At 33.6% G+C, this 115,343-nt stretch carries 97 protein-coding genes and 1 tRNA gene (2 of these 98 only partly in view); 49 read left to right on the top strand and 49 right to left on the bottom strand.

What is annotated here, in order from left to right:
- Positions 1-1,950: the 5' portion of an excinuclease ABC subunit UvrA gene (uvrA, locus tag BM238_RS03215; RefSeq protein ID WP_090078731.1), read on the bottom strand. 885 nt of this gene lie to the left of the window's left edge; 1,950 of the gene's 2,835 nt are visible here — the first part of the coding sequence; the start codon lies at positions 1,948-1,950; the stop codon falls past the left edge of the window.
- Positions 1,951-2,186: 236 nt separating this feature from the next.
- On the opposite strand from uvrA, the gene BM238_RS03210 reads away from it, so the two are divergent.
- From BM238_RS03210 to BM238_RS03165, 10 genes are all read left to right on the top strand, one after another.
- The gene (locus BM238_RS03210; RefSeq protein ID WP_090078730.1) at positions 2,187-3,350 is read left to right on the top strand and encodes an iron-containing alcohol dehydrogenase; all 1,164 of its coding nucleotides are present in this window, start codon (positions 2,187-2,189) and stop codon (positions 3,348-3,350) included.
- Between the two features lie 270 nt (positions 3,351-3,620).
- Positions 3,621-4,079: a DUF2231 domain-containing protein gene (locus BM238_RS03205; protein ID WP_090078729.1), complete on the top strand. Its 459-nt coding sequence runs from the start codon at positions 3,621-3,623 to the stop codon at positions 4,077-4,079.
- Between the two features lie 26 nt (positions 4,080-4,105).
- Complete coding sequence (locus BM238_RS03200) at positions 4,106-4,777, top strand: response regulator transcription factor (protein WP_090078728.1); 672 nt, start codon at positions 4,106-4,108, stop codon at positions 4,775-4,777.
- Positions 4,778-4,779: 2 nt separating this feature from the next.
- Positions 4,780-5,529, top strand: coding sequence for a HAMP domain-containing protein (locus BM238_RS03195; protein WP_090078727.1), 750 nt, complete (start codon positions 4,780-4,782; stop codon positions 5,527-5,529).
- On the top strand, positions 5,530-6,156 hold the full coding sequence (locus tag BM238_RS03190) for a sensor histidine kinase (protein WP_090078726.1): 627 nt from the start codon (positions 5,530-5,532) through the stop codon (positions 6,154-6,156). It begins immediately after the preceding gene.
- A gap of 91 nt (positions 6,157-6,247) precedes the next feature.
- A complete protein-coding gene (locus tag BM238_RS03185; RefSeq protein ID WP_143093342.1) occupies positions 6,248-6,499 on the top strand; it encodes a hypothetical protein in 252 nt (83 codons plus the stop codon).
- A 25-nt stretch (positions 6,500-6,524) separates the two neighbouring features.
- Positions 6,525-7,292 (top strand): rubrerythrin family protein, encoded by a 768-nt coding sequence (locus BM238_RS03180; RefSeq protein WP_221404919.1) that lies wholly within the window; start codon positions 6,525-6,527, stop codon positions 7,290-7,292.
- A gap of 12 nt (positions 7,293-7,304) precedes the next feature.
- Positions 7,305-7,796 (top strand): DUF2231 domain-containing protein, encoded by a 492-nt coding sequence (locus BM238_RS03175; protein ID WP_090078724.1) that lies wholly within the window; start codon positions 7,305-7,307, stop codon positions 7,794-7,796.
- Between the two features lie 199 nt (positions 7,797-7,995).
- Complete coding sequence (locus tag BM238_RS03170) at positions 7,996-8,706, top strand: VIT1/CCC1 transporter family protein (protein ID WP_090078723.1); 711 nt, start codon at positions 7,996-7,998, stop codon at positions 8,704-8,706.
- Between the two features lie 233 nt (positions 8,707-8,939).
- Complete coding sequence (locus tag BM238_RS03165) at positions 8,940-9,593, top strand: GDSL-type esterase/lipase family protein (protein ID WP_090078722.1); 654 nt, start codon at positions 8,940-8,942, stop codon at positions 9,591-9,593.
- Positions 9,594-9,609: 16 nt separating this feature from the next.
- Here the strand turns inward: BM238_RS03165 and BM238_RS03160 are convergent, their stop codons facing one another.
- Positions 9,610-10,956, bottom strand: a complete 1,347-nt coding sequence (locus BM238_RS03160) for a DEAD/DEAH box helicase (protein ID WP_090078721.1) — start codon at positions 10,954-10,956, stop codon at positions 9,610-9,612.
- Positions 10,957-11,215: 259 nt separating this feature from the next.
- Positions 11,216-12,853, bottom strand: a complete 1,638-nt coding sequence (locus BM238_RS03155) for an ABC1 kinase family protein (RefSeq protein WP_090078720.1) — start codon at positions 12,851-12,853, stop codon at positions 11,216-11,218.
- A gap of 124 nt (positions 12,854-12,977) precedes the next feature.
- On the opposite strand from BM238_RS03155, the gene BM238_RS03150 reads away from it, so the two are divergent.
- Positions 12,978-15,134, top strand: coding sequence for an outer membrane beta-barrel family protein (locus BM238_RS03150; RefSeq protein ID WP_090078719.1), 2,157 nt, complete (start codon positions 12,978-12,980; stop codon positions 15,132-15,134).
- A 216-nt stretch (positions 15,135-15,350) separates the two neighbouring features.
- Here the strand turns inward: BM238_RS03150 and guaA are convergent, their stop codons facing one another.
- The 15 genes from guaA to BM238_RS03070 all read right to left on the bottom strand — a co-directional run bounded on the left by guaA (position 15,351) and on the right by BM238_RS03070 (position 36,192).
- On the bottom strand, positions 15,351-16,880 hold the full coding sequence (gene guaA / locus BM238_RS03145) for a glutamine-hydrolyzing GMP synthase (protein ID WP_090078718.1): 1,530 nt from the start codon (positions 16,878-16,880) through the stop codon (positions 15,351-15,353).
- A 299-nt stretch (positions 16,881-17,179) separates the two neighbouring features.
- Entirely contained in the window at positions 17,180-18,418 is a 1,239-nt protein-coding gene (gene purD / locus BM238_RS03140; RefSeq protein WP_090078717.1) for a phosphoribosylamine--glycine ligase, read from the bottom strand.
- 161 nt (positions 18,419-18,579) lie between these two features.
- Positions 18,580-20,091 (bottom strand): bifunctional phosphoribosylaminoimidazolecarboxamide formyltransferase/IMP cyclohydrolase, encoded by a 1,512-nt coding sequence (gene purH / locus BM238_RS03135; RefSeq protein WP_090078716.1) that lies wholly within the window; start codon positions 20,089-20,091, stop codon positions 18,580-18,582.
- A gap of 39 nt (positions 20,092-20,130) precedes the next feature.
- Positions 20,131-20,994 carry a tetratricopeptide repeat protein gene (locus tag BM238_RS03130; protein ID WP_143093341.1) on the bottom strand — a complete coding sequence of 288 codons (864 nt, stop codon included), beginning with the start codon at positions 20,992-20,994 and terminating at the stop codon, positions 20,131-20,133.
- Positions 20,995-21,005: 11 nt separating this feature from the next.
- Positions 21,006-21,581 (bottom strand): phosphoribosylglycinamide formyltransferase, encoded by a 576-nt coding sequence (gene purN, locus BM238_RS03125; protein WP_090078714.1) that lies wholly within the window; start codon positions 21,579-21,581, stop codon positions 21,006-21,008.
- Positions 21,581-22,570 carry a phosphoribosylformylglycinamidine cyclo-ligase gene (gene purM / locus BM238_RS03120; protein ID WP_090078713.1) on the bottom strand — a complete coding sequence of 330 codons (990 nt, stop codon included), beginning with the start codon at positions 22,568-22,570 and terminating at the stop codon, positions 21,581-21,583. Before purM ends, purN begins: the two co-directional genes overlap by 1 nt.
- A 238-nt stretch (positions 22,571-22,808) precedes the next feature.
- Positions 22,809-23,342 (bottom strand): NADPH-dependent FMN reductase, encoded by a 534-nt coding sequence (locus BM238_RS03115; protein WP_090078712.1) that lies wholly within the window; start codon positions 23,340-23,342, stop codon positions 22,809-22,811.
- 105 nt (positions 23,343-23,447) lie between these two features.
- Positions 23,448-24,161, bottom strand: a complete 714-nt coding sequence (locus BM238_RS03110) for a pirin family protein (RefSeq protein ID WP_090078711.1) — start codon at positions 24,159-24,161, stop codon at positions 23,448-23,450.
- 189 nt (positions 24,162-24,350) lie between these two features.
- Entirely contained in the window at positions 24,351-25,760 is a 1,410-nt protein-coding gene (locus tag BM238_RS03105) for an MFS transporter (RefSeq protein ID WP_090078710.1), read from the bottom strand.
- Between the two features lie 3 nt (positions 25,761-25,763).
- Positions 25,764-26,285, bottom strand: a complete 522-nt coding sequence (locus BM238_RS03100) for a nuclear transport factor 2 family protein (RefSeq protein WP_090078709.1) — start codon at positions 26,283-26,285, stop codon at positions 25,764-25,766.
- A 36-nt stretch (positions 26,286-26,321) separates the two neighbouring features.
- Positions 26,322-28,190 (bottom strand): glycoside hydrolase family 13 protein, encoded by a 1,869-nt coding sequence (locus tag BM238_RS03095; RefSeq protein ID WP_090078708.1) that lies wholly within the window; start codon positions 28,188-28,190, stop codon positions 26,322-26,324.
- Between the two features lie 377 nt (positions 28,191-28,567).
- On the bottom strand, positions 28,568-30,724 hold the full coding sequence (locus BM238_RS03085) for a glycoside hydrolase family 97 protein (RefSeq protein ID WP_090078706.1): 2,157 nt from the start codon (positions 30,722-30,724) through the stop codon (positions 28,568-28,570).
- 80 nt (positions 30,725-30,804) lie between these two features.
- Entirely contained in the window at positions 30,805-31,836 is a 1,032-nt protein-coding gene (locus BM238_RS03080; RefSeq protein WP_090078705.1) for a SusE domain-containing protein, read from the bottom strand.
- Positions 31,837-31,855: 19 nt separating this feature from the next.
- Complete coding sequence (locus BM238_RS03075; RefSeq protein WP_090078704.1) at positions 31,856-33,454, bottom strand: RagB/SusD family nutrient uptake outer membrane protein; 1,599 nt, start codon at positions 33,452-33,454, stop codon at positions 31,856-31,858.
- A 17-nt stretch (positions 33,455-33,471) separates the two neighbouring features.
- Positions 33,472-36,192: a SusC/RagA family TonB-linked outer membrane protein gene (locus BM238_RS03070; RefSeq protein ID WP_090078703.1), complete on the bottom strand. Its 2,721-nt coding sequence runs from the start codon at positions 36,190-36,192 to the stop codon at positions 33,472-33,474.
- Positions 36,193-36,520: 328 nt separating this feature from the next.
- On the opposite strand from BM238_RS03070, the gene metG reads away from it, so the two are divergent.
- The 3 genes from metG to BM238_RS03055 are packed head-to-tail and all read left to right on the top strand — an operon-like array spanning position 36,521 to position 39,916.
- Positions 36,521-38,554, top strand: coding sequence for a methionine--tRNA ligase (gene metG / locus BM238_RS03065; protein WP_090078702.1), 2,034 nt, complete (start codon positions 36,521-36,523; stop codon positions 38,552-38,554).
- A 39-nt stretch (positions 38,555-38,593) separates the two neighbouring features.
- Positions 38,594-39,067 carry an Mpo1 family 2-hydroxy fatty acid dioxygenase gene (locus BM238_RS03060; RefSeq protein WP_090078701.1) on the top strand — a complete coding sequence of 158 codons (474 nt, stop codon included), beginning with the start codon at positions 38,594-38,596 and terminating at the stop codon, positions 39,065-39,067.
- A 3-nt stretch (positions 39,068-39,070) separates the two neighbouring features.
- Positions 39,071-39,916, top strand: a complete 846-nt coding sequence (locus BM238_RS03055) for a DUF4349 domain-containing protein (RefSeq protein WP_090078700.1) — start codon at positions 39,071-39,073, stop codon at positions 39,914-39,916.
- A gap of 38 nt (positions 39,917-39,954) precedes the next feature.
- Here BM238_RS03055 and BM238_RS03050 read toward each other — a convergent pair whose 3' ends face one another.
- The 7 genes from BM238_RS03050 to BM238_RS03020 form a co-directional block, all read right to left on the bottom strand.
- A complete protein-coding gene (locus BM238_RS03050) occupies positions 39,955-42,600 on the bottom strand; it encodes an MGH1-like glycoside hydrolase domain-containing protein (protein WP_090079102.1) in 2,646 nt (881 codons plus the stop codon).
- Positions 42,601-42,676: 76 nt separating this feature from the next.
- Positions 42,677-43,039 (bottom strand): transposase, encoded by a 363-nt coding sequence (locus BM238_RS03045; RefSeq protein ID WP_090078699.1) that lies wholly within the window; start codon positions 43,037-43,039, stop codon positions 42,677-42,679.
- Positions 43,040-43,304: 265 nt separating this feature from the next.
- Positions 43,305-44,114, bottom strand: a complete 810-nt coding sequence (locus BM238_RS03040) for a glucose 1-dehydrogenase (protein WP_090078698.1) — start codon at positions 44,112-44,114, stop codon at positions 43,305-43,307.
- An 80-nt stretch (positions 44,115-44,194) separates the two neighbouring features.
- Positions 44,195-44,815 (bottom strand): DUF1684 domain-containing protein, encoded by a 621-nt coding sequence (locus tag BM238_RS03035; RefSeq protein ID WP_090078697.1) that lies wholly within the window; start codon positions 44,813-44,815, stop codon positions 44,195-44,197.
- A 13-nt stretch (positions 44,816-44,828) separates the two neighbouring features.
- A complete protein-coding gene (locus tag BM238_RS03030) occupies positions 44,829-45,215 on the bottom strand; it encodes a hypothetical protein (protein ID WP_090078696.1) in 387 nt (128 codons plus the stop codon).
- Between the two features lie 21 nt (positions 45,216-45,236).
- Positions 45,237-46,745 carry a malate dehydrogenase (quinone) gene (mqo, locus tag BM238_RS03025; protein WP_090078695.1) on the bottom strand — a complete coding sequence of 503 codons (1,509 nt, stop codon included), beginning with the start codon at positions 46,743-46,745 and terminating at the stop codon, positions 45,237-45,239.
- A gap of 126 nt (positions 46,746-46,871) precedes the next feature.
- On the bottom strand, positions 46,872-47,912 hold the full coding sequence (locus BM238_RS03020; protein ID WP_090078694.1) for an NAD(P)H-dependent glycerol-3-phosphate dehydrogenase: 1,041 nt from the start codon (positions 47,910-47,912) through the stop codon (positions 46,872-46,874).
- Between the two features lie 200 nt (positions 47,913-48,112).
- On the opposite strand from BM238_RS03020, the gene BM238_RS03015 reads away from it, so the two are divergent.
- The 3 genes from BM238_RS03015 to BM238_RS03005 all read left to right on the top strand — a co-directional run bounded on the left by BM238_RS03015 (position 48,113) and on the right by BM238_RS03005 (position 51,469).
- Positions 48,113-48,964, top strand: a complete 852-nt coding sequence (locus BM238_RS03015; protein WP_090078693.1) for a M23 family metallopeptidase — start codon at positions 48,113-48,115, stop codon at positions 48,962-48,964.
- Between the two features lie 150 nt (positions 48,965-49,114).
- Complete coding sequence (locus BM238_RS03010) at positions 49,115-50,449, top strand: cytochrome ubiquinol oxidase subunit I (RefSeq protein WP_090079101.1); 1,335 nt, start codon at positions 49,115-49,117, stop codon at positions 50,447-50,449.
- Between the two features lie 3 nt (positions 50,450-50,452).
- Entirely contained in the window at positions 50,453-51,469 is a 1,017-nt protein-coding gene (locus tag BM238_RS03005; RefSeq protein WP_090078692.1) for a cytochrome d ubiquinol oxidase subunit II, read from the top strand.
- 113 nt (positions 51,470-51,582) lie between these two features.
- Here BM238_RS03005 and BM238_RS03000 read toward each other — a convergent pair whose 3' ends face one another.
- The 3 genes from BM238_RS03000 to lysS all read right to left on the bottom strand — a co-directional run bounded on the left by BM238_RS03000 (position 51,583) and on the right by lysS (position 54,114).
- Positions 51,583-52,095 (bottom strand): hypothetical protein, encoded by a 513-nt coding sequence (locus BM238_RS03000; RefSeq protein WP_090078691.1) that lies wholly within the window; start codon positions 52,093-52,095, stop codon positions 51,583-51,585.
- Between the two features lie 22 nt (positions 52,096-52,117).
- Positions 52,118-52,294, bottom strand: coding sequence for a hypothetical protein (locus BM238_RS14365; protein WP_177205413.1), 177 nt, complete (start codon positions 52,292-52,294; stop codon positions 52,118-52,120).
- Positions 52,295-52,413: 119 nt separating this feature from the next.
- On the bottom strand, positions 52,414-54,114 hold the full coding sequence (gene lysS, locus BM238_RS02995; protein ID WP_090078690.1) for a lysine--tRNA ligase: 1,701 nt from the start codon (positions 54,112-54,114) through the stop codon (positions 52,414-52,416).
- A gap of 198 nt (positions 54,115-54,312) precedes the next feature.
- Here lysS and BM238_RS02990 point away from each other — a divergent pair, with 198 nt between their 5' ends.
- From BM238_RS02990 to BM238_RS02975, 4 genes are all read left to right on the top strand, one after another.
- Positions 54,313-54,696: a hypothetical protein gene (locus BM238_RS02990; RefSeq protein ID WP_090078689.1), complete on the top strand. Its 384-nt coding sequence runs from the start codon at positions 54,313-54,315 to the stop codon at positions 54,694-54,696.
- Between the two features lie 122 nt (positions 54,697-54,818).
- Positions 54,819-57,989 carry an efflux RND transporter permease subunit gene (locus BM238_RS02985; RefSeq protein ID WP_090078688.1) on the top strand — a complete coding sequence of 1,057 codons (3,171 nt, stop codon included), beginning with the start codon at positions 54,819-54,821 and terminating at the stop codon, positions 57,987-57,989.
- A 182-nt stretch (positions 57,990-58,171) separates the two neighbouring features.
- Positions 58,172-59,395 (top strand): TolC family protein, encoded by a 1,224-nt coding sequence (locus BM238_RS02980; RefSeq protein ID WP_090078687.1) that lies wholly within the window; start codon positions 58,172-58,174, stop codon positions 59,393-59,395.
- Between the two features lie 6 nt (positions 59,396-59,401).
- On the top strand, positions 59,402-60,532 hold the full coding sequence (locus BM238_RS02975; RefSeq protein ID WP_090078686.1) for an efflux RND transporter periplasmic adaptor subunit: 1,131 nt from the start codon (positions 59,402-59,404) through the stop codon (positions 60,530-60,532).
- A 59-nt stretch (positions 60,533-60,591) separates the two neighbouring features.
- On the opposite strand, the gene BM238_RS14275 is transcribed toward BM238_RS02975, so the two are convergent.
- Positions 60,592-60,804, bottom strand: coding sequence for a hypothetical protein (locus BM238_RS14275; RefSeq protein ID WP_143093340.1), 213 nt, complete (start codon positions 60,802-60,804; stop codon positions 60,592-60,594).
- A gap of 317 nt (positions 60,805-61,121) precedes the next feature.
- Here BM238_RS14275 and BM238_RS02965 point away from each other — a divergent pair, with 317 nt between their 5' ends.
- The 13 genes from BM238_RS02965 to BM238_RS02905 all read left to right on the top strand — a co-directional run bounded on the left by BM238_RS02965 (position 61,122) and on the right by BM238_RS02905 (position 74,698).
- The gene (locus tag BM238_RS02965) at positions 61,122-62,540 is read left to right on the top strand and encodes an anthranilate synthase component I family protein (protein ID WP_090078684.1); all 1,419 of its coding nucleotides are present in this window, start codon (positions 61,122-61,124) and stop codon (positions 62,538-62,540) included.
- Positions 62,541-62,642: 102 nt separating this feature from the next.
- The gene (locus tag BM238_RS02960; RefSeq protein WP_090078683.1) at positions 62,643-63,212 is read left to right on the top strand and encodes an anthranilate synthase component II; all 570 of its coding nucleotides are present in this window, start codon (positions 62,643-62,645) and stop codon (positions 63,210-63,212) included.
- A 1-nt stretch (position 63,213) separates the two neighbouring features.
- A complete protein-coding gene (trpD, locus tag BM238_RS02955; RefSeq protein WP_090078682.1) occupies positions 63,214-64,197 on the top strand; it encodes an anthranilate phosphoribosyltransferase in 984 nt (327 codons plus the stop codon).
- A gap of 2 nt (positions 64,198-64,199) precedes the next feature.
- Positions 64,200-64,979, top strand: coding sequence for an indole-3-glycerol phosphate synthase TrpC (gene trpC, locus BM238_RS02950; RefSeq protein ID WP_090078681.1), 780 nt, complete (start codon positions 64,200-64,202; stop codon positions 64,977-64,979).
- A gap of 18 nt (positions 64,980-64,997) precedes the next feature.
- A complete protein-coding gene (locus BM238_RS02945) occupies positions 64,998-65,648 on the top strand; it encodes a phosphoribosylanthranilate isomerase (protein WP_090078680.1) in 651 nt (216 codons plus the stop codon).
- Positions 65,649-65,671: 23 nt separating this feature from the next.
- The gene (gene trpB, locus BM238_RS02940; RefSeq protein WP_090079100.1) at positions 65,672-66,850 is read left to right on the top strand and encodes a tryptophan synthase subunit beta; all 1,179 of its coding nucleotides are present in this window, start codon (positions 65,672-65,674) and stop codon (positions 66,848-66,850) included.
- A 221-nt stretch (positions 66,851-67,071) separates the two neighbouring features.
- A complete protein-coding gene (gene trpA / locus BM238_RS02935) occupies positions 67,072-67,809 on the top strand; it encodes a tryptophan synthase subunit alpha (protein WP_090078679.1) in 738 nt (245 codons plus the stop codon).
- A gap of 199 nt (positions 67,810-68,008) precedes the next feature.
- Positions 68,009-68,731: a lipoyl(octanoyl) transferase LipB gene (lipB, locus tag BM238_RS02930; protein ID WP_090078678.1), complete on the top strand. Its 723-nt coding sequence runs from the start codon at positions 68,009-68,011 to the stop codon at positions 68,729-68,731.
- Between the two features lie 95 nt (positions 68,732-68,826).
- Positions 68,827-70,155, top strand: a complete 1,329-nt coding sequence (locus tag BM238_RS02925) for a dihydrolipoamide acetyltransferase family protein (RefSeq protein ID WP_090078677.1) — start codon at positions 68,827-68,829, stop codon at positions 70,153-70,155.
- Between the two features lie 353 nt (positions 70,156-70,508).
- Entirely contained in the window at positions 70,509-72,191 is a 1,683-nt protein-coding gene (ggt, locus tag BM238_RS02920; protein WP_090078676.1) for a gamma-glutamyltransferase, read from the top strand.
- Between the two features lie 51 nt (positions 72,192-72,242).
- The gene (locus tag BM238_RS02915) at positions 72,243-72,653 is read left to right on the top strand and encodes a hypothetical protein (protein WP_090078675.1); all 411 of its coding nucleotides are present in this window, start codon (positions 72,243-72,245) and stop codon (positions 72,651-72,653) included.
- 42 nt (positions 72,654-72,695) lie between these two features.
- Positions 72,696-73,976, top strand: coding sequence for a dicarboxylate/amino acid:cation symporter (locus tag BM238_RS02910; protein ID WP_090078674.1), 1,281 nt, complete (start codon positions 72,696-72,698; stop codon positions 73,974-73,976).
- A 113-nt stretch (positions 73,977-74,089) separates the two neighbouring features.
- Positions 74,090-74,698: a Crp/Fnr family transcriptional regulator gene (locus BM238_RS02905; protein ID WP_143093339.1), complete on the top strand. Its 609-nt coding sequence runs from the start codon at positions 74,090-74,092 to the stop codon at positions 74,696-74,698.
- A gap of 184 nt (positions 74,699-74,882) precedes the next feature.
- Here BM238_RS02905 and BM238_RS02900 read toward each other — a convergent pair whose 3' ends face one another.
- The 6 genes from BM238_RS02900 to BM238_RS02875 form a co-directional block, all read right to left on the bottom strand.
- Positions 74,883-75,371 (bottom strand): SRPBCC family protein, encoded by a 489-nt coding sequence (locus tag BM238_RS02900; RefSeq protein WP_090078672.1) that lies wholly within the window; start codon positions 75,369-75,371, stop codon positions 74,883-74,885.
- A gap of 116 nt (positions 75,372-75,487) precedes the next feature.
- Positions 75,488-76,180: a lycopene cyclase domain-containing protein gene (locus BM238_RS02895; RefSeq protein WP_090078671.1), complete on the bottom strand. Its 693-nt coding sequence runs from the start codon at positions 76,178-76,180 to the stop codon at positions 75,488-75,490.
- Between the two features lie 2 nt (positions 76,181-76,182).
- A complete protein-coding gene (locus BM238_RS02890) occupies positions 76,183-76,632 on the bottom strand; it encodes a sterol desaturase family protein (RefSeq protein WP_090078670.1) in 450 nt (149 codons plus the stop codon).
- Between the two features lie 4 nt (positions 76,633-76,636).
- Positions 76,637-77,095, bottom strand: a complete 459-nt coding sequence (locus BM238_RS02885; protein WP_143093338.1) for a hypothetical protein — start codon at positions 77,093-77,095, stop codon at positions 76,637-76,639.
- Entirely contained in the window at positions 77,092-77,931 is an 840-nt protein-coding gene (locus BM238_RS02880) for a phytoene/squalene synthase family protein (protein ID WP_090079099.1), read from the bottom strand. The genes BM238_RS02885 and BM238_RS02880 overlap by 4 nt, the downstream gene beginning before the upstream one ends.
- A gap of 202 nt (positions 77,932-78,133) precedes the next feature.
- Entirely contained in the window at positions 78,134-79,597 is a 1,464-nt protein-coding gene (locus BM238_RS02875) for a phytoene desaturase family protein (protein ID WP_090078668.1), read from the bottom strand.
- An 85-nt stretch (positions 79,598-79,682) separates the two neighbouring features.
- Here BM238_RS02875 and BM238_RS02870 point away from each other — a divergent pair, with 85 nt between their 5' ends.
- The 4 genes from BM238_RS02870 to BM238_RS02855 are packed head-to-tail and all read left to right on the top strand — an operon-like array spanning position 79,683 to position 83,628.
- The gene (locus BM238_RS02870; protein ID WP_090078667.1) at positions 79,683-80,348 is read left to right on the top strand and encodes a TetR family transcriptional regulator C-terminal domain-containing protein; all 666 of its coding nucleotides are present in this window, start codon (positions 79,683-79,685) and stop codon (positions 80,346-80,348) included.
- A gap of 8 nt (positions 80,349-80,356) precedes the next feature.
- Entirely contained in the window at positions 80,357-81,673 is a 1,317-nt protein-coding gene (locus BM238_RS02865; RefSeq protein ID WP_090078666.1) for an ABC1 kinase family protein, read from the top strand.
- A 12-nt stretch (positions 81,674-81,685) separates the two neighbouring features.
- Positions 81,686-82,327, top strand: coding sequence for a MarR family winged helix-turn-helix transcriptional regulator (locus BM238_RS02860; RefSeq protein WP_090078665.1), 642 nt, complete (start codon positions 81,686-81,688; stop codon positions 82,325-82,327).
- Complete coding sequence (locus BM238_RS02855) at positions 82,324-83,628, top strand: cryptochrome/photolyase family protein (protein ID WP_090078664.1); 1,305 nt, start codon at positions 82,324-82,326, stop codon at positions 83,626-83,628. Before BM238_RS02860 ends, BM238_RS02855 begins: the two co-directional genes overlap by 4 nt.
- A gap of 106 nt (positions 83,629-83,734) precedes the next feature.
- Here the strand turns inward: BM238_RS02855 and BM238_RS02850 are convergent.
- Positions 83,735-83,807, bottom strand: a tRNA-Met gene (locus BM238_RS02850).
- Between the two features lie 90 nt (positions 83,808-83,897).
- Between BM238_RS02850 and BM238_RS02845 the strand changes: the two genes are divergently transcribed.
- The 4 genes from BM238_RS02845 to BM238_RS02830 all read left to right on the top strand — a co-directional run bounded on the left by BM238_RS02845 (position 83,898) and on the right by BM238_RS02830 (position 87,439).
- Positions 83,898-84,509, top strand: coding sequence for an L-threonylcarbamoyladenylate synthase (locus tag BM238_RS02845; RefSeq protein ID WP_090078663.1), 612 nt, complete (start codon positions 83,898-83,900; stop codon positions 84,507-84,509).
- A gap of 228 nt (positions 84,510-84,737) precedes the next feature.
- A complete protein-coding gene (yaaA, locus tag BM238_RS02840) occupies positions 84,738-85,496 on the top strand; it encodes a peroxide stress protein YaaA (RefSeq protein WP_090078662.1) in 759 nt (252 codons plus the stop codon).
- A gap of 5 nt (positions 85,497-85,501) precedes the next feature.
- Complete coding sequence (gene prmC, locus BM238_RS02835) at positions 85,502-86,377, top strand: peptide chain release factor N(5)-glutamine methyltransferase (RefSeq protein WP_090078661.1); 876 nt, start codon at positions 85,502-85,504, stop codon at positions 86,375-86,377.
- An 84-nt stretch (positions 86,378-86,461) separates the two neighbouring features.
- The gene (locus BM238_RS02830; RefSeq protein WP_090078660.1) at positions 86,462-87,439 is read left to right on the top strand and encodes an EamA family transporter; all 978 of its coding nucleotides are present in this window, start codon (positions 86,462-86,464) and stop codon (positions 87,437-87,439) included.
- Positions 87,440-87,451: 12 nt separating this feature from the next.
- On the opposite strand, the gene BM238_RS02825 is transcribed toward BM238_RS02830, so the two are convergent.
- The 5 genes from BM238_RS02825 to BM238_RS02805 form a co-directional block, all read right to left on the bottom strand.
- A complete protein-coding gene (locus BM238_RS02825) occupies positions 87,452-88,027 on the bottom strand; it encodes a pentapeptide repeat-containing protein (RefSeq protein ID WP_090078659.1) in 576 nt (191 codons plus the stop codon).
- A 188-nt stretch (positions 88,028-88,215) separates the two neighbouring features.
- Entirely contained in the window at positions 88,216-88,872 is a 657-nt protein-coding gene (locus BM238_RS02820) for a rhomboid family intramembrane serine protease (protein WP_090079098.1), read from the bottom strand.
- A 114-nt stretch (positions 88,873-88,986) separates the two neighbouring features.
- A complete protein-coding gene (locus BM238_RS02815; protein WP_177205412.1) occupies positions 88,987-91,593 on the bottom strand; it encodes a DNA gyrase/topoisomerase IV subunit A in 2,607 nt (868 codons plus the stop codon).
- A complete protein-coding gene (locus BM238_RS02810; protein WP_090078658.1) occupies positions 91,590-92,081 on the bottom strand; it encodes a hypothetical protein in 492 nt (163 codons plus the stop codon). Before BM238_RS02810 ends, BM238_RS02815 begins: the two co-directional genes overlap by 4 nt.
- An 8-nt stretch (positions 92,082-92,089) precedes the next feature.
- Entirely contained in the window at positions 92,090-93,973 is a 1,884-nt protein-coding gene (locus tag BM238_RS02805) for a DNA topoisomerase IV subunit B (protein WP_090079096.1), read from the bottom strand.
- 180 nt (positions 93,974-94,153) lie between these two features.
- Between BM238_RS02805 and BM238_RS02800 the strand changes: the two genes are divergently transcribed.
- On the top strand, positions 94,154-95,308 hold the full coding sequence (locus BM238_RS02800; protein ID WP_090078657.1) for a methionine aminotransferase: 1,155 nt from the start codon (positions 94,154-94,156) through the stop codon (positions 95,306-95,308).
- Between the two features lie 203 nt (positions 95,309-95,511).
- Here BM238_RS02800 and ychF read toward each other — a convergent pair whose 3' ends face one another.
- From ychF to BM238_RS02785, 3 genes are all read right to left on the bottom strand, one after another.
- Positions 95,512-96,603, bottom strand: coding sequence for a redox-regulated ATPase YchF (gene ychF, locus BM238_RS02795; protein ID WP_090078656.1), 1,092 nt, complete (start codon positions 96,601-96,603; stop codon positions 95,512-95,514).
- Positions 96,604-96,750: 147 nt separating this feature from the next.
- On the bottom strand, positions 96,751-98,343 hold the full coding sequence (locus BM238_RS02790; RefSeq protein WP_233741898.1) for a glycoside hydrolase family 10-like protein: 1,593 nt from the start codon (positions 98,341-98,343) through the stop codon (positions 96,751-96,753).
- A gap of 95 nt (positions 98,344-98,438) precedes the next feature.
- Positions 98,439-99,542 (bottom strand): M14 family zinc carboxypeptidase, encoded by a 1,104-nt coding sequence (locus BM238_RS02785; protein ID WP_090078654.1) that lies wholly within the window; start codon positions 99,540-99,542, stop codon positions 98,439-98,441.
- 348 nt (positions 99,543-99,890) lie between these two features.
- Here BM238_RS02785 and BM238_RS02780 point away from each other — a divergent pair, with 348 nt between their 5' ends.
- From BM238_RS02780 to BM238_RS02760, 5 genes are all read left to right on the top strand, one after another.
- A complete protein-coding gene (locus BM238_RS02780) occupies positions 99,891-100,982 on the top strand; it encodes a TerC/Alx family metal homeostasis membrane protein (protein WP_090078653.1) in 1,092 nt (363 codons plus the stop codon).
- 202 nt (positions 100,983-101,184) lie between these two features.
- Entirely contained in the window at positions 101,185-101,715 is a 531-nt protein-coding gene (locus tag BM238_RS02775; protein WP_090078652.1) for a helix-turn-helix domain-containing protein, read from the top strand.
- A gap of 113 nt (positions 101,716-101,828) precedes the next feature.
- Positions 101,829-102,380 (top strand): hypothetical protein, encoded by a 552-nt coding sequence (locus BM238_RS14360; protein ID WP_090078651.1) that lies wholly within the window; start codon positions 101,829-101,831, stop codon positions 102,378-102,380.
- Positions 102,381-102,596: 216 nt separating this feature from the next.
- Positions 102,597-109,805, top strand: coding sequence for a T9SS type B sorting domain-containing protein (locus BM238_RS02765; RefSeq protein WP_090078650.1), 7,209 nt, complete (start codon positions 102,597-102,599; stop codon positions 109,803-109,805).
- Positions 109,806-109,968: 163 nt separating this feature from the next.
- Positions 109,969-110,403: a cold shock domain-containing protein gene (locus BM238_RS02760; protein WP_090078649.1), complete on the top strand. Its 435-nt coding sequence runs from the start codon at positions 109,969-109,971 to the stop codon at positions 110,401-110,403.
- Positions 110,404-110,615: 212 nt separating this feature from the next.
- On the opposite strand, the gene BM238_RS02755 is transcribed toward BM238_RS02760, so the two are convergent.
- Complete coding sequence (locus tag BM238_RS02755) at positions 110,616-111,599, bottom strand: aldo/keto reductase (RefSeq protein WP_090078648.1); 984 nt, start codon at positions 111,597-111,599, stop codon at positions 110,616-110,618.
- Positions 111,600-111,977: 378 nt separating this feature from the next.
- Between BM238_RS02755 and BM238_RS02750 the strand changes: the two genes are divergently transcribed.
- A complete protein-coding gene (locus BM238_RS02750) occupies positions 111,978-112,829 on the top strand; it encodes an NAD(P)-dependent oxidoreductase (RefSeq protein ID WP_090078647.1) in 852 nt (283 codons plus the stop codon).
- A 253-nt stretch (positions 112,830-113,082) separates the two neighbouring features.
- On the opposite strand, the gene BM238_RS02745 is transcribed toward BM238_RS02750, so the two are convergent.
- The 4 genes from BM238_RS02745 to BM238_RS02730 form a co-directional block, all read right to left on the bottom strand.
- Positions 113,083-113,358 carry a DUF1294 domain-containing protein gene (locus BM238_RS02745; protein ID WP_090078646.1) on the bottom strand — a complete coding sequence of 92 codons (276 nt, stop codon included), beginning with the start codon at positions 113,356-113,358 and terminating at the stop codon, positions 113,083-113,085.
- A 301-nt stretch (positions 113,359-113,659) separates the two neighbouring features.
- The gene (locus tag BM238_RS02740) at positions 113,660-114,310 is read right to left on the bottom strand and encodes an SOS response-associated peptidase (protein WP_090078645.1); all 651 of its coding nucleotides are present in this window, start codon (positions 114,308-114,310) and stop codon (positions 113,660-113,662) included.
- Positions 114,311-114,397: 87 nt separating this feature from the next.
- Positions 114,398-114,991 (bottom strand): hypothetical protein, encoded by a 594-nt coding sequence (locus BM238_RS02735; RefSeq protein WP_090078644.1) that lies wholly within the window; start codon positions 114,989-114,991, stop codon positions 114,398-114,400.
- A 19-nt stretch (positions 114,992-115,010) separates the two neighbouring features.
- Positions 115,011-115,343, bottom strand: partial view of a type ISP restriction/modification enzyme gene (locus BM238_RS02730; protein ID WP_090078643.1) — the final stretch only. The gene runs 2,910 nt beyond the window's last position; the window shows 333 of its 3,243 coding nt (coding positions 2,911-3,243); its start codon lies off the right edge, out of view; the stop codon is at positions 115,011-115,013.

The raw sequence follows: 115,343 nt of genomic DNA, 5'->3' as shown, positions 1-115,343 counted from the left end.
GGATTTTCCACTGCCGGAAATTCCGGTTACGACAACCAATTTTCCTAAGGGAATTTCGAGATTGACATTTTTTAAATTATTTCCTGTCGCGCCTTTTAAAACAATTGATTTTCCGTTGCCTTCTCTTCTGACTTCTGGAATTGGAATTTTTCTTTTTCCATTTATATAATCTGCCGTGATCGTGTCGGCTTTTAATAAATCTGCTGGTTTTCCCTGCCAAAGAATTTCGCCACCGAATTTTCCCGCTCTTGGACCAATATCCAAAACTTCATCCGCTTCCAAGATCATATCTTTATCATGCTCCACAACAATCACGGAATTACCGATATCACGAAGATTTTTTAATGAAGCAATCAATCTTTCATTGTCTCTTTGGTGCAAACCAATTGAAGGTTCATCCAAAATATAAAGCACATTCACGAGTTGCGAACCAATTTGTGTCGCCAAACGAATCCTTTGAGATTCCCCACCAGAAAGCGTTCGTGAACTTCGGCTTAAACTTAAATATTCTAATCCAACATCTAAAAGAAATTGCAATCTTGTGCGGATTTCCTTTAAAATTTCGTGGGCGATTATTTTTTTATTTTTGCTAAATTTTGGTTCAATTTGAATAAGCCAGTCCATTAATTCTGAGAGCGGTAACGCATTAATTTCTGCAATATTTTGGCCGTCAATTTTAAAACTTAAACTGGAAGCCATCAATCGAGTTCCGTGGCAAACAGGACAAATTTCTTCGGTGGTAAAATGACGCTCAATTAAAACAGCGTCATAACTTTCCTTGTTTTCCACCATTTCTTCCAAAATGGGAATTAATCCGTCAAAATTTACTTTAATTTTTTTGGTAATTCCGGCGTGTTTTAAATCTTTACTAATTTCTTTATGACAGCCATTGTAAATATAATCAAAGGCTTCTTCATCAATTTTATTGAACGGCGTTGATAAATCCTGACCAAAAATTTCAAGAATATTTTTAATTTGACCCAAAATCCATTTATTGGATTTAATATCTTCCAACGGCAACAATGCGCCTTGGTTAATGGAAAGTTTCGGATTTTCTACAAAATGATCAGTGTTAATTCTTTTTACCATTCCCAGACCTTTGCAATTTGGGCAACTTCCTTTTGGGGAATTAAATGAGAACGTGTTCGGTTCGGGCAATGCCAAAGAATTTCCCGTATCGTCATCCATTAAATTTCGGGAAAAATACTGCAATTCCCCAGTTTCATGATTTTGAATTCCGATTAAACCATCACCCATTTGCATCGCGGTTTTCAGAGATTTTTCCATTCTTAGTTCTGAAGCCATTTCGCCGATGATCCAGCGGTCGATCACAATATCAATATCGTGGGTTTTGTAACGGTCGAGTTTTAAATCGTACTCAATATCTTGTAATTCGCCGTCAATTCTTGCTTGACCGTAACCCTTCTTCGCATATTGCACAAAAAGTTCATGGTAATGTCCTTTTCTGGAACGTACGACCGGCGCAAGCAAAAGCACTTTTTGGTCTTGGTAATTTTCTTTAATGGTTTCAAGGATTTGCTCTTCCGTATAACTCACGAGTTTTCTGCCAGAAGTTTGAGAATAAGCATCTGAAACGCGCGCGAAAAGCAAACGTAGATAATCGTAAAGTTCCGTCACCGTTCCAACCGTAGAACGTGGATTTTTATTCGTTGTTTTTTGCTCAATTGCAATTACTGGGGAAAGTCCGTCAATTTTATCAACATCGGGACGTTCTAAACCGCCCAAAAACTGTCTCGCATAAGCCGAAAAAGTTTCGATATAACGCCTTTGTCCTTCGGCGAAAATAGTGTCAAAAGCCAGGGAAGATTTTCCACTTCCGGAAAGTCCGGTAATGACGACCAGTTCATTTCTCGGAATTTTAACGTCAATGTTTTTTAAATTGTGTTCACGGGCTCCGTAAACTTCTATATATTCTTTGCTGTCGCTCATTTAAATTTTTACTTTTAAAACCACAGAATTTTAGAAATCTGCAATCTTACAAAAGTACGGAATTTTTAGGTTTAAAGGAAGTTTTCAGATGTTAAGAAAGTATAAAACGAGTTAAACTTATCTCCGTAAAATCTGTTGATTTTAAAGTGTTTCTTCTCTTTATCTCATTTATCTATCATTCATTTATCAGCATTTTAAAATGGCAATCCGTAAATTTGCATCATTAAATAAAATATATGTTAAACTTTGAATTTAAAAATCCGACAAAAATTATTTTCGGTAAAAATACGATAGAAAAAATCACAGAAGAACTTCCAAAAGACGCTAAAATTTTAATGCTTTACGGCGGTGGAAGTATTAAAAAAAATGGTATTTATGATCAGGTAAAATCTGCTTTAAAAGATTTTAGTGTTGAAGAATTTGGCGGAATTCCCGCTAATCCGGAATATGAAACTTTGATGGATGCTTTAAAAATCATTAAAGAAAAAAACATAGATTTTCTTTTAGCAGTTGGCGGTGGATCCGTAATTGACGGAACAAAATTTCTTGCAGCCGCAGCAAAATACGAAGGCGAACCTTGGGATATTTTAACAAAACCTGTGAGAGTTTTAGAAGGCGAAGCATTAGAATTTGCAAGTGTTTTGACTTTACCTGCAACCGGCTCAGAAATGAATTCTGGATTTGTAGTTTCAAGAAGAGAAACAAAAGAAAAACTAGCATCTGGAGGACCAGGTTTATTTCCAAAATTTTCAATTCTTGATCCGGAAGTTATTAAAAGTATTCCAAAAAAACAATTGGCAAATGGCGTGATGGACGCTTACATGCACGTTTTGGAACAATACATGACCTACCCGACTTTGGCAACTTTGCAGGACAGGATTGCTGAAAGTATTTTACAAACTTTGCAGGAAGTGTCGCAGCCGCTTCTTAATGAAGATTATAATTACGATACCGCAGGAAATTTTATGTGGTGTTGCACGATGGCTTTAAATGGTTTGATCCAAAAAGGTGTGCCGACAGATTGGGCAGTTCACGCGATTGGTCACGAATTAACGGCCAATTTTGGAATTGATCACGCTAGAACTTTGGCCGTAATTGCACCTTCGCACTACCGTTTTAATTTTGAAACCAAAAAAGAAAAATTGGCGCAATATGGCGAAAGAGTTTGGGGAATTACTGAAGGTTCAATTGATGAAAGAGCGGAAAAAGCCATTCAAAAAATGGAAGAATTTTTCAAAAGTTTAGAAATTGATATTAAACTTTCAGATTACACCAAAGATTACGAAGGTATTTCTGATAAAATTAAAGATACTTTTATCGAAAGAAAAATGACGGGAATTGGCGAACATAAAAACTTGACGCCAGACAATGTTAAAGAAATTGTTGAAATGAGTTATTAATCTCAATCTTAAATAAATAGGAAATCGCGGTAAATTTTACTGCGATTTTTTTGTTTTTTAAAGCACTGAAATTTATAATAATACAAATTATTTTAAAAGCATGGTTGATTTTTTTTTACTATTAACTATACAGACAAAGAATTAATTGAGTTTGATGTTACAAGTTAGAATTACTATGTTTTACTTTTAAAAATTATTTTAGGCAATCTTTAGATTTAATTAATCCAATCTAAATACTGATTTTTAATCTTTGTAAAAAATATTTACATTATGATTAGTGCCACACATTTACACGCAATGGTTATACATTTTCCGATAGCATTGCTTATGATCGGATTTCTTAGCGAAGTAACTGGATTTGTTGTAAAAAAAACATTTTTCAATAAAACAGCATTTTACCTCTTGATTTTAGGTACTTTTGGTACAATTGCATCTTATTTGTCTGGTGATGCTGCTGGCGAAGGTATGGAAGGCGGAACTTTAGGAAAAGCAATTGAATTACACGAAAGTGCTGCAGTAATAACGCTTTGGCTTGCAATAATTACCTCAATTTTATACATTGTCGCTAATTGGTTTAAGTTTTTAAACAAATGGATTAAAATAGCAAGTGTTGTATTATTTGCTTCTGTAATTGGTGGTGTTTCCCGCACGGCTTATTTAGGTGGACAATTGGTTTACCAGCACGGAGCGGGTGTAGAATTAGCATTACCAGATTTTAGTGAAAAATAGATTAAAACTTTAAAAAATAATTAGCAATGAGAATTTTAATTGTAGAAGACGAATCGGCTATATCTGGTTTTTTAAAAGAAGGACTTGAGGAAGAAGGTTTTGCTGTAGATGTTGCTGATAATGGAAGAAAAGGTTTAGAATTGGCTTTAGATTTTGCAGATGAATACGATGTGATGTTACTCGATTGGATGCTTCCGGGTGTGAGTGGAATAGAAATTTGTAGAAACGTAAGAAAAGTAAACCAACAAGTGCCGATTATTTTTTTAACCGCAAAAGATACAGTAGATGATACCATTTTCGGATTAGAAACTGGTGCAAATGATTATCTAAAAAAACCTTTTGCTTTTGAAGAATTGTTAGCGCGGATTAGAGTTTTAATGCGAAATAAAACTGGTGAGCAATCACTATTTAAAGTTGGTACCATTCAAATGGATATTGATGCGCATCAAGTAATTAAAAATGGGAAACAAATTATATTAACTCAAAAAGAATTCGGATTATTAGAATTATTACTTCGCAATAAAGGTAAAGTTTGTCGCCGTTCCAGAATTATGGAAAAAATATGGGACATTCATTTTGATAAAGACACCGCAGTGATTGATGTTTTTATCAACACTTTGCGTAAAAAATTAGATACGGAAAACGAAGAATCAATTATAAAAACCATCAGAGGAGTTGGATACATCATTAATGACTAAGAATGAAATTTAGTTTTAAAAAAAGAATTGCTTTTTATAATTTATTTGCGATAGCTTCCTTAACAGCAGTCGCATTTATAGCTATTTATAGTGTGGTCTATTATACTTCTTATAAACATTTAGATGATGACATAACAACTGAGAAAAATGAAGTTTTTGCCAATTTAGATTGGGATGATCACCAAATCATAGTAAATAAAATGCCCGAATGGCAAGAAGCAGAACACAAGCAAATAGAAGTAAATCCAACATTTATTCAGATAGTAGATGTAAACGGAAATAGCGTCTTCAAATCGGTTAATTTACAAGACGATCACTTTCTTTTTAATCCAAAAAACACAACGGTGGTTTTTTATAACTCGACCATCAATAAACAAAAAATCAGACAAGGACAATTTCCTGTTTTTAATGATCATCATAAAATAATTGGTCAACTTACCATTGGAATTTCGCAACAAGAATCCTATAATGTTTTGCATAATTTGATGATCATTTTAATCAGTACTTATATTATTATTTTATTGATGCTCTATTTTATTATGTCTTTTGTGGCTTCCAAAGCCATTGCACCCATTCATCAATTAATTCATTCTGCTTCACAAATTAATTATACCAACATTAATTCTCGATTGCCATTACCGGAAAATCAAGATGAAATACACCAATTAGCGACTACTATAAATCACTTGTTAACCAGATTAGAAAATAGTTTTTACCAACAAAAGCAATTTACATCAGATGCTTCTCACTAAATGCAAACACCTTTGACGGCAATTAAAGGAATTATAGAAGTGCTTTTAAGAAAACCCCGAACTGCCGAACAATATGAAGCGAAAATGCAAGAAGTATTGCGTCAAACCAATAGATTATCACAATTACACGATCAATTATTACAGTTGGCCCGGTTGGAATCAAGTGTTTTAAAAGCAAACTATGAACAAATTGTGTTACGTAATATTGTTGCAAAAAGCGTTCTCAATCACGAAACTTGTGCCGGTGAAAACAGCATACACCTCAAAAATACCATTCCTGAAGAAATTTCAGTTTTAGCAGATCCAATTTTGTTTGAATTAATAATAGACAACCTGATTTCTAATGCCATTAAATACAATAAAATAAATGGTTCTGTAAATATTGCCTGGAATTCATTAGAAAAAATACTGTCCGTTTCAGACGAAGGAATTGGAATTGAAACCGATAAATTACCTTTATTGTTCAATCGTTTTTATAGAGTAGACGATTCCAGAAATTCTCAAATACCTGGAAATGGAATTGGTCTTTCTATCGTAAAAAGATTGTGTGAAGTTCAAAACATTTCCATTTCCGTAAAAAGTGTCAAAAATCAAGGCACAACATTCTATTTACAGTTCATTTCCTAAAAAACTTTAGTTGATTTTAAGATTCCACTTAGAAAGGTAAAAGACGACCAGGATTACCTTTGTCGTATAAATAATCTTAAAAATCAATTAAATGATGAAAGCGCAAATTTTAACAATCGCACTACTTTTAGGAACCTTAAGTTTTACTTCTTGTAAAAAAACCGAAGGAAAATCAACAGAAAATCAAGTTACCACTGAATCAACTGAAAAAGTTGAGGTTACACCTAAGGAAAAAGATTCTGCAGAAACAAGAATTGAGGAAGCCAAAGAGAAATCTTCAGAAAAAGGAGAAAAGGGAGAAAAAAAAGAAAATGAAGTAAACGAAAAAAACGACAAAGATTAATCCCAAAATTTAAAAAAATATAGAAATGATGAAATCACTAAATCGGAAATATTCAGAAAATAATTTTTTTAGCCATAGCGAAAAAAAAATAGTTTTAGTAAGTCTTTTTATGGTTGCTGTTTTTTCATCAAACGCTTGTAGCAAAGCAAATGAGAACAGCAATGAAATGAAAAATCCAACAGAAAAAGGAGCAAATAATACAGAATCTTCAACGCAAAAAACAATGACCATGGAAGAAGCAAAAGCAAAAACAATCACCAATATGCAAGATGCATTTAATGGAGAATCAAACGCAACCGCTCGTTACGCCGCGTTTTCTAAAAAAGCCAATGAAGAAGGTTATAAAGAAATTGCATTGCTGTTCAAAGCAGCTTCTTTAGCAGAAAATATACACGCCAACAATCACAAAGCAGTTTTAGAAGAAATGGGAGTTGCCGGTAAACCTGCAGTGCTTGATGTTAAGGTTCAATCTACAAAAGAAAACTTAGAATTTGCTATCAAAGGCGAAACCTACGAAGCTACAACGATGTATCCTAATTTTCTAAAAGATGCCGATGCAGCAGGAAATCAATTGGCATTAATTAGTTTAAACTATGCGTACAAAACAGAAAAAAAACATAAAGTATTTTATGAAAATGCATTAGCAGCTTTAAACAATAATACGACAAATACATTGGCTTCAACTTATTTCGTTTGTCCAACGTGTGGGAATACGTATGAAACAACAGCACCAAAACGCTGTGGAATTTCAATGACGAGCGGAGAAAAATTTATTAAAGTTAATTCACTTTAAAATATAGAAATAATGGATCAAACGCACATTCACTTATTAATTACACATCTTCCAATATTTGGTTCGCTTTTAGGAACTTTAGTTTTAGGATTTGGTATTTGGAAAAAAAGCAGTACTACCATGATTGCTGCACACTATATGTTAATCATATCTGCTTTGGGCGCAGCAATAGCATATATTACAGGAGAAAGTGCCGAGGAAACCGTTGAAAATATAACAGGCGTTTCAGAAAATGTGATTGAACAACACTCAGATTTTGCAATGTATGCACTAATCGCATTAATAGCAGTTGGAATTGCTTCACTACTAAGTATTTATCTTGAGTATATTAAAAATTCCTTTGCAAAATCAGTGACAAAAATAACCTTGGTTTTAGCAATCATTAGTTTTGTTTTAGTAGCCCGAACCGGTTATCTTGGAGGTCAAATACGTCACACAGAAATCGCATCAAATACAACTCAAAATGCAAGTGAACAAGGAGGAGAACAAGAGGACGACGATTAACAAAAGTCAGAGATCAACTAAATTAAAATAAAAAAACAAAAGCGATTCAATGGAAGCGCTTTTGTTTATTTAAATTAGAAATTCATATGTCAAATAGTTAAATAACAAATACTTACATTTGTAATTGTAGTTAAAATAAATCAATTTAATAAAATTTTTCACAATAAAACAAAAATAAAACAACTACTAATTTCAAAAAATGAATAAAACCATAACCATTGATAACTATTTAGACAGCCATTATATTCACAGAAGCAATTGGTTAAGAGCAGCTGTTTTGGGTGCTAACGATGGTATCATTTCTATTTCAAGTTTAGCGATTGGTATAGCTGCAGCAAGTTCAACAAGAGAACCTATAATTTTAGCTACAGTTGCGGGTTTGGTTGCGGGAGCTTTATCTATGGCTGCGGGAGAATATGTTTCAGTAAGTTCTCAAACCGATACCGAAAAAGCAGATATTGAAAGAGAAATTCAAGAATTACGAGATATGCCAGCAGAAGAGTTGCAGATATTGGCACAGATCTATGAAAAAAGAGGTTTGAAAAAAGAAACCGCATTGCAAGTTGCCGTTGAGTTAACAGAAAACAACGCATTGGAAGCTCACATTAGAGATGAATTAGGCATCAATGAAATCAGTCAGGCAAATCCCATTCAAGCAGCATTAGCTTCAGGTGCCGCTTTTTCAGTTGGTGGAGTTTTACCGCTTTTAGTAATTCTTTTTGCATCTGTAAAAGGAATGGAATATTGGTTATACGGAGCAACAATTATATTTTTAATTATATTAGGAACAATGGCAGCAAAAACGGGTGGTTCAAGTATTCCGAAAGCTATTTTGAGAATTACAATTTGGGGAACAATTGCAATGGTATTATCTGCTTTGGTGGGTTATATGTTTGGCGTTAAGGTATAAACAAATTATATTTCTAAATTTAAATATTACAGTTAATTTTTGATCAAATTAAAAATTCTTTTATTGAAAAAAAATGGATGGCGTTGGCGAACACAAAAATCAGACACCAGAAAATGCAAAGAAAATTGTAAAAATGAGTTGTTAATCTCGTTTTTTATAATTTTAAAATCAGCCTGAGAGGAATTTTCAGGTTGATTTTTTTTTGTTAAGTTTATATCTTAATTAAATTTATAATGAAAAAACTGATATTTTTATTTTTACTTTTGAGTTCAATTATATATAACGCTCAGGAAAAACATGCTTTTACAGATGAAATTCAAAATTTTAAAACTTTAGATGCGCAAAATCCGCCGCCAAAAAATGCCATACTTCTAATAGGAAGTTCTTCTTTCAGGAAATGGACGAATGTGTCAGATTATTTTCCAACGAAAACGATTATTAACCGTGGTTTCGGTGGTTCTACTCTACTTGATTTAAATTATTTTGCAGATGATTTAGTAAAACCTTACGATCCAAAACAAATTCTGATCTATTGCGGTGAAAATGATTTTGCAGCAGACGAAAATGTAACTTCAACTGAAGTATTCAATAGATTTAAAAACTTTTATAAAAAAATAAGACAATATTATCCTAAAATTGAAGTGGATTTTGTTTCCATTAAAAACTCGCCAAGTCGCACAAAGTACTGGAATAAAATGCTTAAAACTAATGCATTAATAAAAAATTTTTTAAACAAAGAAAAAAATTCTAAGTATATTGATATTACAAATGCGATGACTGATTCAAATGGAAAAGTTCGAAAGGAACTTTTTTTGGAAGATATGCTACATATGAAATCGGAAGGCTATAAATTATGGGCAAAGAAAATTGAGCCATATTTAAAATAATTCTAATTTTTTCAATTTATTTTTTCTTTTTCGCTTTCGCTTTTGCCTGACCACGATTTGAAGGTTTCGTTTTTGGTGGATTTCTTTTTGTTGGTCCGCCAAGATTGATTTTTTTGTTTTTCTCTTTTCTTTCGTGAAATGCGCCACCGCCTTCGTACATTTTTACCGGTGCGATGTCTTTCATAAAAACTTCTTCTTGTTCAGACGCAATTTTTACAGGATTAAAGACAACATTTTCAGGAACGTCAGAATTTTGAAGTTCTTTATTCATCAAAACTTCAATTTCTAAAATTCTCGCTTCTTCATCCGGCGTTACAAAAGAAAATGCAATTCCGTCTTTTTCAGCACGACCGGTTCGACCGATTCTGTGAATATATTGTTCAGGGATTTCCGGAATTTCAAAATTAATAACGTGTGTAATATTTGAAATATCAAGTCCACGCGCCATAATGTCAGTGGTGATAATTCCACGAAGATCTTCACTTTCAAAATTTCTCATCGCTCGCAAACGGTAATTCTGAGATTTATTTGAGTGAATAACATCAAATTCGCCAGGGAAAACTTCATCAATTTTGGTAAAAAGATAATCGGCATGTTTCTTATTATTACAGAAAATCAGAATTTTAGATAAATCTGAATTGGTCTGTAATAAATTTTCTAAAAGATTTATTTTAGTATTAAAATTTTGAACTTTGTAAGCAATCTGTTCAATTTTTTCTAATGGTGTTCCGGATTTTGCCAAAGAAAGTTCGATCGGATTACGGAAATATTCAGCCAACATTGCATCTACATTTTCTGTCATTGTCGCAGAAAAAAGAATATTTTGTCTTTTTTCTTTCATCATTTCGAAAATGTGCGTGAGTTGCGGACGGAAACCTAAATTCAACATTTCATCAAATTCATCAACTACTAATTGCTTCACTTCACGCAAAGAAATAGCATTGTCAATCGCCAGATCCATTACTCTTCCTGGCGTTCCAACTAAAATATCACAACCATCTTTAAATAATAATTTTTGGGTATTAATATTTTTACCACCGTAAATTCCGATAACTCTTGCTGTAAGATTTTGCGCTAAATTTTCTAAAATTCCTGCCACCTGAACGACTAATTCACGTGTTGGAACCAAAACCAAAACCGTTGGATTTCCGGCTTTGTTGTATTTCCATTGTTTTAAAACGGGAAGTAAATACGCCAAAGTTTTACCAGTTCCTGTTTGGGCAATTCCCATCACATCTCTGCCGGAAAGAATGTGGCTAAAACTTTTTTTCTGAATCGGTGTCGGTTCAAACAAGTTGTCATCTGCTAAAACATCTAACACTTTTACAGGCAAATCAAAATCTGCAAACGTCTTTATTTCCATTTTGCAAAGATAAGCAAAGGAAGTGGAAAAAAAACTCTTGATTTAACTCTGAAGTTTTTACCACAAAGTCACAAAGAATTCATTTTTAAGTGGATTTTATCACGGCTAAAAAGACACTAAGCCTTGGAAGTTTTTATTATTAAAATTTCACGCGGATTTGCCAGATTAAGCAGATTAAAATTCCAGATTAAATGAGAAAAATCTGCGTCATCTGCAAAATCTGCGAGAGAAATTTTTAAAAAATTATAGCGTTTAATCTTTATCTTTTTAATAATCTTAAAGTTAAAATAAATCCTAAAATTGCAGAAAATAGAAATCCTAAAACTGCCAAAAGTGGCATTCCGAAAAGGACAGGTTTTAAATTTGAAGTTAAGATTAGTGCTGTTGCAATAATATTTGTTCCTAAAACAAAAGCCAAAACGACATTAATCACACTTTGTTTAATAATTAAATTGGTGGTTTTTAATTCTTCGCTTTTTGTTTTAAAAGTCAGATTTCCTTCATTTAAATTGGATAAAACACTTCGAAATTCAACCGGAATATTTTGCAGATTATTTTGAAATTCTGTTAGTTTCTGAAGTCCTTTCTCAAATAAATATTTTGGATCCAAACGCTGCAACATTATTTTTGAAATGTAAGGTTGCGCACTTTTGATAACGTCCATCTCGGGATTTAAAAGTCTTCCAACGCCTTCAATTAAAGTAACACCTTTAAAAAGTAAAATAAAATAATCGGGCATGATGATCTTATTTTCAAATAAAATTGATTGGAATTTTTCTATTAAAATTTCCAATTTAAGATCTTTTAAAGAATTGGAATCAACCAAATTTAAAATTTCTAAAATTTGATCTTTTAATTTTTTCTCGTCTTTAATCTCAAATTTTATGGCGACTTTCTTTAAATTAACAACGAGTTGATCTACATTTTTTAGAATTAAATTTATAATTAAATCTTCTAAAAATGCTCTGTCAGATGGAAAAATAGTTCCAGTTGCACCAAAATCGATGAAAATAATTTTACCTTCTTTTGTTACCAAAATGTTTCCTGCGTGCGGATCAGCGTGGAAAAATCCATGTTCTAAAATTTGTGCTAAAAAAAGTTGTAAACATTCTTCCGCTAATTTTGAGGCGCTTAAATTATTTTTCTCAATTGAGGCAAAATCTGTGATCTTAAAGCCATCAATAAATTCCAGACAAAGCACATCGTTATTGGATAAATTTGGATAAACTTTGGGAACAATTGTGCGGGAATCATCTTTGAAGTTTTTCGCAAAACGTTCGATGTTTTCACGTTCATTAACGAAAGATAATTCCTGCAAGAGAGATTTTTCAAAAGTATTGATACCTTGTTCTAAATTTAAATTCTCGGCAAATTCAAAATACTGGTTTAAAACTTTAACCAAATCTTTCATCAAAAGCAAATCACCTTTGATCATTTTGTCAATTTTTGGACGCTTTACTTTTAGCACCACTTTTTCGCCAGAAATTAATTTAGCTAAATAAACCTGCGCGATAGAAGCCGATGCCAAAGGTTGATGAGAAATCTCTGAAAAATAATCCTGATAATTTTCACCAAGATTTTCTGTTAAAACAGTTTCTAAATCGAGATCATCGAGATTTACATTATCCTGTAATTTTTGAAGTTCAGCAATTAATTCTGCAGGCAACAAATCTTCCCGACCTGCGAAAGCCTGTCCGAACTTCACAAAAGTTGGTCCCAATTCTTCCAAAGCCATTCTGATACGAACGTAAACGGATTTATTAAAAACTTCATCGGGAACGATTTGTTCATTATTTTGAACATTCATTCTCGCTAAAACATCTTTAAACCCATACTTTGAGAGGATAGAAATTAAAGTGGCAGTTCGTTTTAGTTTTAATTGTGAGTTTTGAAGCAAAATTGTAAAAGTTTAAAAACAAAATTAAGGAAATTTAGATATTTCAAAATCAAATGTTTGTAAAAAATTCAATTTTTAGATGTAACGTTTGTTTCTTTTTGATTGTCTAATAGAAAACAATTACATGAAATTACTCTTTTCCGGTTTGGGAATGCTGTTGGGAACCTTATTTGTGGCTCAAACCAAAGATACTGTCAAATCGAAAGAAATTGAAGCGGTTACGATAATTGCCAAAAAAGCAACTGTGGAAAGCAAGGCAGACCGAACGATTTTTAATGTGGCGAACAGTTCAATTTTGGCGGGAAATACGTCCTGGGAAATTCTTCAGATGACTCCACTCGTTAGTATTGATAATAATGATGTGATGAAAGCGGAAGGTGAAAATGTGACGGTTTACATAAACGATAGAAAATCCATCTTTACAGGAAAAGATTTAAAGGAATATTTAAAAACCATTCCAGCGGAAAATCTCATGAAAATTGAAGTTATCACAAGTCCCTCGGCGAAGTATGAAACTACGGGCGAAGTGATAAATATTGTTTTAAAAAAATTAACGAATGAAGGTTTTAAGGGAAGTTTTACAGCAAACAATACCCAAAATGCCAAAAATTCTCAGTACTCGAATTTAAATATTAATTACCATAAGTCAAATTTTACCCAATCTTTTAGTGGTAGTTATGGCGACAATACGAGGATTTCTAAAAACGAAAATGAGAATTTTTTTTATGATACTAATTTACTGACTAAAATTTTGACAGAAGGTGAAGAGAGAGGAAAATCGCCATCTTTTTCTTCTTCTTCAGAATTGGAATTAAATGATAAAAACACGGTTGGTTTAATTGTTGAATTTTCGCAATACAACCGAAATGCCTTCTCCAATGCTTTGGGAAATACGACATTAAATAATATTTTACAAAGTTCTTATATTCAAAATCAAAATTTAGAAGGCTTCAATCGCAATCTTGGCAATAACCTTTTCTATAAATATTATGATAAAGAAAAAAATAAAATCTTAGATCTAAATTTAGGTTTTAATTACGATTCTACTGTGGATACAAACAACCGTATTTTGACGAACAGTGATAGCCCAATCCCGACCGGCAGTAGTATTTTGGCTAATAATGAAAATCGGGAATATTATTTAAAAGCAGATTATTCTCAACCGTTGGGCAAAGCTGAAAATCAAAGCCAGCTGGAATTTGGGGGGAAAATTGATTTTAGAAATAATGCAATTCCATACGATTATCTAAATTTATCAAACAACGCTTTTGTTTTTGATGCATTACGAAGTAATAATTTCCATTACCAGGAAAATTTAAATTCGCTTTATATCAACTTTTCAAAAACCTATTTCAAAAAACTTGAGACCCGCGTAGGATTGCGTTACGAATACATTAATTTTAAAATAAAACAAGATGTTGGTAATATTGCGCGAACAGATTCTTACGGTGTTTTACTGCCTAATTTACTTTTAAAATACTCATTTTCTGACAATTATAATTTAAGTGCGACTTATAATCATTATCTGTTTCGTCCTTATTATTCAGAATTTAATCCGTTTTTATTACCAAGCGATGATGGCACATTTTATCGCGGAAATATTGATATTCAACCTAATCCAAGTGACAGAATTGGTTTAAAATTAGGTCTGTTTAAAAAATATTTCCTTTCGGCCAATTATTCTTTTACGAATCAGGATTTTTGGAATACTTATCTTAAAGAAGATGGAAAAACTATTTCTCAGCCTGTGAATTTTGATGGAAAATCTTTGCGCTATTCTTTAAATTTTAATACAAATCAAACTTTTTTTAAAAATAAACTGAACGTCAATCTCAATGTTGGTTTAGATTATAATGATGTAAGCGATTTTAACCAAAAAAATAACCTGAACCGACAAAATTATTTCACAAATTTCAACGCTTCTTCCAACTTTTCTTATACCAATTTATTCAATAAAGATATCAACGTAAACGCATTTTTTACGCTTTTCACACCAAATAATGGAAACTCTTTTTCTAACAAACCGAGTGTTTTTCATAATATTTCGGCAACGAAAATATTTAAGGATTTAGGCTTAGAAGGCACTTTAAGACTCATCAATCCTTTTAGAAAATTAAGTTTTGATCAAACTACATTTGCGCCAATCGGTACTTTTAGAAACAGAACAGAAGTTGATTACCACGGTTTCTCAATCGCTATTGTAAAACGTTTTGGGAATCAAAAAGTAAAAGAAAGTACAAAAACCGATGTAGAAAAAGAAAGCGGCGGCGGAAAAAATTAGGATTTTTTTGAATAGAATTTAACTCGTTTAAAATTTTTAATATTATTTTCCGGGCAGACATTTAATAACCTCGAAAGCTAATTTGATATTTTTTTGGGCAGACATTTCCGCCTTCCGTTCCCAATCTTTTTTTTATAAATGCAAAAAAAGGATTTCCACTCAAGTCGGGCTGCAAAGTTTGAATATATTGTAGCTTTTTTGTAAATCAAAAAGTAATTATTCCCACTCAATAGTTGCTGGCGGTTTGCTCGAAATATCATACGCTACTCTATTGATACCTTTTACTTCATTGATAATTCTGCTGGAAATTAAATCTAAAAAATCGTAAGGCAATCTGGACCAGGTTGCAGTCATAAAATCAATTGTATTTGCCGAACGAACAACTGCGGTGTATTCGTAAGTTCGCTCATCGCCCATTACGCCGACAGATTTCACTGGAAGTAAAACCACAAAAGCCTGTGACACTTTTTCGTAAAGGTCATGTTTGTATAATTCTTCTATGAAAATATCGTCTGCTTCCTGAAGGATTTTCACTTTTTCTTCATCAACCGCGCCCAAAATTCTGATTCCTAAACCTGGACCTGGAAATGGATGACGATAAACCAAGTGATGCGGAATTCCCAATTCCTCGCCTACTTTTCTTACTTCATCTTTAAATAACTCACGCAAAGGCTCAACTAATTCAAAGCCCATTTCTTCCGGCAAACCGCCAACATTATGATGCGATTTTATAACCGCAGAAGGTCCTTTTACCGACTGACTTTCAATTACATCCGGATAAATCGTTCCTTGCGCTAAAAATTTTGCACCTTTAATTTTGTGGGATTCTTCGTCGAAAACGGCAACAAATTCATTTCCAATAATTTTTCGTTTTTGTTCAGGATCTGAAATGTCTTTTAAATTGGTTAAAAACCGTTCGGAAGCATCGATTAATTTAATGTTTAAATTAAAATGATCGCCGTAGTTTTTCATTACTTTTTTATCCTCATCTTTTCTTAATAAACCAGTGTCAACAAAAATACAGGTCAATTGATCACCAATTGCTCTGTGAATTAGAACTGCTGCAACAGAAGAATCAACACCGCCGGAAAGTCCAAGAATGACTTTTTGATCGCCCACTTTTTCTTTAATTTCGTCAATTGTTTTTTCAATGTAATTCGTTAAAAACCAGTTTTTCTCAGCTTTACAAATGTTGAAAACAAAATTGGTTAACATCTTTCCGCCTTCTTCTGTGTGCGTTACTTCCGGATGAAACTGAATTCCGTAGAGATTTTTTTCTAAATTACTGATTGCTGCAATAACGCCGGATTTTCCGTTGACTTCAAAATTTTCCGGAACGGTTTCAACTTCATCAAAATGGCTCATCCAAACGACGGAATTGTTGGAAACGCCCTCAAATAAAGCACAGTTTTCCGTAATTTCTAATTCTGCTTTGCCGTATTCGCCTTTTGTTCCGCGCGATACTTTTCCTCCTAAAAGATGAGTGATCAATTGCATTCCGTAGCAAATTCCTAAAACCGGAATACCAGATTCCAATAATTCTTTGGGAATTAAATTCGCCGTTTCAGAATTGACAGAACTTGGTCCGCCGGAAAGAATTATTCCTGCAGGTTTTTTTGCTAAAATTTCTTCTAATGGTGTATTGAAAGGAATTATTTCTGAGTAAACTTCCATCTCACGGATTCTTCTGCCAATCAATTGGTTGTATTGTGAGCCGAAATCTAAAATTAATATACCGTTTTGCATGGTTTGAAGTTGTTGAGTTGTTAAGTTGTTGAGTTGTTGAAATATGAAATTACATTTTTAACACATTAGTATTATTTTTATGCTGAAAATTAGCGAACATTAGAGCACATTAGTTTTTAAAATTTAAATTTAAAAAGAAGCTAAACCTGTAACTAGCCCTGATAGAAGCGGCATCCTTTTTTATATTTTTTTAGAACTTGTAGAAAATTTAAAAAATTATAAAAAAGATACAGCGGATAGCAGGTTCCCGGCTCCTAAAAATATAAAAAAAAGACGCAAATAATTACGTCTTTAGTTTTTTAAAATTTACCAATATCGTCGCGGTAATAAGCGTAGTCGAAATGTATCGGAAGCGCATCTGCATAAACTTTATCACGAGCTTCGTCGAAAGAATCGCCAGTTGCTACGAGACTTAGAACGCGGCCACCACTCGTCACGATACGTTTTGCTTCGCGGGAAGCACCTGCAAAAAGCAAGGTGGAATGTTCCACTTTATCTGTGCCTTTTATCTCGAAGCCAGTTTCGTAGTTTTGCGGATAACCGCCGGAACAAATGACCAAACAAACGGCTTTTTTATCAGAAAATTTAAGCTCGACATCATCACCATTTAAGCAGGATTCTATAGTATCTACCAAATTATTTTCTAAAAGTGCCATTAAAACCTGCGTTTCAGGATCACCAAGACGCATATTGTATTCCAGTAAATAGCAGCCATTTTTTGTGACCATTAAACCAAAAAATATAAAGCCGCGGAAATTTAAATTTTTCTCCTGCAAACCAAAAATAGTTGGTTCAAGAATATTTTTTTCAAAGTCGATTTGATTTTCAGCAGTCCACTCCGGACTTGGCGCCGCGGAACCCATTCCACCGGTATTTGCACCGGTTTCGCCTTTCCCGGCTTTTTTATAATCTTTCGCAGGAATACATGGAAATAATTTTTGACCGTTTGAAAAAGCAATAATTGAAACTTCGTAACCTTCTAAAAAATCTTCGATCACGAGCTGAATTCCGGCATCACCGTAAATTCTGTCAATCATAAATTTGTGAATAGTCGCGTTGGCTTCCAAAACATCTTCGCAAACCACAACTCCTTTTCCACCTGCCAAACCGCTGGCTTTGATCACCAAAGGATAATCGTGGTTTTTCACATAAGCGATTGCATCGTGATACGCTTCAAAAACTTGTGCTTTTGCCGTTTTTATATTGTAAGTCTGCATGAACTTTTTAGAGTAAGCTTTGCTTCCCTCAAGTTTTGCACATCTTGCTGTTGCTCCAAAAATTTTCAGATCGTGTTTGCGAAAATCATCCACGATTCCATCTACTAAAGGCGCTTCAGGTCCAACGATCGTTAAATCTATATTTTCTTGAATTGCTAAATTTCGAAGTGAAACAATGTCGCTTTCAAAATAATTCTGACCGATATTATCTGTAGTTGCATTTCCTTTTGCAAAAAATATTTTAGAGATTCTTTTGTCTTCCTGTAGTTTTACGCCGAGCGCAGATTCGCGTGCGCCGTTTCCGACGATTAATATTTTCATAAGTAGTTTTAAATGTTATTTCTCTAAGTAGTCGCTTTAACTCTGTTTTTCAAAGAGATTTTTTTGCAATTACTTAAATGAAATCTTAATATTTTAATTTGCAAATTTAGGTTTTTAAAGAATGGTGCTCAAATTTTTAACTCAAATTTTTCTAATTAATTTTAATGGAAAAAATGACGCATTCCGGTGAAAAGCATTGGAATTTTATGTTCGTCGGCTGCTTCGATCGATTCTGAATCTTTCATAGAACCTCCGGGCTGAATAATTGCGGTAATTCCCTCTTTTGCACAAAAATCTACAACATCTCTAAATGGAAAAAATGCATCAGATGCTAAAACTAAATCGCCGGAAAATTTTTCTTTCGCTCTGGAAATTGCTTGTTCTGTTGCCCAGATTCGGTTGACTTGTCCGCCTCCAATTCCCAAAGCCTGTGTTCCGTTTGAAACGACAATGGCGTTGGATTTTACGTATTTTACAATTCTTTGGCTAAAAAGTAACGCAGATTTTTGCGTTTCTGTTGGTTGAGTTTCTGTAACACATTTTATATCTTCAGAAAACTGATTGTCTGCAGATTGAACCAGCATTCCGCCATCTATTTTCACCCAGGTTTGCGCATCTGAAACCGTATTTTTAATTTTAATAATTCGAAGATTTTTTTTCTTTTTTAATATTTCTAAAGCGTCATCGTCAAAATCTGTCGCCGCAACTATTTCTAAAAATGTTTTGTTTAATTCTTCTGCAGTTTTTGCATTAACTTTAAAATTCATACCTACAATTCCACCGAAGATTGACATTGGGTCGCATTCGAAGGCTTTTTTGTAAGTTTCTAATTCAGAATTTCCAACGGCAACGCCGCAAGGTGTAGAATGTTTTACAGCGCAACAAACCATTTCATTTTTAAATTCATTCACCACTTTCCAGCAAAGATCTAAATCTCTTAAATTATTAAATGACAATTCTTTACCGCCTAAAATTTCGAAATCTTTCATCGCGCCATTTTCAACAGTTGAAACATAATATGCCGCTTTTTGATGTGGATTTTCGCCGTATCTTAAATCTGAAACTTTCTTATAAGACGCTTCTAAATACTGAGGAAATTCTTCTTCTAACAACATTTTAGAAATCGCAGCGTCGTAAGCTGAAGTTAAATTAAAAACTTTTCCAGCTAATTTCTTTTTAGTTTCAAAAGAAACTTCGCCGTTTTCCATTTCCTTTTGAATTAAATCATAATCTTTAACACCTGTCAAAACCACAACATCTTTAAAGTTTTTCGCACCAGAACGTAACATTGAAGGGCCGCCAATATCAATAAATTCGATTTTTTCTGCTAAAGATTTTTCACTACCAGCATTTTCAAAAAACGGATAAAGATTCACAATTACCATATCAATTAAACCAATTTCATGGTTTTCAATAGTTTTCATGTGTTCAGAATTTTCTCTTAAAGCCAATAAACCGCCATGAATTTTTGGATGTAAAGTTTTCACTCTTCCGTCTAACATTTCCGGAAATTCTGTTATTTCATCAATTTGAATGGGTTTTAAACCCGCTTCTTTTAAATGTTTGAAAGTGCCGCCAGTCGAAATAATTTCGTAATTTTTACTTTCTAAAAATTGAGCAAACTCTATTAAATTGCTTTTATCGGAAACGGAAATTAGAACTCTTTTTTTCATAAATATTTTTTTGGACAGAATGTGATATTTTTAAATATTTTATTTTTGATTTATATCAGATTCAAATTTTTTAACGGCATCTTTATATTTTCCATTGTTTGAAAATTCACCGTAATAAAATTTTAGCCAATAATTAAATATTACAGTTTGTTTATTTTTTGAAGCAAAATTTAAAATATTAACTATTGATTCTTCCCTGTTTATAGGACTTTTGATTTCAGAAATATTTTTTTTCAAAAATTGATCTGCAATTTCAAGATTATTAGAATGTATCAGAGCGTATAAATATTCCTTATCAATAAATTCATCCTTAAAATTATTTGTTAATGCTTCTTCAGCAATTTTTTTTGCCATTTCAAAATTTCCTAATGCGTTCAGTGCATAAGCCATCTCAAAATATAATTTTTTACTTTTAAACTTATTGTCGTAAACTTTCTGTAATTGTGCTACCGCATTTTTACTGTCACCTAAGCCATTCATCGAACTCGCTCTTTCAACTATTTTTTCATTTTTATCATCTATTGAATTATACACTTTCATATATAAAGGTACTTCAGGTAAACCTAAATCTTTAACTTGAAAATTATCTAACCATCCAAAGGCAATTTTAGCATTTGGAACTCTCATAATATTTGCTGATTTTTCATTATCAGACTTTTTAATATCAGAAATTTTTTCGTTATCATAATTAAATGAACCCAAAGATCTAAGTGAATATCCCCCACCACTTTCATCAAAATAAAGGTATGCGAAAAAAATCTGTCCGGGTGTCTTATCGTTTTTGACAGTGATCCAATGGTTTTCTGAGTCGATATAATTATGGTCAAATTTTAAAGTTTTATTTTGACTTTTTAAAGTAGAAAGTGAAATTAAAAAGAAAAGAAAATAATACAGTTTTTTCATATTTAATAATTTCAAGTGTTTTGTAATTTTTTTAAGATTAAATTAATGGCTTGCGGAAAAATTTCATATTCTATTTTATGAATTTTTTCGGCTAAAGTTTCAGCAGTTTCGCCTTCGGAAATTTGAACAGATTTTTGTAAAATAATATTTCCGGCGTCTACTTCTTCAGTTACATAATGAACAGTTGCGCCACTTTCAGTTGCGTTTTCGGTAATTACCGCTTCGTGAACGTGATTTCCCCACATTCCTTTTCCACCAAATTTTGGTAATAATGATGGATGAATATTGATAATTGGAATAGAGATTTGAGTGAAAAATTCTTTATTTAAAATGGAAAGAAATCCGGCCAAAACAATCAAATCGATATTTTCTGGAATTTCATTTACTAAGTTTTCGGTGAAATTTTTCCCTTTTTTAATTAAAACTGATTTTAAACCTAAATTTTGAGCGCGTTCTAAACCAAAACAATCTCGATCTGCAATTACTAAATTGATCTCAGCATTTTCAATTTCACCGTTAGAAATACACTCTGCAATATTTTGAAGATTGGTTCCCGAACCTGAAAGTAGAATGCAAATATTTTTCATTAATTTAAAATAAATTTCTCGTCATTTTCTACGATTTCACCAATTATATAAGTTTCCGGTAAAATTTCTAAAACCTGATTAGCTAAACTTTCATCAACAACAACGACCATTCCGACGCCCATATTAAACGTTCCAAACATTTCATGTCGTTCAATATTTCCGCGTTTTTCGCATTCCAACATGATGCTTGGAATTTCTATCTTGTCGATTTCAATTTTTGCACACAAACCTTCAGGAATAATTCTTGGGATATTTTCGATAATTCCGCCGCCAGTAATGTGTGCAATTCCGCTAATTTCTACTTTGTCAGATAACTTTTTAATATCCTGATAATAGAGTTTTGTTGGCACTAAAAGAGTTTCGAAAAGTGGTTTTCCTTCAAAAGTTTCATTAAAATCCGGGAAAATTTTTCTTACCAAAGAAAATCCATTAGAATGAAAACCTGAACTTGGCAAACAAATAATCACATCGCCAGATTTGATTTTTGAACCATCAATAATATTTTCTTTCTCAACAATTCCGACACAGAATCCTGCAACATCGTAATCACCATCCTTATACATTCCAGGCATTTCCGCCGTTTCACCACCAATTAAAGCGCATTCATTGTCTTTGCAGGCTTTCACCATTCCTAAAACAATTTCTGCAGCAACGTTAGAATCTAATTTTCCACAAGCCAAATAATCAAGAAAAAATAGTGGTTTTGCACCATGACAAACGATATCATTTGCGCACATTGCGAAACAATCAATGCCGATAGAGTCGTAATTTTTTGTGTCTAAAGCAATTTTTAACTTCGTTCCTACGCCATCTGTTCCCGAAACCAAAACGGGATTTTTATAATTTCCAATTTCGTAAAACGCACCAAAACTTCCAAGATTATTAAGAACATTTTTATTATGCGTTTCAGCCACGGCCGATTTTATTTTGTCAACCGTTTTGTAGCCTTCTTCTTTATCGACGCCGGCGGATTTATAAGTATTGCTCATATTTTATATTTTTTAAGTTGTCCTAAAACAAATTCTTTCAGTTGATTTAAATAAAAAAGCCGACACTTTTAGGCGTCGGCTTTTTACTATTTATCGGTGCTTATTTTGACTCCATTTTCATGGAAAAGTTGTTTTGTGAAAATAAGCATTAACTTTTTCAAATGTTGAGTGTTTTCGTTTTGCAAAAATAAGATTTATTTAAATAATCTGAAAACTAATCTGATTTAAATTTAAAAAATTATTTTACCTGCGATTTTACACTTTCAATTTTTTGCTCAAATTCTGTCTTTAATTTAGGATTTGTAATCCCTTTTCCTTCTTCAAAATTATCTTTGAATTTAGGTAAAATAAAATTCTCTAAAACCGTTGTTCCGCTAAATGGTGCGCGTTTTAAAAATGCTTCCATTACGTTTTTTCCACCACCAGGTCCCGGCGCTGCTGTCATCAAAAACATTGGTTTTTCACCAAAATGTTTACGGTCTTTAACTCGGGAAATCCAGTCAAAAACATTTTTAAAAGCTGTTGTGTAAGTTGAATTATATTCTGCCAAAGACATTAAGATTAAATCAGAAGAGTCGATTTTCGCTGCGAAATCCAGGGCCAGTTGTGGAAGTCCTGCGGCTTCGCGTTCCGGCTTATAAATGGGCATTTCATAATTATTTAAATCTAAAACTTCGACTTCATGACCATCAAAATAAGTCGCTGCGAAATGAATTAATTTTTTATTTACAGATGTTTCAGAATTACTTCCGGCGAATGCTATTATTTTCATAATTTATTATTTATTACTTTATTTGTTTTTTTTGTAGCTTTTTAAATTTTGATTTAAAGTAAAATCTAAATTTAAAAGGCGATTTATCGTTAATTTTGATGTTTTTTAAATATTCATCGGAACTTCAATCAAAAGGATCTCCGAATTTTCTGCGGCTTTAATTTCAAAACTTTCAACTTCCCAAATTCCAACAGCATCTCTTTGTTCTAAAGTTTGATCGCCGATTTTTGCAGAGCCCGAAATTACAAAAATATAAATGCCATTTTCTGCTTTATTTAAATTATATTTTTTATGTGTCAATTCGTTCGTAGTTAGTAGATTAAACCATGAATCCTGATTGATCCAACTTCCTGCATCATCTTTATTTGGCGAAATTATTTGTTGAAAATCATTAATTTTAGCCTGATCTGAAATTTTAAACTGATCATATCGCGGCTCTGCATTTTGTTTGTTTGGAACCACCCAAATTTGAAAAAATTCTACAGGATTTTCTTTACTTCCATTAAATTCTGAATGTTGAATACCAGTTCCGGCACTCATAATCTGAATCTCACCTTTTTGAATCGTTCCTGAATTTCCCATAGAATCTTTGTGCGCCAAATTCCCGGAAATCGGAATGGTAATGATCTCCATATTAGCATGGCCATGTTGTCCGAAACCCATTCCTTTTTCTACAGTATCGTCATTTAAAACTCTTAAGGCTCCAAAATTCATTTTCGAAGGATCGTAAAAGTTGGCAAATGAAAAACTGTGAAATGATTTTAGCCATCCGTGATTTTGTCCACCTCTTGTATTTGATTTGTGAAAAACTGTTTTCATGATTTTTAGTATTTTATAATTGTAAAATTATAATAAAAAAAACGACTTATTGTTGACATAAGGTAAGAAACCATTCAATTATCGTATGAAAAAAATCACTTATTTAAAACAAAAATTAATTCTTAAAACTCATTTCAAAAAAAAAAGTCCTGACGAAAAATCAGGACTTTAAAATTATTTAAGCTTTTTTTAAAAATGAATCTGCTGAATTTCTTCCTGCAATTCTTTTGTCGATTCATTCTCATCATTTTGAATCAAAAACATTGTGATCGCCGAGGCAATGAGCATACAAACTCCACCAACTACAACGTAATCCATTGCCATATTTCCGAATAAGTTTTTCACAATTGGTCCACCAAAAATACCATTAATGATTTGTGGAATAACAATAAAGAAATTAAATATTCCCATATAAACGCCCATCTTTCTTGTAGGAATTGCATCAATTAACATGGCATAAGGCATCGCTAAAATACTTGCCCAGGCGAAACCAAGACCGACCATAGAAATCCAAAGCATCCCGGAATCTTTAATAAAAAACATGGAAATTAAACCTAAACCACCACAAAATAAAGCCAAAGCGTGCGTTTGCTTCTTACCAATAAGTTTGGCAATTGGTGTTAATAAAAATGCGAAAGGAATTGCAAATAGATTATAAAGTCCAAATAAATGCCCTGTTAAATCACCTGCTTTATTAAATTCCAGTGATTTTGTATCTTCAGGAGACAATCCAAAAGTGTGGGTTGCTAAGGCAGTTGTAGTAAAGACCCACATGGTGAAAAGTGCGAACCAGGAAAAGAACTGTACAATTCCCAGTTTTTTCATTAATGGCGGGATCTTCGCAAAATCCTTAAACATTTCAGAAAATTTTGATGGTTCTGCAATACTTTCATCTCCTGCAAATTCTGCAAATTCTCTTGGGGAATATTCTTTTGTCGTAAAAATGGTGTATAAAATGGAAATCATTAAAACTCCTGCGCCAACATAAAAAGCATAAATAACGTTATCGGCTACAAAACCTTCGGGCGCGACATTTGAAACTCCCAGTTTTGTCAACCAATTTGGCATTTCTGAACCAATCACAGCTCCAATTCCTATCAAAATAGTTTGCACAGAAAAACCAATTGTTCCTTGATGTTTAGGTAACATATCACCAACCAAAGCGCGAAAAGGTTCCATTGCAATATTAACGGAAAGATCCATCATTGCGAGGAAAATAACGGCTAAAAGTAAAACACTTGCGCCAATCATCGCATTAACAGAAGCAGCATTTGGCAGGAAAACCAAACCGACCGCACAAAGAATCGCTCCAATTAGAAAATAAGGTTTTCTCCGTCCAAGTGGACTCCAGGTATTATCGCCCATATGACCAATAATTGGTTGAACAATTAGACCCGTAACTGGTGCAACCAGCCAAAACCAGGATAATTGGTCAACATTTGCTCCCAAATTTGCAAGAATTCTACTTGCGTTTCCATTCTGTAATCCGAATGCCATTTGAATTCCTAAAAATCCCATGCTCATATTTATGATTTGTGGAATCGAGAGATTTGGTTTTATTCTCTTGGTAAAAACTGTATTTTTTTGATTTGAAATCATTTTTTATTTTGTTAATTTTTCTATTAAACTGTCTTCTATCGGTGCTTTTAAAATTGTAATATCTTCTGACAGCGAATTTGGAATGGTAATGGAGAGAACATATTGCTTTACTTTCCAGCCAGATTTTGTTTTTTCTAAAACACCAGATCCACGGCAAATTTTCATTTGAGTGCTTAAAAGTTCATCAAACCAAGCCATTTTTCCGTTCGGTGAAAAATAAATATTTCTTTTGATTGCGGTGAAATTCCAGGCTTTTCCTTTATCGAAAAATGGTTTTGCCCAAACCATAAATTCTTTTTTATTCCAACGTTCTGTAGCGTCCGTTCCCATGAAATAAGAATCTGCATCATAATAGTCGAAATACTTTTTAAAATCTGCTGAACCTGCGGCTTTATTAAAACCATCTAACATTTCTACAATATTTTTAGTTTCGATTTTTTCATTCAATTTTTCCTTTTGTGCAAAAGATTTAATACCAAAACTGGTGAAAATTATGATGAAAAATAAGAGCGTTTTTTTAGTCATTTAGAAAACTTTTATTAAATATAATTAAATTTTCGTTTACTTTTTTAAATCTAAAATTAAAATTGATTTTGGCTCAATATTTAATTTTGAATTTGGCGATAATTGATAGGATTTATCGGTAATTGCATCTTTACCAGCTGAATAATTTTGAAGTGATTCTGCAAAACGATCTAAATCTAAATTTTGAGCTTTTTCATTATTATTAATGACGACCATTACAGCATTTTCTGCATCATATCTAAAATAAACGTAAACGTTATTTTCCGGTACATAATGTTTGGTCTTTCCAGTGTGAATAACAGTTTCATCCTTTCTCCAGTTTAATAGTTTTGAGGTGAAATCGTAAAAATCCTTTTGAGAAGCAGTTTGTGTTTTAGGATCAAAGGCATTTTGTTTGTCATTTTTCCAACCTCCCGGAAAATCACGGCGAATATCTGAATCGCCCAATTTGTCTTTGTTGCCCCGCATTCCAAGTTCTGAACCATAATAAATCTGTGGAATCCCACGAACTGTTGAAATTAAACCCATTGCCATTTTATAATATCTGATATCGCCATTAAAAATCTCATTCCAGCGATTGGTATCATGGTTTTCAAAAAAGACAAGAAGATTATTAATGTCTGGATAAAGAAAATCGTTTGAGAAGGATTCGTATAATTTTAACATACTTTTATTAGAAGTATCTTTAACATCGAACGCTTTTGGCATTGTGAAAAATAAACTAAAATCCATTACTGAAGGAAGATTCGAATTAAAATTTTCTATGTCCCCGATTTTAGAATTTTTCTGCCAAAACGCAATTTCCGGCGGCGTTTGCATCCATGTTTCACCTACAATATTAAAATTCGGATATTCGTCCGTGATAGATTTCCCCCATTTTGCAAGAGTTTCTTTATCATTAAATGGATAAGTATCTACACGCAAACCGTCTAAATCCGCAGATTCTATCCACCAAATTGAATTCTGAGTCAGATAATTTAAAACAAATGGATTTGATTGATTTAAATCCGGCATTGTGGTATCAAACCAACCATCCAACGCAGTTTTTTTATCAATATCTGAGGCATTGGTGTCGAATTGCGTACTGGTTTGATAGTTTGATCTTTTGAAACCATATTTTCCTTCACCTTTTGTAAATTGATGGATCCAGTCTTTTGACGGTAAATCCTGAATAATCCAATCTGAAATTCCCCAATGGTTGGTTACCACGTCCTGAATGAGTTTCATATCCCGGGATTTTAATTCCGCAGATAGTTTTGAGTATTGTTCATTGGTTCCATATCTGCCGTCAATTTTGTATAGATCAGTTTGGGCATAACCGTGATAACTGTAGCTTTTTTCGTTATCTTCATTGACGGGAGTAAGCCAAAGCGAGGTTACGCCTAATTTTTTTAAGTAATCCAAATGATTAATAATTCCCTGCAAATCGCCACCATGACGACCGTTTGGTGCCGCCCGGTTGACCCTTTCTATCAATTCTGGTCTGGAGTCATTTTTTTCATCACCGTTTGCAAATCTGTCGGGCATAATTAAATAGACAACATCCGAAGAAGTGTAAGATTTTCTGTCGGCTGAATTTGATTTCCTGTTTTTTAATTGATAGTTGTAATTACCGACATTTTTTTTGCATTCGAGAACATTGATCTTAAATTGATCTGATTTTATTTCGGATGTATTTAAAGTTAAAAAAACATAATTTGGGTTTTCAACTTTTTCTAATTTTTCGATTTTTATACCGTCGGAAAGTTCGATATTTTTCGTGGCAATGTCTTTTCCGTAAAGCAAAATTTGCACTTCTGGGTTTTTCATATCGTGCCACCAAAATGGCGGTTCTACTCTATCTAATGTTTTTTGGGCAAAAGAGAATGTGGAAATTAGGATGAGAAATAGAAGGAATTTTTTCATTTTATATTTTTGACTTTTTAATAAACTTAATTTTTCTAATTATACCATAAATAATTACTATCAAAAATATTAACCAATATATAGGTCCGACTATTAAGACTAAAGGATTTTCAAAAAAATAATTTTTTACATTTAATTCCCTCATTAATTCTGGAGAAGTAAGCATAAATAAAAAACTAAGAATGATATAGCCGAAAAATTTTAGATAAAAATAATTATCTTTCTTAAATATTTTTAATACCCATAATGAAAATGCGAGGAAAACAATAAATTCTAAAATAGCAAAATAAAAATCCATGAGATTAATTTAATAAATTAAAAAAACTTTGTCAAAGTAAGATTCTGCGCTTTAAAACATCGACAAAGTGTATTAGTTTTTATTTAAATGGTTTCACAGAAATCGCGTAACCACCGCTTCTTACAAGATGCATTGGCAATTTTGTTCTGCTGGTAATTATTTTTTTATAAATGTGGTAAGATTGCGGAGTATTAATGTAATCTGCGTCTTTTCCATCTTCGTAAACGGTTGCTTCGTATTTTTTATTTGGATCTAAAAATGAAAAATCGATGGTGTAATCTCTTGCGTTTTCATCGGTAATTCCGCCTACGAACCAATTGTCGGTGCCTTTTGCTTTTCTTGCGGTGTGAATATAATCGCCTGGTTCTGCGAACAAAATTTTCGAATCATCCCAATCTAATGCGACGTCTTTGATGAACTGAAAAGCGTCCATGTGTCTTTCATAATTTTCCGGTAAATCGGCAGCCATTTGTAAGGGTGAATACATCACAACGTACAGAGCCAACTGTTTTGCCAAAGTAGTTTTCACAAAACGTTTGTCTCCGGGAAAGTAATAATCCAGTTTTGTTTGAAAAATTCCGGGCGTGTAATCCATCGGTCCACCCATGTATCTGGTAAAAGGTAAAATGGTTTGGTGATCGGGATTATTTCCGCCAAATGCCTCAAATTCAGTTCCACGCGCAGCTTCCGCAGCGATCCAGTTTGGATAAGTTCTGTTTAAACCTGTCGGACGAATTGATTCGTGGGAATCGATCATAATTTTATGTTCTGCGGCAAGATCTACAATTCTTTGGTAATGATTGATTGTCCATTGAGAATAATGGTGCTCGCCACGCGGAATGATATTTCCAACGTAACCTGTTTTGACAGCATCATAACCGTATTTGTTCATTAAATCGAATGCTTTGGGCGCCCATCTTTCATAATTTGCAGCAGATCCTGAGGTTTCGTGGTGCATAATGATTTTTATGCCTTTTCCATGTGCGTAATCATTTAACATTGGCAAATCAAAATCCGGATAAGGTGTGATGAAATCGAAAACAAATTCTTTGCTGTGACCAAACCAATCTTCCCAACCGGTATTCCAACCTTCTACAAGAATGGCATCAAAACCATTTTTCGCAGCAAAATCGATGTATTGTTTTACTTTATCATTGTTTGCGGCGTGTTTTCCATTTGGTGTTAATTTCGTAAAATCTGTTTCACCAATGTGAACATTTACGGCAGTTGAATAAGACCAGTTTGATTTCCCGATGATCATTTCCCACCAAACGCCCATGAATTTGGTTGGATGAATCCAGGAAGTGTCTTTTAGTCTTGTGGGTTCATTTAAGTTAAAAATCATTTTTGAAGCCAGGACTTCTTCGGCTTTTGGAGAGACAATAATTGTTCGCCAAGGCGTAACGGAAGGTGTTTGAATATAACCTTTCGCTCCCTGCGCATCGGGTGTTAAATGCGTTTTAAAACTAAATTCTTTTGCGTCAACTTCTAAATTGGCAGCGGAATAATTAATTAATGCTGCTTCTGAAAGATTAATATATAATGGTTCTTTACCTTCTTTTTTTAGCATTAAAGGCATCTGAACGCCATTTTTAATTAATGCTTGCGACGCATTACCGTCATAACTTGTTGGCCAAAGTTTTGGAATTTCTGAAATATTAGAAGTTTGCGTTTGGTATTCCTCAGAATCATAATCTCCGGCAAGCCACCACGCTTTCATGTCTGTAGGAAAATTAATTTCGGAATCTTCTTCTTTAATGACAAAATAATTTAAATTTTTCTGCTGTGGAAATTCATATCTAAAACCAAGTCCATCATTAAATAATCGAAATTTGATAACAATGCTTCGGTCGTTTGCGGTTTGATTTAAAGTAACAGCCAATTCATTATAATTATTAATATAATTTTTTTTCTCTCCTAAAACCGGTTGCCAGGTTTCGTTTTTTGAATCTCTTTTTTCGTCTGTTTTTACAAATCCTGAATTTAGATTTTTGCCCGGGTTATTTTTGCTTTCCAATTCTGAAGCAAACTGAATATCGCCATCTTTGAGTAATTCAAGTCCTAATTTTGAATCTTCTACAACAATTTTATTATTTAGTTTTAAATTGTAGTAAGCAACTCCACTTTTTAAATTAAAATCCATTTCGAATTTTCCATCGGGGGATTTTAAGGACTGAGCGCTCAAAGAAAAGCCTGCAAGAATTAGGGCTAAGCCACTTATTTTAAATATTTTCATAAAAGTTTTTTGTTAATGTTTAAAAATAAAAAAACTGCTGCTGAAAAGCAACAGTTTTATGTTAAAATATAGTCAATATTTTAATTAACAGTATATTTTTGATTAACTAAATCAAGTGTCACAGTATGTAATCCTGCTGTAACTGCAATGTTATCGCCAGAAATAGTACCGTTTGAACCACCATAGTTTTCAGTCCATTTTCTGTTAGTTCTGAATTTAATTTCTCCCGCATTAAAAGTTGCGGTTGCTGTCCATTTTTGAGTAGTAAAATTATAAGCCATCGGAATATCAGCTGCGTTTTCATCCCATCCTCCAGGAGTTCCACTTCCTGCAATTCCCATTGCATAAGGTGCAAGACCGAAAGTAAGAAGATTGGTATCAACCGTTATTTTTTGGTAACCAGCATTTACTGCTTTTAAATTATCACCTCCGTTTTTAATCAAATGAACATTATCATTTGAACCAAACTTATTGTCATAGCTTCCTAAAACAGGAACTACTAAAAATTCTGAATTTGCATCAGTGAATTTTAAGTAACCTACATAAACACCATTACTGGTTGCAGAAACCAAAGGCTGTGCAGCACCGATATTCCAACCTTGAAATGCACCAACTGCATAAAGGTAAGATATCAAAGCATAAGGTGTGACTGTTAAATTAATAGCCGGAGAAAAAGTTGGAGCTGGTAATGAAGTAGCAGAACCGTCTAATGAATAAACGGTAGATTTAATTCTTGCTTCTACATCTGTTTTTGTACCATCTAAAGGCAAACCTAAATTTAGCATTACGGCGTTAAAATCCTGCACATTATAAGATACAGTATTTACGCCTTTATCTAAATCAACAGTTTTTGGATTTGCAAAATTAGTTCCTTTTACAGCAAACTGCAATTGATTAGTATAAGCAACTGAAGTTCCAGCATTAGGATTAGTCCATTTAAAAGTTACTGCATTAGTTGCGGCAGTTTCTTTAGTTAGAACTATTGCAGATTTACTGCTTGTTAAAGATCCAGGCGTAGTTGTTGTCAACATTGCCAAATCTTCGTTTTTCGTGCAGGAGAAAAGTAAGAAACTGATCAATGCAACAAAACTAAATTTTAAAATATTTTTCATATTATTTTGAGTTTTATTTTTAATAGCCTGGGTTTTGAACCAAATTTGAATTTGCGATAATATCTTTAGCTGGAATAGGGAATAAATCTCTGTAAGACTCTACTGCTTTTCCTTCCTGAACACCACCTTTCCATGGCCATAGATATGCAGCAGTAGTAAATTTACCGAAACGGATTAAATCTGTTCTTCTGGTAAATTCCCAGCTTAATTCACGTGCTCTTTCGTCCAGTATAAAGTTTAGATCAATACTTGCAACATTACCTGAAGCATTTCCGTAAGCTCTTTGTCTTAATGCATTTACATAACCTAAAGCTGTTCCTACATTTCCACCTGCTCCACCTCTTAATGTTGCTTCTGCGTACATTAAATAAATATCTGCTAATCGGTATAATGGAATATCTGTATCAACAAAATTTCCAGCATTGTCTGAACCTGGTACGTTTGCAGATGTAACATTTTTGTATTTAATGAAAGCATAACCATCCGTGAAAGTAGACAAATCTTTGATTTCTTTACTTTGTCCGTCTGTGTAAAAATTTCCTCTTTTATCAGATCCATTTGCCGGGAAAAGATCTACGAATGATCTTGTAGTACGAAGACCACCCCATCCTCCATTCACACCAAACTGACTTGCAGGCATTGAACCTCCGATAGATGCATGCACCATATAAGTTGACCCACCATAAGTTTGTGTACGGATTCCATCATAGTTTACAGAAAAAATCTGCTCGTTATTACTTTTATCATTATCTGCTAAAAATAATTGTCCATAAACAGGTTTTAAGGAATAACCTGCAGATATTACTTTATTACAGTAAGTGATACAGTCTGTATTTCTATCAGTTCCTGTGTAAACTTTTGCATTTAAATAAAGTCTTGCTAAAAGCGCATAAGCAGCACCTGCGTTTGCTCTTCCATAGTCTCCGGTTTTTGGTGCAGACATTTCAGCTGAACAAGCAATAAGTTCTGATTCTACATATTTAAAAAGATCTGCTCTTTTGATCGCCGCTGGTGGCGTCGTAGAACCTGGTAAATTTTCTTCTGTAAGAAAAGGTACATTTCCAAAAAGATCCAAGGCATTTTCGTATGATTGTGCTCTAATAAATCTTGCTTCTGCACGCATTACTTTCGCTTTTGCAAGATTGTCACCAGAAATATTATTTGAAGCTAATTTTGCATCAGTCGTATTTCGAAGAAACTCATTACAAAATGCGATCTCAGTAAAAATACGGTAATAAATGGCGCCGATAAATTCATTTGAAGAATCCCAGGTCATTTTATGCATTGTCTGTAATGTACCATCATTCCACGCAATTACCGCTTCATCAGTAGTAAGTACATTCATAGTGTACATTTGTCTCATGTAATTGGAAAAACCTCCGTCAATACCTGCAACATCAGGACTTCCATCACCACCGGACTGTCCACCAACAGCGATACCGCCATATAGTTTAGCCAAGGCATTAGGATAGTTTGCAAAATCTGCAAATACACTTGCTGAAGTTACATCAGTGATCGGCTCTCTTTCAAGATCTTTCACACAAGAACCAAGCGAAAGCAAGGCCACTGCAGAACATGCAGTAACTATACCTCTAAATTTTATTTTATTTGATTTCATTATATAAGTACTTTTAATTAAAATTGAAAATTAAATCCTAATGAATAAACGTGAGGTAACTGATAGTAACCATTGTCGATACCACTAAAAACCTCCGGATCTACTCCTGTATATTTGCTGATTACAAAAACATTTTGCGCCATTGCATAGATTCTCATATTACTTTGCGTTGACAAAAAGTTTTTAAAATTATACCCAATGTTAACATTATCCAATCTAAAGAAAGAAGCATTTTCTACGAAAATATCAGAGAAAAACTGAGAGTTTTGGAATTTGTACTGAGGCGTCGTAGAATAAACGTTTTGTAAATAATCATTAGTAGTCGCTGCAGCTATGGAACTATTTGAAGCAGCATTGTTATAAACATAATTGCCTAAAACTGCACGTCCGCTCATACCGAAATCCCAATCTTTATAGACTAATTTCGTGTTGAATCCTAAAATTGCATCCGGTGTTGTAGATTTATAATAGTATTTATCCGCAGCTGTGATATTTCCATCACCATTTCTGTCTGCGTAAACGCCGTCTATTGGATTTCCGCTACCATCATAAACCTGCTGATATAAGTAAAAAGAATATGGATTAAATCCTACTGCATGTGCCTGCACAGTATTGCCCACGCCTCCGGATATTCCTCCTTGAGGAATATTAAATGTTGCATCGGATCTTTCCAGTAATTTTGTCACAATAGGATTAAAATGTGTTGCATTAAAACCAATTTCCCAACTTAAGTTCTCTTTTTTAACAGGTACGAAATTTATTGAACCTTCGATTCCTTTATTTTGAGAATTTCCTACATTTAGTAAATTACGGTTACTTAAATCACCTGCCGCGATTGGTGAATCAACCAGAAGATCTTTTGTATCTTTTTGATAAATATCAACAGAACCCGTTATTCTTTCCTTTAAAAAGCCAAAATCAAGACCTAAATTTTTTGTAGTTGTTGTTTCCCAGGTAAGATTTGGGTTATAAATTTCTGGTCTGTAAAAGAAATAATAAGTGCTTCCAAACTGATATTGTGCACCATTTCCACTTAAATTATATTTAGCAAAGGCAGGAAAATCAGATCCAACTTCTTGATTACCTGTTTCTCCGTAACCTGCTCTCAGTTTTAATGTACTTACAACTCTATTATCTTTTAAGAAATTTTCATCGTTAATTTTCCACGCACCGGAAACACTTGGGAAAACACCGTAGATATTATCTCTTGTTCCATTAAAAAATCTTGATGAACCATCTCTTCTCACAGATGCAGATAAAATATATTTATCAGCAACAGTAAAAATACCTCTACCATAAAATGAAAGTAAAGTGTAACCTGTTGAGAAATCCGGATTTGTTGTTGGAGCCGCATTTCCTAAGAAAGTTGTACCTCCGGGACTAATAGTTTCAAAATCCTGGTAAGAATAACCTGCTGTTAAATCTATATTAGTATTAATTGCAGAAATAGTCTTTACGTAACTTAAGTAAGTTTCTAATAATTTATTCTTTTTTTCTTGTGTGAATTCCGTGATGCTTCCTTTGTTAAAAAATCCTGCACGTAAATTTGCATCAACTGTTTTTCTACCTTCACCTTTAGAATAATCGTAGCCCGCATTTACATTAACATGTAAATCTGGTAAAAAGTGAACTTTATAATCAAGCTGGATATTTCCTAAACCTCTATAAACAGATGTCACGTCATGAATCGCCATTAATGTAGAAAGCGGGTTCGCCGTTCCATTCACATTTAAACCACCATTTAAAAGATTTTCATAATAGCCGCCAAAATTATTGTTTCCTGAATAAACGCTTTGTGTAGGATCAAATAAAATCGCTGTAGGAATAACACCACCATCAACAAATCTGTTGTCAGTATAAGTTCCTTTTAAACTAACATCAATTTTTAAATGTTTATCAAATAATACTGGATTTAAGTTCAAACCAATCGCTGATCTTTTAAAAGAATTTGTTCTTACGATACCATTTTGCTCATTATATCCTAAAGACAATCTGTATGGCAACCATTTTAAACCACCGGAAAGAGCCAGGTTATTGTCAGTTCCCCACGCTTGTTGATAAATTTTATCCTGCCAGTTGGTATCAGAATTTCCTAATCTTGCTTTGTAAGTAGGTGTCGCATATTGATTGATAAAAGCGCGGTAATCATCGGCGTTTAATACATCTACATTGCCCATTTTTTCAGAAACTGATGCCAGAGTAGAAAAATTAACTTTCAGTTTTCCTGAAGTTCCTTTTTTTGTTGTAATTAAAATTACACCATTTGACGCTCTGTTACCATAAATAGCAGTTGCAGAAGCATCTTTTAATATATCGAAGGATGCAATATCGTTTGGATTAATTAATGATAATGGATCAGCTGCACCACTGATACCTGAGAAATCCTGTGGAACTCCGTCAATAACTATTAAAGGAGAATTGCTGCCGTTTAAACTGGAACCACCACGAATTCTAATGGAAGAACCTGCGCCCGGAGCACCACTGTTAGTTGTAATTTGCACACCAGGCGTTTTCCCCTGAATAAGTTGTGCTGGCGAAGTTGCTCCACCGTTAAAATCTTTTGATGTAATGGAAGTAATAGATCCTGTAACATCAGATTTTTTCTGTTTTCCGTAGCCAATAAGAACTACTTCTTCAATCTTTTTTGTACCGACTGAATCAGTTGTTTGAGCACTTAATATTGATCCGAACAATAAAAATGCAGGTGCGATCTTTAAAATTGTGTTATAGCTTTTCACAAAAAATAAATTTATGGATTAATTATGTTATATATCTTATTTAGATACTTTTCAAATTTAATTAATATCTTGTTATTATAAAATTAATTTAGATTTCACATCAGTTTTTTAAAACCAAGCGCTAAAAAGTACGACAGGACTAGTTAATCGGTTGCACTCACCACTATTTCTTTGACAAATTTTAAGCAATTTTATTGTAATTTAACAAAAAATTAAACAAACGTTTAACAAAAAAACATTATTGTCCCAATTTAAGACGGGCAATCAAAAAAAAACCGGTAATTTTTCGCATTATCACTATATTTGCATATAATATTATTCTCAAAAAATGAATCATAAAAGATTAATTACTGCGGCTCTTCCTTATGCAAACGGACCTGTCCATATTGGCCACCTTGCCGGTGTTTACATTCCTGCAGATGTCTACGCAAGGTTTGAAAGAAGAATGGGAAAAGAGGTTGCATTTATTTGTGGCTCTGATGAACACGGCATTCCTATTACAATTCGAGCAAAGAAAGAAGGCGTTACACCGCAGGATATTGTCGATCAGTATCACACGATCATAAAAAAATCTTTTTCAGATCTGGGGATTTCTTTTGATGAATATTCCAGAACGACTTCTAAAAAACACAAACAGGTTTCACAAGATTTCTTTACAACCTTATATAACAAGGATAAATTCACCGAAGAAGTTTCTGAGCAATATTTTGATGAAGAAGCCAATGAATTTTTAGCAGACCGCTACATCGTAGGAACTTGTCCAAATTGTGGCAATGAAAATGCGTACGGCGATCAATGTGAAAAATGCGGAACTACCCTTTCACCTTCAGAACTGATCAATCCGCGCTCCATGTTGAGTGGAAATAAACCTGTTTTAAAAGAAACTAAAAACTGGTATTTGCCTTTAAATGATTACGAAGAGTTTTTAAATAAATGGATCATAGAAGGTCATAAAGATGATTGGAAAACCAATGTTTACGGACAAGTAAAATCCTGGCTTAATGATGGTTTAAAACCCCGAGCCATGACGCGTGATTTAAATTGGGGTGTTCCTGTTCCTTTGCCAAATGCAGAAGGAAAAGTGCTTTATGTTTGGTTCGATGCGCCAATTGGTTATATTTCTTTCACTCAGGAATGGGCAGAAAAAACCGGTAAAAACTGGAAAGATTATTGGCAAAGCGATGATTCTGAATTGGTTCATTTCATCGGAAAAGACAATATTGTTTTTCATTGCATCATTTTTCCGGCAATGATGAAAGCGCACGGCGATTATAAAATGCCAACAAATGTTCCTGCTTTTGAGTTTTTAAACCTTGAAAACGATAAAATTTCAACATCAAGAAACTGGGCAGTTTGGGCGCATGAATATGTGGAAGAATTTCCGGGTCAACAGGATGTTTTGCGCTACGCTTTACTTTCTTCGGCACCTGAAACTAAAGATAATAATTTTACATGGAAAGATTTTCAAACCAAAAATAATTCTGAACTAGTCGGCATTTTTGGTAATTTTATTAACCGTGTCGCGGTTTTAATTAATAAATTTTATGAAGGCATAATTCCTGCTGGTAATGAAAACGCCATTGAACTAAATGAAATATCAAAAGCCGCAACAGAAGTCGATCAATTTTTAACCAAATTTGAATTTAGAAATGCGCTTTCTGCAATGATGAATTTGGCGCGTTTTGGAAATCAATATTTACAGATTGAAGAACCCTGGAAAACCATTAAAGTCGATGAAGAAAAAGCTGCAAATTCTCTATTTGTTGCGATACAAATTGCTGCAGGTTTAGCGCAAATTTGTGAACCATTTTTACCATTTAGTTCAGAGAAATTATTAAAAATGTTTAATTCTGAAAAACTAACGTGGCAGGAAGTTGAAAGTCATAATGTACTTTTAAAAACCGGACATAAAATAAATGAAGCTTCACTTTTATTTTCTAAAATTGAAGATGAAACAATAGAATTTCAGATTCAGAAATTAGAAAATACCAAACAATCCAACAAAAAAACCAATTTAAAAGCAAACCCAATGAAGGACGAAATTCAATATGATGATTTTACAAAAATTGATCTTAGAACCGCTACAATCTTAACGGCAGAAAAAGTTGAAAAAGCCGATAAATTATTAAAGTTTTCTGTTGATACAGGCGTTGACGTTAGAACTGTAGTTTCTGGCGTTGCAGAAAGTTTTACGCCGGAAGAATGTGTGGGAAAACAAGTGATGATTTTATTAAATTTAGCACCAAGAAAAATCCGTGGAATAGAATCTCAAGGAATGCTTTTATTGACTACAAAAGATAACGGCAAACTGGCTTTTGTAAAGCCGGAAGTGAAAGTGGAAAATGGAATTGAGATCAGCTAAAAATATTTGATCTTTTACTTAAAGTTAAAAATATTTACAATGAAAAAAGTAGATTTTCTTTTTGCTGAATATGCAGAAAGTCATCAAAATCCAAAAAATAAAATTATTCACTGGATTTGTGTGCCATTGATTTTTTTCAGCATTTTAGGATTTATTTCGTTAATTCCTTCGCCTCATATTTTGATCGAATATTTTGGTTTTATAAGTATTATAACTTTACTTGCAATCGCACTGGTAAGTATTTTTTATTTCAGACTATCATGGAAAATTGCACTGATCATGGTTTTCATAATGTTTATTTTCGAGTTTATAATTTTTCACATAAATATTAATTTCAGATCAGATTCCTGGATTGTTTTTCTGACAATATTTGTTTTATCCTGGATCGGTCAATTTTACGGACATAAAATTGAGGGTAAAAAACCAAGTTTTTTAAAAGACTTACAATTTCTTTTAGTTGGACCAATTTGGTTGTTGAGTTTTATTTTAAAAAAGTGCAATATTAAGTATTAAAAAATGCGAAATTATATTTTACTAATCTGCTGTTTTTTCCTTTTGAATTGTAACAAAAGTGAGAATTTAAATAAGAATGAAGTTGCTGTTAATGCGAAATTAATGGATGTTATCCAACCAGAAAACTCGGATAAACTGGTTCCACCTCCACCTATGTCTGAAAGCGACCAAATTGATGAAAAAAGTAATTTAATTCCGAAGAAAATTATCAAAAATGGATATGTAGAAATTGAAGTTTCAGACATTAAAAATTCTCAGACAAAAATTTCAGAATCTTTAAAAAAGTTTAATGCTTATATCCAAACTGAAAACTTTCAAAACACAGATTTCAGAGACGAACTTAGATTAACGATTAGGGTTCCACATCAAAATTTTGAACCATTAATAAGTTCTTTATCTTCAAATTTAGGTTCGTTGGTTTCTAAAGAAATTTCTTCTGACGACGTTACAGAAGAATACACAGATGTTTCAATAAAATTAGCAAACAAGAAAATCTATTTAGAAAAATACAGAGATTTACTAAAAAGAGCAAATTCGACAAAAGATCTGATGGAAATTCAGGAAAAAATAAGAGGTTTGGAAGATGAAATCGATGTTTCCGAAGGCAGATTGAAATTTATAGACGACAGAGTCAATTTAAGCACGTTAGATTTGAGTTTATTTAAAGAAAAATCAAGAGATGCGATCACGTCAAAAATTGGTTTTGGCAGCAGATTCTTTGATTCTCTAGCGCAGGGCTGGAATAATTTTGTGGGATTTTTTCTTGGTTTAATTTCATTCTGGCCATTTTTACTAATAATTCCATTCATTATATTTCTCTGGCGAAAGTGGAAAAATCGTAAAAAATAACTTAAAAATCCGTCCCATATAATATGAGACGGATTTTTTTATTTCGGTGATTCTGTTTCCGCTTTATCCATTTTAAATTCTGACATACGGGGTTGCAATAGTTTTGCTACAACCGATGTCCAGCCAGTTTGGTGAGATGCGCCCACTCCACGACCGGTATCTCCGTGGAAATATTCATAAAATAAAATATAATCTTGAAAATCCGGGTCTTCCTGAAATCTTGGATATTGACTGTTGAAAACTCTTTTACCATCTTTACCTTTTAGAAAAATACTTTTTAAACGGTCTCCTAAAGAAGTTGCAATTTCGTCCAAATCAAAATGTTCACCACTTCCCGTAGGATATTCCACTTTAAAATCCGGACTATAATAAAAGAAAAAACGTTGCAAACTTTCAATAATTAAAAAATTTACAGGAAACCAAATCGGTCCGCGCCAGTTGCTGTTGCCGCCGAACATATAACTGTCGCTTTCCGCAGGAAGGTATTTTACGGAAAAATCTTTACCATCCAGATTTATTTTAAAAGGATTTTCTTCATATATTTTACTTAAAGCTCGGACGCCATATTCACCTAAAAACTCTTTCTCATCCAGCATTCTGCTTAGCAATTTTTTCAAACGGTGACCACGAAGCAAACTAAGCAAATGTTTGCCGCCTTCGCCCTTCACTTCCCAGTGAGAAACAAGCGCTGCGAGTTCCGGTTTATTTTCCAGAATCCATTGCATGCGTTCTTTAAATTTAGGTAATTTTTGCAGCATTTCGTCGTCGATAACTTCAACGGCAAACATAGGAATTAAGCCTACAATTGTCCTTAATCGTAAAAACGAACAATTTCCGTTTTGCATTAAAGCGTTGTAAAAAAACTGATCCTGCTCATCCCACAGACCAAAGCTATCTTCGCCCATATTGGCAAGCGCTTTCGCTATACTAAGAAAATGCTCAAAAAAGCGGGTCGCCATATCTTCATAAACTTTATTATAAAGCGAAAGCTCCATCGCAATACGCATCATATTTAGAGAAAACATCGCCATCCAGCTCGTTCCGTCTGCTTGCTCTAAACTTTGACCGTCTGGCAGTTTCTGACTTCTATCAAAAATACCAATATTATCCAAACCAAGAAAACCACCTTGAAATATATTATTACCATTTTCATCTTTCTTATTGACCCACCAAGTGAAGTTCATCAATAATTTTTGAAAAATACCTTCCAAAAATTCAAGATCAGGTTTCCCTTTTAAAACTTCATCAATTTTAAAAACCCGAAATGCAGACCACGCGTGAACTGGCGGATTTACGTCAGAGAAATTCCATTCATAAGCCGGCAATTGTCCGTTTGGATGCATAAACCATTCAAGTGTCAATAATTTTAGCTGATGTTTTGCAAAATCTGGATCAATTAAAGCAAAACTAATCGCGTGAAAAGCCAGATCCCACGTAGCAAACCACGGATATTCCCACTTGTCAGGCATTGAAATAATATCAGACGCATTGAAATTTTGCCAGTCAGAATTTCTCGCTTTTTTTCTCTTATCTGGCGGTTTCACTTCAGCTGGATCGCCTTTAAGCCATTTTTCAACATTATAATGGTAAAATTGTTTACTCCAAAGTAAACCCGCAAAAGCCTGTCTTTGCACGAGTTTTTCATCTTCGCTGGTAATACCTTTTTGAATTTCTTCATAAAATTCGTCCGCTTCATTTTGTCTGATGTTAAATAACTTTTCAAAATCTTCAAAAGGGTTTTGTAAATCTTCTTCAGAAAGTCGAAATTCAAAAGTTTTTGTTTCTAAAGCAGTAAAATTTTCATCAATTAAAAAAGCAACTTTTGTCCCTCTATTTTCAGGATTTATCGCACTTTCATCTTTATTTAAAATAAAATCATTGACGCCGTCTTTGCAATATTGTGAGGTATTTGGCGAATGGTAAACTTTTTTATCATTTGTTTCATTATCGCAGAAAAGTGTTTTTGCAGAAGTGTTTGAATAGAGATTTTTTAACTTTACACTTTTATGACCAATTTTGATTTGATTTTCCTTTTCTAATGAGAGTTCAGGTTTATAATCGTCATAACCCCAATTCCAGGTATTTCTGAACCAAAGTGTGGGGAGCAAAATTAAAGGCCCTTCCGTTTTTGATTTATTTGTAACCGTTAATTTTATTAAAATATCGTCCGGCGAACTTTTCACATATTCAATAAAAATATCAAAATATTCGTTTTGATCAAAAATTCTTGTGTCGATCAATTCATATTCAGGATCTTCTTTTCCAGCGGCTGCATTTTTCGCAATTAAATCTTCATATGGAAAGGCTTTTTGGGGATATTTATAAAGCATTTTCATGTAAGAATGCGTCGGTGTATTATCCAGATAATAGTAATATTCCTTCACATCTTCGCCATGATTGCCCTGAGAATTTGAAAGTCCAAACAATCTTTCTTTTATGATCTGATCTTTTTTATTCCAAAAGCCAACTGAAAAAACTATTAATTGCTGATCATCACAAATGCCACAAATGCCTTCTTCTCCCCATCTGTATGTGGTGGATTCTGCGGAAAAATAAGTGGTATAATTCCAGGCGTCACCATCTGCGCTGTAATCTTCTCGCACCAAACCCCATTCTCTGTTGCTTACATAAGGTCCGTATTTTTTCCAAGAAATATCAGAAAGGCGTTTTTGTTCTTCGGTCATTTTTATTTTTTTATTTGTAGGAACGCCGCCTTTGGCGCGTTCGTTTATTACTCTCAACGCGCCAAAGGCAGCGTTCTTACGATTTCCAGTTTTTTATATTATTTTTGATGTAAAATCTGATGGCTTTATATTCCTCTTCATCTCTGATAATTCTGTCGTGAAATTTAATTTGCCAGGCAAAATCTTTAAAACCATTGTTTCTACACCATTTGGTAACAGTTCCTTTTAACTGGTTAACAAAAGAAGAGATCGACTTTGAAATTAAAGGTTGAATGCCGACAGGAAACTGATATTCTCTTTCTTCATTTTGATTAATTACTGCAATAAAATGTAAGTGACCAGCCATTATTATAAATTCATGAAAATTAATGAAATCAAGTTTATCATTTATGGTTTTAAAATTTTCCTCTAAAAATAATCCTATTTCTGTAAAATACATTTCTTAATTTTTAATTTATCCAAAAAAATGAACTCTATTTTTTGTATCTATCGTGATAAAATAGCCATTGTTTGACGAATAATCAAAGCCAGATAATCGATATTGTTTGTGGATTTTATGCGCCATATTTTTTTCTTTTTTGAACTTCACTTGCGCCCCGGCTTGAGTGGAAATCCTTTTTGCTTACAAATCAGTTCTAATTATAAAAAAAATTTCGAAGCAAAAAGATTGGGAACGGAAGACGGATTAAGGCGCCCAAAAAATTCTAACCATTTTCAGAAAAACTCTCAAAAGTGGTCATTCCACCGTCAATAAATATACTTGCGCCGGTAATATAATCGGAGGCGTCGCTCGCTAAAAACACTGCCAAATTACCAATATCTTTTGGCTGACCGATTCTGTTGTAAGGAATTAATGACATCAAAGAACTCAATGCTTCCGGCGTTTGCCACGCATCTTTATTTATATTTGTTTGAATGGCACCCGGACAAATTGAGTTGACGCGGATTTTATCCGCACCAAATTCCTGTGCCAAAGTCTGCATCATCATTCTGATTGCACCTTTACTGGACGCATAATTGGCGTGACCTGCCCAGGGAATAATTTCGTGAACGGAAGAAATATGAATGATTTTTCCACAAGCTACAGAACGTGAAGTATCGATGCCACGCTTTTTAAAGACTTTTACGGCTTCACGCGCGCAAAGAAATTGACCAGTCAAATTGATTCCGATAACCATATTCCATTGGTCTAAAGTCATTTCCTCAAATTTTGAATCTTTTTGAACACCAGCATTATTCACTAAAATATCGACAGTTCCGTAGGCTGCAACGACGTCTTCAAACATTTTTATAACCTGATCTTCTTTGGAAACATCGCACATACAAAGCATCCCTTTTCCGCCCGCATCGGTAATTTCTTTTAAAACTTCTTGTGCTTGTGAAAGCGCGCCGTCAAAAGGATAATTGATAATTACGGTTGCGCCAGATTCTGCCATAGATTTAGCAATTCCAGCGCCGATCCCACTTGATGAACCGGTAATAATGGCTACTTGATTTTTAAGGGAAATTTCCATTTTATTTTATAATATTTATTCAAATGTACCGAAGTGAAAGTATAATGGAAAGTAAATAGGTTTAAATTTTTCTTAAAATTTTAATGGTTAAAATAGGTGTTCAAATATTTCACGCCAGCTTCAATTCTTACCGGCAATCTGTTTTCTTCGGGCACAATTGGACAATTGTAATCGTAGGGATTATAAGCACAATATGGTTGATAAGACTTGTTGAAATCTAAAATAATTTTATTTGATTTTGGAATCCTTAAATCCAGATATTTACCGCCGCCGTAGGTTTCATGCGTATTTGTTAAATCATGAAAGGGTAGAAAAAGATAATCTTCAAAACCTTCTTTCTTCATTAAATCCTGACTTTGATAAAGAGTTAAAATATAATTTTTCCCATCTAATTTAAATGTTGCTTTTCCGTAGGCTTTGTAGGTTTTAGTCTTTCCGGAACTTGTTGGAAACTCAAAACTTGGAATATTTGAAAGTTTAGTGAAATTGGCTACAACTCTATATTTTAAATTAATTGGAAAGAAAGGATGAACTGTGAAATTTTTAAAATTTTCGCCACGCAAAGGTGTTTCGTTTGGGTTTTGATATTCATTATTTAAATCATTTTGAAACTTTTGAATATCGTTTATTTCAGATTTTTTGTTAGGTGTAGCGCAGGAAATTATAATTAATGACAATAATAAGTTCAAAATATTTTTCATAAAATACAATACTTTAAATTTCTATGCTGTAAACATCCGTTTTATTTCTTTCAATCTTCGGCACATAAAAGCCGCCACTTTCCGGAATAATTTCAGCAAAATCAAAAAAAGTGCAGTCTTTTGGAAGTCCGGAAAATATGAGCGTAAACCAATAATCTTCAACTAACGGAACTTCCATCCAATTGGGATTAAAACAAATATTATCGGCAAAAAGTAATTTACTTCTGTGGGAAGATTGGGTATCAAAAAGATACGTTGTTTGCCAAATCCTGATCAACATTCCGAACGCAAAATTATTTTTAAAACAACAGTGCACAATTACTTGTTGCTCAACTGCAATTTCGCTTTGAACTTGTTTTAAAATTTCCGGTTCGATGAAAGGTTTTACGATTGTGGACAAATTTCTTTCTTTTAATTTTTTTTAATCATAATCCAATTCCAAAACTTCTTTGGAATAATTTCTCACTTTCTCAGTTAAGTCAGCGTTTTCTGATAATTTTTGACCATAACTTGGAATAATTTCCAATAATTTTTCTTTCCATTCGTTTTGAAGTTTATCCGGAAAACATTCCTCCAAAATATTGATCATTGCATGAGCAGCAGTCGAGGCGCCAGGTGAAGCACCCAAAATTGCCGCAATTGTTTTGTTTTCGTTGATCACCACTTCAGTTCCAAACTCCAGTTTTCCACCTAATTTATCATCTTTTTTAATGACTTGCACTCTTTGTCCAGCAACCATTAATTCCCAGTCTTTTTCGTCTGCATTTTTTACAAACTGTCTCAGAGCAGCAATTCTCTGGGATTTTGTCATCGCAACCTGCTGAATTAAATATTTTGTTAAAGGTAAATTATGCCACCAAGCGCCAAATAAAGATCTTATATTAGAAAAATTAATACTTTCAGGTAGATCAAGATAACTTCCTTCTTTCAAAAATTTTGTTGAAAACCCGGCAAAAGGACCAAAAAGTAAAGATTTTTTACCGTCAATAATTCGCAAATCTAAATGCGGAACGCTCATTGGTGGAGCGTCCAAACCTGCCTGCGTATAAACTTTTGTCTGATGTTGAGCGATTAATTCTTCATTATGCGTCACCAACCATTGACCGGAAACCGGAAAACCTCCGTAACCTGCGCTTTCTTTGATATCTGATTTTTCTAAAAGTGACAAAGAATAACCGCCTGCACCCAGAAAAACAAATTTAGCGGAAACTTTTGTGCTTTTATTTGTCATTCGGTTTTTGACCTTCATTCTCCAGGAACCGTCTTTTTCCAAATCTAAATCTTTTACTTCATGATAAAGAAAAACATCGACCAAAGAATCTTCTGCTAAAAAACGACCCATTTTTCGGGTTAAACTTCCGAAATTAACGTCCGTTCCCAAATCCATTTTTGTGGCTGCCAAAACTTCGTTTTCCTTTCTTTTAGACATTATTAAAGGAATCCATTCTTTCAGCTGCTCAAAATCTGTGGAAAACTGCATGCCTTTAAATAAGTTTGAATTCACCATTTTATCATGGCGTTTTTTCAAATATTTTGCGTCATTCTCACCAAAAACCAAACTCATGTGCGGACAGGAATTAATGAAATCTTTTGGTTTATCAATATGTCCTTTAGAAATTAAATAAGACCAAAACTGCTTTGAAACTTCAAACTGCTCGGCGATACTTTCTGCTTTTTTAATATCGATCGTTCCGTCTTCGCTTTCCGGCGTATAGTTCAGTTCACAAAACGCGGAATGTCCGGTTCCAGCGTTGTTCCAGGCGGAAGAACTTTCCTTTGCAAATCTGCCCAATCGTTCGAAAATGGCAATTTTTAAGGTAGGTTCAAACTCGTGAAGTAAAGTTCCTAAAGTCGTACTCATAATTCCGCCACCGATTAAAATCACGTCGTATTCGCTTTTAAGATCTGTATTGGTTAAAAAATTTGGCATAAATAAATTTTATGCTACGAATTTCGTGAAAAGTTTTGTTTTGGGAAATTTATTGGGAAAGAAATTTATTTGTTTTTACTTTTTGTTGTACTAAAAAAAGTTAGCAAATTTTAAAGTAAAAAATATTTAATTCAACCTTAAAGTCAGTTTTTTAAATAATTTTTCAGCATTTTTTTCTTCATATAAAATCTGATAAACGGTATTGATAATCGGCAAATCCAATCCTTTTTCTTTACCCGTTTTATAGATAGAATCTGCAGCGTAATAGCCTTCCGCGATCATATTCATAGATTGTATAGCAGATTTCACAGTGTAACCTTTTCCAATTAAATTCCCTAAACTTCGATTTCTGGAAAATAAAGAATAAGCAGTTACAAGTAAATCTCCAAGATAAGCGCTGGTATTGACATCGCGGGGTTCTTCATAAATAGCTTTTAGAAAAACTTCCATTTCACGAATGGCATTTGAGACAAAAACCGCCGCAAAATTATCACCGTAACCCAAACCAGAAGCCATTCCTGCACCAATGGCGTAAATATTTTTCAAAATCGCGCCATATTCATTGCCTAAAATATCTTTAGAAGTATGAACATTGATGAAATCTGAGGAGAATAATTTCTTTAAAACGTCACCTACCTTTTCTTCAGCGGTTGCAATTGTAAGATAAGAAAGTCTTTCCATTGCCACTTCTTCTGCGTGACAAGGCCCGGCAATCACCCCTTGGCATTTGAAACCAATATTAAAAACGTCCCGCAAGTAATGAGCAACCACATCGTTATGTTTTGGTACAATTCCTTTTATAGCAGAAACGAAAATTTTGCAGGAATAATCACAAGTCATTTTCTCGATAGCATCGGAAAGATAAATGGACGGCGTTGCTAAAATTATAATATCACAATTTGAAACCAACTCATTGATATCAGTAGTAATTGCTAAATTTTCTTTTTTAAAACTTACAGAGGTTAGATATACGGGATTATGACCGCGAAGTTCAATCGCACCTTTTACGAATTCATTTCGAACGCACCAATGTACTTTTTCGCTGTTTTCAACCAACATTTTTACAATCGCTGTTGCGAAACTGCCACTTCCTACAACGCCTACTTTTGGTAAGCCTTCCAGAAACGTTTTACAGGTGGTTTTTTTTTCAGCGTTTGTATTTGTCATAATTTATTATCTGAGATTTACAAATATAAGACTTTAAGTGAGTTCGTTTAAAACTTTATACCAATCAAAGCCAGATTTCCAACAAACGCCATAATAATTCATAATTTTTAGTCACAAAGTCTTAAAGTTTGTTAAATTTAACATTTTTAAACAATATATATTTATTTTTGCCGTCTCAAATTTTACTTCTAGTTTTTGATATGAAAGCATTTTTAAAAAAAAAGAAAAACATAAATTTACTTTTAGGCTTATTTTTATTCCTGATTTTTGCCCAAAGTGTTGTGATCGCGAAACTTTATTCGGAGCGAAATGATAAGAACTACCAGGTTAATTTAGTTCCAATCAATACCAAAAAAGACAGTATTGATTATTCTAAAATGAAAACAGATCTTGTTCAGATCGATGAAACAGTGCGAAATTTACATCAATTTTTAGCTTCGAAAAACGTTGAAGACAATGCAATCAGTTTACTATCGAAAGACAGTTTACAAGACGCAATTTATGTTTCGAATGTAAGCAATAGGTACAGTCAATATTTAGTAAATCTTCAAAATAAATTGCAAACCGTTCCTTTAGGATTGCCAACGGACGGTTATATTTCCTCAAATTTTGGCAAAAGAATAAATCCAATTCCAACGAGAACAGTGTTGTTGGCTTCTGTAAATAAATCTTCTGACGTTAAAAAAGATAGTTTAGTTAAGGCACAACCGCAGGCAAATTCTTCACCTGAAGCAGATCAGATTCAATTTCATAAAGGATTGGATATTGCCGTCGCTTATGGAACTGATGTAAGATGCGCCGCCGCAGGAAAAGTAATTTTTTCGGGTCAAAAAGGCGGTTATGGAAATTGCATTATTATTTCTCACGGAAATGGTTTGGATACTCTTTACGGCCATCTTTCTGAACTTTTAGTGAAAGAAAATGACGTGGTAAAAGTAAATGACGTTATCGCAAAATCGGGAAATACTGGACGTTCAACAGGTCCACATTTACATTATGAAGTTCATAAAAATAATACGCCGGTTAATCCGAGATTATTCTTAAATCTTTAAATAAATCAAATCCTGAAAGTTAATTTTCAGGATTTTTTATTTATTTAAAAAAGTATGATTTTCATACATTATGATTTTATTCATTTGTAATATTAAATTTTCACTTTAGTTAAATCCTAACTTTGATTGAAATTAAAATCAAGATTTTTTATGGATGATTTTATTGCAGCGAGATCGCAGATGGCCTTATCAATGGCCTTTCACATCGTTTTTTCTTGTGTGGGAATGGTAATGCCTTTTCTAATGTCATTCGCACACTATAAATATTTAAAAACCAAAGACGAAACTTATAAAGGAATTGCAAAAGCCTGGAGCAAAGGTGTTGCAATTTTATTCGCAACCGGCGCAGTTTCCGGTACAATGCTCTCTTTTGAACTCGGTCTATTGTGGCCGGAATTTATGAAAAATGCTGGTGCCATTTTCGGAATGCCGTTTTCGTTGGAAGGAACCGCTTTTTTTATCGAAGCAATTGCTTTGGGATTTTTCCTTTACGGTTGGGATCGATTAAATTCTAAATTTCACTGGTTTTGTGGTTTAATTGTAGGTTTAAGCGGTTTGGCATCAGGAATTCTGGTTGTTGCAGCAAACGCCTGGATGAATTCGCCAACAGGTTTTGATTTTGTCGATGGAAAATATTTAAATATCGATCCGGTAAAAGCGATGTTTAATGAGGCGTGGTTTCCCGAGGCTTTTCACATGACAGTTGCCGCATTTTGTGCAACAGGATTTGCAGTGGCCGGTACACATGCTTTTTTAATTTTAAAGAAAAAAAATGTTACTTTTCATACAAAAGCCTTTAAAATCGCAGCGAGCTTTGCGGTAATTGGTGGGGTTTTAGCGCCTTTTAGCGGTGATATTGCCGCAAAATCAGTTTCCAAACTACAACCTGTAAAACTGGCTGCGATGGAATCGCATTTCAAAACGGAAAAAGGCGCCCCTTTTATTTTAGGTGGAATTCCTGATGAAAAAACAGAACAGGTAAAATATGCGATCAAGATTCCAAAATTATTAAGTTTTCTGGCATACGGTGATTTTAATGCGGAAGTAAAAGGATTAAATGATTTTGACCGATCACTTTGGCCGCCCGTTGCAGTTGTTCATTTTGCTTTTCAGATAATGATATTTTTTGGTTCAGTGATGATGCTTCTTTCTGTGGTTTTTCTTTACATTTTCTTCTTTAAAAAGAAATTCCTGGTCAAAAAATGGCTTTTAAGATCATTCGTTATTGCCTTGCCTTTCGGCTATATCGCTTTGGAAGCAGGTTGGACAGTTACGGAAGTTGGAAGACAACCATGGATCATTTACGGAATTATGAAAACTGCAGATGCCGTTACGCCGATGCCGGGAATTCAATATTCCTTTTACTTTTTCACGCTCGTTTTTGTGTCACTTTCAATCATTATAATTTTTCTTTTAACGAGACAAATAAAAATGGTGCCTTTTCTTTATGACCCCGAAGATCCAAATTATCAACCTAAAAAATAAATTATGCAATATGTTGTGATCATATTTTTGTGGGTTTCCATCGCACTTTACATTGTTTTGGGCGGTGCCGATTTTGGTGCCGGAATTGTTGAACTTTTCACCAACAGCAAAGAGCAAAAACTTACGAAAAAAATAATGTATGAATCCATCGCGCCCGTCTGGGAAGCCAATCACATGTGGCTGATCATCGCGATCGTGATACTTTTTGTGGGATTTCCGAATATTTATGCCACGCTTTCCATTTATCTTCATATTCCTTTAGCCTTAATGTTGGTCGGCATTATAGCACGCGGAACGGCCTTTACATTTCGTCATTATGACGCAGTGAAAGACAATTGGCAAAAAGTTTACACAGAAATTTTCTACTTTTCGAGTTTATTAACACCATTTTTTTTAGGAATAATCGCGGCAACTTCTATTTCGGGTTCTATAAATCCGGATGCAAAAACATTCGTTAATCTTTATATTTTTAGTTGGCTAAACTGGTTTGGCGTTTCAGTTGGACTTTTCACCGTTGCGATTTGTTCTTATTTAGCGTCGATATTTTCCTTACGTGAAGTAGATCTGGAAGAAGATATTATTTTGATGCTGCGAAAATCCAGACAATTTATGGGTTTTGTTTTTGTAAGCGGTGTGCTTGTTTTTATCGCTGCTAATGCTTCAAACATCAATTTACTTCAAGATATAATTTCTTCCTGGATCAGTTTATCAGCCTTGATTTTGGCGAGTCTTTTATTGATCACCATTTTTATTTGTTTAAAAAAACGGTATTTTTTACCAATTAGATTTTTTGCCGGATTTCAGATCGTTTTAGTTTTGGTGGCCGCGAGTTACCAACTCTATCCAAATATTTTTCTTTTGGCAAATGGGAAACACTTGTCATTGTTAGATAATATTGCACCACAAAAAACCGTCAGTTTCTTGGCTTGGGCGTTGATGATAGGTTCAGTTTTTATATTGCCTTTTCTATTTTATTTAATGTTTTCATTCAGCAGAAAAAAAGACCACGACGATATTTAAGTTTTTTTATATATTTTTCGAGTTTTAAACTATTTTATCATTATATATTCAACAATGTTATTTTAACTTTCTAATTTCGATTTACAGTAAAGAAATAAATATTTTAGTTTACTTTAATCAGAAATTGCTTCAGTGAATGTCCATACCTCTTCTCCAGAATTTATCAGTCTAATTTTAACTCTGCCAAATTTTGACTCTAAAACATATGCTTCCTGACCAGATTGCAAATCAAATATCTCGTTGGTATTTGTCAAAAAATTAATTCCATTCAAATCATTGTGAACAGAAAATTTTACAAGTTTTTCTAATGTATTTTCATCGTAAGAGGCTTTATATCCTGCTTTAGTAATATAATTATTAACATTTGTTACAGATGAGTTTTCACCGTGATTTGAACTCTCTCTTTTATTTGAACTATAATGATAAATTATAAAACAAAATATAAGTATAAATAAAATTTTAAATATCTTTTTTGTAGTTGCTAAATCATTATTTTCAAAATGAGGTTTTATATTTTGCTTTGAAATATTTTTAGTTACTTCCTTCGGGAAAATTGCAATTTCTTGTCCAACGGATTTAAAAAATTTATCTGCGATATATCCTTCACCATAAGCAACATTTTCCAAATTTTTAACAATTATTTCTATCTCATTTTTTTTTTATAATTGTCTGACATCCCAAATTTTGCTTTCCGTAAACATAAGTCCAAGTAACTAAATTAGCATTTGAAGAAACGATGGTACCATTTGTCAAAATTATTTGATTTTCAACTATTTCTCTTAAATCTTCCTTTTTTTCCTTTAAAATAAATGTTTTTCTTATCATAAATGAAATTTTAACGCTAAGATAGAATTAATATCTAGGAATAAAATACGGCTTTCCGTAAAAATGAATAAAAAAAAGATTGCCATTCGGCAATCTAATATAAAAATAAAATAACGCAATTAAACTAATTTCACGGTCACACTATCATCAGTTTTCTCAATTTTTATCAAATTGTTTTTAGATAAATTTTTAGAAGATTTATCCCATTTTTTACCGGAAAATTTAGACTGTTCTTTTAAATCATTTAATGACATTTCGCCATTATTTTCATTTAATAATTTTAAAAGTAATTCATCATCTTCAGACAATTCTACTTTCGGTAAAACCTTTTCCGGACGCATTTGTGGAAAAAATAAAACTTCCTGAATACTTTCATTATTAGTTAAAAACATGATCAAACGGTCCATGCCGATTCCCATTCCGGAAGTTGGCGGCATTCCATATTCCAAGGCTCTAAGGAAATCTTCATCTATAAATTGTCCTGCTTCATCATCGCCTTTTTCGGCTAGTTTTAACTGCTGTTCAAAACGTTCTCTTTGGTCGATCGGATCATTCAATTCTGAATAGGCGTTGGCGATTTCCTTACCGCAAACCATTAATTCAAAACGTTCCGTTAAACCTTCCTGAGTTCTGTGTTTCTTCGTTAAAGGCGACATTTCGATTGGATAATCTGTAATAAAAGTTGGCTGAATAAAGTTGCCTTCACATTTTTCGCCAAAAATTTCATCGATCAATTTCCCTTTCCCCATCGTTTCATTAACCTCAATTCCGATTGATTTTGCAAAATCAAATATTTCCTGTTCTGATTTTCCAGTGATGTCAAAACCTGTGAATTTGATGATGGCTTCGGTCATAGAAACTCTAGCGTAAGGTGCTTTGAAATCAATGTCATTTTCACCAAATTTTGCAGAAGTCGTTCCGTTGACTGCAATGGCGCAATGTTCGATCATTTTTTCGGTGAAATTCATCATCCAGTTGTAATCTTTGTAGGCTACATAAATTTCCATAACGGTAAATTCCGGATTATGCGTTCGGTCCATTCCTTCATTTCTAAAGTTTTTAGAAAACTCATAAACCCCATCAAAACCACCAACGATCAATCTTTTGAGATATAATTCGTTTGCAATTCTCATATATAACGGAATATCCAAAGCATTGTGGTGCGTCATAAAAGGTCTTGCCGCAGCGCCACCAGCAATCGCCTGCAAAACTGGCGTTTCAACCTCAATGTATCCGGCGTCATTAAAAAACTGACGCATTGCCGTGTACATTTTGATCCTTTTGATGAACGTTTCTTTCACGTGAGGATTTACAATGAGATCAACGTAACGTTGTCTGTAACGCAATTCCGGATCATTGAAAGCGTCATAAGTTTTACCATCTTCGTCAGTTCTTGGCTGTGGAAGCGGACGTAAAGTTTTGGTTAAAAGTGTGAAGTTTGTTACTTTAACGGTCATTTCACCAACTTGCGTTGTAAATAAATCACCTTCAATTCCGATAATATCGCCAATATCTAAAAGGTGTTTGTAAACGTCGTTGTATAAAGATTTATCTTCGCCAGTACAAATTTCATCTCTATTAAAATAAACCTGAATTTTCCCCTCAGAATCCTGTAATTCAGCAAAACTTGCTTTTCCCTGAATTCTACGAGACATTAATCTTCCCGCGATTTTCACTTTCTTGCCTTCAGAAAATTGCTCTTTTATAGATTTTGAAGAATCTGAAACTGTATATTCTGCTGCTGGAAACGCATCAATTCCTAAAGCATTTAATTTGGTTAATTTCTCTCTGCGGATGATTTCCTGTTCTGATAATTGCATCTTTTATAACTTTTTAAGTCTGCAAATTTAAGGATTTTTTAACTAAAATAGCGGTTCAAAATTCCTGATTTATAATCATTTTTTATCTTGTTAAATTACTAAATTAAAATTTTTAGTAATTTTATTTACTTTTATTTTTAATCATTCCAAATTTTTAAATTCTCTGTTTTTAAAAACTTTTATGTTTAAATTTACGCTGTGAAAAAATTCGTGGTTTATTTTATGCTTTTTACTTATCTTACTTCTTTTTGTGAAGTGAGACAAATTGCTAAAATTCCGATTTTAGTTGAACATTACGTAAAACATAAAATGGCAAAACACAACATGTCGATTTATGCTTTTTTCAAGATGCATTATCTTGACAAACAGGTAAAAGACAAAGATTATAACGAAGATTTGAGTTTGCCTTTTAAAAAACATGATAATTTTACCACATTTCTTACTTTAAATATTCCGCCAGAAAAGACGGTTATTTTTACTCAATATCATTCAATCTGTGTAGATGTGTCTTCTGATTTTTCTTATTCAGAAAAATTTTATCCGTCAGTATTTCAAAAAATTTGGGAACCGCCAAAGATTTAATTAAACTTTTTTCCTTTACTTTTAAAGTCAGATCTATAGATTTTGACCGAATTTAAGTTTAATAATACTTAAAGGTCTTATGTGAAATACTGTTTCATATTAACCTAAAATCCCGATTAAAAATGCTAAATAAAATTATAGAATTTTCTATAAAGAATAAACTAATTATCATTTTAATGACATTTGGTTTAATTATTTATGGACTTTTTGAGGTTACAAAACTTCCCATAGACGCTGTTCCTGATATTACAGATAATCAGGTTCAGATCATCACCATTTCGCCAAGTTTGGGCGCACCAGATATTGAACGTTTTATCACTTTTCCTTTAGAACAAATTAATAATAACATTCAGGGAATCAAAGAAATGCGAAGTTTTTCACGCTTTGGATTATCTGTTATTACGATTGTCTTTAAAGATGATGTAGATTTATTAACAGCGCGTCAACAGGTTGCAGAAAGGCTTCAACAAATTTCAAAAGACATTCCTGTTAATTTAGGAGTTCCGCAAATGGCGCCAATTTCAACTGGTCTTGGTGAAATCTACCAATACGTAGTTCGTCCAAAAAAAGGTTTCGAGCACCGCTATAATGCAATGGAATTGAGAACTATTCAGGATTGGATCGTCCGAAGACAATTACTTGGAACTCCTGGCGTTGCTGATGTTGCCAGTTTTGGTGGAAATTTAAAACAATATGAAGTTGCAGTAAATCCAGCGATTTTAAAATCAATGGGCGTTACAATAACCGAAGTTTTTAATGCTTTAGAAAAAAATAACCAAAATACCGGCGGCGCTTACATCGAAAAAGGACCAAGCGTTTTGTTTATCCGAACAGAAGGTTTAGTTGGCAAAATCCCAAACATTGAAAACACGGTTGTTAAAAATTTACCCGATGGAACGCCAGTTTTAATTAAAAACATAGGTAAAGTTCAATTTGGAAAAGCGATTCGTTATGGCGCAATGACCTACAATGGCAAAGGCGAAGTTGCGGGCGCAGTTGTCATGATGATGAAAGGTGCGAACTCAAATGAAGTTATCAAAGAGGTAAAAACCAGAATCGAAAAGATCCAAAAAACATTGCCGGAGGGTGTAAAAATTGAACCATTTCTGGACCGTACAAAAATGGTAAATAATGCGATTCATACAGTTAGTAAAAACTTAATGGAAGGCGCACTGATTGTGATTTTCGTTCTGGTTTTATTTTTAGGAAATTTTCGTGCGGGTCTTTTAGTTGCTTCTGTCATTCCTTTAGCGATGCTTTTCGCGATTATTATGATGAATATTTTCGGCGTTTCCGGCAATTTAATGAGTTTGGGCGCGCTGGATTTTGGTTTAATTGTCGACGGTGCGGTCATAATTGTCGAAGCCATTCTTCATCGTTTCAAACATTTAAATAAATTTCACGACACCAAAATTTCGCAGGAAACGATGAACCGTGAAGTTTATACTTCTTCTAGTACGATGATGAATTCTGCGGTTTTTGGCCAAATTATTATTTTAATAGTTTATTTACCGATCTTAACTTTACAGGGAATCGAAGGGAAAATGTTTAAACCAATGGCACAAACTGTGATTTTTGCACTTTTAGGCGCATTTATTCTTTCGCTCACTTACATTCCGATGATGAGTTCCATTTTCTTGTCTAAAAAAATCCACAACAGAAAAAACTTTTCAGATCGAATGATGGAAAAAATTGAATTATCCTATGAAAGAACATTGATCAGGGTTTTAAAGATCAGAAAGTTGGTCTTTTTTAGCGTGATCGGTTTGTTTTTGATCTCTTTATTTGTAATGTCAAGATTAGGTGGTGAATTTATCCCGATACTTCCAGAAGGTGATTTTGCAGTTGACACGAGAGTTTTGCCCGGAAGTAATCTTAAAACTTCCACCGAAGCCATTTTACAATCACAACGGGTTTTGTTAAAAAAATTCCCAGAAATTGAAAAAATTGTAGGCAAAACAGGAAGTAGCGAAATCCCCACAGATCCGATGCCTATTGACGCAAGCGATTTGATGATCATTTTAAAACCACGTGCAGAATGGACTTCCGCTACAACTTACGATGAACTTTCAGAGAAAATGTCTGCCGAATTAAAGAAAAATTTAATTGGTGTCACCTACTCTTTTCAATATCCCGTTGCGATGCGTTTTAATGAATTAATGACGGGCGCAAGACAAGACGTTGTTTGTAAAATTTTTGGTGAAAATTTAGATACTTTAAAAATTTACGCAGATAAATTAGGTCAGATCTCTAAAAAGATAAAAGGCGCGCAAAATATTTATGTCGAACCAATTTCCGGAATGCCACAAATCGTGATTTCCTACAAACGCGATGCACTTTCTCAATATGGATTAAATGTCGCGGATATTAATAACATCGTAAACACAGCATTTGCAGGACAGTCAACAGGTTCTGTTTTTGAAGGCGAAAAGAAATTCGATCTCGTCGTTCGTTTAGATGGCGAGCAGCGAAAAAATGTGGAAGACGTTAATAATTTGCTCATTTCTACACCTTCGGGAATAGAAATTCCATTGAGTTCTGTAGCTGATGTTGAACTGAAAGAAAGTGTAAACCAAATTCAGCGGGAAAATGCCCAGCGTAGAATTATTGTTGGTTTCAACGTGAGAAATCGCGATATTCAGTCGACGGTAGAAGATTTACAGAAAATGGTCGAAAAAGATTTTAAACTTCCACCCGGATATTCCATCACTTATGGCGGTACTTTTGAAAATCTTCAGCAGGCAAAATCCCGTTTAATGATCGCAGTTCCTATAAGTTTATTACTCATTTTATTGATGCTTTATTTTGCCTTTAATTCGGTGAAATATGGACTGCTCATCTTTTCAGCCATTCCACTTTCCATGATCGGCGGAATTCTTTCACTATGGCTTCGTGGTATGAATTTCAGTATTTCCGCGGGCGTCGGTTTTATCGCGCTTTTCGGCGTTGCAGTTTTAAATGGAATTGTTTTAATTGCGGAATTTAACCGCCAAAAAGCAACACACAAAGATTTAAAGGAAGTCGTAAAAATTGGTGGAAAAAACAGACTTCGACCGGTTTTAATGACGGCATTTGTAGCCTCGCTCGGCTTTTTACCAATGGCTTTAAGCAACGGCGAAGGTGCAGAAGTTCAGCGTCCTTTGGCAACCGTTGTGATTGGTGGTTTACTTTTAGCCACATTTTTAACGCTGTATTTTTTACCGCTGATTTACATTTGGTTTGAAGAACGCTTTCCGGATAAACGTCAAAAAATTCAGGAAATAACCAACGAAGAAGATGGTTTCGATGAGTAGAATAATAAATATTTTTTGGGCAGACAATTGACTACGTCGAATGCTTAGATCTTATTATTTTTTTATGGCAGCATTTCCGCCTTCCGTTCCCAATCTTTTTTTCAAATGCAAAAAAAGGATTTCCACTCAAGTCGGGCTGCAGTTTATATCTAAAAAGACAGGAATTTTTTAAAATTAAATAAATGAATCAAATTATAAAAATAACAATATGCTTTTCGGTTTTTATCGGAATTCAAATGAAGGCACAAACCCAGATTTCGCTGGAAACCGCTTATGAAAAAGCCTTTCAAAATAATCTCAATTTAAAGAGCGGACAACTTCGCGTTGATTATCAGGATAAGATCAGAAATTCTTACGCTATTGTTGATCCATTAAATATTTCCGGCGAATTTGGGCAAATTAATTCAGTGTACAACGACACAAAATTCTCTGTTAATCAAACTTTCAGATTGCCGGGTTTTTACAAAAGCCACAAACAGGTTTTATCCGAAGAATGGAAAAATTCGATGCTTAGTTTAGATGTTCAAAAATGGCAACTGAAAAGAGAAATTGCTTTAGTTTATAATGAATTGAATTATCAAAATGAAAAAGAAAAATTACTAATAAGAACAGCTTCTATTTACACCAATTATTACCAACGCGCCGAACTTCGCTTAAAAAAAGGCGAAAGCAATATCCTTGAAAAAACAACTGCGGAAAACTATAGAAGTCAGGCAGAAATTCAATTGGAAAATCTTAAAAAAGATAGAGAAGTTTCCTTGTATCAATTTAATTATTTGCTGAATGATAAAATCATTTATAAAAATGAAGACTCAGATTTTTACCAATTAAATATCAAAAATCAAGATCTTAATTATGCTGGAAATCCGATTGTTTTAAAACAATTAGAACAGCAAAAGAATATTGAACTCGCGAAATTAAATGCAGAAAAATCTAAACTTTTGCCGACAATTAATCTCACCTATTTTAATGCAAGTATGTATGGAAATGGCGCTGATGATAAATTTTATAATAGATCAACACGTTTTAATTCTGGAATGATCGGCGTGGGAATTCCTCTTTTTAACAGTGCTCAAAAATCTGTAATTGAAGGTCAAAAAATCAACGAACTAATTGCCGAAAATAATTACGAAATCGGTTCGCGATCGCTTAAAAATCAATATGCTATGTTGTTCGGTGAATTTGAAAAACTTAAAAGCGAAACAGATTATTATAAAACAAGCGGTCTAAAAAACGCCGAAACCATCATGAAGACTGCAAATCGCTTATATTACGAAGGTGAAATTAATTATCTTGAATGGTCTATTTTGATCAACCAAAGTTTAGAAGTTCAAAATAAATTGATCGACAGCCAAAAAATGCTGAATGAGAAAATAATTCAGTTAAACAGTTTAACCCAACAATAATTTAAAATGATAAATAAATCAATAGTCTTTTTATTTACAATACTTTTTATAAGTTCCTGTTCTAAAAAAGAAGAATCAAAAGCAGAACCATCTACAATAAATGGCAATCAGATTACTTTGACCGATCTGCAAATTAAAAACGCAGGAATTGAAGCAAAAAATTTAGACGAAAAAGATGTTGCCAATAAAATTACATTAAACGGTCAGATTGACGTTCCACCACAAGGAATGGCTAGCGTTTCTGCGCCAAGTGGCGGCTATGTGAGAGTTTCAAGATTTATGCCTGGAAATTATGTGCAAAAAGGACAAACTTTAGCAACTTTAGAAAACCCTGAATTAGTCCAACTTCAGCAAGATTATCTTTTAGCAAAATCTAATTTAACCTATGCAAACCAAGATTATGCACGCCAAAAAGATTTAAATCAAAGCAAAGCAAGTTCGGATAAGGTCACTCAAAAAGCCTATAACGAAGCCCAAAATCAAAATATTATGATGAAAGGAACGGCTCAGAAATTAGCGGCCTTGGGAATTAATCCTAATTCTTTAAATGCGAATAATATCCGCCGTGAATTTGCTTTGGTATCTCCTATTTCGGGTTATATTTCAGCCGTAAATATTAACATCGGACAATACGTTTCGCCCGTTGATAAATTATTTGAGATAGTCAACACCAGCGATTTACATTTGGCTTTAAAAGTTTTTGAAAAAGACTTAACAAAGATCAAAGTTGGGCAAAAAGTGTTTGCATATACCAATCAAAATCCGGAAAAAAAATACGAAGCACGCGTTTTTATAATTGGTAAAGATTTCACGCCAGATCGAAGCGTTTTAATTCATTGTCATTTCGTAGATAACAGTTTATCTTTATTGCCAGGCACATTTATGAATGCTGAAATGGAAACAGAATCACAGGAAGGCACCGTAATTTCTGATGATGCAATAGTAACCTGGGAAGCAAAACAATATATATTTGAAGAAATTAAACCAAAAACATACAAAATGTTTCCCGTAAAGATTGGTAATTCTGAGAATGGTTTTACAGAACTTTTAAATTATAACGATGAATTTAAAAATAAAAGATTTGTGACAAAAGGTGCATATCAAATTTTGATGTCGCTAAAAAACGTAGAAGAATAGTTTTTTAAACAAAAAAAAGCAGCTAAAATATAGCTGCTTTTTGCGTAAACAAATAATGCTTATTTAGCCATTTTAGTGCTATCAGCAGTCATTGGTGCTGCAGCTGCAGTGGAATCCATTGTTGCTGGTGCTGCCATTGAAGTAGAATCTGACATCATAGTTGTGCTGTCTGGTTCTGCCATCATAGTATTGCTTTCAGCAGTTTCAGTTTTCTTTGAACATGCAGATAATGTAAGTGCGCCGATAAATGCCGCTACGAATAATTTTTTCATAATAATTTATTTTTTTGATGCGGCAAAGGTAATGTTAATTTCTTCCCAAAAAAAAATTTATGTTATTTTTTATTATTTAGTAAGATTATTTAAAATATCTTTTCTAAATTTGCTTCACAGTTGAGACAATCAATTATAATTAGAATTATGAAAAACTTAAACAAAAACTGGTGGTGGCATTTCAACTCTTCGCGGGTCTGATATACACATCTTTTGTTTAATTTTTTAAGAAAAATAAATTAAGATTTTATAAGACTTTAGCGATACGTTAAGGTCTTTTTTTATGTCTTAAAATCAAAATATATTTAAAATAAATTATGGAATTTTCCCAAAAAATAAATTATAAAACTACGGTAAAATCTACTTTAAGTGATCTTTTTACGCCCGTTGGGATTTATTTAAGATTGCGCGATCAGTTTCGTGATACGGTTCTTTTAGAAAGTGCTGGAAATCAAAATACGCAGAATAATTTTTCATTTATTGCGGTAAATGCAATTGGTGGAATTGAGATCAAAAACTTCGATGAAGCAGAAGTAAAATTTCCATTGGAACCTTCTTTTAAGATGAATTTAAAAGATGAAAAATTAACTGATGTTTTACAAAATTTTTGCAAATGTTTTGAAGGCGAGGTTCCTGTTAACGATTTGGGAAAATCTGCGCAAGGACTTTTTGGTTACACGAGTTATGATGCTATCCCATTTTTTGATAAAATTAAATTTAAAGAACAATCTGAAGAAAATAAAATTCCACTTTTAAGATACCGTTTTTACCAGTTTATAATCGCGATTAATCATTTTAATGACGAAATGTTTTTAATTGAAAACAAGATCAAAGGTTTAAAATCGGATATTTCAAAAATTGAAAATTTAATCAATCAAAAAAATGCGCCAATATTTCCTTTCAATAAGGTAGATGAAGAAAAATCTAATCTTACAGATGAAGAATACCGGGAAAATGTAGAAAAAGCAAAGAAACATTGCTTCCGTGGCGATGTTTTTCAACTCGTTTTAAGCCGTAGATTTCAGCAGAAATTTCAAGGTGATGATTTTAATGTTTACCGCGCCTTACGGAATATAAATCCGTCACCTTATCTTTTCTACTTTGATTATGGCGATTATAAAATATTTGGTTCTTCGCCAGAAGCCCAATTGATCATTAAAGATGGAAAAGCGATCATTCACCCAATTGCGGGAACTTTTAAAAGAACCGGCGTTTTGGAGGAAGATTTAGCGTCCGCAGAATTATTAAAAGAAGACGCCAAAGAAAACGCAGAACACACGATGTTGGTAGATTTGGCGCGAAATGATTTAAGTATTATTGGCAAAAAAACGACGGTTACAAAATTAAAAGAAATCCAGTTTTTTTCACATGTCATTCACATGGTTTCGGAAGTAACGGCGGAAGTTTTACCAGATCAAAATCCGTTTGAAATGATTGCGACAACTTTTCCACAGGGAACTTTAAGTGGCGCACCAAAATTTAAAGCCATGGAATTAATCGACGACTATGAAAAAACTTCGCGCGGTTATTATGGCGGTTGTTTAGGTTTCGTCGGCTTTGATGGAAGTTGCAACCAGGCAATTATGATCCGGACTTTTTTAAGTAAAAACAACACTTTATTTTATCAAGCCGGCGCCGGAATAGTTGCAAAATCTTCCGCTGAAAATGAACTTCAAGAAGTCAATAACAAACTTGGTGCTTTAAAAAAAGCGATAATTAAAGCAGAATCAATATAAAAATGTAGCAATATAACAATTTAACAGTGTAGCAATTTGTTCAATTTGATATTCATTGGTAAACTGTTAGACTATTACATTTTTACATTAAAAAAATAAATTATGAAAATTTTAGTCTTAGATAATTACGACAGTTTTACTTACAATTTGGTTCAAATGATTGAAGAAATTGTAGGCGAAAAAATTGACGTTTTCAGGAATGATGAAATTTCCTTGGAAGATGTTAATCAATATGATAAAATAATTCTTTCGCCTGGACCTGGAATTCCCGAAGAATCGGGGATTTTATTAGATTTAATTAAAACTTATGCGCCAACAAAATCAATTTTCGGCGTTTGTTTAGGATTGCAAGCAATTGGCGAAGCATTTGGTGGAAAATTAATTAATCTTTCAGAAATTTATCACGGTGTTGCAACAGACGTTAAAATTTTAAATAAAAATACAGAAATCTTTAAAAATTTCCCAGAAACTTTCGAGGCCGGAAGATACCATTCTTGGGCAGTTTCGCCTGAATATTTTCCCGAAGAATTGGAAATTACGGCTGTTGATAAAGATCAGATGATTATGGCTTTGCAACATAAAACTTATGATGTTCAAGCCGTTCAGTTCCACCCGGAAAGTATTTTAACACCAAAAGGAAGGGAAATTTTAGAGAATTTTTTAAAAGATTAAAATGAAAGAAATATTACAATATTTATTCAACCACAACACTTTAACAAAAGTAGAAGCAAAATCTATTTTGACAGAAATCGCGCAAAATAAATTTAACGAAAGTGAAGTGACTGCTTTTGTCACCGTTTTTTTGATGCGAAGCATTACATTGGAAGAATTGGAAGGCTTTTGCGAGGCTTTGATGCAACTCGCAGTTCCGGTAAATTTGGGTGAAAATCTTGCCGATATTGTCGGAACTGGCGGTGATGGAAAAAACACTTTTAACATCTCTACATTGTCGAGTTTTATCGTTGCAGGTGCCGGACAAAAAGTCGCAAAACATGGTAATTACGGGGTTTCAATTGTTTCCGGTTCGTCGAATGTTTTAGAAGAATTGGGTTATAAATTTAAAAATAATGAAGACGAATTAAAACAAGATCTTGAAAAAGCCAATCTTTGTTTTTTACACGCACCACTCTTCCATCCTGCCTTAAAAACCGTTGCGCCACTTCGAAAAGGTCTTGGTTTAAGAACATTTTTTAATATTTTAGGACCTTTGGTTAATCCAACTCAACCGGAATTTTCTGTGATTGGCGTTTATAATTTGGAAATCGCAAGATTGTACCAATATTTGCTTCAAAAACAAAATAGAAATTTTAGTTTGGTTCACGCTTTGGACGGTTATGACGAAGTTTCGTTAACAAGTGACACAAAAATTATCACAAAAAATGGTGAAAAAATATTTGCACCAGAAGATTTAGGTTTTCATAAAATTGATGCAGATAAAATTTTGGGTGGAGATTCTAAAACAGAAAGCGCCAAAATCTTTAAAACAATTCTTGACGGACAAGGAACTTTTGAACAAAATGCTGTCGTTACAGCAAATGCAGCAATTGTTTTGGAAAGCACAAATAAATTTGGCGACTATAACTCCTGTTTAAATTTAGCCAAAGAAAGTTTAGAAAGTGGAAAGGCACTCAATTGTTTAAACGCTTTAATCAATTAAAAATGAATATTTTAGATAAAATAATTGAAAATAAAAAAGAGGAAGTTCGGAAAGCAAAATCTGAAATTTCTTTGCAGGAATTAATGGATTCTGAATATTTCGGAAAGCAAGGAAAATCTTTAAAAAAATCTTTAAAGGAAAAATCAGGAATTATTACTGAATTTAAAAGACAATCGCCCTCAAAGGGAATTATTAATGATAAATCTGGTGTTTTTGAAGTTGTAACAAATTACGAAAAATTCGGCGCAAGTGCAGTTTCCATTTTAACGGATAAACAATTTTTTGGTGGAAGTTTAGAAGATATTTCAAAAGTTCGAAGGTCAACTAATATTCCGATTTTGCGCAAGGATTTCATGGTTGATGAATACCAGTTTTATGAAGCAAAATCAATAGGCGCAGATGTTATCTTATTAATTGCAGCTAATCTTTCGGTTTCACAAGTTCAGGAATTTACAGCACTTTCCCATCAAATGGGTTTGGAAGTTTTACTGGAAATTCACGATGAAGAAGAATTAGAACACATTAATAAAGACGTCGATTTCGTCGGAATTAATAATCGCAATTTAAAAGATTTTAAAGTGGATTTAGACCATTCAATTAATCTTAAAAATCAATTACCAAAAGAAATTTTAAAAATTGCGGAAAGCGGAATTTACAATGTTGAAGATTTTAAGTATTTAAAAGAAAAGGGTTTTGATGGATTTCTAATGGGCGAATATTTTATGAAAACAGAAAATCCGGGAAAGACTTTTGAAGAATTTATTTCAAATGTAACAGTGTAAAAATTTAACAATTTACCAATGAATTCAAGTCTAAAAATAAAAGTTTGTGGCTTAACAAAACTCAATCAAATTGAAGAATTAATTACTTCAAAAATTGATTTCCTGGGTTTTATTTTTTATCAAAAATCGCCAAGATATGTTTTAAATTCGTTGAGTTTGGAAGATATTAGATCACTAAAATCAAATTCAAAAGTGGGCGTTTTTGTAAATGAAACAGTAAAAAAGATTGTAGAAATTTCAGAAAAAGCAGATTTAAACTTTATCCAACTTCACGGCGATGAAAACGAAGATTATATAAATGATTTAAGAGAAAAATTAAATAATAAAATTGGAATTATTAAAGTAATCAGAATTGGAAATCAAAGCAAAGAAGAACTGCAAAAAACTATAAACCAAATACCAAAAACAATCAACTATTTATTGTTCGATACCGATTCCAGGGCATTTGGCGGAACAGGAAAAACATTTAATTGGCAAATTTTAAATGAAATAGAAATACCAAAACCTTATTTTTTAAGCGGCGGAATCTCAGATGAAAACATCCATCAACTGACAACCATCAACCATCAACCAATTGCATTAGACATCAATTCAAAATTTGAAATCGAACCGGGAAACAAAGATTTAAAAAAGATAAAAAAATTTAAAAATAATATAGAATTTAATTAAAATAGTATAAAATAATGGAAGCAATAAAATATCAAAATCCCGACAAAGAAGGCTATTACGGTCAATTTGGTGGCGCTTTCGTGCCGGAAATGTTGTACCCAAATGTAGAAGAATTACAGGATCAATATTTGGACATCATCAATTCTGAAGAATTTCAAAAGGAATTCAGATATCTTTTGAAAGATTACGTTGGTCGTGCTACACCACTCTATTTTGCGAAAAATTTAAGTGAAAAATACAACACCCAAATTTATCTAAAACGTGAAGATCTAAATCACACTGGCGCACATAAAATCAACAATGCGCTTGGACAGGTTTTATTAGCAAAAAAATTAGGAAAAAAAAGAATTATTGCGGAAACCGGCGCTGGTCAACACGGCGTTGCGACGGCAACTGCGTGCGCTTTGCTCGGTTTGGAATGCATCGTTTACATGGGCGAAGTCGATATTGCGCGACAAGAGCCAAATGTTGGAAGAATGAAACTTTTGGGCGCAACCGTAATTCCCGCAACTTCCGGAAGTAAAACCTTGAAAGATGCTGTAAATGAAGCACTCCGCGACTGGATTAACAATGCAACAACAACGCATTACATCATTGGAAGCGTCGTTGGTCCACACCCATTTCCGGATTTGGTGGCGCGTTTGCAAAGCGTGATTTCCGAGGAAATAAAATGGCAGTTGAAAGAAAAAATCGGTCGTGAAAATCCCGATTATGTCATTGCTTGTGTTGGCGGTGGAAGTAATGCTGCAGGCGCTTTCTATCATTTTGCTGACGAAAAAGAGGTCAAATTAATTGCCGCTGAAGCCGGTGGTTTTGGTCTGGAATCCGGGAAATCTGCGGCGACTACTTTTCTTGGAACTTTAGGCGTTTTACACGGCAGCAAAAGTATCGTTATGCAAACAAAAGACGGTCAGGTGATCGAGCCACACTCGATTTCGGCGGGTTTGGATTATCCGGGAATCGGGCCTTTTCACGCCAATTTATTTACAGAAAAAAGAGCACAATATTTCAGTATTACCGATGATGAGGCCTTAGAATCTGCTTTTGAACTGTCCAAAATCGAGGGCATAATTCCGGCTTTGGAAACGGCGCACGCTTTATCGGTTTTTACAAAGAAAAAATTTAATGAAAACGACGTTGTAGTCGTGTGTTTGAGCGGTCGTGGCGATAAAGATCTGGACACTTATTTACAACATATTTAGATTATTTTGGGCGCACGTTTGACTTCGCCGAATGTGTATTCATTATCTTATTTTGGCGCACATTTCCGTCTTCCACTCCCACTCTTTTTGCAAGAAAATTGTTTAATAATTTAGAAATTTTAGGCAAGCAAAAAGGAGTTCCGTTCAAGCCGGGGCGCAAGTTTCGCGATTTTCACTTATCAGTTTAATTAGAAAAAGTACTTTTAAAAACAAATTCAGCAATGTCAAAAAAATTAAATATATACTTCACCGCAGGAATTCCAAAACTGGAAGACACGACAGAAATAATGAAAATAATTCAGGATTCTGGCGCACAAATGATGGAAATCGGGATGCCTTATTCTGATCCAGTTGCAGACGGACCAGTTATTCAAAAAGCGCACGAATTGGCTCTAAATAACGGAATGTCCATCGAAAAACTTTTTTCACAGTTAAAATCTGTAAAAGATGAAATTAATATTCCGGTAATTTTAATGGGTTATATTAATCCGGTTTTAAGTTTCGGTTTTGAAGAATTTTGTAAAAATTGTTCGGAAGCAGGAGTAACTGGTTTGATCATTCCAGATCTTCCACCAATTGAATTTGAAAAAAATTACCAGAAAATTTTGGAAAAATACAACCTGAATTTTACGTTTTTAGTGACGCCCGAAACTTCAGATAACAGAATCAATTATTTGGATAATTTAAGTTCCGGATTTCTTTACGCCGTTTCAAGTTCCTCAACAACTGGAAATGAAAACAAAGCCGTAAACAATGAAGATTATTTACAAAAACTTTCTGAAATTAATTTAAAAAATCCTTTATTCATCGGGTTTGGAATTAAAGATAAAAATGATTTTAACGCTGTAACCGCAAAATCAGATGGCGGAATTATCGGAACTGCTTTCGTTAATATTTTACTTGAAGAAGAAGATTGGAAAACAAAATCCCAGGATTTTATTCATAGCATAATAGATTAATTTCTTATTTTTGTTCCTGAAAATAAATTTCGATCCACGGATACTTTGCGATAGGGATAGAAGTGGAAATCCTTTTTTTTCTTTTCACAGAGAATTTTAAAAAAAAAATTGGAACGGATAGCCCGGCCTTTTTTTATCGTAAATTTTGCGCCTAAGCGCATATTTTAAAATAAAAAAGGATCGCCATAAAAAATAAAAGATGACTGCGACCCAAAATAAAGTTCTAAAATTCGAAGATTTAGGTTTGATGGATTATCAAACTGCGTTTGATTTTCAGGAGAATCTTATGAAATCTGTCATTGACCAAAAACTTAAAAACCGTGACAGAACCGACGATTTGTTTGATGAAACGTCCAATTATTTATTATTTGTCGAGCATCCGCACGTTTACACTTTGGGGAAATCCGGTGATGAACATAATATGCTCGCCAATTCTGAAAAATTAAAAGAAATTGACGCTACTTTCGTTAAAACCAATCGTGGCGGCGATATTACGTACCACGGTTTTGGGCAATTAGTCGGTTATCCGATCATCGATTTAGATAATTTTAAATCTGATATTCATCTTTATATGCGCAATTTAGAGGAAGTTATTATCCGGACAATTGCGGAATATGGCTTAAAAGGCGAACGTTCAGAAGGCGAAACTGGTGTCTGGCTGGATGTTGGGAAACCTTACGCAAGAAAAATTTGCGCGCTTGGTGTAAAAACTTCAAAATGGGTGACAATGCACGGTTTTGCGTTAAATGTCAACACAAATCTTGCTTATTTCGATTACATAATAGCTTGTGGAATTAAAGATAAAGGCGTTACTTCCTTAAAAGCGGAACGTGAAAAAGAATTTTCGGCGCACGAAATTGCTGAGCTAAAAAACAAAATTAAATGCCACTTTGAAGAAGTTTTTGAAGCGGAAATTAATTAAATACAAATTGCAAATACTTTAAAAAAAGTATTGTAAAATTCATAATTTTATAATTGATAAAATTTTTTATCTTTGTAAAAATCATAAATAAAAAAATGGCAGAATATAAGTTATTATTACCTTCAATGGGCGAAGGCGTGATGGAAGCAACGATTATCGACTGGCTTTTCGCAGAAGGTGACATGGTAAATGAAGATGATTCTATCGTGGAAATTGCGACAGATAAAGTAGATTCTGATGTTCCGACGCCAGTTTCGGGGAAAATTGTCAAATTATTAAAACAAAAGGACGACGTTGCGAAAGTGGGTGAAACCATTGCAATTTTGGAGACTGAAGGTGGTGAAAGCGCTTCTTCTAACGAAAGTCAGGTCGAAGATATTAAAATTGATGAAAATTCTGATGTCGTAAAAGGTCTGGAAGATTCTATAAAAAATTCCTCTTCAAAATCTGAAATGACAGAGGCAACTACTGAAAATGCTGGTTTTCTTTCACCTTTGGTAAAATCTATTGTTCAGCAGGAGAATATTTCCAATCAGGAATTGGAAAATATTAAAGGAAGCGGTCTTGAAGGCAGAATTACAAAAGAAGATATTCTTGCGTTCGTTTTAAACCGCGGCAATGCAAAACCTGAAACTAAAATTGAGGAAAAAATTCAACCTGTTTCCGCACCAACTTCTACCCCGCCAACGCAAACCGTTCCTATGAAAGTGAACGCTGGAGATGAAGTTATTCAAATGGATCGTGTGCGAAAAATTATCGCAGATGCAATGGTGAATTCAAAAAGAACTTCGCCACACGTGACTTCTTTTATCGAAAGTGACGTTACAAATGTGGTGCGTTGGAGAAACAAACACAAAGATCTTTTAATGAAAAGAGAAGGCGAAAAACTGACTTTTATGCCAATTTTCGTTCACGCGATCGTAAAAGCCATTCAGGATTTCCCGATGATCAATGTTTCTGTGGACGGTGATAAAATCATCAAAAAGAAAAACATTAACATCGGAATGGCAACCGCACTTCCGGACGGAAATTTAATTGTTCCGGTCATTAAAAATGCTGATCAACTATCACTTTTAGGTTTAACAAAAGCAATTAACGATCTGGCTTTCAGAGCAAGAAATAAAAAATTGAAACCAGAAGATACTCAAGGCGCCACTTACACCATTTCAAATGTGGGCGGTTTTGGAAATCTTATGGGAACGCCGATCATTGCGCAGCCGCAAGTTGCGATTTTGGCAGTCGGCGCAATCGTTAAAAAACCCGCAGTTTTGGAAACAAAAGATGGCGATGTAATTGCGATCAGAAATCTGATGTTTATGTCACATTCTTACGATCACCGCGTGGTAGACGGTTCTTTGGGCGGCATGTTTTTAAAACATGTTCACGATTATTTGGAAAACTGGGATTTAGACACCGAGATTTAAAACTTTTAAAACCTTTGCAATGTGCGAAGGTTTTTTCGTCATTGCGAGGAACGAAGCAATCCATTGAAATTATTTATGATTTTAATTTATTTGGGCAGACATTTGACTTACGTCGAAAGCAGTTTAGTTATTTTTTTATGGCAGCTTTTCCGTCTTCCGTTCCCAATCTTTTTGCATTAAAAGGTCTTTTATAATTAAAACTATTTTTTAACGCAAAAAGGATTTCCACTCAAGTCGGGCTGCAGTTTGTCGCTTCTAAAAAGAGTTATTTTAAAAATCAAACCTTTGAAAATTTCAAAGGTTTTTTATTTTAATCAATTACAAAAAATTATATTTGTTTAAAATTATTTCCCATGAAAAAATATTTCGTTCTTCTGATTGTTTTCGGCCAGATTTTATCGGCACAAAAGACAGATTATACCACAGTAAAGGAAGTTGAAGTACGGCAAAAAGGAATTGTAGTTTCTGCGCATCCTTTGGCGAGCGAAGTTGGTGCTGCAATCTTAAAAAAAGGTGGAAATGCTTTTGACGCGGTTATAGCAACACAATTGGCTCTCGCAGTTGTTTATCCGCATGCCGGAAATATCGGTGGTGGCGGATTTTTAGTCGGTTTTAAAAACGGCGAAAAATTTACATTAGATTACCGTGAAACGGCGCCTTCAAAAGCAAATGCAGATATGTATCTCGATGCAAAAGGTAATGCAAATACAGATCTTTCACAAAACGGAAGATTAGCAGTTGGCGTTCCAGGTTCGGTTTCTGGATTTTTTGCGACTTTAAAATATGCAAAATTACCGATGAAAGATTTAATTCAGCCCGCCATCGATTTAGCAGAAAATGGTTTTGCAATTACTTCAAAAGAAGCCAATGAATTAAATGAAACCAAAGCAGATTTTCAAAAGCACAACAAATTAGCAACAGTTTTTATAAAAAATTCAACCTGGAAAGCAGGCGATCTTTTAATTCAAAAAGAATTAGCCAAAACATTGATCAGAATTAGAGATTTAGGCGAAAAAGGTTTTTATGAAGGCGAAACTGCAAAAGCAATCGTGGCAGAAATGAAACGCGGAAACGGAATTGTCACTTTAGAAGATCTCAAAAATTACAAAACAATTTCCCGAAAACCATTGACTTTCGACTACAAAGGAAACGAAATTGTAGCGATGGGTTTGCCTTCAAGTGGCGGAATTCTTTTACAGCAAATGTTAAAAATGAGTTCTTACGCAAACATTGAAAAATACCAGCAAAATTCTGCGCAAGCCGTTCAACCAATGGTAGAAGCAGAAAGACGCGCGTTCGCCGACAGAGCAGAATATATGGGCGATCCTGCATTTATTCAGGATAACACGGCGAAATTAGTTTCTGATGATTATTTAAAAAACCGCTGGAAAAGTTACAATCCAGAAAAAGCAACACCAAGCGGCGATGTCGGAACAATAATTCCGCAACCAAAAGAATCAACGGAAACGACGCACATTTCAATTTTGGATAAAGATGGAAATGCCGTTTCTGTAACAACAACTTTGAACGGTTTGTATGGAAGTAAAGTGGTAGTTTCAGGTGCAGGATTTTTCCTTAATAATGAAATGGATGATTTTTCTGTAAAACCGGGCGTTCCCAATATGTATGGTGCAGTTGGTGGAAAAGCAAATTCTATTCAGCCGGGAAAAAGAATGCTAAGTTCAATGACTCCGACTTTGGTTTTAAAAAATGGAAAAGTCTTAATGGTTGTCGGAACGCCAGGAGGAACGACAATTCCCACTTCGGTTTATCAATCAATTGTTGATGTGGTAGATTTTAAAATGAACGCCAATCTTTCTATTAATTCACCAAAATTTCATATGCAATGGTTGCCTGATGTGGTTTTTGTGGAAGAAAACTTCCCTGAAAGTACGATTAATTCTTTGGAAAAAATGAATTATAAAATAGAAAAAAGAGGACAAATTGGAAGAACTGAAATGATCTTGGTAAATAAGGATGGAACAATATCTGGCGTTGCAGACGGACGTGGCGATGATTCTGTGGGAGTTGAATAAAGAATTTTACAAACCTAATAAATTTTTTAAAAATAAAATGATTATTTTGAAATGAAAAATATAAAACTTTTATATCTAATATTTTTACCATTAATAATTATAAATTGTTCTGCGAATAAAGTTAGATATACTTTTATTCCAGAACAGTCACTTCAAAATATAAAACCTGATTTAAATAATTTAAAACTACTTCTTTATATTTATCCAGAGAATGATGTGAATAAAAAAATTAATATTAAAACCAATAATAGTGTTCAGTTATATTTGAATAAAAATACAATTAAAAGTGAGTTTTTAGAAATTGAAATACCAATAAATACTAAATTTCTACTTGTTGAATATAACGGTAAGAGAAGTAAGATTGAAATAAATTTTAAGTATAAATATTTATATATAGAATTTCGAGGCAAAGATTTGCTTGAAACTGTATATTCAGATAAAAAACCTGTATTTATTGATTAGAAAATATTTTAAAAAATAATCGAAACAAACTAAAAAGAAAAAGTGCAAAAGAAAAAGTTCTACCAGGAATTATACATACAAGTTCTAATTGCAATTATCCTGGGAATTTTGCTGGGAAAATTTTATCCCGAATTGGGAGAAAAAATGAAATTTTTGGGTGATGCTTTTATCAAACTGGTAAAAATGATCATCGCGCCCATTATTTTCATCACGCTTACTTTGGGAATTGCGCACATGTCAGATCTAAAAAAAGTAGGTAGAATTGCAGCAAAAGCAATGATTTACTTTATCACTTTTTCGACTTTGGCTTTAGTAATTGGTTTGATCGTCGCCAATGTTGTTCAACCTGGTGCAGGTTTAAATATCGATCCCGCCACACTTTCTGGCGATGTTTCAATGTATGCTTCAAAAGCACACGAAACGACGCTGACGGGTTTTTTAATAAATATTATCCCGGAAACTTTGATAAGTCCGTTGGTTGGTGATAATATTTTGCAGGTTCTTTTAGTTGCGATTTTGTTCGGTGTTGCCTTGGTTTTAACAAAAGAAAAAAGCCAGAAAGTGACAGATTTTTTGCAAATGATGTCTTTTCCTATTTTTAAAATTGTTCACATTTTGATGAAATTGGCGCCAATTGGTGCTTTTGGCGCAATCGCTTTTACGGTTGGAAAATATGGTTTGGCTTCTATTATTAATTTAATTTATTTGGTTGCCACATTTTATTTTACTTCAATTTTATTTGTAACATTGGTTTTAGGAAGTGTTGCGTGGTACAATGGTTTTAATATTTTTAAACTATTAAGATATTTAAAAGAAGAATTACTTTTGGTTTTGGGAACAAGTTCTTCAGAAGCCGCTTTGCCAACGCTTATGGAAAAAATGGAAAAAGCCGGTTGTTCCAAAACTATTGTGGGAATGGTGATTCCGACAGGTTATTCTTTTAATCTTGACGGCACAAATATCTACATGACTTTAGCGTCGCTTTTCATCGCGCAGGCTTTAAATATTCATCTTTCATTAGAAAAACAGATCATTTTACTTTTGGTCGCCATGCTTAGTTCAAAAGGTGCAGCAGGCGTTACAGGTGCAGGTTTTATCACTTTAGCAGCAACTCTCGCAGTAGTTCCGGAAATCCCAATTGCAGGTATGACTTTAATTTTAGGAATTGATAAATTTATGAGTGAATGTCGCGCTTTGACGAACGTTATAGGAAATTCTGTCGCGACAGTTGTTGTTGCAAACTGGGAAAATCAATTAGATAAAGATCAGCTACAGTTGGCATTAAATCATCCACGCAGAATTGAAAATGATCTTGAGGTATAAAAGCGAAAACTCGTCAATAAAAAAAATAAAATTTAAAAAATTAAGAGTAAATAATTTTAAAGCCCACACCAAACTTGGTAATTTCAGGTAAAGACCTTTTAAATAATATATTAATGATAAAGAATAATGGAGATAAAAGTTTTATAAAGGAAACTGTTCTATCTTATAAACCAGATTTTAATTTAGAAATTTTAGAGACAGGTGTTGATAAATTTCAAATAACTGAGTGCAAAAGCGGCGATTTTATTTTAAAAACCGGAGAAATATGCAAAAGGATTTTTATGGCCGAAAGTTCTGTTACACGCTGCTATTTTACAAATAAGAACGGGGAAGAAAAAACAATTTGGCTGGAACCGAAAAAAACGGTTATCACAGATTATGAAAGTTTCAGCACGCAGAATGCCAGTAATTGCGATATTTGCTGCTATGAAGATTCACTTATTTACTCGATTGACAGAGAAAATTTAATGGCACTTTACGCTCAATACCACGATTGGGCAATTTACGGTTTGCTGGTAATGGAAGAGCATTACGTCAATTTATTAAAGATAAAAAATCTATTAACTTTCAACAGCGCTGCTGAAAATTATGATTTTTTAGAAAGTTATTTTAAATATTATTTGGATGTCGTTCCACTCAAACATCTTGCTTCCTGGTTAAATATTTCAGCTGTACATTTATCAAGAATTCGTAAAGAAAGAATAAAACTTAAAGGAAATTAACAAATGTTAAGTAAAATAAGTTTTTGAGATACTACCTTTGTTACCGATTCTAACACAATTGATGAAAAAGAGAGTTCTCTTTTAAGACTTGCCTTAATTGATTTATTTAAAAAATAGATAAATCTAAAAGGCAAGTTTTTTTTTTTAGAATGTTTCCGAATAATTTTAAAATACTGATGTGTGATTATTTTCGTGAGAAATAATCTTCCAGAATTTTGAATCGACTTTCAAAAATAAATTTCACCTTATTTAAAACTAATTTTCCGGCAACCAAGTCACCAAACGCGCCTAATGGCATTTTAAAATTAAGAAGATCTCGCATTAACGTTTCTGATTCAGAAATTTTTTCGAAATGATGTTCATGATGCCACATTGCATAAGGTCCAAAACGTTGCTCATCAACGAAAAATTCTTTCTCTTTTAATTGTGTGATTTCCGTTACCCAATTAGATTTTATACCGGGTAAAATTCCGATTTTATAAGTAATAATTTGTCCGGGATAAGTTTTGTCTGGTGGATCATTTGTAATGTTAAAATTCATTTCCGCAGGCGTAATTTTATCTAAATTTTTTGGTGTAGAGAAAAATTCCCACGCGGTTTCTAAACTTATCGGTAAAATCTGCTCGGATGTTAAAGTATAAATACCAGATTGTTTTTTAATATTCAAGTTCATTTTTTTAAATTAATTTTTTAATTTTTTTCACGCAGATTTTCAATAATATTTGTGAATAAAAATTGGTATTACTTGTCTTTGTACATAAAAGCTTTTGTGATATTTGTCTTAGGTTTTCAATAATTCCACTTATTCTTTAAATATTCAAAGACCAATAAAATTCCGTAGAGCAATGAAAAACAATAAAAACTATCTTCTAAAGGCATCGTTCCTACTCTATATCCAATAATTTCTGAAGTGTTATAATACACAACCGGACTTTCTGAATATGCGCCAGTTAAGGCATTATTAACAAAGAAAAAAGGGATGTAAATAACAATAAAACTTAAATAAAACCGTCGTGCGTATCGGTACTTAAAGACCAACTGCAATAACATTAAAATCGCAAACAGTCCAAAGCTGCAAAATGTATAAATTTTATCATGATGGAAAACGGCAACATAAAGAGATATTCCAAATAAAAAAACGGTTATTATTTGAGTTAGTTTTACGCCTAATTGAGGTTTTGGAAAAAAATAAAGCAGCGCATAATGAATGAACAAACTGGAATAAGGAATTAATAAAAAAAACAACCACTCTTCCAACGGCAATCTAAAAATATCTATGCCAAGAAGATATTGCGGACTGAAACCCCATACATCCTGATAAGTGAAATAAATGTCCCACGCTATAAAAAATAAGCCAACTGAAATAATTGCAGTGAAAAACGCCTTCCAATATTGAATAAAATGCAGCATTTTCTTTTCAAAACTAAAAGCAAAAGGGACTAAAAAAGAAAACATATCCAAAAGGATGTAGTAATAATTCATCTCTACATTTTAAAATATCTTATCGGCACATACAACATGCCGAAATTTTCACCTTTCTCTTTTCCTAAATGTTTATGGTGAATTTTGTGCGCTTTTCGTAATCCTTTGAGATAATAATTATTCGTATTATCAAACCATTTGAAACGGCGGTGAATTAAAACATCATGTATCAAAAAATAAGCGGTTCCATACATTAATATTCCCAAACCTATAAAAAACAAATAATTAAGGCCGTGCCAGGTTCCAAAGTAAAATAAAAGCATACTTGGAATTGCAAAAACAACAAAGAACGCATCATTTTTCTCAAAAACGTGCGGATATCCCGGCTGATGGTGATCTTCGTGAAAATACCAACCAAAACCGTGCATGATGTATTTGTGAGTAAGCCACGTGACACCTTCCATTGTTACAAAAACGGCCAAAGTTGTCAATATATAAAGTAAAATCTGCATTAAATTAAATTTTTAAAAATTGTTTTATCTGTTCAACCAATACTTCATCTTTTGAATCTTTGTAGTGGTCTAAAATAAATATTTTATCTTCCGCCATATTTTTGTTATAGCCCAAAAAAGCAGGCATTTCAGTTTGTGTTGTATACCGCAAAAAACGTATTTCTAAACTTTCTGGAGCTGAAGAAACTGCTTTTTCAAGAAATTTTTTCCCCGTTTTAAAATAGGATAATTTAGAAAAAGGATTTCCGGCATGTTTTGCCATAAAAAGATTTCCAATGCCGATATAAGCCCCGAAAATAGGAAGTTTTGTGCTTTTGAAATCTTCCTTTGCTTTAGTTAAAAACTGTTGTGTTGCCACTTCAGAATTTTCAGATTTTAGCATCAGATTGGTATATTCTGTTCTGTTTTGCGCCTGCATCATGATCGTTAAAAATATTAGTGTAAAACCAAACTTTTTTTTCACAATAAATTAAGATTCTTGGTAAGTAAAAGTTCAAACATTAAATAAGCTTTCCTTGCGTTGCTCACTCGGATTCTCTTTGTAAGCAACACTTTTGGTTCCGTATTTTTAATTTTTTTAAATAAATTAATGTAATAGCGGTAAGCCATAAACACGGCTAATTTACTGGAAATCGGCAGCATTTTTATGCCGATCAATGCTTGTTCAAAGTCATAGGCAATATCTTTTTCAATAGTATTTTTATCTTCCTGAGTGAAATTATTAAAATCCACTCCCGGAAAATACATCCGATTTAAAACTAAAAAATCAGCTTGAATATCTCTTAAAAAATTTATTTTTTGAAAAGCCGCACCTAAACTTCTCGCAAAAGGCTCCAGTTTTTTAAACTCTTTCACATCTCCATTTACAAAAACCGTCAAACACATCAAACCTACAACTTCCGCACTTCCATAAATATAAGCTTCATATTCTGCCCTATTTTGATAATTTATTTCGCCCAGATCCATATACATTGAATCTATAAAAGCATCAATTAAACCTTGATCGATCTGATATTTTTTCACCGTTTGCGTGAAAGAATGCAAAATCGGGTTCAGTGAAATCCCTTTGTTCATGGCATCTTCATACTGTTTCATAAAATCATCCATCAACTCTCTTTTGGGAAAATCATGAAAAGTATCTACTATTTCATCGGCAAATCGAACAAAACCGTAAATATTATAAATCGCCTGCCGAATCTCTTCCGGAAAAAGCAAAATTGCGCGAGAAAATGAACTGCTATAAGATTTTGTAACCAGTTTGCTACAACTAAAACTTACCTGATCATGCAAATTTTGTATCATTCTTTATATTTAATTTAGGCAATTTTTTAATCCTAAAATATTTTTTAATTCTTTTGGGCGCCTTTGTCCGCCTTCCGTTCCCAATCTTTTTTTTCAAATGCAAAAAAAAGGATTTCCACTCAAGTCGGGGCGCAATTTTCGCTTCTTTCGACTTTTATTTCAAAATTAGTGAATTTTTTTATTTTTTGTGTATATATTATTATTTAACAAATTTTTTCAAAATATAATCCGTTACCACTTTACCTGAAATCAACGCCGGTGGAACTCCAGGTCCCGGAACGGTTAATTGTCCTGTGTAAAAAAGATTTTTAATTTTCTTGTTATCAATCTGTGGTCTCAATATTGAAGTTTGCAGCAACGTGTTTGCTAATCCATAAGCATTCCCACGACAGGAATTATATCTATCCTTAAAATCCTGAACTCCAAAACTTCTTTTAAATAAAACGAGTGGTTTAAGATCTTCTCCAGTATTTTCTTTTATTCTGTCCAAAATTAAATTAAAATAATGCTCATGAATTTCCTCAGAATCTTCAAGATCTACCGCAACAGGAATTAGAAAAAAACCAACTTCCTTTCCTTCCGGAGCCAGATCTAAATCTGTCATACTGGAAAAATTTGCGTAAAACAGCGGTTTTTTCGGCAATTTCGGATCGTCATAAATTTCTTCTGCATGTTTCTCAAAATCTGTATCGAAGAACAAATTATGATGTTCCAGATTTTTAATTTTTTTATCAAAGGCCACATAATATAAGAATGAAGAAGGTGCAAAAACCTTCTTTTGCCAATACTTTTCGGAATAATTTTTTACATCTTCATCTAATAAAGTTTCTGTGTGCGCATAATCTGCACCAGAAATTACAATATCAGCGAAATAATTTCCTTTGTTGGTCTTAATCGTTTTTACCTTATTATTTTCAGTTTCTATTTTTAAAACTTCTTCATTAACATGAAATTTTACACCTAGTTCTGTCGCTAGTTTCGCCATTCCTTTTGCCACCGCATTAAATCCACCTTTTGGATACCATGTTCCCATCCCAAAATCTGCGTGGTTCATGAAATTATAAAAAGCCGGTGTGTCGCTTGGTTTTGCCCCTAAAAACAAAACAGGAAATTCTAAAATACTTTGAAGTTTAGGATTTTTTATATTTTTTCGAACAGTCTGTTTGATGTTTTGAACAAACAGCGGTAAACGAACTGCTGTTTTAATACTTACTAATTCTAACAGCGATTTTCCTGGATTATAAACCAGATCCTGCATCGCAATGGCATAGTTTTTTTTAGCATCTGACATAAATTTTCTCAAATGCTTCCCACTTCCGGGCTCTACTTCTTCAAATTTCTCGATAATTTTTTCCGGCTCGTCTGAAATATCTATAAAATCATTTTCACCAAAATAAACCCTGTAACCCGGGGACAGTTTTTTTAACTCATAATATTCAGAAACTTTTTTACCAAAATCTGCGAAGAATTTTTCGAAAATGTCCGGCATCCAATACCAGCTTGGACCCATATCAAATTTAAAATTTTCCTTTTCCCAGAGAGAAGCGCGGCCTCCTATTTGCTCATTCTTTTCCAGAACGATTACTTCAAAACCCGCTTTTGCCATATAACAGGCAGATGCAATTGCAGAAAATCCGGAACCAATGATGATAACTTTCTTCATAAAATAACTTAGCACAAAAATATACTATTTTTAATAAATTAGAAAATATTTTTACTACTTTTGTTTAATAATTAAATATATAAAAATGGAAAATTCCTTGATAGATAAAAAAACGATTCTTAAAAAATATTCTGACTATATCTTAAGACACAATCATCCGCCGAAAAACGTTTATTCATTCTGTGAAGATAATGAAATGTCTGAAAACGAGTTCTATATTTTCTTTGCTAATTTCGAGGAAATCGAAAAAGAATATTTGGTTTATTTCTTTGAAGAAAGCCTTTTTTTATTAGCAAATGATGAAAATTATATGCAAATGGACAGCAAAACGAAATTGCTTAGCCTCTATTTTACATATTTCGAGCAATTAACCATGAACCGAAGTTTGGTAATGGTTATCTTGAAAAGCAGAAATCCGATGGAGCGTTTAAAAAAATTGTCAAAATTGAAAACAATGTTTTTAGATTTTATCAAAACTTTAGACATCAATACCATGAGTGATATGTTGGAAAACACGAGTCTCCAAAAACTTGAAAAATTAAAAAATAAAGGTGTTGAAGAATTATTTTGGAATAATTTCTTATTAACATTAAAATTTTGGATAGACGATACAAGTTCGGCTTTTGAAAAAACTGACATTTATATAGAGAAATCTGTAGAATCAACTTTTGACTTTGTAAATACCAAACCATTAGAAAAACTGCTTGACTTCGGTAAATTTATCTGGAAAGAAAAAGTTAGAAATAATTAAAAAAATTGATGAAAACATTAGATAAAATTCCAACATCCAAAATTCAGCGTGCATCTAAGTTAATTACAACTGGAGCGAAAGTGGGTGTGAATTATTTAAAATATTACGGTGAAAAAATCACTAAAACTGAAGAAGAAGCAAAGTCAAATTTAGATAAAAATAATGCGGAAGACATCTATGACAGTTTAAAGGAATTGAAAGGAAGCGCTTTAAAAGTAGCGCAAATGCTTAGTATGGAGAAAAATATTCTGCCAGAGGCCTATTCTGAGAAATTTTCTTTAAGCCAGTTTTCCGTTCCGCCATTGTCTGCGCCTCTTGTCGCGAAAACTTTCCGCAAATATTTTGGGAAAAATCCGAGTGAAATATTTGATAAATTTAGTTTAGATTCTGTGAATGCAGCAAGTATCGGTCAGGTTCACAGAGCAGAAAAAGATGGCAAAAAACTGGCGGTAAAAATTCAGTATCCTGGCGTTTCAGATAGCATTTCGACCGATCTTGCGATGGTAAAGCCTATTGCAATAAGAATGTTTAATATTAAAGGAAAAGATTCTGATCAGTACTTTAAAGAGGTTGAAAATAAATTGCTGGAAGAAACTGACTATATATTAGAAATTAAGCAAAGTATGGAAGTTGCTGAAAGTTGTAAAAACATCGACAATTTGTTATTTCCTAAATATTATCAAGAATATTCCAACGAACGCATTATTACAATGGATTGGATGGACGGCGTTCCACTTTCAGAATTTTCTAAGAATAATAAAAGCGAAGAAATCGCTAATAAGGTTGGACAAACTTTCTGGGATTTTTATATGTATCAGATGCATAATTTAAGAAAAGTGCACGCTGATCCGCATCCTGGTAATTTTTTAGTAAATGCTGAAAATGAACTGATCGCAATTGATTTTGGTTGTATGAAAGAGGTACCGGATGAGTTTTACATTCCTTATTTTGAACTGGCAGTAAAAGAAAATCTTGAAAATCCAGAGTTTTTTGAGAAGAAATTATTTGAACTTGAAATTATCCGTGAAGATGATTCACCAGCAGAGCGAAAATTTTTTAAAGAAATTTTTAAAGAATTGTTGGTTCTTTTTACAAAACCTCTTCAGGCAGAATTTTTTGACTTTTCTGATGATAAATTTTTTACTGACATTGCAGATTTAGGACAGAAATATGCAAAAAACACGCAGATGAAAAATATGAATGGCAATCGCGGTTCAAAACATTTTATATATATTAACAGAACTTTTTTTGGTCTTTACAGTTTAATGCACGAAATTGGCGCAAAAAATGTGAAGATAAATAATTATCTTTCAATCAATAATTAAAATCTAATTAAAATGAGTATAAATTTAATAATGGATCTTCTTGTAGAAGTGAAAGCTTTTGAAAAGGAGGCACATAAAAACAACTGTACGGTTGAAGATTTTCGTCATTTTTTAAACGAAAAAGCTTACGAAGAAGAAAATCCTATAAATTTGGCTGACAAATTTGATTTGAAAGTAAATAACTTCGAAAATGAAATCACAAAGCAGATTTTGCTTTTGGGAAGATATGGAAAACAGCTCATAAGAAAAGGTTTGGAAAATCATCCAGATCTTGTTAATGAAGATTTTACGTATTTATACCGACTTATGGACTACGATTCTTTAACTAAAACTCAGTTGATTGAAAAAAACGGTCATGAAAAGCAAAGTGGTATAGAAATTATAAAAAGATTGACGAAAAATGATCTTGTTTCTGAAACACCTGATGAAAATGACAAGAGAAGTGTGCGTGTTTCAGTGACGGAAAAAGGCAGAAAAGTTTTCAAAGATTCTATGGAAGACATCACTGTTGTTTCAAAAATCATGTGTGGAAATCTTGACAAAGAAGAAAAAGGAGAGCTATTAAAAAACTTAAAAAAGCTAAATACTTTTCATAATACCATCTACGTAAATAAAAAAAGTGAAAGCCTGAAGGAACTGGAATCAATGGTATGACGGATAAAATTAATATCTTTTGGTTTCGACGCGATTTGCGTTTAGATGATAATCATGCTTTATTTCAAGCTTTAACGGCTGACGAAAATGTTCTCCCCATATTTATTTTTGACACAGAAATTCTTTCAAAATTGCCTTCAAAATTTGATGCAAGAGTTGAATTTATCTTTGATCAGCTTGAAGATTTAAACGAGAAATTAGACAAAACTGGAAAGGGAATTCAATATTACCACGGTGAAGCTTTAACAGTTTTTGAAGAATTAACTTCAAAATTTGATATTGTTAAAGTTTTTGCAAATGAAGATTATGAGCCACAAGCCATAGAACGCGACAAAAATATTTCTAAATTTTTAGCTGAAAAAAATATTGAATTTGATCTCTTTAAAGATCAGGTAATTTTTCATAAAGATGAAGTTTTAAAGTCGGATAAATCGCCGTACACCATTTATACGCCTTATTCCAAAATTTGGCTGGAAAATTTTCAGAAAAATCCTCCAAAAAGTTTTGCATCAGAGAAAAACCTTAACAAGCTATTAGATTTAAAACCTAAAAATTTTAGCTTAGAAAAAATGGGTTTTAAAAAGACCGATATTCATTTTCCTTCGAAAAAAATAAATAAAGATCTTGTAAAGGATTATGATAAAAACCGGAATGATCCCGCAGCGGATAAAACTTCAAGATTAAGTATTCATCTGAGATTCGGAACGAAAAGTATTCGCGCAATAGTTGCTGAGACAGAAGATCTGAATGAGGTTTTTTTGAAAGAACTGATCTGGCGGGAATTCTTTATGCAGATCTTATATCATTTTCCTAAGGTAGTTACGCATAATTTCAAGCCGAAATACGACGGTATAAAGTGGAGCGAAAGCAAAATTAATCTTGAAAAATGGTGTGAGGGAAAGACAGGATTTCCCATTGTTGATGCAGGAATGCGCGAATTAAACGAAACAGGTTTTATGCACAACCGTGTAAGAATGATAACTGCAAGTTTTCTGGTAAAGGATCTCCTGATCGACTGGCGAATTGGTGAGGCTTATTTTGCCGAAAAACTTTTGGATTACGAATTGTCTTCTAATAATGGCAACTGGCAGTGGGCTGCAGGAACCGGATGCGATTCTGCACCTTATTTCAGAATTTTTAATCCAACTTCTCAGCAGGAAAAATTTGACCCTGACTTTAAATACGTTAAAAAATGGGTTCCGGAATTTGGTACAGAAGATTATCCTCAACCAATGGTTGTTCACAAAGAGGCAAGAATCAAAACACTTGATGCTTACAAAAAAGCACTTGACAATAACTAATTTTTTATAATAAATTGATTTAAAGCATTTTGCGCATTAAATTAATTAAAATACTTAAATGTTTAACGCACAAAAAAAGAGAATCAAAACTGATTCTCTTTTGTAGTAGCGGGGACACGACTCGAACGTGCGACCTCCGGGTTATGAGCCCGACGAGCTACCTACTGCTCTACCCCGCGTTATTGTGGTGCAAATATACAATAATAAATTAGCGCTCCAAATTTTTTTGAAAAATTCTTATTATTATTTAGAAATTAGTAAATTTACATATGGCAAAAATCCTAAAAATCTACCCGGAAAATCCACAGGAAAACCTGTTGGACGAAGTTGTAAAAGTCTTAAAATCAGGCGGCTTGATCATTTATCCGTCAGATACGATCTATGCTTTAGGTTGCGATATTTTTAACTTAAAAGCCATGGAAAAATTAGCGGAATTAAAGTCTGTGAAGCTCGAAAAATCACAGTTTTCAGTAATTTGTAATGATTTGAGCCATCTTTCGCATTACACAAAAGCTCTTGACACGCCAGTTTTCCGTTTTTTAAAAAATCATCTGCCCGGTCCGTTCACTTTTATTCTTGAAGCAAGCAAAAATCTACCGCTCGCTTACAAAGGCAAAAAAACCATCGGCATCAGAGTTCCAAACCATTCTGTTCCAAAAATGATTGTCGAGAAACTGGGCCATCCCATTGCTTCTACGTCAATACATGACGACGATGATGTTTTAGAATATTCTACAGATCCGGAATTGATCGCTGAGAAATACGATAAATTTGTAGACCTCGTAATTGACTCGGGTTACGGCGACAATGTTGCGTCGACTATTGTTGATCTTACCAGCGGTGAACCGGAAATCATACGTCAGGGAAAAGGAATTATCTAGAATTATTTGGGCGCCAATTTGACTTTGTCGAATGTTCATCTATTAATTTATTTTGGCGCACATTTCCGCCTTCCGTTCCCACTCTTTTTTTTCAAATGCAAAAAAAAGGAGTTCCACTCAAGTCGGGGCGCAATGTTTGCCCAAAATCACTGACATTTACAAGGAGAAATGGTATATTTCCACTTTCAACAATCATAAAAACACGTTTTTATCTCAACTAATTATCAAATGAAAATTATAAGTTCGCCTGCCAAATTGATGAAATTTAATACTTTAAAAACACCTTTAAGAAGTACCACACCAAAATTTATCGAAGAAGCAGAATTAATACAAAAAAATTTAAGGCCAAAAAATCCAAAGTTCCTGATGGAATTAATGGATATTTCTCAAAAATTAGCTGATGAAAACTGGCAGAGAAATCAAAAATGGAATTCAAAACCAGCATTAAAAGAAAGTTCTCAAGCTATTTATTCTTTTAATGGTGAAGTTTACAAAGGCCTGGAAGTTGAAAATTTGGACGAGAAAGCAGTTGATTATTTACAGAAAAATTTCAGAATGCTTTCAGGATTGTACGGTTTGCTTCGTCCGTCAGATAAAATTATGCCTTACAGACTTGAAATGGGACGGTCATTTAATTTTGAAAGGAATAAAAATCTTTATGATTTCTGGCAAAATAAAATAACCGCGGAATTAAAATCTGAATTAAAAAAAGGCGAAATACTTTTAAATGTTGCCAGCACAGAATATTTTAAAGCTGTTGATCAAAAAGAATTAAAAGATCATATCGTAAATGTCGAATTTAAGGAAATCCGCAATGGTAAACCAAAAACCATCGTAGTTTACACAAAGCATGCGAGAGGATTACTGGCAAGATTTTGCGCGGAAACCAACGCCAAAACCTTGAACGACATCAAAGCATTCAACGTCGATAGATATCTCTTTGATGAATCACTTTCGAAGCCAAAAAATTTAGTTTTCACACGATAGTTATAATGACATTAGAAAAATTAAAGTCAACTTTTTCAGCGGAACTTTCTGAAATTTATACCCTTTCAGAAATTTTAGAATTATTTTCGATTTTTGTGGAAGAAAAATTAAATTTTTCAAAGATTGAATTAAGAAATAATTTATCAAGCAAACTTTCAGGTGATATTTCAAACTACTTTTTAGATATTTTAAAGCAACTTAAAAATGAAATTCCTTATCAATATATTTTGGGTAAAAGTGAATTTTTTGGTTTAAATTTCAAAGTTTCGTCAGCCGTTTTAATTCCCAGACCGGAAACCGAAGAATTATTAGAATTGGCGATAAGAAAGATAAAAGAATCACGAAAAAATATTCAGGAATTAAAAAGTGATAATTACGATAAAAGTTTTAAAATATTAGATATCGGAACTGGAAGCGGAATAATTCCAATAATTTTAAAAAAATATTTCCAGGATGCTGAAATTTCTTCCATTGATTTTTCCCAAGAAGCGCTTGAAATCGCAAAGCAAAATGCTGAAAATTATGATCTAAAAATAGATTTTATTTTTGGAGACTATTTATCAAATAATCTATCTGAAAAATATGATGTCATCATTTCAAACCCACCTTATATTGGGCTAAATGAAGAAAATGAGATAGAAGATTCTGTGAAAAATAAAGAGCCAAAAATTGCGCTCTTCTCTCCTACTTCTGACCCATTAATTTTTTACAAGAAAATTGCAGAAGACGCAAAACAATTTTTAAACGATAACGGACAGATTTTTTTAGAGATCAATCAAAAATTAGGAAAAGAAACTTTAGCATTATTTCAAAATTTCTCGCATTCAGAATTATTGAAAGATATGTCTGGAAATGACCGTTTTATTTTTGTTATAAAATAAAAATTTTAACATTCTCAAAATCATAAATTAAAAATACAGCCTAAAAGCTAAATCAGTATCTTTGTCGCCTTTTCAAAATAAAAAATGGTAAAAAACTCAGTATTAAAAGGCGTTTTCCTTGTTGCATTAGGCGCTACAAGCTATGGAATGCTTGCGACTTTTGTAAAATTAGCTTATAAAGAAGGTTATACGACCGCCGAAATTACATTTGCCCAATTTGCTTTTGGTATTATCGGAATGCTTTTGATCAATTTATTTCTACGCATAAAAAATAAAAATTCAGCAGAAAAAGCTTCACCAAAAAACATCAAACAATTGATGTTGGCGGGAAGTTCCACAGGATTAACAAGTATCTTTTATTATTTGGCAGTAAAATTTGATATTCCGGTTTCTATTGCGATCGTTTTGCTCATGCAAACAGTTTGGATGGGCGTTTTGCTGGAAATGATACTTGAAAAAAAATTACCTTCAAAATTAAAGATCATTTCTGTAATAATTGTTTTGATAGGAACCGCTTTGGCAACTAATTTAATGAATACTTCCGCGCACTTAAATCCTTTAGGAATCTTTTTTGGACTTTTGGCGGCCGCTTCTTTTACGACAACAATGTTTACGGCAAACAGCATTGCAACAAATATTTCGGCGCCACAAAGAAGTTTGTATATGCTTTTTGGTGGCGGAATTCTAGTCTTAATTTTTACAATAATCACTCAAATAAGTCCATCACAGTCGGAAAGTTTTAATCAGATGATGGGAATTTTTTCTACGCCGAAAGTTTTTAATTACTCGATATTTTTAAAATGGGGAATTGTCTTGTCTCTATTTGGGACGGTAATTCCGCCGCTTTTGTTAAATGCGGGATTTCCTTTGACGGGAATTGGTTTGGGGAGTATTGTTTCTTCTTTGGAATTGCCGGTTTCAGTATTGATGGCTTTCTTTCTGCTTCATGAGCAAGTCGCGCTTTCTCAATGGATCGGCATAATCTTAATTATTACTGCTATTGTGGTAATGAATCTGAAGAAAAAAAATAAAGTTTTGCCCGAAATTTTAAATGAAGATTAGTCAACGAAAAAATTACGATTCTATTTTAATCTGATATTTATCTAAAAGTCCCGTGATTCCCGATAATGAAAACTTTGCGCCTTTTATGCGGTTGTTTTCCGGATCGATTGAATAATTATAGGAACTAGTAAAATCAGCTTTTTCAAGATTTGTATTTTGAAAAACAGATTGAGAAAGATCACATTCTAAAAAGTTTGAATTGCTGAAATCTGCTTCTGAAAAATCAATTTCTCTTAGCTGACATTCTTTAAAAGTGGTTTTACGAAGGGTAAGTTGAAAAAAAGAAGAATGGTTTAACTGGCAATTTTGAAAAGAAAATGCAAGTCCAAAAGTGTTGCATCTTTCAAATTGAAGTCCGAGCATTTTGCAGTCTTTAAAGCGAATTTCCCGAAAGACAGTATCGTTGACTTTTGCTAAACTTAGATCACAATCTGAAAAATCACAATCTAAAAATTTATAGCCACTAAAATCAAACTCATTAAAATTACAGTTTTTGAAGGTGCAGTTTTCATATTCTGCTTTAACAAAAGGATTTTCAGTTGCATTTATTTTATCGAAAATTTGATGCTGAAAATGAAGTTCTGACATTTAGTTGATTTTTATATTCTTTTTAAAAATGGTTATTGTGCAATGGTGGACAAAAAAATAACCTTTATTTCTAGCCCCGATGGAAACGGCATCCTTTTTTGGCGCGAGCGAAGCGAGCGGCAAAAAAGATATAGTGGACAGCGGGAACACTATTCGGAGACAGCATCACCGTGTTGCTCCTAAATATTTTAAAGAATTTTCTTCTGCACAAAAACCACATATGCCATGTAAATTAGTGGTAAAGCCATAATAAACAAAAATAGAGCGTTCTGAATTGCTTCTACGGGCTGAAAAACCACTGCGTAAACCAAGCCAAAAGCGGCGCCACCTAAATGCGCTGCGTGACCAATATTGTCGTTTACGCGCGGATTGAGCATAGAATAAACCGAATAAGCAAAATAACCGAAGCCAAAAAGAAAGCCGGGAATACCTATCGGAATAAAAAAGAAGTAGATCGGCATGGAAGGAATTATCCCGATTGCCGCGAATAAAATCCCCGAAACGCCACCACTGGCACCAATCGCGGAGTACCAAGCTTGATTTTTGTATAAATAAAGCGAAAACGCATTGCCCAAAATGACCGAACCAAAATAAATAATTAAAAAACCAATAGGTCCGAAAACCTGTAAAACGACTGGCCCAAAAAAGTAAAGCGTTAACATATTAAAGATCAAGTGCATCGGATCTGCATGTAAAAATCCTGCAGAAACGAGCCTTACATATTCTTTATTTCTTAAAATTGCGCCTACGTTGAATTTATATTTTTCAAAAATATGTGGATTTTGCCAGCCGTAATAACTAAAAATTGCAGTCGCGGCGATGATTATAATTAAAATGGGTGCCATATAGTTTTTCTTTACTTTAATAAAATTGTTTACCGCAAAAGTTGCAAAAGTTTTATTGTGTCTTTCTCTCAAAAGTTTGCAAAAGATGCGGAAATTTTTTTTGTTTGCTAAATATTATTCCTCACCAAAAAGCGAACCTATACTTCCCTCTTCCGGGAAATCTTCATCTTTAACATCGTGGTCAATGAAACTGACGTGTCCTTCGGTGTATTCTACTTCGTCGAATCCTGGATTAAATTCTTCCGTCGGTTCAGGAATTTCTATTTTGATGTCTTTTATTTTGTCTCTTGTTAATTGATTTCCTAAAGCTTTAATACCTTTAACGGAAATAAATTCATCAATATTGATGGTTTCATTTTCTTTCTCCTTGCCTTTTTCTTTGGCGAAAATCAATTCTGCGGTTGCATTAGAATCTGTTATAATTATTTCCACAAAAGATTTCGGATGTTCGGAAGGGAAAAAAGTTTGAACATTTGATGTGTTTTCCAGTAAAAATCTTTTAACGAAATAGATCTGTTTTTCTCCATCATAATAGATGCAGGAAAGCGGCTGTTCCGGCTTCCATTTTTCTAAAATCAAGTATTCATCATCAAAACGGTTTTGAAGATCAAAGGAAATAAGTTTCGCTTCACCATGAGAATTGACTAACAAAATTTTATCGTCGCCCTTAAAAGTTCCGAGTAAATTTCCGCGTGCATCGGCATTTAAGCGACGTACCGTGTCATCAAACCAGATTTTACGAGGTGCTAATGTTGAATGTCCTTCTTCTTTAAGATCTACTTTTTTTACCGCATATTTCGTCACTAAATTTCCTTTGGAATTTCTACCTTTAATAGCCAATTCAGAGAAATCGATATCAATTTTATTTTTACGAACGCGCGCATTTGGTTTTAATAAAATACTTACCAATTCTGCTTCACCATTCGGATTGGCTGAAAAGTAAAGCATTTCTGAACCTTTTACCTCAGAAGCTAAGAAATATTCTGTATTTCTTGTGATAGAAGTGACTGCAAAGCGTTTCATATAATAAGGTCCAACTTTCCCTTCGCGGTAAATCATATTGTAAACTGTGCGTGTATCACCTTTTTTGAAAATACCAACATGAAGCAAATCTTTGCCAACGAAAGTTTTTGCTTCTACTTTTACGACCTGCATCACGCCATCTTTCCGGAAAATAATGATGTCATCAATATCTGAACAGTCAAATAAATATTGGTCTTTTTTGAGCGAAGTTCCAATAAAACCTTCTTCAAAATTAGCGTAGAATTTTTCGTTTGCGACGGCTACTTTTGAAGCATCGATGGTCTCAAACATTCGTAATTCCGTTTTACGCTCGCGGTTTTTGCCGTATTTTTTTTGAATATTTTCATAATATGCAATCGCATACGCTGTTAAATTAGCCAAATGGTGTTTTACCTCTTCCATTTTTCCTTCTAATCCAACAATATTATCCTGCGCTTTATCCTGGTCATAACGGGAAATTTTCATGAAAGGAAGTTCCGTTAATCTGATAATATCTTCTGTGGTAACTTCGCGTAAAAGATTTTTGGTAAAAGGTTTTAAGGCTAAATCTACCGCTGCATAAACTTCTTCTTTTGAAGCGCGGTTTTTTATTTCCTGGTAAATTTCGTTTTCAATAAATATTTTTTCGAGACTTGCAAAGTGCCATTTTTCCTGAAGTTCAAAAAGTTCTATTTCTAATTCTTTTTGAAGTAAATCCCGCGTAAATTCTGTATTTCTACGTAGAATTTCTGAAACGGTAAGAAACATCGGTTTATTGCCGACAATTACACAAGCATTTGGCGAAATAGGAATTTCACAATCTGTGAATGCGTAAAGTGCATCTATCGTTTTGTCCGGCGAAACATCACTATTTAGATAAATATTAATTTCAACAACATCAGAAGTATTGTCTTCAATTTTTTTAATTTTAATTTTACCTTTTTCGTTGGCTTTAATGACGCTGTCAATTAAATCGCCTGTATTTCTACCAAAAGGTAATTCTGTAATGCAAAGCGTGTGTTTGTCTTTTTGGATAATTCTGGCTCTAGTGCGGAGTTTTGAACCTCTTTCGCCATCGTTGTAATTCGCAACATCTAAAAGTCCGCCGGTTAAAAAATCTGGAAATAATTCAAATTTTTTGCCTTTTAAATGATTTATCGAAGCAGCGATTAATTCATTAAAATTGTGCGGCATAATCTTGGTGGAAAGTCCAACACCAATTCCTTCAACGCCTTGCGCTAAAAGTAAAGGAAATTTAACCGGCAAATCAACAGGTTCATTATTTCTACCATCATAAGATTTGCTCCATTCCGTAGTTTTTGGATTAAACACAACTTCCAAAGCAAAAGGCGTTAATCTCGCTTCAATATATCTTGCAGCAGCTGCAGAATCTCCGGTGTAAATATTTCCCCAGTTTCCCTGGGTGTCAATTAAAATATCTTTTTGCCCAATCTGAACCATCGCATCAGTGATCGACGCATCGCCATGTGGATGGTATTTCATGGTATTTCCCACGATATTCGCTACTTTATTGTAACGGCCATCTTCCAACTCACGCATTGAATGCATAATTCTACGCTGAACGGGTTTAAAACCATCAAAAATTGAGGGGATTGCGCGGTCTAAAATTACATAAGAGGCATAATCTAAAAACCAATCCTGGTAAAGTCCGGAAACTTTCTTTAAGCTGTCTTCTTCTTGAGAATTGTCTTCTATCATTGCGTTAATTGAAGTTTTTCCTTTTCACGGTTATTTTTTATCACTTTATTTAAAGAAAATTTTAAGTCGTTTAGTTCCTTTTTTGTAAGATAGGAAATGTCATATTTTAGAATAATAAAATTTTTCTTTTTGCTTGAGATCGTAAGATATAATCTTTTTAAAACAATCAAATCTTTGACCTCGTATTTTATCACTTTATATTTTGGAAATTCGTCACTGACATTTTTATAAAATAACGGAAAAATATTTCTGTTTTTAAAATTGATCGCTTCCCCATCACTGTCATATTCAAAGATCTGCTTACCTCTTAAAATAAAAATTGCTAATAAGAGAACTGGAACGATCAGCAATAAATACTGCTCATTTCCCAAAATATTAAACCTCAAAATTTCCAGTAAAAAAGCTATAATACCCGCAAATAAGAGCAAATTAATTACTGTAAGATAAAAGTTGTAAAGCGGAACTTTTGATTTATTGCTTAGTCTCATCTGAAAAATTATGCTTCGGCAGTTTGCATATTTTGTTTGGGATCCAGTAAATTTTCCTCTACAACCAAATTTTCAAGAATAAAAACCTGACGGTCTGGCGTGTTTTTTCCCATATAAAATTCCAATAAATTTTCTATCGTGGTATCTTTTCCTAAAACAACGGGTTCCAAGCGAATATCTTTGCCTATAAAATGTTTAAATTCATCCGGCGAAATCTCTCCTAAACCTTTAAATCTAGTAATTTCTGGATTTTTTCCTAAGTCATTAAGCGCTTTCAACCTTTCTTCTTCTGTATAACAATATCTGGTTTCCTTCTTATTTCTAACTCTAAAAAGTGGCGTAGATAAAATATAAAGATGTCCGTTTTTAATTAAATCCGGGAAAAATTGTAGAAAAAAAGTAATTAAAAGTAAACGAATATGCATTCCATCGACATCGGCATCAGTTGCTATTACGACTTGGTTGTAACGCAGATCTTCTAAACTATTTTCAATATTTAAAGCGGCTTGCAACAAATTAAATTCCTCATTTTCATAAACCACTTTTTTAGTCATTCCGTAGCAATTTAAAGGTTTTCCTTTAAGACTAAAAACGGCTTGCGTTTCTACATCACGCGACTTTGTTATTGAGCCAGATGCAGAATCTCCTTCGGTAATAAAAATCGTGCTTTCAGATTTTCTTAAGGCTTTCTGATCGCTGTAATGTTGACGGCAATCGCGCAATTTTTTATTGTGAAGCGATACTTTTTTCGCTCTTTCACGTGCTAATTTTTGGATTCCTGAAAGTTCTTTTCTTTCGCGCTCGGAAATCATAATTTTCCGTTGGATTGCGTCTGCAACTTCCGGATTTTTATGTAAAAAATTATCCAGTTTAGACTTCATAAAATCGATCACGAAAGTTCGAACCGTTTGCTTTCCCGGTTCCATTTCGTTGGAACCTAATTTTGTTTTGGTCTGTGATTCAAAAACCGGTTCTACGACTTTTACCGCAACTGCCGCGATAATAGATTTTCTAATATCTGCCGCTTCAAAATTTTTGTTGAAAAATTCGCGAATAGTTTTTACATACGCTTCTCTGAAAGCATTTAAATGCGTTCCACCTTGCGTTGTATTTTGTCCGTTTACAAAAGAAAAATAAGTTTCAGATTGCGATTTATCAGAATGTGTTATGGCAACTTCAATATCTTCTTCCTTTAAATGAATGATTGGATAAAGCGTTTCTTCTTCCAATTCTTCTGTCAAAAGATCTTTTAAACCGTTTTCACTGTAAAAAACTTCACCATTAAAATAAAGTTTTAAACCCGGATTGAGATACGCATAATTTTTAAGCATTTTCTCAATATATTCCTTTCGAAATTTGAAATGCGTAAAAATTGTACCGTCCGGACGAAATGTGGTTTCTGTTCCGTTTTTCTCTGTTGTTTCAGTAATTGTTGAATCTTCCGTAATTAAACCTTTAGAAAATTCTGCAATTTTTAATTGACCTTCACGAATTGATCTTACACGAAAATAATCTGAAAGTGCATTTACGGCTTTCGTTCCTACTCCATTTAAACCAACCGATTTTTTGAAGGCTTTCGAATCGTATTTTCCACCGGTATTCATTTTTGAAACGGCGTCAACAACTTTTCCCAAAGGAATTCCGCGACCATAATCCCGAATACTAATTTTTCCTTCGTCTAATTTAATATCGATCCTTTTACCCGATTTCATAACGAATTCATCGATAGAATTATCAATGATTTCTTTGATCAAAATATAAATACCATCGTCTGCAGAAGAACCGTCGCCCAATTTCCCGATATACATTCCGGGACGAATTCGGATGTGTTCCTGCCATTCAAGTGACCGTATGTTGTCTTCGGTATATTGCGGTTCTATATTTTCGTTCATTAATTTTTTTAAGAAAATTTTATTTAAATCTAACAATTCAGATTCTTACAAAAATATGAAATTGATTTTAATTTTTTAAATTTAATTTCGATATAAATTGTAGCAAGTGTAGTTTTATAAAGTAAAAGAAAATAAATTTACAGCGTTAATTTTTATATTTAATTTAAATAAGTTCTGCAAATGATAAACTTGCCAACATCCAAACTACCGGATGTAAAAACCACAATTTTCACGCAAATGTCACTTCTTGCCCAAAAGGAAAATGCAATTAATTTATCACAAGGTTTTCCTGATTTTGAAGTTAATAAAGATCTTTCAAATTTGGTTGATCACTTTATAAGAAAAGGTTTCAACCAATATGCGCCGATGATAGGCGTGGAAAATTTAAGAGTTGAAATTTTAAATAAATATAAAAAAACAGCAAATGTTGATTTTGATCCAAATTCAGAAATAACGATTACAGCAGGCGGAACTGAAGCGATTTTTAGCACAATTGCGACTTTTATTGAAAAAGATGATGAAGTCATACTTTTTGAACCGGCTTATGATTGTTATGAACCAACAGTGAAATTGTTCGGAGGAAAAGTAAGAACGGTACAACTGAATTTTCCAGACTTTACAATTGATTGGGATTTTGTGAAATCTTTGGTGAATTTAAAAACAAAAATGATCATCATCAACAATCCAAATAATCCGACAGGAAAAGTTTTAACAATACAAGATATTTCCGCACTGATTGAAATTACAAAAAATACTAACATTCTGATTTTAAGCGATGAAGTTTATGAAAGTATTGTTTTTGATAGTAAAAAACACCTGACATTTTTGCAGTTTCCAGAACTGAAAGAAAGAACAATTGTTGCCGGTTCTTTCGGAAAATTATTTCATGTCACAGGTTGGAAAACCGGTTTTTGTATTGCGCCAAAAGAAATAATGGCAGAAATAAGAAAAGTGCATCAGTTCAATGTTTTTTCCGTCAATACACCGACACAATACGCTCTTGCTGAGTTTCTAAAAGATGAAAATAATTATTTACAGGTTTCTAAATTTTATGAGGAAAAGCGGGATTACTTTAAAAATGGATTAGAAACAACGCCATTTTCATTGCTAAATTCTGAGGGAACTTATTTTCTTTCCGCAAGTTACGAGTCAATTTCAAATTTACCTGATTTAGAATTTTGCACAGAACTGACCATCAAAAATAATGTCGCCACAATTCCCTATTCTGCATTTTATTCTGACGGGAAAGATGAAAAAGTAATTCGTTTTTGTTTTGCAAAAAAGAAAGAAACTTTGGATGCTGCAATAGAAAAATTGCAGAAAATTAATTTTTGAAATATTTCACAAAAAAACCATTTTCAAAAGATGAAAATGGCTTTCTTAATATAATAAAATTTTGTTTTATAAACTAAATCGCGCCCCGGCTTGAGTGGAAATCCTTTTTGTGTAGCAGAGCGGAACAAAAAGATTGGGAACGGAAGACGGAAATTGGCGCCCAGATTATTAATAATCAGATTGCTTCGTTCCTTACAATGACATTAAACATTAAACCTAAAATGCATAATATCGCCATCTTGAACGACGTATTCTTTGCCTTCCACGCCCATTTTTCCGGCTTCTTTTATTTTTGCTTCGGAACCATATTTCACATAATCATCAAATTTAATAACTTCTGCGCGGATAAATCCTTTTTCAAAATCGGTGTGAATGACGCCTGCTGCTTGGGGTGCGGTAAAACCTTTTTCAATCGTCCACGCGCGAACTTCTTTTACGCCGGCGGTGAAATAAGTTTGTAATTTTAAAAGATCGTAGGCTTTTCTGATCAAACGGTTTACTCCTGGTTCTGTTAATCCTAATTCTTCTAAAAACATCTGGCGTTCTTCGAAAGTGTCTAATTCATTGATATCGGCTTCAATTTGAGCGGCTAAAACAACAACCTCTGCTTTTTCCTTTGTCGCCATTTCCTCGATCTTGGAAATCCAGGGATTACCATTTTTTATGGAATTTTCATCGACGTTGCAAACGTAAAGAATTGGTTTATTAGTCAAAAGTTGAACTTCACTCATAATTTTTTGACCAAAATCATCAGTTTGAAATTCTCTCGCGTTGTTTCCCTGCTCTACAAAAGCAGTTAATTTAACTAAAATTTCATAAGTTAAAACATCTTCTTTTTTACCGGATTTAATGTGTTTTTTGGCTTTATCAACGGCTTTGTTTAATGCTTCGCCATCTTTCAACTGCAATTCAATATCGATAATATCCTTGTCGCGCAAAGGATCTACAGAACCTTCCACGTGGATAATGTTGTCATTTTCAAAACATCTTAAAACGTGAATAATGGCTTCACATTCTCTGATAGTCGCCAAAAACTGATTTCCCAAACCTTCGCCTTTACTTGCGCCTTTTACCAAACCCGCGATATCTACAATTTCTACAACTGCAGGTAAAACGCGTTCTGGATTTACTAATTTTTCAAGTTCAAAAAGTCTTTGATCCGGCACCGAAACCGTTCCTACATTCGGTTCTATTGTGCAAAAAGGATAATTTGCAGATTGTGCTTTTGCATTGCTAAGACAATTAAATAAAGTTGATTTGCCTACGTTTGGTAAGCCGACTATTCCACATTTCATAACAGAATTTTTATATTTTATTGGAGTTATGTAACCTTACGGTTTCATAAATTCAGATTTGAGATTTAGAGTATTAATAAGTAAAACTTTTCACTCTAAAATTATTGGGTGCAAAGATAAGTTTTTAAACACTGAAAAGAAATAGTCTTATTTTATAATATCAGAATCGTATTCGCTTTCATTTCCGAGTTTTCCAACAGATTTTAAAGCGACAGCATTTAATTTTTTGCCTAATTTATTTTGCTCTAAATTTTTAAATAAAACATCCGGTGTTAAAATCTCAACTGTCCAATTTTCACCGTATTTTGTGTATAGAAGCCATTCCCGAACGTTTTTTAAATCCGTTGAAGTCCATTTAACCAAAATATTTGATTGGTTATTGATAATAGTAATTTCAGGTTTTTTAAGCAATTCAGTTTTTAACCAAGACGTTTCCGGCACTAATGCTTTCTCTTTATAGGGCCCGTTTTTTAAAGCAAAAGTCATTGCTGAACTTTTAGATAAACCAGCAATGCTATAATGAATTTCGCCTTTGCTGTTTGGTAAAGTAGTTCTAATTGAATTTATCTCGTTTACAATTTCTGTTGGTTTGTCGTAAGATTTTACTTCAACCGTATTTAAACCTGGCCAAAGGTGGCGGTTTTTTGTATTTTCAGATTTCCACCAATTTAGAAGAGAGTTAAAATTTTGCTTTTGAGAATTTGTAGGCCAATATAATTGCGGGGAAAAATAATCAACCCAACCTTGGTTGAGCCATAATTTTGCATCTGCAAAAAGTTCATCATATTGTGAAGAACCTTCAATTTCTGCGGGAAAACCGGGTTTCCAAATGCCAAAAGGACTGATGCCAAACTTCACGTCGTTTTTCTGAAGTTTTATTTCATCGTAAATTCTTTTCACAAATTTATTGACATTTGCTCTGCGCCAATCTGCTTTTGCTAAATTTCCACCAGTTTGCAAATAATTATTCCAGGATTTTGTGTCCGGAAAATCTCTGCCAGAATTGTATTCTTTATAAGGATAAAAATAATCGTCAAAGTGAATTCCATCAATATCATATCTCGCAACAAGATCTTTAACCACTTCAGAAACGTGATTTTGGGTATTTTCACTGGACGGATCCATCCAGTAAGTACCGTTTTTTAATCTTACAACATCTTCTGACATTTTATTAACCATTGATTCTGAGTTAATTTTGCCGCCAGTTGTGTGATAAGCACGAAAAGGATTTAGCCAAACGTGAAGTTCCAGACCTCTTTTATGAGCTTCTGCGATCCAAAATTCCAGCGGATCATAATATGGATTTGGTGCTTTTCCGGTTTCACCACTTAAAAAATAAGACCAAGGTTCGAGTTTACTATTATATAAAGCGTCCGAAGATGGTCTTGCCTGAAAAATAACGGCATTAAAGTTATTATCCTTTAAAAGATCTAAAAGTTGAATGGCTTCTGCTTTTTGTTGGTCCGTCGGCAAATCATTTCTTGAAGGCCAATTTATATTTGCAACGGTGGCAACCCAGGCGGCACGGAATTCGCGAGGCACTTCGGGTAAAATTAAAGCAGCTTCTTTTACTGCATCTGGTAATTTTGGCTGAATCTTTACTTCTACTTTTGCTACTTTTTTAACAGGTTTTACGACCGGTTTTTTTGTTGCGCAAGAAATTATCAGAAGGAATAAACTAAAAATAAGGAATCTAAAATACTGTTTCGACATGCCGCAAAAATAGAAATTTAACTTCATTTTTTTACCTTTAAAAAGTAATTTTAATATATTTTATGATTGGTTTAAAATCTATTAAACGTTGCTTATTAGTTTTTAAATCTTAAATCTTAGCTTTATACAATCTCAAAGTTTTGAACTTCATTAAGCTTCGGGTATTTTTTTTCGCATTTAAAAAACTTTCCAGTGCAATCAATTTCTTTCCAACCTTTCTTTTTGCCAACATCGCCCACTTCGACTACAATCGGCGTGAAAATAATTTCATCTCCGCCTGAATAATCTTCTCTAAACTGAACTGCAACATCTAAAATGCAGGGAAAATCTGTATTTAATGTTACATTTCTGTAGATCACATCAAAATGTGTTTCCCTATTTTCAGGAATTTCAAAATAATTTTCAAAATTATTTGTGGAGCCATTTAAATTAATAATTCCAAGAATTGCAAAGTAAAAAGCTTCAGTGTAAAATTTTCTAGTTTCCTGCCTTAAATAGTCATTTTGAAAATGTCCCCCTTCAAATAAAATTGTTGGTATTCCTGCTTTCATTAAATTATCCCCGACAGAATTTGGATAAAATTCATCGGAGTAACGTCCAATTTGGTTTGGTAGTTTTTTGTTTAAATTTTCAAAAATGTATGCAATAATTGCCATACTTTTTTTACGATTTTCTGTCACTTCGCGTTCCTCATTTTCAGACGGTGACAGAAAAGAAAGCGTCGCCGGATTTACGCCATCAGTTGTAAAAATGGTTCTTTGATCATGAAGATTTAATGCATAATCATAGTTTCCATTACTAATTAAATTTTTCAGAAGTTTAATTTCAACACTTTCTTCCTGATTGTAATCTCGGTTTAGATCAATATCCATCGTATTTCTTCGCGTCCATTTTTCACTTCCATCAGGATTTAGCATAAAGACAAAATCAAGTGTAATTGATTTTTCTAACGTCTGTTTTAATGCCAAATCACTTTCAAAAGAATAAAGAAAATCGAGCATCGAAAGTGTGGCGGTCGATTCATTTCCGTGCATTTGAGACCACGCTGCAACTTTGATAATTCCTGATCCAAAAGAAAATTTAAAAATTGGTTGACCAAAAGTTGATTTCCCAATCTCTGTTAGTAATGCCACATAATTCTTCTGTAGCCAATTAAATAATTTTTGAGGCGAAATATAGCGCTGTGGGAAATCAGGATTTTTTTGGTATTTAAAGTCGTGGTTCATTTTCTTAATTTACAATATTCAAAAATAATATAAAAATTGCAAAATTCATATTATTACATTTGTAAATTACTTAAACGTTTTAGAATGTCAGTTTGTCTGTTAATAATAATGTGTATTGCATTTTATTTAATTTTAAATATTAATAAACACTAAATCAGTTAGTTATAATATTTAATTAAAGTTTTACTATACACTTACTTTAATAACAAGAAGTACTAGTTATCCCCGATTGTAGAGATAAATATAAAACAAAATTAATAACTTTAATAATCTACTTTAACATTACTTTCACAATTGTAAATTTTATTTTAAAACCATTTTGAGGTATATTTGCAATAACAATTTCATATGACATCTGAATTAACTTTTCTTATAGGATTTTTAATATTTATAGGGCTTTTACTGGCATTTGATCTGGGACTTCTCAGCAAAAAAAGCGAAACTATTTCCTTAAAGCATGCGGGAATTATGAGTTTTGCTGTCGTGGCTCTGGCGATGGTATTCTATTTTTTTATCATTACTTACGGCCATTTAATACACGGTATCGACAGTCTTGAAAAACTGCAGATGATCATCGCAACAAATAAACATCCTGTGGAGATCATTCCAAATGATCTTCCCCACAGTCTGGATCTTTATAATCAAAATCTCGGTCTGGAATTTCTCACCGGTTATGTTGTAGAATATGCACTTTCCATTGACAATATATTTGTTATAATGCTCATTTTTACTTCATTTAATGTGAAGCAGAAAAACTACCACCGCGTTTTATTTTGGGGAATTTTAGGTGCTATTGTTATGCGTTTTGCTTTTATTTTCGTGGGTTCAGCGCTTATTGCGAAGTTTGACTGGATCTTATATGTATTCGGCGCATTTCTTATATTTACGGGTATCAAAATGTTCCTGGATCGAAATAAGGAAGAAACAATTGATACCGAGCATCATCCAGTAGTACGGTTCTCAAATAAGTACTTTAAGGTTCATAACAATTTTGTTGGGGATAAATTTTGGATCTTAACTGATGGATTTTGGAAGATAACTCCTCTATTTCTAGTGTTGATCATCGTAGAATTTACTGATCTTATTTTTGCAGTTGACAGTATTCCAGCAATTTTTTCTGTGACAAAGGATCCTTATATCGTCTTTTTTTCTAATATTTTTGCGATTATTGGTCTCCGTTCTATGTTCTTTTTACTGGCAAATTTTATTGATAAACTGCGTTATTTAAAAATCGGATTGGCTGTACTGCTTATTTTTATAGGTTTGAAAATGATATTTCATACACAAATGGAAGAATGGGGATTTAAAACAACACATTCCCTCCTAATCATCTTGCTTATTTTAGGAACAAGTGTAGGTACTTCTTTGGCCTATCCAAAAAGTGAAAAAGAGCGTCATTTAAAGTATGATCCAGACCGAGATGGAGACGGTAAACATTAATTGTTTTTAACTTTAAATGAAATAAGTTCAATCAGAAATTACATTTAAAATTTTATCCACAAATCTAAATTTTTTCCTTCTAAAACTTTACATATTAATGACTTATAGATAAATTACAATTGTTAATGTTTTAAATTACAAAAGTAAATTACAATTGATTTTTTAATTGTTACATTTGTAATCATTATTAAATTTGATAGTTATGAATCTCAATGAAAGAATTGGTAAAATTTTAGAAGAAAGCGGCCTTACTTCTTCCGAATTTGCAGATGAGATTGAAGTGCAGCGCTCAAGCGTTTCTCATATTACTTCAGGTCGAAATAAACCTTCTTTAGAATTTGTAACAAAAATAAAATCAAAGTTTCCTGATATAAGCTGGGACTGGCTTATCAATGGTGAAGGGGAAATGAAGTTACTTATGGATTCTTCTTCTCTTTTGCGAAATGAACTTATTAAGCCGGAAAACAAAGTGGTTGCTGCGCCGGATCTTTTTAGTTTAATAGACGATGATAAGTTTGGAATCACGGAAAGTGAAGATAAAATCACTAATGAAGCCAGACGAGAATCTTTTAAAACTGAACCAATTTCAAAAGAAGGAAAAGCAAACGATTCTCAGCGATTAGAAAATACTGTTAAAGAAAATTTTGATAATAGAGTTGAAAAGCAAAAACCAGATTTAGTAAAAATTGTCATGTTTTACTCGAACGGTAAATTTGAAAGTTTTGAACCATGATCAAGTTTTAAAAATTTAGTTAAAATTCAATTCTATTTTCACTCATCTTTAAATCAATGGTATTTGGATTTAAAACTAAAAAGGTAAATTGCATCTTTATAATATTCTCTCCTATGAAATTTTCAAAACTTTTTTTATTACCTGCTTTGGCATTTTTGCTAAGTTCATGCATTGTTTCAACTGCTGCTAAAATTGTGACTACCACGGCAAAAATTGGCTATTCTGCTGTAAAAGGAACGGTAAAAGGCGTAAGCTGGGCCGTGCAAAAAGCAGATGGAAAAATAAATGAAGACAGAATTGATGGTGTTTGGAAAGTGGTTGCGGTCTACAATGGAAGTTATGAGCAGTTTGCCCAGGACGCTAATCCTGAAAATAATTATGTAAATGAGTGCGCGGATGGTTTGGAGGTAATTGAATTTAAATCAAACAGAGAAAAATTTCGTCCGGTTCATTGCGAATCTGCTGAAGAAGAACTTGTAAAATATAAATATGATTTTGGCAAAAATCCTTTAACAAAAAATAAAGAAAATTACCTGAAATATAATTCCAGTAATTATATATCAATTATAGATGTTACCAGCACGACAATGGTTTTGGAAGGAAACTTAATTCCCAAATATGCTTTTTCCGGCGGAAAACTTTATCTTTTTGAAAAAGTAAAATAATAAAATCACTGAAAAAATTGTTGGAATATCTTTTTTAAAAATTTGTATTTGAATTTTTTTAAGTAAATCATATTCGTCATTTTACATTGTCAGTGATGTCAATATCTGTTTCAAAATTGAAATTATTAAATATTTAATAATTTACTTTTTTCGTTATATTTGCGGAGTTTCTTTAACTAATTTTTAAAGAATACCTGCAACTCAAAACGATTTTGAATGAAGAAACTCTATCTGCTTTTTTTACTTATTTCCTTTCATAATTTCTATTCTCAAAAGCAAAACAACGACACTATTAATTATTTACGGAACGGCATTTTTGAAGATGCTTCCGGAAAAATGATCACTTCAGAACGGGCAAAATCTGCATTTTTAAAAGAACGTGCAAAAAAGGTGCTTTCTGAAATGAGCAGCATGCAAAAAGCCAGTCAGACTGCCGTAGAAATGTGTACCAATGGTGGTTTTGAACAAACGGAAAACATTTCCGGCAATAATGTTGTCAAAAATTTTCTATATAATATTGGTGATCCTCCGGGACCTACACAATGTAAATCTATTACCAATAAAGCAGATACCTACATTCCTCAATACAATCCCGTTTCAACGAGTGTAATGGCAACATCTGTTCCCGCAAATGTATTTGACAAATATATGGGCGACATAAAGGGATTTGATCAATATGCTTTAAAGATCAATTATCAAAATTCAGGCACTTACGGTTCCATTGTACAGGGAAAAAGATTTAAGACAAATAATGAAAATTTCCTTAAATTCAACTATAAAGCTGTTCTGCAGTCGGTTTATGATAGCAGTCACACGGATAATCAGGCCTTTTTCAAAGCCAGAATTTTAGATAAAAATGGAAAAGTAATTAGTGAATTTTGCCTTGTAGGCGATGAAAAAAACTGCATTTTCACGAAAGTTCCTGATGGAAGCAGCGGTTACGTCACTTTATATACTGCAAACTGGCAATCGGGCATTCTTGACATATCTTCAATTCCTAATAATGAGGAATTTACCGTAGAATTCATGGCTTCGAGATGCGGACTTGGAGGTCATTTCGGCTACGCTTATGTTGACGATATCTGCCTGTTGCATTCAACTGAAAATTTTGTAGGATCGGTAAATATTGATCCTTTATTTGCAGTTTGTCCGACATTGCCTGTAAATATCTCCGGAACTTACACAACACCAAATTCCGGTGGTGTCACTGCAACATTAAAAACTTTAACTTTAAAACTTTTAGACAGTAATGGTACAGTAGTTTATACAGCCTCAACTCCATTTTCTACAGATCCAGTTACAAAAAAATTCATTTTTCAACTTGCCGCAGCGAATTTCCCCAACACTTCTCTAAGCAATTACAACGTAAGTGTGACAGCTGATTTTGATATTGCCGGAACGCCGACCGGCTGCAACAGTGCGGGAACGGCGGCGGCTTTTGCTTCCGCTACAGATTCTGACGCAAATGATGGCTGGGACATCAGTTTTCTTAATTGCTCCAGTTCCTGTGACATTGTCGTAAAACCGGCAAAAATCTCAAAATGTGATCTGAACCACGATGGTAATGAATCTTTTAATCTGGCAGATTTTGATGCTAAAATTGTAAACTCAACTACGGGATTAACTTTTTCTTACTTTAAAGATTACAATTCAGCTTTTAATAATACGGGAAATATTACATCTTTTGCCGCTTATAATTCACCATCCGCCGTCATTTACGTAAGAGTTACGAAAGACCCGGGATGCTATAAAATTATACCGGTAAATCTGGAAGTAAAAAATCCTACAGCTACAATTTCAGGTATTTTAAATGTTTGTTCCGGAAGCACTGAGCTAAAAGCATCATCTGGCGCTACCTATTTATGGAGTACCAATGAAACAACTCAAAATATAACCGTCACAGACGTAGGAATTTACAGCGTGACAGTGACAGATAGTTATGGCTGCGCAAGCACAGTGAGTGTAAGTATTGAACCAAGCCAAACAGCAGTTACGCCGACATTGGAAATAACACAACCTTCGTGTTTTTCCTCTTATGGAACAATTAAAGTAACTTCAGTTGCGTCGCAATACAGTTTTGATAATGGCGTGACCTGGGTTTCAAATCCTGTGAAATCTAATTTATCGCCAGGTAATTATTCTGTTTTAATAAAAACATTAAAAGGCTGCACATCATATCCGCAATTAGTTTCTATAGTTCCCGCGCTTACCTCCTATCCATACTACACCGCAACACAACCGAAATTCTGCGGTGACACAGGAACTATCTCTATCACATCTGATGGCGCCTATTTTAGTTTTGATAATGGATTAACCTGGGTGACTTATTCTACGATAAATAATCTTCAACCCGGATTGTATACCATTCGTACAAAGAATGTTGCAGGTTGTATTTCAAACCCACAAAATGTTTACATCAGCAGTGCAACTTTAGGGAATCCAGATTTTACTGTTGTTCAACCTGCGTGTACTGTGGCTGGAAAAATTACCATTAATACGCCTTCGGACTTTTATACATTTGACGGTGGACAAACCTGGGGAACATCTAATGTTTTATCTAATGTTTTCACAGGTAACTTTTCTGTTGGTATAAAAAACACGTTGGGTTGTATTTCCTATTTTCAGAGCATCTATCTTCAGCCTTTTGAAAATTCTTATCCTGATGCCGATGTGATACAGCCGGTTTGTGGAGAGAATGGATCTATTTATATTAAAACAGAAGCTGATTTTTACAGCTTCGATAATGGAGTTACGTGGACGACCAGTAATTTAAAAGATTTACCGGCAGGAACTTATAAGATCAAACTAAAAAATGCCGTAGGATGCGTATCGAACAGCAATACAGTTACACTTTATGCACCACGACTCGATTATCCGATTTTTTCAGTTATTCAGCCAATTTGCGGAGCAAATGGAAAAATTACCATTAATAGCGTATCAGATTTTTACAGTTTTGATGACGGCGTTACCTGGGTTACGACCAATTCAATGTCACTACCCGCAGGAACTTATAGAATAGCAATAAAAAACGCATTGGGATGCAGATCTGATGCAAATTATGTGACGCTCTACCAACCTACAATTCCAAAGCCAGATGTTACTTCTGTGCAGGGAACCTGTACTACTAAAAGCAGTATCACAATTAATACGCCTGCAGCATTTTATAGTATTGATGGTGGTTATACTTGGTCTACATCCAATATATTTAATAATCTGACGAATAATTATTATAATGCAATGATCAAAAATTCTCTGGGATGCATCTCAGAGAGTACAAATGTTTCATTTACAGGTATTTATTTGCCAAGTCCCGCTTACACGGTGGTAAATCCTTCCTGCGGAAATATTGGAAGCATTACATTTTCTACTACTGCTGATTTCTACAGCATTGATTATGGCCGAACATGGTCCACTTCTCCGGTTTTTACTAATTTAATAGAAGGTTCTTACGGTTTAACAGTAAAAAACACAACTGGCTGTAAATCTGATGTTATTTATATCTCAATGAGCAAGACTAATCTTGCAGCGCCTACTTTTACCGTGATCCAACCTTCGTGTGGTGTTAATGGAAGCATTACTATAACTTCCGCAGGTACAAGTTTTAGTTTTGACAATGGCTATACATGGTCAACTTCAGCAACCTCTTCCAACTTACTTAGTGGTTATTATTATATTTTGGTTAAAAATGGAACCTGTGTTTCAGATTACACACCTGTTCAAATATTACCCTATTATTTACCGGATGCGACTTTCACATACACGCAGCCAACATGTGGTGTAGGAGGATCGATCACCATTACTACTACTGCCGATAAATACTCAATAGATGGTGGATATACCTGGAGTACTTCCCCTATTTTTAACAATTTGCAGGCGGGCAACTTTAGAATAGTTGTTAGTAATCTGCAGGGTTGTAAATCTAATCCATACAATCAGTATATTTCCCTTGTTAAATATTACCTCCCAAATCCTGATGTTCTGATTGAGCAACCTGTTTGTGGTAAAAACGGAAGTATAAAAATATTAAATGCCGGTTTCGAATACAGTTTTGATGCAGGAAGAACATTTAGCAGTGTAAATGAAAAAAACAATTTACCTTCTGGATCTTATCAGATCGTAATAAAAAATGCGCAAGGTTGCACATCTGATCCTTATTCAGTAAATATTTATCTTAAACCATTTTTTCTTCCAAGACCATTTATAAAAGTTGAACAACCCTATTGTGGCTCGGGAGGAAGCATTACCATTGTTTCTCAAAGTGCACAATACTCATTTGATAATGGCGTGACCTGGGGAACAAACCCTGTACTTTTAAATCCTGCACCCGGTTATTATAATATTCTCATTAAAAATGCAACAGGATGTATTTCTCAAACTGCTTCTGCCGGGATTAACAGATACTTCTTGCAACAGCCTGTCTACACTGTAATTCAACCTACATGCGCGTCTCCTGCCGGCACTATTATTATTAATTCTATAGCTGACCAGTACAGTTTTGACAATGGCGTAACGTGGAGCACTTCGAATGTCAAAAATAATTTAACATCCGGTTTTTACTATATTTTAATAAAAAATGCCAGCGGTTGCAAATCGTCTGCAATTGCACCCTACATTAATCAGGCACAGTCGATTCCCGCAGCGCCTGCTTATACTTCTACTCAACCTTCAGCATGTGATGCTACAGACGGATCGATCACTATAACAACGCCAGCCGTAAGTTATTCCTTTAATGACGGCGCCTCATGGACCACAAATCCTGTTAAAAAGAATATTGGCTCCGGAACTTATATTATTAAACTAAAAACAAATTCTTCCAGTTGTGAATCTCTTTCCGTTCCTGTAAGTCTAAATTCAGGTGTTAATATTCCTGCGCCAGTTATTTCCGTAAAACAGCCAACGTGCAGTGTTGCCACCGGAAGTATAACAGTAACCACAGTTGCTGCCACCTATAGTTTTGACGATGGTTTAACTTTCGTTTACAGTAATACCAAAACCGGTCTTAATCCTGGGACTTATAAGATAAAAATTAAAAATGCAACCGGATGTTTATCTGATGTCATTTCTGCGGTTGTCACAACTCAGGCGCCATTACCTGCACCATCATTCAGCATTACGCAGCCAAACTGCGCCGTTTCTTTAGGAAGTATTGCAATTACTACAGCAGCTTCAGAGTACAGTTTCGATAATGGTATTACTTACGGCATAAGTAATATTAAAAATAATGCGGCGCCTGGTACTTATAATTTAATGGTGAAAGACGCAGCCGGATGTATTTCTTTGGCCGGAACGGCAAATGTTGATCAACAACCATCCACTCCTGCACCGCCACAGATCTCTGTTAGCAATCCTGCAACTTGTACATCTTCGACGGGAAATATTGCCGTGATCTCTGCCGCAGCATTTTATTCTTATGACGATGGAGTGACCTGGATCAGCAGTCCTTCTGCAACATTATCGCCTGGAACATATATGGTAAGAATAAAATTATCAGCGAACGGTTGTCCTTCGAGCGCAACATCTGCAACTGTAGATGTGCCGCCAAATGCACCTGCTATGCCAACTTATAATGTTGTTCAGCCAACGTCATGTGTAAGTCCTTTTGGTAATATTTCAGTAAGTTCCGTTCAGGATAAGTACAGTTTTGACAATGGTGTTACTTACACTTCATCATCAACCTCTGGACCTTTATTGCCCGGAATGTATTTAATTAAGGTAAAAAATGCTGCCGGTTGTGAATCAGGCGTTGTTTCTGCAACAATAATTCAACCGCTAGATACACCTCTAAAACCAACTTTTCAGGTTCAGCAAATTGACTGCACGCATTCATCAGCAAAGATCACTATTAATGAAATGGCTACTGAATACAGCATTGATAATGGTTTGACCTGGCAAAATTCCAATATATTTAATAATTTACTGCCAAAAACATACGATGTAAAAACAAAAAATTCCACTGGATGTATATCGATTCCTACTACGGCAACTGTGGCAGTTTTTGTAAATCCTACGCCAAAACCACGTGTTCAGGCTTCTCAAAACTTTTGTGTTCAGCAAAATGCAACGGTCGGCAGTATTGATACAAATGGAAAAAGTTTGTCGTGGTATGATGCGCCGGTTGGAGGTAATTTGCTCACATCCACTACAAAATTGATTGACGGACAGTCTTATTACGCTACGCAGACCATAAATGTTTGTGAGAGTGAAAGAGTTCCGGTTACCATCAATATTGTTGCAACGTCTCCACCTTCTGGAACGGCATCACAGGTTTTCTGCATAAGTCAACGGGCAACACTTGGTGAAATTTCAATAAATGGTTCACAAATACAATGGTATAGCAGTCTAACGGGAAACAGCGTTTTACCGCTCATTACTTTACTACAGGATAATGTGACTTATTACGCAAGTCAGACCACGCAATATTGCGAAAGTTTACAAAGATTACCGGTTTCTGTTTCTTTGGTTACATCAACTATTCCTGCAAAAGATGTTACGGCATCGCCACTTTGCTCAGACGAAAACGGCAACTTAAAAACTGATCTTACGAAATACGAATCTGACATTGTAGTAAGCGCATCACAATATTCGTATCGATTTTATGATCAAAATAATAATCTGATTTCTGATGCAAAAAATTATATTTTAAATACAGGACTTAATAATTTATTTGTTGAAGTTAATTCAGCAGCAGGTTGTTCAGCGAAGGTAGAACTTAATATATTTGTTAATGCAGCACCGAAAATCAGCACACAACTTCTCATAGAATTCTGTCAGGACGACTTCGCCACTCTGGATGCGGGATCTCAACCTTCCGAAAATACCTACACCTGGATTTTTGGTGGAAAAATAATAAGTACGCAGCAGATCATTAATGTGAAAGATGCCGGTATTTATAAACTAATGGTTGGTAGCAGTAAAGGTTGTGTAACAGAAAGATCGATTACTGTAAAAAAACTAGATTTACCGGTAATCACTTCTATTTTAATAGAAAATTCAACAGTGCAGATCAAGGCAAAAGGTGCAGGAATTTTAGAATATTCTATCAACGGATCGGTATGGCAACCTTCAAATACTTTTTATAATGTGGCTGTCGGTACTTACACTGCTTTTGTCAGAAGTGGCACACAACCTTGTGCAGTAGCGGAGGAACAATTCACTATCTTTAAAATCGTCAATATATTCTCTCCTGATGGCGACGGCATTAATGATACCTGGAAGATCGACGGCATTGAAAAATACCCCGGCACCAAAATAAAAGTGCTTGACCGCTACGGCGTGACTGTTTTAGAAACAACCGTAAAAGGCAACTTCTCCTGGAATGGTGAACATTTAAAAAGGAAACTGTCAACTGGAAGTTACTGGTATCAGATCATTATTTCGGACGGAAGAATAATGACCGGTTATGTAGCTATTAAAAACAGAAACTAAAAATATTGGTATAATTTAGATTGATAACTTTAATAAATAGTAGTTTAAAAATAACCTACCTTTGTATGATCAAATAAGAAATACAAGCGCAATCTTTCAGATTATTGTATTGTATCGATCTATTTCGTACCTTATCACCCAATAAAAATAATAAATAATATATATGGCGGATTCTTTCACAAAAAAAGAAGGCATTAAGAAGAAAATTCAAAAGCAAAAGGAAAAAGAAGCGCGTCGTGAAGAGCGCAAAGACAGCAACGACAAAGGCAAAACATTGGATGACATGATCATGTATGTTGATGCTTACGGTCAATTAACAAGCACTCCACCAGACAAGAACATTAAAGTTGACTTTGATCTGGATGATATTCAATTGGGTGCAGCTAAAATAGAACCGGAAGAAACCTTAAAAGTTGGAACTGTTACTTTTCTTAGCGAGAAAGGCTATGGCTTTATCACTGAAGAAAAAAGTAAGGAAAATGTTTTCTTTCACGAAAATAACTGTACTGAACAAATCAAAAAAGGAAACAGAGTTTCTTTTGAAGTGGAGAAATCTCCTAAAGGTTTTTCAGCAGTTGACATTAAAATTGTAAAGTAAATCAAAATAAAAAGCGCCTTATGGCGCTTTTTTTAATTAGAATCTTTTCGTCAATCTCTTCGATAACTAATTCATTTTTCTCACAATAAATAATTAAGTTAAATTTAATTATTAAGTTTGATTTTACCACAAAACAAAAACCGATCTTTCGACCGGTTTTTTTGTTTTTCAATTACTGTAAATAAAATTTATAGCAACTTAGTATTTACTTGTTAAAAATGATCCACGTAATCATTGATCGTTTTCAATTCTTCTTTGCTAAGTTTTATATCAATTGCCTGTGCATTTTGTTTCGCCTGTTTTGCATTTCTTGCGCCAGCCAAAGCAATCGTAATACCTTCTCTTTCAATGGTCCATCTTAAAACCAACTGACTTAAACTCGCTTTATGCTCGTCTGCGATCGGTTTAATTTTATCCAGCAACTCATTTGTTTTTTTAACGAAATCCGGCTGAAAATGGGGAAGATCTGCGCGGTGGTCACCTTCTTCAAACTTATAATCAGGTGTAATTTTTCCAGTAAGCAATCCTCTTTCCATTGGGCTGTATGCCAAAATCGACTTATTACTTTCGATACAATAGGGAACGGTTTCTTTTTCAATGCCACGAGTCACCATGCTAAATGGGATCTGGTTGGAAACTAATTTTAAAGTTTCTTCGGCTTCTTTCATTTGTGCCGCATTATAATTACACACTCCCGCAAATTTCACTTTTCCCTGTTCTATCAATCTTGAAATTGCCTCAAATGTTTCATCGATCGGGGTAGTTTCATCGGGCCAGTGAATTTGGTAAAGATCAATAAAGTCTGTTCCAAGGCGTTTTAAACTTTGCTCACATTCAAATATCACACTTTCTTTGCCTGCATATTTATAGATGTCAATCTTATTGCCGTCATTATCTTTGGAGTGCATGGCCAGTTTTCCTTTATCAAGATCCCAGCGCATTCCAAATTTTGTGAGAAGCTGAACTTGATCTCTTGGGATTCCTTTTATAGCTTCACCAACGATTTCTTCACTTGTGCCTTGTCCGTAAACCGGCGCCGTATCGATTGAAGTCACGCCATATTCATGCGCAGTTTTTATGGCTTCGATGGCATCATTGCGGTCAGTGCTACCCCACATCCATCCTCCGGCTGCCCAGGCGCCAAAAGTAATTGCTGAAACTTCAAGGTCGCTGTGTCCTAATTTTCTGTATTCCATTATTTAATTTTTATTGTAAAGTTATTTTTTGTTGTTTTAAATTATAGCCTCAGTGCTAATTTTTCCAAAGTTTTTTAAGCTTTATTATAAGTTTTTAAAGTTTACAATTATGTGACCAAGCAAAGGTCGTATTGATTTTAAATTATCAATGGCACAGAAAATATATATCTATCATATATTTAATGGGAATTTAAACTTAATTGAAAAGCTTTTCTAAAACGGATCAATGGCATATTTTAGTTAAATTTAAATAAAACAGCACCTAATTTTTATTTAATATCAGTGAATTTTCCTATATTAAACAATTGCTCAAAACTCAAATGGAATGATAGTAGCAGCTGAAAAAATATTAAAATATAAACTAAACAATCAACAGCAATGGCACACGAAAAAGCAGGATTTATAGGATTAGGCAATATGGGACATCCAATGGCAAAAAACCTTGAAAAAGCAGGATTTACCTTATCCGTTTATAACAGAACACCTGAGAAAGCAGCAGATTTTAAAGACAGTTCCACAGTTTGCACCAGTATTTCTGAACTTATTAAGAATAGCGATGTGATTTTTTCCATGCTAACAAATGATAGTGCAGTTGAGGAAGTTTACAGAGAAATTCTCCTTGAAGATTTGAAAGGTAAACTTTTTGTCGATATGAGTACTATTTCACCAGAATTGAGTAAAAAAACCGCGCAAAGCATCAATGACAAAGGCGCGAGTTTTATCGACGCTCCCGTGGCAGGAAGTACTAAACCGGCGGAAGAAGGCACGCTGATTATTTTAGCCGGAGGCAGCAAAGAAGATCTGGAAAGAGCTGCACCTTATTTGGATAAAATGGGCAAAGAAACCAGACATTTAGGTGAAAATGGCAAAGGCATTGCCGCCAAATTATCTGTTAATTATTTTATTGCTGCACTTTATCAGGGTTTGGCAGAAACAATTTTGCTATCCGATCATCTGGGCATTTCGCGGGAAGATATGTTGGGCATTATCAACGCCAGTGCAAGTGGTAGCGGCGCCACCAAGGTAAAAACACCACTCTTGCTAAGCAATGACTTTGCACCCGCCTTTGCTTTAGATTTGATGTTGAAAGATATTCTTTTGGCTGTGGACGCCGGCGCAGAAACACCTTTGGCAAAAGTTCTAGCAAAAACCTACCAGTCTGCAAAAGACAAGGGCCACGGAAAAGACGATGTAATTGGGATCATTAATTATTTAAAAAAGGACAAATAACTCTTTAAAGTGTATTTTAAAACTTCGTATTTTTACTCAGTCAACTTCCATATTTTAATGATCATAGCATAATTTAAAATATATTTTTTAAAATTAAAGACTTCATTAGAGGTCTTTTTTTTATATCAATTTTGTAAAATAATGAACCGGAATCAACTTAGAAATAAGCTTCAGTCTTAACTTTAAAACTGTTTGGACCAAAATAGTTTTAAAAACAAGCTATTTATACCTGTAATTTTAAAAACAATCTTTTTTAAAATTTACCTGCAAAGTGCATTTTCATAAGCGTGATCAACACGAGCTGCAGAACAACCACCGCAGAAAATTTGAGCAGAAAACTCTTTTTTGAGCTTTTGTGTTTAAAGTAGATCATTCCTAAAACAGCACCCAAAGTACCGCCCAAAAAAGTAAATAAAAGAAGAATACTTTCATCCACTCTTCGCTTTCCCCTTTTTGCAAACCATTTATCCAGCCCAAAGGTGAAGAAGGTCAGAAACGTAAAAATAAGAAGTAGATATTTGGTAACCATAATTTAGAAAAGATCAAAACACAATTTTAATTTGTGCGAAAACAAAGTAAAGGCTTTTGAAGCGGCTTTTCTTCCCCAAAATGAATTTATTTTTAAAGACCATCGATCGAAAGAACCGACTTTCATTTCAAAGTATTTAAAGTGTTCTAAATAAATTCCCATACAAAGATTAATATTTTAAAACAGGTGTCAAAAAGTATATTTTACAAAAGCTTCAAAAAACAAAAGCAACAGTGGTTTTTTTCCACCATAAAGCCACGCGTTTGTAAAGTTTTAAAGAAACATCTTTAACTTTTGAACGCTATCCAAATAAAGTAGTGGGTTCTGCAGGCTCATCCAGATTTACTGCCACGAGATCTGCCTCATGATTGGGATAGGCAAAATCCTGTATATCACGTGTTGTGAGCCACTCTTTTTCCATGCTTTTCGTTAAAACGATGGGCATTCGGTGTTTGGTATTGTGGATCTCGGTCATCAGTTCATTTGCGCCGGTCGTTACTATAGAAAAAGTCGTTAGATCCTCACCGCTGACTTTATCCGTCCAATGGCCATATATGCCGCCCAGTGCGATCATCTCCGTATTGGGAAGCGTGAGGTAGTGTTTTTGTTTTTGCTTACCCTTGCCATCCATCCATTTCCATTCATAGAAACCTTTTACCAGGACCAGACAGCGCTTTTGATAATTATTTCGGTAGGATGGTTTCTCTGCCACGGTTTCCACGCGGGCATTAAGGGTTTGTTTTTGTATGCTGCGGTCTTTGGCCCAGGACGGGATCAAACCCCAATTGGCAGAAGTCGCAACCGTTGGATTTTCATCCAAAACGACGGCAACCAGCGGATGACTGTAGCCATTTAAAAATTCATCTGCTCTAAATTCCTTGCCCTCAAAGCCCAGATTATAAACCTCCTTTATTCCCTTTTTTGTAACACCGGCATCTACGTAGTAGCACATAATAAGATATTTAAAGTCAAAATTACAAAGATTATTTAATGGTCAGAAATAATTTTGATTAGATTATTTATTTTATAATATCACTTTCTATAGATCTTCTAGTGCTTTAAGATTTGTGATCTCAGTATTTATTTTATCTAAATAAATCAACTTCACAAAACAACTGTCTACACCATCATGATCTATAGATAATTGTATGTTTCCTAACTCAGTTGAAAATATGGAATAGTATTTACAATTATCAAATTGAACTCCATACATCTTTCTCCCATCATCTGCATCCTCTGAATATAACATACTATCAAACTTCTCAACTACTTCTGATGGTTCACCATACTTTTTAGTGAGCAATTGTTTTAAGTTAAAGTAATTATCTGCAAGGCTGGACCAGGTATCTTTCTGTGGAAAAATTACTGCAATTTTAGAAACAAGATCTTTTTGCTTTAAAGTGGAAACTCCTACAACACACCCTTTATAACCGGCAAAATCACCTTTCAAAATAGCCATGCCATTATTCGTTCCATTGTGCGTGAAACCTCCAAGTTTCATCTTAGCAATATAATTATTGAGTGTTCCATCAATAGGAATTCCCTTGAAACTAAGATGTTCCGGTGTTTGGCTTTTTGCAAATGGAGCGAAAGCGAAGAGAAACATAGTTATAATTAGTAGTCTTGTTTTCATTTGTGTATATTTTGAATGTTTATTCTATTTCAATCAGATCAATCTCCTTCATCGACCTATCCGTTTCAAACAAAGCCACAATAATTTTATGGTAATGCAAAATATCTTCAAACTCCAGCGTTCTTCCCTGTCGGTCTTTTAGCCATTTTTGGGCGGGTTGATAGCCACCGATGTAAAATTCCCACGCAGTAAGAGGGATCTTGTCAAAATACTGTGATTCGTTGATCCATATTCTGCCCAATTGTTGGTCTTCATCATAGAGTTCCCAGTCTTTTTTTCCGACTTTGGTGGTGATCATATTACTGCCATCTTTTGGATAAGAGGTAATATAATTTTCCGTTTGCGCCGCTTC

It is taken from the genome of Halpernia frigidisoli (assembly GCF_900113805.1).
In the GTDB taxonomy this organism is placed as follows: Bacteria; Bacteroidota; Bacteroidia; order Flavobacteriales; family Weeksellaceae; genus Halpernia; species Halpernia frigidisoli.
This window is presented reverse-complemented; position numbering and strand designations above follow the sequence as displayed.

Coding starts and splice junctions, on each gene's coding strand:
- BM238_RS03210 (WP_090078730.1), top strand. CDS start 2,187: ATGTTAAACTTTGAATTTAAAAATCCGACAAAAATTATTTTCGGTAAA.
- BM238_RS03205 (WP_090078729.1), top strand. CDS start 3,621: ATGATTAGTGCCACACATTTACACGCAATGGTTATACATTTTCCGATA.
- BM238_RS03200 (WP_090078728.1), top strand. CDS start 4,106: ATGAGAATTTTAATTGTAGAAGACGAATCGGCTATATCTGGTTTTTTA.
- BM238_RS03195 (WP_090078727.1), top strand. CDS start 4,780: ATGAAATTTAGTTTTAAAAAAAGAATTGCTTTTTATAATTTATTTGCG.
- BM238_RS03190 (WP_090078726.1), top strand. CDS start 5,530: ATGCAAACACCTTTGACGGCAATTAAAGGAATTATAGAAGTGCTTTTA.
- BM238_RS03185 (WP_143093342.1), top strand. CDS start 6,248: ATGATGAAAGCGCAAATTTTAACAATCGCACTACTTTTAGGAACCTTA.
- BM238_RS03180 (WP_221404919.1), top strand. CDS start 6,525: ATGATGAAATCACTAAATCGGAAATATTCAGAAAATAATTTTTTTAGC.
- BM238_RS03175 (WP_090078724.1), top strand. CDS start 7,305: ATGGATCAAACGCACATTCACTTATTAATTACACATCTTCCAATATTT.
- BM238_RS03170 (WP_090078723.1), top strand. CDS start 7,996: ATGAATAAAACCATAACCATTGATAACTATTTAGACAGCCATTATATT.
- BM238_RS03165 (WP_090078722.1), top strand. CDS start 8,940: ATGAAAAAACTGATATTTTTATTTTTACTTTTGAGTTCAATTATATAT.
- BM238_RS03160 (WP_090078721.1), bottom strand. CDS start 10,956: ATGGAAATAAAGACGTTTGCAGATTTTGATTTGCCTGTAAAAGTGTTA.
- BM238_RS03150 (WP_090078719.1), top strand. CDS start 12,978: ATGAAATTACTCTTTTCCGGTTTGGGAATGCTGTTGGGAACCTTATTT.
- guaA (WP_090078718.1), bottom strand. CDS start 16,880: ATGCAAAACGGTATATTAATTTTAGATTTCGGCTCACAATACAACCAA.
- purD (WP_090078717.1), bottom strand. CDS start 18,418: ATGAAAATATTAATCGTCGGAAACGGCGCACGCGAATCTGCGCTCGGC.
- purH (WP_090078716.1), bottom strand. CDS start 20,091: ATGAAAAAAAGAGTTCTAATTTCCGTTTCCGATAAAAGCAATTTAATA.
- BM238_RS03130 (WP_143093341.1), bottom strand. CDS start 20,994: ATGAAAAAACTGTATTATTTTCTTTTCTTTTTAATTTCACTTTCTACT.
- purN (WP_090078714.1), bottom strand. CDS start 21,581: ATGAAAAATATTTGCATTCTACTTTCAGGTTCGGGAACCAATCTTCAA.
- purM (WP_090078713.1), bottom strand. CDS start 22,570: ATGAGCAATACTTATAAATCCGCCGGCGTCGATAAAGAAGAAGGCTAC.
- BM238_RS03115 (WP_090078712.1), bottom strand. CDS start 23,342: ATGAAAATAATAGCATTCGCCGGAAGTAATTCTGAAACATCTGTAAAT.
- BM238_RS03110 (WP_090078711.1), bottom strand. CDS start 24,161: ATGAAAACAGTTTTTCACAAATCAAATACAAGAGGTGGACAAAATCAC.
- BM238_RS03105 (WP_090078710.1), bottom strand. CDS start 25,760: ATGATTTCAAATCAAAAAAATACAGTTTTTACCAAGAGAATAAAACCA.
- BM238_RS03100 (WP_090078709.1), bottom strand. CDS start 26,285: ATGACTAAAAAAACGCTCTTATTTTTCATCATAATTTTCACCAGTTTT.
- BM238_RS03095 (WP_090078708.1), bottom strand. CDS start 28,190: ATGAAAAAATTCCTTCTATTTCTCATCCTAATTTCCACATTCTCTTTT.
- BM238_RS03085 (WP_090078706.1), bottom strand. CDS start 30,724: ATGAAAATATTTAAAATAAGTGGCTTAGCCCTAATTCTTGCAGGCTTT.
- BM238_RS03080 (WP_090078705.1), bottom strand. CDS start 31,836: ATGAAAAATATTTTAAAATTTAGTTTTGTTGCATTGATCAGTTTCTTA.
- BM238_RS03075 (WP_090078704.1), bottom strand. CDS start 33,454: ATGAAATCAAATAAAATAAAATTTAGAGGTATAGTTACTGCATGTTCT.
- metG (WP_090078702.1), top strand. CDS start 36,521: ATGAATCATAAAAGATTAATTACTGCGGCTCTTCCTTATGCAAACGGA.
- BM238_RS03060 (WP_090078701.1), top strand. CDS start 38,594: ATGAAAAAAGTAGATTTTCTTTTTGCTGAATATGCAGAAAGTCATCAA.
- BM238_RS03055 (WP_090078700.1), top strand. CDS start 39,071: ATGCGAAATTATATTTTACTAATCTGCTGTTTTTTCCTTTTGAATTGT.
- BM238_RS03050 (WP_090079102.1), bottom strand. CDS start 42,600: ATGACCGAAGAACAAAAACGCCTTTCTGATATTTCTTGGAAAAAATAC.
- BM238_RS03045 (WP_090078699.1), bottom strand. CDS start 43,039: ATGTATTTTACAGAAATAGGATTATTTTTAGAGGAAAATTTTAAAACC.
- BM238_RS03040 (WP_090078698.1), bottom strand. CDS start 44,114: ATGGAAATTTCCCTTAAAAATCAAGTAGCCATTATTACCGGTTCATCA.
- BM238_RS03035 (WP_090078697.1), bottom strand. CDS start 44,815: ATGAAAAATATTTTGAACTTATTATTGTCATTAATTATAATTTCCTGC.
- mqo (WP_090078695.1), bottom strand. CDS start 46,745: ATGCCAAATTTTTTAACCAATACAGATCTTAAAAGCGAATACGACGTG.
- BM238_RS03020 (WP_090078694.1), bottom strand. CDS start 47,912: ATGACAAATACAAACGCTGAAAAAAAAACCACCTGTAAAACGTTTCTG.
- BM238_RS03015 (WP_090078693.1), top strand. CDS start 48,113: ATGAAAGCATTTTTAAAAAAAAAGAAAAACATAAATTTACTTTTAGGC.
- BM238_RS03010 (WP_090079101.1), top strand. CDS start 49,115: ATGGATGATTTTATTGCAGCGAGATCGCAGATGGCCTTATCAATGGCC.
- BM238_RS03005 (WP_090078692.1), top strand. CDS start 50,453: ATGCAATATGTTGTGATCATATTTTTGTGGGTTTCCATCGCACTTTAC.
- BM238_RS14365 (WP_177205413.1), bottom strand. CDS start 52,294: ATGATAAGAAAAACATTTATTTTAAAGGAAAAAAAGGAAGATTTAAGA.
- lysS (WP_090078690.1), bottom strand. CDS start 54,114: ATGCAATTATCAGAACAGGAAATCATCCGCAGAGAGAAATTAACCAAA.
- BM238_RS02985 (WP_090078688.1), top strand. CDS start 54,819: ATGCTAAATAAAATTATAGAATTTTCTATAAAGAATAAACTAATTATC.
- BM238_RS02980 (WP_090078687.1), top strand. CDS start 58,172: ATGAATCAAATTATAAAAATAACAATATGCTTTTCGGTTTTTATCGGA.
- BM238_RS02975 (WP_090078686.1), top strand. CDS start 59,402: ATGATAAATAAATCAATAGTCTTTTTATTTACAATACTTTTTATAAGT.
- BM238_RS14275 (WP_143093340.1), bottom strand. CDS start 60,804: ATGAAAAAATTATTCGTAGCGGCATTTATCGGCGCACTTACATTATCT.
- BM238_RS02965 (WP_090078684.1), top strand. CDS start 61,122: ATGGAATTTTCCCAAAAAATAAATTATAAAACTACGGTAAAATCTACT.
- BM238_RS02960 (WP_090078683.1), top strand. CDS start 62,643: ATGAAAATTTTAGTCTTAGATAATTACGACAGTTTTACTTACAATTTG.
- trpD (WP_090078682.1), top strand. CDS start 63,214: ATGAAAGAAATATTACAATATTTATTCAACCACAACACTTTAACAAAA.
- trpC (WP_090078681.1), top strand. CDS start 64,200: ATGAATATTTTAGATAAAATAATTGAAAATAAAAAAGAGGAAGTTCGG.
- BM238_RS02945 (WP_090078680.1), top strand. CDS start 64,998: ATGAATTCAAGTCTAAAAATAAAAGTTTGTGGCTTAACAAAACTCAAT.
- trpA (WP_090078679.1), top strand. CDS start 67,072: ATGTCAAAAAAATTAAATATATACTTCACCGCAGGAATTCCAAAACTG.
- lipB (WP_090078678.1), top strand. CDS start 68,009: ATGACTGCGACCCAAAATAAAGTTCTAAAATTCGAAGATTTAGGTTTG.
- BM238_RS02925 (WP_090078677.1), top strand. CDS start 68,827: ATGGCAGAATATAAGTTATTATTACCTTCAATGGGCGAAGGCGTGATG.
- ggt (WP_090078676.1), top strand. CDS start 70,509: ATGAAAAAATATTTCGTTCTTCTGATTGTTTTCGGCCAGATTTTATCG.
- BM238_RS02915 (WP_090078675.1), top strand. CDS start 72,243: ATGAAAAATATAAAACTTTTATATCTAATATTTTTACCATTAATAATT.
- BM238_RS02905 (WP_143093339.1), top strand. CDS start 74,090: ATGATAAAGAATAATGGAGATAAAAGTTTTATAAAGGAAACTGTTCTA.
- BM238_RS02900 (WP_090078672.1), bottom strand. CDS start 75,371: ATGAACTTGAATATTAAAAAACAATCTGGTATTTATACTTTAACATCC.
- BM238_RS02895 (WP_090078671.1), bottom strand. CDS start 76,180: ATGAATTATTACTACATCCTTTTGGATATGTTTTCTTTTTTAGTCCCT.
- BM238_RS02890 (WP_090078670.1), bottom strand. CDS start 76,632: ATGCAGATTTTACTTTATATATTGACAACTTTGGCCGTTTTTGTAACA.
- BM238_RS02875 (WP_090078668.1), bottom strand. CDS start 79,597: ATGAAGAAAGTTATCATCATTGGTTCCGGATTTTCTGCAATTGCATCT.
- BM238_RS02870 (WP_090078667.1), top strand. CDS start 79,683: ATGGAAAATTCCTTGATAGATAAAAAAACGATTCTTAAAAAATATTCT.
- BM238_RS02865 (WP_090078666.1), top strand. CDS start 80,357: ATGAAAACATTAGATAAAATTCCAACATCCAAAATTCAGCGTGCATCT.
- BM238_RS02860 (WP_090078665.1), top strand. CDS start 81,686: ATGAGTATAAATTTAATAATGGATCTTCTTGTAGAAGTGAAAGCTTTT.
- BM238_RS02855 (WP_090078664.1), top strand. CDS start 82,324: ATGACGGATAAAATTAATATCTTTTGGTTTCGACGCGATTTGCGTTTA.
- BM238_RS02845 (WP_090078663.1), top strand. CDS start 83,898: ATGGCAAAAATCCTAAAAATCTACCCGGAAAATCCACAGGAAAACCTG.
- yaaA (WP_090078662.1), top strand. CDS start 84,738: ATGAAAATTATAAGTTCGCCTGCCAAATTGATGAAATTTAATACTTTA.
- prmC (WP_090078661.1), top strand. CDS start 85,502: ATGACATTAGAAAAATTAAAGTCAACTTTTTCAGCGGAACTTTCTGAA.
- BM238_RS02830 (WP_090078660.1), top strand. CDS start 86,462: ATGGTAAAAAACTCAGTATTAAAAGGCGTTTTCCTTGTTGCATTAGGC.
- BM238_RS02825 (WP_090078659.1), bottom strand. CDS start 88,027: ATGTCAGAACTTCATTTTCAGCATCAAATTTTCGATAAAATAAATGCA.
- BM238_RS02820 (WP_090079098.1), bottom strand. CDS start 88,872: ATGGCACCCATTTTAATTATAATCATCGCCGCGACTGCAATTTTTAGT.
- BM238_RS02815 (WP_177205412.1), bottom strand. CDS start 91,593: ATGATAGAAGACAATTCTCAAGAAGAAGACAGCTTAAAGAAAGTTTCC.
- BM238_RS02810 (WP_090078658.1), bottom strand. CDS start 92,081: ATGAGACTAAGCAATAAATCAAAAGTTCCGCTTTACAACTTTTATCTT.
- BM238_RS02805 (WP_090079096.1), bottom strand. CDS start 93,973: ATGAACGAAAATATAGAACCGCAATATACCGAAGACAACATACGGTCA.
- BM238_RS02800 (WP_090078657.1), top strand. CDS start 94,154: ATGATAAACTTGCCAACATCCAAACTACCGGATGTAAAAACCACAATT.
- ychF (WP_090078656.1), bottom strand. CDS start 96,603: ATGAAATGTGGAATAGTCGGCTTACCAAACGTAGGCAAATCAACTTTA.
- BM238_RS02790 (WP_233741898.1), bottom strand. CDS start 98,343: ATGAAGTTAAATTTCTATTTTTGCGGCATGTCGAAACAGTATTTTAGA.
- BM238_RS02785 (WP_090078654.1), bottom strand. CDS start 99,542: ATGAACCACGACTTTAAATACCAAAAAAATCCTGATTTCCCACAGCGC.
- BM238_RS02780 (WP_090078653.1), top strand. CDS start 99,891: ATGACATCTGAATTAACTTTTCTTATAGGATTTTTAATATTTATAGGG.
- BM238_RS02775 (WP_090078652.1), top strand. CDS start 101,185: ATGAATCTCAATGAAAGAATTGGTAAAATTTTAGAAGAAAGCGGCCTT.
- BM238_RS14360 (WP_090078651.1), top strand. CDS start 101,829: ATGAAATTTTCAAAACTTTTTTTATTACCTGCTTTGGCATTTTTGCTA.
- BM238_RS02765 (WP_090078650.1), top strand. CDS start 102,597: ATGAAGAAACTCTATCTGCTTTTTTTACTTATTTCCTTTCATAATTTC.
- BM238_RS02760 (WP_090078649.1), top strand. CDS start 109,969: ATGGCGGATTCTTTCACAAAAAAAGAAGGCATTAAGAAGAAAATTCAA.
- BM238_RS02755 (WP_090078648.1), bottom strand. CDS start 111,599: ATGGAATACAGAAAATTAGGACACAGCGACCTTGAAGTTTCAGCAATT.
- BM238_RS02750 (WP_090078647.1), top strand. CDS start 111,978: ATGGCACACGAAAAAGCAGGATTTATAGGATTAGGCAATATGGGACAT.
- BM238_RS02745 (WP_090078646.1), bottom strand. CDS start 113,358: ATGGTTACCAAATATCTACTTCTTATTTTTACGTTTCTGACCTTCTTC.
- BM238_RS02740 (WP_090078645.1), bottom strand. CDS start 114,310: ATGTGCTACTACGTAGATGCCGGTGTTACAAAAAAGGGAATAAAGGAG.
- BM238_RS02735 (WP_090078644.1), bottom strand. CDS start 114,991: ATGAAAACAAGACTACTAATTATAACTATGTTTCTCTTCGCTTTCGCT.